Below are 115,343 nucleotides of genomic sequence, written 5' to 3'. Positions count from 1 at the left end.
TACCAGAAGTTGAGACCAGTCGTCGTGGAATAGAGCCACATTTAGTCGGTAATACAATCTCTTACGCCATTGTACGTAACGGTCGTTTACGTTGGCCAGTTAGTGAACAAATTAAAAGTTTATCAGATGAAGCGGTTTTGAGTGTTCAACGTCGCGCTAAGTATTTGCTGATTGAGCTACAAAAAGGCTGGATTATTGTTCACTTGGGAATGTCTGGTAGTGTGCGTATTCTGACCGAAGAATTGCCTGAAGAAAAACATGACCACGTGGATTTAGTCATGCGAGATGGCAAGGTATTACGCTATACGGATCCTCGCCGGTTTGGCGCTTGGCTCTGGTGTGATGATTTAGAAAACAGTTCGGTACTTGCACACTTAGGGCCTGAGCCATTATCAGACGCCTTTAACCCGCAATATCTTTATGAATTAGCGCAAAAGAAAAAAGTGGCAATTAAGCCATGGTTAATGGATAACAAAGTCGTTGTTGGTGTAGGCAATATTTATGCTAACGAAGCATTATTTGCAACAAAAATATCACCTGAAAAAATCACAAATACCTTAACGTTAGCTGAAATTACTGAACTAGTGTTGCAGATCAAAAAGGTGTTACAGCGCTCTATTGAACAAGGCGGTACGACACTGAAAGATTTTTTACAGTCGGATGGTAAACCGGGTTACTTTGCCCAAGAATTGTTTGTCTATGGAAAAAAAGGTGAACCCTGCTCAATGTGTGGTACGCCAATCGAAAGCATTAAACAGGGGCAACGTAGCACCTTCTTTTGTCCGCAATGTCAAAAATAGCGAAACCTTGCTATTTTTTATTGAGTTTCTTTAGCATTGCCTCAGCAACCACTGGGGGTAGGAAAGACGAAATATCACCATCGTGAAGTGCAACATCCTTGATTAAAGAAGAGGAAACAAAGGATAAACTCTGCGATGGTAATAAAAATACGGTTTCCAAGTCAGGAACAAAATGGCGGTTCATATTCGCTAATTGCCACTCATATTCGAAATCAGCCACAGAACGAACGCCCCGAATAAGAATATTTGCGCCATTTTTTTGCGCAAAATTAGCCATAAGCTCAGAAAACCCAACAACTTCAACATTATCAAGGTGAGAAGTTACTTCTTTAGCAAGGGCTACGCGCTCATCAAGGGAAAACATCGGGTTTTTTCGTTGGCTATTAGCAATAGCCAACAGGACATGGTCAAACATTGCTGCTGCTCGGGTAACAATATCAACATGTCCTGATGTTACTGGGTCGAACGTACCAGGGTAAATAGCCTTGTGTATCATGATGATAGTATCTCGTTGTTTGTATTATCTATTCGAAAAAATAGCATGAATAAGCGTTAACATTATCGGCTATCTAGTAGGGTTGCAACTGTAGATGAGATTTTACTGCTATTTTTAGGTGCATATTCTACACACTTTTATTTGAGCTTTATGGTAAGATAGCGCCAATTTTGGTAAGTGAATCAGATCGAATGTTATTGCTGCGTCTATATCAGGTACTTCTTTATCTTATCCAACCATTTATATGGGTTCGCCTATTGCTGCGCAGCCGTAAAGCGCCTGCCTATCGTAAACGCTGGGGTGAACGATATGGCTTTTGTGCGGGAAAAGTAAAACCTCAAGGTATTTTATTACATTCAGTTTCTGTCGGGGAAACCCTCGCAGCCGTTCCACTAGTCCGCGCACTTCGCCATCATTATCCGTCTTTGCCAATTACAGTAACCACGATGACACCAACGGGCTCAGAGCGTGTTCTTTCTGCATTTGGTGATGATGTCGACCACGTTTATTTACCTTATGACCTTCCTGGCTCTATGCACCGCTTCCTGAAACAAGTCGACCCAAAACTTGTGATCATTATGGAAACTGAGCTATGGCCAAATATGATTAACCAGTTGCATAAACGTAAAATTCCATTGGTTATTGCAAATGCAAGACTTTCTGAGCGCTCTGCTGCAGGGTATCAAAAGCTAGGCAGCTTTGTGAAACGAATGCTTCGTAATGTCACCATGGTCGCAGCACAGCATCAGGAAGATGGTGAACGTTTCGTTCAATTAGGGTTGCGGCGAATGCAATTGAGTGTCACGGGGAGCCTGAAGTTTGATATCTCTGTGACGCCTGAATTAGCTGTCAGGGCAATAACTTTACGCCGACAATGGGCGGCGCATCGCCCAGTCTGGATAGCGACCAGCACTCACGAGGGTGAAGAAGCGATTGTCTTAGAAACACATCAAAAATTATTATCTCGTTTTCCTGATTTATTGTTAATTTTAGTCCCTCGTCACCCAGAACGCTTTGCCAAAGCAGAAGAACTAACTCAAAAAGCCGGTTTAACCTTTATTCGTCGCAGTGCGAATACGATTCCTTCCGCAGAGGTTCAAGTGGTGATTGGTGATACCATGGGTGAACTGATGCTGTTATATGGAATTGCAGACATTGCTTTTGTCGGGGGAAGCTTGGTAGAAACTGGAGGGCATAACCCGCTCGAAGCGGCAGCTCATGCGCTACCTGTGTTAATGGGGCCTCACACATTTAATTTCAAAGATATTTGTGGAAAACTAACTCAAGCAGATGGCTTAATTACGGTGACAGACAGTGAATCAATGGCTCAAGCCGTGACAAGTTTACTTTCTGATGAAGATTACCGGTTATATTATGGGCGCCATGCCGCTGAGGTTCTTCATGAGAACCAAGGCGCTCTTCAACGATTATTAAAACTGTTACAACCCTATTTACCCCCGAGAGAGCAATAAAGCTAAGTAATGTCTTTTTTTGAGTATTAACTTGAACATTACAGCAATGAATTGCGAATATTTTATGGCACATCCTAGTATTGCATTTAAACTATAGTAGACTGCCTCGTTTATTATAGAGTCATTCGATTTGGTTTATTACTATTAGGGTAGTATCCAAATGGAATGTTGGAACTTTTGCTTATCTTTTTAAGACTATATGCCAGCCACTAATCAATCAATTTCAAATAAATATGTTTATTTATGGGTCATAAGCTATGCCATAGTTTGGATCTTAGCGAGTTTTTATTTCGACCCAACCGTACCTTATGACACAGTAGAAGCAGTGAACTGGGGAATGAATGGGGAGTGGGGATCACCTAAAAACCCATGGTTTGTTGGCGTCATGATGTGGCCTGCAATTTACCTTGATATCTCCTACAGCTTTTATTGGTATTTTAGCCATTTTGTCGGTATTGCATTTGGTTTACTTGGGGTGTGGAAGCTAACCTTTCGTTTGACTGGGCGTCGTGATTTCGCTTGGTTTGCAATGCTAATGTTGAATTTATCTGGTGTCATTAATTTCGATATCATTCCTTATAATGATAACTATATTTTAGTGACATTATGGCCTTGGGTTATCTATTTCTTTTTACGTGCTGTTGATGATAACCCTGCATGGTGGTTACCGTTTGCCTTATTTGCTGGTCTTGCAACTATGGGTAAATACTCAACCTTGGCGCTAGTTGGGTCTGTTTTCTTATTGACCCTATTCGTAAAACAAGCTCGTCAAAGTTATCGTCATCCTGTTTTTTACCTTGCGATTGCTTTATGGTTTGCTTTGGTATTGCCAAATTTCTTTTGGTTGATGGCAACGGACTTTTCGGCTTTTAAATGGGTAGATTCACAAATCGACCCTGGGTTTAATCTTCATACCACACAAGCCGCACTTAGCGTGTTTTATCCGTTAGTGATTGCTGCGATTATTGTTTATTGCAGTGGCGGAAAGTTAGGGTGGCCTAAAGCGTTGCCTAACCGCATGGCTAACTTTATCCTTCTTTTTCCACTGGTTGTGATATACGGCTGGTTCTCTTTCCACGATGGTGGTCGAATAACTGAATGGTTGCAGCCATTTATGGCTATTAGTGCGCCTTTATTTGTTGGCTCAATAACCGTGATGCCAAGAAAACCGTTTAAGAAGTCATTGGTTGGTTTTGCCATTTTTGGTGTTTTAGTCGTGGTTGGTTATATCACGGTTCAGGCAGCGAATATCCGTGGAGCAGGGCAAAAATTTATTGGCGTAAAAACCTTGATAGCAGATGGGGAACAACGTTGGTATCAGCGATATGGCACGCCAGTTAAATATGTTGGTGGAGAAGATAACCAATATCAATGGTTTATTATTTATGGCAAGGATAGACCGCATGTGATCCAACCCTGGTCAATGGAAAAACATATGCCGCCAAATGTGTACAATCGTGATATTACTGAAGCCGAAATTCGTCAACATGGTGCATTATTGCTGGGCAAGAAATATGATGATTGCGCCCATGAAAACTTTGCCAAGGTACGTAAGTTCTGGCCACAATTTACGATAGAAAAAGAAGATGTGATTTATCGTTCTGAACCGGATGCCGCCCCTGAAACCATGTGCTTTGGGTTTATTGCACCAGAGAAATAATTACTAGTTGAGAATAGAGCCTTTTTAAAGGCCTATTCTTACAAGTTAGACTTATTTATCGAATTAATTTTAGTGATATAGCTAAACGCATAAGACGATTGTATTTTGAACCATTATTAAATAGTTTAAATACATTCCGCCATTTCATATACCCTAAGTAATTTAATTGGAAAATATTTGGGTACTTACTTACACAGGTTAAAAATACACCTTGGTCATCATCAATAATACCTGAAGATAAAAACTTCTTTTGTGTCTCAAAGACAATTCTACAAAATTCAGGCCATTTTTCTTTACTAGCGACTAAAACACCGCCGATTATATGTGGGTCATTACTTAATATTGTTTTTAAGATTGACTGTTCATCAGTGAGGTTTGAAGTATCTTGTATAGTAAATAAGTGAATCTTATTTTCACTGAATGGGTGGTACCATTCATTAATTCCATAAATATTTTCATTATTTCGGATATAACCAAAATCAACCCAAGCAGCGAGAGCATTATCAACTAAACCTAGGTCAATGGCCTTTTTGACAAAATAAGGTTTTAGATTATTAATTAAAACATATTCAGGTGACCAATATTCAGGGAATCGTAATAATTTTGGGTCGATTAGTTGTTTAAATGTACCACTGCTTTGAATTCGTTCTATTTTTTTGATAATAAATTTGAATTTTTTATGGAGATCAATCGTAATGATATGAGTTGTTTTACCTTTTCTCATTGAAAGGATTTTTTCTTGTAAATCCGATGTTGTAAAAACAACAATCGTGTTTTCAAGCTTTGCTAATCTACTGAAATACTTATAGTAGGTATTATTTGTGCACTCTAATGAGTTAGATCGGCCATTTTTTCTATTCCAATTTCCTCTACCGATGTCAAAAAATGCCGTTATGATTGTAATTGAATTATTCATTATAATTAATGTCTGGTATTGAGTAGACGAAAAAAGATTGCCTACGTAAATGATGCGGTAAAAGACTAAAAGGCTTGAGTAGCTAAGATACCTTTCTATAGAAAATGTTTCAACTGTTCATAAGTGTAGATAGCACTTATATCCTCAATATGGTTATTCGGAGATTTAATCGTATGTTGCCCTTGCCCATATCCCCCAATCAAGCCGGGGTCGGTGGGGCCAAACAGGGTAAAATTAGGTTTATCAAGTGCCGCTGTTAAATGGCTAAGCCCAGTATCGACAGAAACCACCGCTTTAGCGTTTGCAATTTGCTGTGCAACTTCAGCTAACGTGAGTTTAGGTAAGACCTCAACAAAATCAAAGCCTTTTGCTAATCGTTCTGCACGTTGCTGCTCATGAGGTGCTCCCCAGGGCAATTTGATTTTGATACCACTTTCAGCCATCAGTCCAATAAGTTCTCGCCAATTTTCTTCAGGCCAATGTTTGTCATCACGGGTAGTTGAATGCAAAAAAATGACATAAGGGCTTTGATGCTCTTCTGCAGACTGCAAAAAGTGTCGAGCAATCGCGTAATCGCCTTGTTGTGTTGGGCAGGTGTAACCAAGACTTTTGGCAAATAACTGGCGAATACGTTCAACGGCGTGTTGTTGCTTGCTGATTGCGTAACGATGGTCATAAAAGAAGCTGGCTAATGGTTCGCGAATACTATGGCGGTCATAGCCATGTTTATCACCATGCGCTAAGCGGGTGACAAGAAAAGCGCTCTTTAATAACCCTTGTGCATCAATGACAGCATCATAATGTGTTGCTTGTAATTTCTTGCGAAATTCGGCACGTTCGGCTCTGATCGGCGCAGAAAACCAATTTTTTCGCCAGCGGCGAATGGCCACAGGGATCACCTGGTTAACGGCACTGTGCCATGTTGGAATTTGCGCGAAGCCTTCCTCAACGACCCAATCGAATTGAATACCCGATATGGCTTGCTGTGCATCGGTCAGTGCAGGTAATGAGTGTAAAACATCCCCCATTGAAGATGTCTTGACTAATAATACTCGCATCATTCAATACCTATATTTAACCGAGCTAACGCATCGATAACTAATTGAGGTTGGATATCAATCAAACTTTGGTGATAACCACTTTCACCGTCACCTTTACGCACTTTGTGATACCCCGTAATTAGGCGGATCACTTCTGCTTTATCTGATAATGGTGGGGTAAAATCAGGGCTACTTGGGCCATACAAGGCGACAAGAGGTTTACCTAGCGCTGCCGCGACATGCATCAAACCAGAGTCATTACTGACAACTGCATTACAGGCATCGATTAGATTAACGGCTTGTTCTAAAGATGTTTTACCTGAAAAATTATGGCAATGTAATTTCGCATCATCGGTCAGCTCTAGACGAATGGCTTCACCTGCCTCGTGGTCTTTTTGTGAACCAAATAGCAGTACTTGATAGCCTTTTTGGCTAATCAGTGTTTGAGCAAGAGAGGCGTAGTGATAATGGGGCCAACGTTTGGCGGGGCCGAACTCTGCGCCAGGGCAAAAACCAATAATAGGGCGAGAACCATCAACCCCAAAGGTTTGCAGGGTTTCAGTAACTTCTTGCGGCACCGTCACCAGTTTAGGCGGTAAAATGGGTGTCGGAATATCGGAAGCTGATTTAATAGTTTGCTTATCATAAGCAAGAGCAACATATCTTTGCACCATTAAAGGAAAAGCTTCTTTATTTAGTGGACGAATATCATTGAGTAGGCCATAGCGCATTTCTCCACGCCACCCTGTTCTTTTGGGGATGTTTGCAAAGAAAGGCACAAATGCAGACTTTAAGGAATTTGGTAACACAATAGCTTGATCATAGCCATTTGCCCGCAAACTCTTACCTAATCGACGACGTTCCCCAATTTCCAAAGCACCATGTCCGAGAGGCATAGGAATGGCTTCGTTAACCTCGGGCATTTTGGCGAGTAAAGGACGACACCATTGTGGTGCCATCACATCAATCTGTGCATGGGGATGCAACGCCTTGATCGTACGATAAAGGCTTTGTGACATCATCATATCCCCTACCCATGAAGGGCCGATCACCAATATTTTCATAAATAATTTTTCAGAAATAAGCGTTACGCGTCTTTATTGAGCAGGTGCATATATTCGGTGACACCTTCTGCAACCGTTTTAAATGGTGCGGTATAACCGGCGGCACGTAGCTTAGTGAGGTCAGCTTGTGTGAAGCTTTGGTAGCGACCTTTTAATTTTTCAGGGAATTCAATGTATTCGATAGCCACATTTTTATCTTTGTGGAATTCAGTGACTGCATCAGCAACAGCTTGGAAAGATTCCGCACGACCTGTTCCGCAGTTAAAAATACCTGAAACATTATTTTCCCAGAACCATAAGTTTACCGCAGCCACATCACCCACATAAATAAAGTCACGGCGGAAAGTATCGCTCCCCTCGAACAGTTTTGGACTTTGCCCTTCATTGATTTGTTTGTTTAAGTGATAAGCAACGCTTGCCATGCTGCCTTTATGGTCTTCATTTGGCCCATAGACGTTGAAATAGCGGAAACCACAGATTTGTGAGTTAGCTTCAGGCAGGATTTCACGCACATATTGGTCAAATTGGAATTTCGAATAACCATAGACATTTAATGGTTTTTCAAATTGGCGCTCTTCAATAAAATTATCGCTACGACCACCATAGGTTGCTGCGGAAGAAGCGTACAAGAATGGGATTTCGCGATCCAAACAATAGTGCAGTAACTCTTTCGAATACTGATAGTTATTGTCCATCATATACTTGCCATCCCACTCCGTGGTTGACGAGCAAGCACCTTCATGGAATACCGCATCGACATCGCCGAAATCATCACCCGCAATGATACTGCCAATAAAATCTTCTTTATCTGCATAATCCGCAATATCAAGGTCAACAAGGTTAGCGAATTTAGTCCCGTCTTTCAGATTATCAACGACTAGGATATCTGTACGGCCGATTGCATTTAGGGCTTTAATAATATTGCTGCCAATAAAACCAGCTCCGCCAGTGACTATGATCATTGGGTATACCTCAAATGGGTTAAGAAAATAGGATCGTAATTGGTGACTATAATAACATCTCTTGGCGCTGACGGTAGCATTGATAGAAGAGAATTGAGCTAACACTTAAATAAGAGTAAGGGAAATATCGTGATCTTGGCTACAAACTTAACTTATTTATGCTGTGAATATCGCTACGTGTAGAGACTATTATTAAACTCAATTAATAGTCACTTTACAGGAAGAAATCATGTCAGAAAGATTTTATCAGCAGATTCAAGAGCAATTGGTACAAATTGAAGCCGACGGGTTATTTAAAAACGAACGCATTATTACGACTTCACAAGATGCTGACATTGAAATTGCAGGTGGCCAGCGAGTTATTAATTTCTGTGCTAACAATTATCTTGGTCTTGCAAACCACCCCGAACTCATCGAGGCCGCTAAACAAGGAATGGATAGCCATGGTTTTGGGATGGCGTCTGTGCGCTTTATTTGTGGAACGCAAGACAGCCACAAAATTTTAGAGCGCAAATTGGCGGATTTTCTGGGTATGGAAGATGCGATCCTTTACTCATCCTGTTTTGATGCAAATGGTGGGCTGTTTGAAACCTTATTAGGGCCGGAAGATGCCATTATTTCAGATGCATTAAATCATGCATCAATTATTGATGGGGTTAGGTTAAGTAAGGCTAAACGCTACCGTTACAGCAATAACAATATGGTGGAATTAAAAGCACGTTTAGAGGAAGCCAAAACAGCAGGGGCTCGCCATATTTTGATTGCCACAGATGGTGTGTTCTCGATGGATGGTGTTATCGCGGATTTAAAATCCATTTGTGACCTTGCCGACGAATACCAAGCATTGGTGATGGTGGATGATTCACATGCTGTTGGTTTTGTTGGGGAAAATGGCCGTGGTAGCCATGAGTATTGCGATGTAATGGGGCGTATCGATATTATCACGGGGACATTAGGTAAAGCCCTCGGCGGTGCATCCGGTGGTTATACGGCAGCGAAAAAAGAGGTCGTTGAATGGCTGCGTCAGCGTTCTCGCCCTTATTTATTTTCGAACTCACTCGCTCCTGCAATTGTAGCCGCATCTATCAAAGTGATCGATATGATGAAAGAAGGTCATTCATTACGTGAGAAGTTATGGCGTAATGCTGTGTTATTTAGGGAAAAAATGACAGCAGCGGGTTTCACCTTGGCTGGAGCAGACCATGCCATCATCCCAGTCATGTTAGGTGAAGCTAAACTTGCCCAAATTTTTGCAGAAGAGTTACTTGATGAAGGTATTTATGTCACGGGCTTTTTCTATCCTGTTGTACCGCAAGGTCTGGCACGTATTCGCACTCAGATGTCTGCAGCGCATAGTGAGGAGGATATTTTACACGCTGTTGATGCATTCACCCGCATTGGTAGAAAACTAAAAATAATCAAATAAAAGGTCTTTTATGAAAGCACTGTCCAAACTGAAAGCTGAACCAGGTATATGGATGACGGATGTTCCGAAACCGGAACTCGGGCACAATGATGTGATGATCAAAATTCGTAAAACTGCGATTTGTGGTACGGATGTACATATCTATAACTGGGATGAATGGTCACAAAAAACTATTCCTGTTCCAATGGTTGTCGGTCATGAGTATATAGGGGAAATTGTTGCAATTGGGCAGGAAGTCAAAGGCTTTAAAATTGGTGACCGAGTGTCAGGGGAAGGGCATATTACTTGTGGCCATTGTCGAAATTGTCGCGGCGGGCGTACCCATCTTTGCCGCAATACAATTGGAGTTGGGGTTAACCGAGAAGGGTGTTTTGCTGAATATTTGGTGATCCCCGCATTTAATGCTTTTAAAATTCCCGATAACATTCCTGATGAAATAGCGGCGATTTTTGACCCATTTGGTAACGCAGTTCATACGGCACTTTCCTTTGATTTAGTGGGGGAAGATGTGCTGGTTTCCGGCGCTGGGCCTATTGGCATCATGGCAGCCGCAGTGTGCCGACATGTGGGAGCACGACATGTTGTTATCACGGATGTGAATGATTATCGACTTGAACTCGCGAAAAAAATGGGGGTTTCCCGTGCCGTGAACGTCAGTCGTGAAAATTTAAAAGACGTGATGAACGAATTGGGAATGAAAGAAGGTTTTGATGTTGCATTAGAAGTTTCTGGTGCACCAGCCGCTTTTCAGACCATGTTAGACACCATGAACCACGGTGGCAGAATCGCCCTATTAGGGATTCCTCCTGCCTCAATGGCAACGGATTGGAGCCAAGTGATCTTTAAAGGGTTATTTATTAAAGGGATCTACGGCCGAGAAATGTTCGAAACATGGTACAAAATGGCGACACTCATTCAATCTGGTTTAGATTTATCACCAATTATCACTCATCAATTCCCCATTGATGAGTTCCAAAAAGGCTTTGATATCATGCGTTCAGGCCAATCTGGTAAAGTGATTTTAAACTGGGATTAAATTTTTATCATATCCAGTCCCCTTCTTGGCTTTTGCACTAAGAAGGGGGAATACAAATGGCTTACTGCTGTTGCTTGAAAAGCGGGCGTTTTTGCGCTTTATCGCCCGAAACCAGCAGGGGTTGTAAAGCCTTATCGTTATAAATACTCTCAACAACAAACATAATAAAATCAATTCCCTGTCGCTTAGAGGTTGGTAATGTAAACTCACATATACCGAGCTCTTGCGGAATAATCACATTTTCTGGTTGGCTAACGGTCTCAGGTTGCCCGATGACAGCTTCTTCGGTTGGCGCTGTTTTTATTTCATTTTGCATTGGTTGTTCGGACTGAGGCTGTGCCTTCTTCGCTTCTTCAGATAACATTCTTAATGATGTTGGTTGTTTAGTTTTAGATTGAGGGCTCAGCAGAGTACTAACGGCAACTAATTCAACATCAGCAGGAAGTTGGGCAAGGTATTTTTGCAAGGCTCGAACGGTAGATGGGTGCGGATGGCCAATGGCAACCGCACTGCCGTGTTTACGCGCGTAAGCAACGGCTTTATTCAACTGAGTGCGGGTTTCTTCTTCCGATTGGTGGTTATCAATAAAAATATGGCGACGTAACGTGGGAACGCTGTACTCTTTGGCAGCATTACCTGCTTGAGTATTGCCAATAGTCACGCTATCGAGGAAAAACAAGTTTGACTTTGACAGGCTGTGCATCACATGGCGCATTCCTGCCAAGTTAGACGTCATCTCACTTCCCATATGGTTATTCATACCTTTTGCATAGGGAACCCGGCTTATCGCATTTTTAATAATACGGTCAATTTCCTCTGCACTCATCGATGGGGCCAATGTGTCTTTCTCTAATGGTTGCTTGCTCAATGGTTTCATTGGCATGTGAATGAGAATATCACGTCCTTGCTGATGTGCTTTTTCTGCGACTTCACGGCCATGAGGTGAGCTTGGCAAAATGGCAATAGTCACCGCTGGGGATAAGGCTAAAATTTGGTTATCTTCCTTGACGCGATATCCGAAATCGTCAATCACAATCGCTAATTTTGCAGCACTCGCCGGTAGACACATCATCAATAATGAGAAGAGAATGAGTGGCCGAAAGGGAAAGTGCTTCAACATAATGTTATCCTAATTAATTGAATTTAAAATTTATCGTCCTAACCATGGACGAGGGTTCACGGTTTTACCTTGTCTGCGAATTTCAAAATAGAGGGCAGGACGTTCTTGGCCGCCACTGCTACCCACTAAGGCGATAGGTTGGCCCGCTCTAACCTCTTGGCCAACATTCACTAAGGCACTTTGGTTATAACCATACAGGCTCATATCCCCTTTACCGTGCTCAACGACGACAACGAGCCCATAGCCTTGCAACCAGTCAGCCAGTAACACACGCCCATCAGCGATGGCTTTGACTTGCGTTCCTTCATTAGCGGCGATAACCATGCCTTTCCAACGTAGTTCGCTGGAAATGACATCACCGTAGTTATGAAGCAATGAGCCGCGAACTGGCCAAATAGCTTGCCCAGCAGGGCGCCCTAAACCGCCAGTACGGGACATCAGTGAACGTTCACTCTCTGACGGTTTATAGGTTGAGCCTTTTTGTTTGGCTTGACGCTCTTTTTCAGCGACTTGTGCGCGAATACGTGCGGCTTCTTTGGCCTCTCGCTCTGCTCTGGCCTTAGCTTCACGTTCGGCGCGAGCAATTTTGTCGCGTAATCTCGCTTCGTTTTGTTTTAGAACAGCAAGATTTTTTTGGTCTTCTTTTAATGTACTTTCAAGGGCATTTAAGGTTTTTTGCCGTGAAGCACGTGCATTATCCAACTTTCGTTTTTCTTGTTGCTGGCGAGCCAGCGTTGTTTTTTGTTCGGCTTGTTTTTTTTGTTCGAGTTGTTTTTGTTCTTGTAGCTCTTTAGTGGTTTCTTCTAATGCGGCAATGTTTTTTTCACGCGCTTGATTTAAATAGCTGTAATAGGCCAAAATACGTTCTTCTCGCTGGCCTTCTTCACCTTTGAACATGAGGGTTAACCCTTGGTGTTTACCTAACCGGAAGGCAGCGTCTAGTTGGTCAGCTAATAATTTTTCTTGTTGTTGTTTTTTGGTTTGTAGCTGCTTGATATTGCTATTTAAGGAAACAATTTCTTTATCTAATTGTTTTAGCTGATTTTGAGTTTCATGCAGGCTACGCCCTGCGGCGGAAATGCTTTGCTCTTGTTGTTTAAGTTGTTCAAGCAGTGCTGAGCGCTTGGCTTGTTGTTCTTTTACGCTTTTTTCTTTTTCAGCAATACTTTTGAGTAAATCATGTAATTGCCCTTTATTTTCAGTGATCTGGTTGGCAAACACAGTTTGTGTTGGGGCGAGCGCAAGCAACCCTAACCCAAAGAGAGCGCTAATAGCCTGACGAATAAATGAAATTTTCATTCGATGATGTGTATTGGCCATCGTGATAAATCACCTCAATTAAATGCAATAACTGATTATTTCATCTGCAAGTGATGGTTTCCAGCACTGTCTAACAAATAGTATTGAAAACATTTATAAATTCGGACTTTTGCCCTGAATCAGAACTATATTAAGTCAAATAACACAGTTTTATTATCACTGATTTATTTTGTATAGCCAGTATTCAATACTTTTTTCTTATTCACTGCCTATTTGAAGCACGATTTAGACCTGTTTCGCACGTTTATGATAAAATATTTGCGTACCGCTTCGAAACAGAAAAGCGATTTTTCACTGAACGGTGTTAATTTTGCGTGCCTTAGCGCAAAAAAAATAAGCTAGTTTGCGGGAATTGGCTGTAATTAGCTCAACACAAAGGTATACTCAGAACCCTTTGATATTCGTTTTTAACTAACGGGAGTGATTGCCCCCCATGATCCAAGAAATCATGCAATTTGTAAGCCGGAACATGTTATTGAGTCTGGTTTGGATAGCGCTATTAGTTGCTGTGGTTGTTATGACCTTTAAAGGCCTTTTCTCTAAAACGAAAGTGATTGCTCGTTCACAAGCGATTACACTGATTAATAAAGAAGAGGCGGTTGTTGTCGATTTACGTTCTCGCGATGATTTCCGTAAAGGGCACATTATTGATTCTATTAACTTAACACCGTCTGAAATTAAAGAGAATAATTTAGGTGAATTAGAAAAACACAAACAGAAACCAGTGATTATCGTTTCTGCGAGTGGTATGGAATCAGGTAAACCTGCTGAACAGCTGGCACAACACGGTTTTGAAAAAGTCTTTGTCCTGAAAGAAGGGATCTCTGGCTGGGCAGGTGAAAACCTTCCGCTAGCTCGTGGTAAGAAGTAGTTATCCAGCATGTATTTGCTCCCAAGTTATATTCGCAGTATGTGACTTGGGTAGCGCAATGCAGCGAACACCCCTGTAGCTCAAAGAATGACAGGGAAAATTCATATGGAAGTTAAAGGTACATAAACTATGTCAGAACAAAACAACTCAGAAATGGTTTTTCAAATTCAACGCATTTATGCAAAAGACGTTTCATTTGAAGCACCTAATGCACCACACATCTTTCAACACGAGTGGCAGCCAGAAATTAAATTAGATTTAGATACTTCTTCAACTCAGCTGTCTGAAGGTGTTTATGAAGTTGTTTTACGCGTCACAACGACTGCAACTTTAGGTGAAGAAACCGCTTTCCTGTGTGAAGTCCAGCAAGCGGGTGTTTTCTCTATCGAAGGTATTGAAGGTACTCAAATGGCACATTGCTTAGGTGCATATTGCCCGAACATCCTGTTCCAATATGCACGTGAAGCGATCACTAGCTTAGTGGGCCGTGGTACATTCCCACAATTGAACTTAGCGCCAGTTAACTTTGATGCACTGTTCATGAACTATTTACAGCAGCAACAAGGTGAACAAGCGCAGAACTCAGAAGCTCAACAGGACGCTTAATGAATACTGCTTCAATGACAGTGATCGGTGCCGGCTCGTACGGCACCGCTTTAGCCATTACGCTTGCACGTAATGCACATCAGGTTGTGTTATGGGGCCATGACCCAAAACACATTCATCAATTAGAACAAGATCGCAGTAATCAGGCGTTTTTGCCTGGCGTTTCTTTTCCTGATAGTTTATCTCTCGAAACGGACTTAAAACGCGCCGTTGAGGCGAGCCCCAATATCTTGATTGTGGTACCGAGCCATGTTTTTGGTGATGTACTAAAACAAATCCAGCCATACTTACGCGCAGACTCCCGTATTATTTGGGCGACTAAAGGCTTAGAAAGGGATACTGGCCGTTTGTTGCAAGAAGTGGCACGTGAGGTATTAGGTAATGAAATTCCTCTGGCTGTGTTGTCCGGTCCAACGTTTGCAAAAGAGCTCGCCGCAGGTTTACCAACAGCAATTTCTGTTGCCGCAAGCGATAGCCAATTTGGTGATGACTTACAAAAGTTATTCCATTGCGGCAAGAGCTTTCGCGTCTATAAGAACCCGGATATGGTTGGGGTGCAACTGGGCGGTGCAGTAAAAAACGTGATTGCTATTGGTGCCGGTATTTCTGATGGCATGGGCTTTGGTGCGAATGCACGTACTGCATTGATTACCCGCGGTTTAGCTGAAATGAGTCGTTTAGGTGCAGCTTTGGGAGCAGACCCTGCAACTTTTATGGGTATGGCAGGCTTAGGTGACCTTGTGTTAACGTGTACAGATAACCAATCCCGTAACCGCCGCTTTGGTATGATGCTAGGTGATGGCGTTAGCGTTGAAGATGCAGAAAAAGAGATTGGCCAAGTCGTTGAAGGCTATCGTAATACCAAGGAAGTCCGCGCACTGGCTGAGCGGGCAGGTGTTGAAATGCCAATTACTGAGCAAATTTATCAAATCCTTTACCGCCATAAAAATGTGTTAGAGGCGGCGCAAGCACTACTAGGGCGTGCGACGAAAGATGAAATTGCCGATATGCCAAAGCTGCATGATTAATAAAAATAGATAGGTGAGTGATTATGTCGCGTGAAGAACTGGATAGAATTTGGGGTTTCATTAAAGATGAAGCGAAGTCTCTTGCGGACTGCGAACCACTCCTCGCCAGCTTTTTTAACGCGACATTGTTAAAGCACGACAATTTAGGCAGTGCGCTCAGCTATATGCTAGCCAATAAACTGAGCTCGCCGATTATGCCAGCGCTTGAAGTGCGTGAAATTGTTGAGGAAGCTTATCGCAATGACGAAGGCATGATTTTCTCTGCAGCAATGGACTTAGCCGCGGTTCGCCTACGTGACCCTGCCGTTGATAAATATTCCACTCCATTATTGTATTTGAAAGGTTTCCACGCCTTGCAAGCCTATCGTATCGGTAATTGGCTGTGGAAAGAAGGCCGCCAAGCGCTGGCGGTTTACCTGCAAAATCAAATTTCCGTTTCATTTGGCGTCGACATCCACCCTGCAGCCCGTATTGGTTGTGGCATCATGCTTGACCACGCAACAGGCATCGTGATTGGGGAAACTGCAATTGTGGAAAATGATGTATCAATCCTACAATCCGTCACACTCGGTGGTACTGGGAAAACCTGTGGTGACCGCCACCCGAAAGTGAGGGAAGGGGTGATGATTGGTGCAGGGGCAAAAATACTCGGTAATATTGAAATTGGCCGCGGCGCAAAAATTGGCGCAGGTTCAGTCGTGCTTCATCCCGTTCCACCGCACACCACAGTGGCAGGGGTTCCCGCACGTATTGTCGGTAAACCAACCAGCGATAAACCGTCCTTAGAAATGGATCAAAACTTTAATGGCAGTATTTGGGGTTTTGAAGATGGGGATGGAATTTGAGTTGTGAGGGTTCTAGTTCGATCGTTTTCATTTTTGATTTCCTTCATTTGTATATAAATCGACCAAAAATTTGCCTTAACCTCAATGAAGTTATACAATGTTTATACATTGAGAAACTAATATACTCAAAAATAAGTATGGGGTAAGAGAAATGAGCGTTGCTATAAAAAAATGGGGAAATAGCCAAGGCATTGTTATCCCATCAGCTATCTTAAAACAATTAGGTATTGAGGTTGGTCAACGTCTTGATATTTCTGTTAATAACGGTAATTTGGTTCTTTCTCCCAAAAAGAAGATAAGGATGTTTTCTGAAGCTTATTTGCTTGACAATATGAATGAATATAATAGTCATTCAGATGAACTTGCTCAAATTAATGATATGGAAATTGGTGAATGAGTAAAAGTTACATACCAAGGCGAAATGATATTATTTGGTTAGATTTTGACCCAACGAAAGGAAAAGAGATAGGAAAATATCGGCCTGCACTCGTTTTATCCAGTGTGGAATATAATAAAAAATCAGGCTTGGTAATTTGTTGTCCTATTAGCACAAGCATTAGAGGGCACATAACAGAAGTAGGGATAAATAATCTTGATACTCCGTGTGTTGCTGCGGCAAACCTTATTCAAACACTACCTTGGAAAGATAGAAGTATGAAGTTTGGGGTAGTTGCTGATGAGGGGGTTCTTGATAGTGTGCTCGCAAGGTTGATCCCATTAATTGGTGGAGAGCATTTTTTTATTGATTCAAACTAAAGGAACTCAAACTGAGCTCCTTTTATAGTCTAGTCCTTTAGCAGCGCCCCTGAATACCCCAATTGCCTCCATGCTTCAAACACAACCACTGCCACAGAGTTGGATAAATTCATACTGCGGCTGTCTGCCAACATAGGAATACGAATTTTCTGCTCCATTGGCATGTTATCTAGCACATAAGGCGGTAAGCCGCGAGTTTCAGGGCCAAACATCAAATAGTCATTTTGTTGGTAGCTGACATTGCTGTGGCTTGGTTTACCTTTAGTGGTTAAAGCAAACACGCGAGCCCCACTTTCAGATTGGTTATTATCCGGGTTTAGCCCTTCACTTTTTAAAAAAGTAAAATAATCATGGTGGTGCTTGATATCGGCAAATTCGCTATAGTCCAACCCTGCACGGCGTAAGCGTTTATCATCCCATGTAAACCCAAGCGGGTGAATAAGATGCAAATCAAAGCCAGTATTGGCACAAAGACGAATGATATTGCCAGTATTTGGCGGTATTTCTGGTTCGAATAAAACAATGTGTGGCATAACGTTAAGCTGATATTTTTGATAAGAAATGATGGGAAGAGTTTACGCGCAAATGGGTTTGTTTTCATGTGGAACTTTTATTTGTACTGTAAAAATTATTTGAACCCTGAAAACAAAAAACGAGCCATAAAGGCTCGTCTCTGAAATAACTCGTTGAGGTTAGCTATTATAACCATTAGGGTTCATGGACTGCCAACGCCAGCTATCATTCACCATATCTTGAATAGAATACTGCGCCTTCCAGTTTAAATCTTTCAACGCTTTTTCTGGGCTAGACCAGCATTCCGCAATATCACCGGGGCGTCTTGCTACAATCTCATATTTAATTGGCTTGCCTGCTGCTTTTTCAAAAGCAGTAATAATTTCCAGCACACTTGTGCCAGTTCCTGTACCAAGATTGTAAACATGTAATCCTGCTTGTTGGCTAACTTTATTCAGTGCGGCAATATGGCCATCGGCCAAATCCATCACGTGAATATAATCACGAACACCAGTGCCATCCGGTGTTGGGTAATCATTACCAAATACCATGACTTGTGGGCGGCGGCCTACAGCGACTTGTGAAACAAACGGTGCCAAATTATTTGGAATACCTTGCGGGTCTTCCCCCATGGTTCCGGATGGGTGTGCGCCAACAGGGTTAAAGTAACGCAGCAATGTTAGTGACCAATCATCTTCCGCAGTATATAAATCCGAAAGGATACGCTCAACCATATACTTACTGGTTCCATATGGGTTGGTGGTCCCACCGACTTTGGAATTTTCTGTTAATGGTACTTCTTCAGGATCACCATATACGGTTGCCGATGAACTAAAAATCAGGCTTTTAACACCGGCTTTTTTCATGCTTTCCACTAATACCAGTGTGCCATTGACGTTAACATCATAGTATTCAATCGGTTTCTGTACTGACTCACCAACAGCTTTTAACCCAGCAAAGTGAATGACGGAATGAATTTGATGATTAGCAAAAATAGACTCTAAAATTTGGCCATCACGCACATCACCTTGGTAAAAAACTGGCTTAACACCTGTGATAGATTCAATACGGTAAAGCACCTCAAGGTTAGCATTATGCAAGTTATCTAAAATAACCGGCTGCATCCCTTGCTGGATCATCTGTACACAGGTATGGCTACCAATGTAGCCAAGACCACCAGTAACGAGAACGTGTTGATTATTCATCTCAATATTCCTGAGTCTTAATATTCGTAATGGTAGTTATAATCGTCAGATCTTGCATCAATACCATTCAAGATCACACCCGTAATTTCGATATCATTTTGCTTAAAGCGTTTCAGTGATAAATCGACATCTTTCACGGTATTCACCCCGTAGAAAGCAATCAGTAATGAAGTACCGACATATTTACCAATAATTGCTGAGTCAGTAATTGCTAAGATTGGTGCGGTATCGATCACCACAATATCGTATTGGTTTTTGACTTTATCCAGTAACTGCTTAAAGCGCTCACCCATTAATAACTCAGACGAGTGAGTGACATTTTTACCACGGCAAATCACATCGAGGTTTTCAATTACGTTGGCATGAATAGTGGGTGATTCTATGTTTTGCTGTGACAGATATTCAGATAAGCCCGCTTTATTGTTTAACCCAAAGGCTTTGTGCAAACGACCTTTACGTAAGTCGGTATCGATTAATAACACTTTCTTACCTGCGTTAGCCAGTACCACCGCCATATTGGAGGTAACAAAACTTTTCCCCACACCTGGCGATGCACTGGTCACCATCACCAGGTTGTTACCTTGGTTCATAACCGAGAAGTACACGCTGGTACGTAATGAACGGATAGCTTCAACGGCGGTATCTGCTGGGTTTTCTATCGCTAATGGGCTCTTATTGCCAGCCTCAATCAGTTTTTTCTCATAGGCTGAGAAAGGAATGGTGGCGTAGACGTTGACTCCCAATGCATCGATATCTTCCGTGCTCTTAATTTTATTATTAAAGAACTCGCGAGCAATGACATACGCGCAGCCGATAATAAAACCAAGGATAGTGGCAAGAGCAACAATCAGTGATTTTTTTGGTGCTACAGCATTTGGTTGTGACTCCGCGGAGTCAATAATACGCACATCGGCAGTAATACCAGAGTTCAATACGCTGAGCTCTTGTTGTTTCGCGACTAATTGAGCGTAAATCGCTTGTTCTGCTTCAACATCACGAGTTAAACGGACGATTTCTTGTTGGGTATTCGGTAATTTTTGAATATTTTTACTAATTTTTTCTTTCTCACGTAACAACTGTTGGCGTTTATCTAACAGGGACTGATAAGCGGGGTGGTTACGAGTATATAACTGTTGAATTTCCACTTCTTTGAAGGTCAACTCATTGAGTTTCTCTTCGACCTGCAAAGCAGTATCTAAAGCCGCTTTAGCTTCTAAAGAAAGGTCAATCGATTCATTCTTTTTACGAAAGGCATTGAGCTGGTTTTCGTAGTTATCTAATTTCTTTTTAATCGTAGGTAAGTAGCCATCTAAGAACACGAGTGTATTGTTGGTGACTTCTTTTTTACGCTCGGTATTTTGGTCTACATAGTTTTGGATAACACTGTTGAGAATGTTAACATTCTCAGTCTTATTCGCCCCTTTAATGGCTAAACTGATAATACCGGTACCTTTGCCCACTTCCGCGATGGTTAGGGTATTGCGTAAGTTTTCAATGGTAGAGTAACGGGCATTTTTGATTAACGAAAACTCTTCACCAGTTTCAGCTGCGAAACTGGAAATTAATAAGTTAATTTCACCTTGTTTGAGCACTTCACCGACTTTACCTTGCAAGATTTGGCCATCCACATTGAGGGAATAATTGTTATCCCCTAAATACGTCAGGGTCAATGGCTGGCCAATTAAGTTTTCAGGTAATTGAAATAGGGCAATATGGACGGGAGCCACTTCACCAAGTAACTTACTGACGAAGCCTTCAGGGGCTGCTTGAGTGTCTAAGTTCAAGTCTGCAACGGTTTTGCCCAATACCATGCGGGATTTGATAACTTCAATTTCAGAGTCGACTTGGTTATTGCTGTTACCAAATGGCATAACATCACTCATTTGGTCAAGTAATGAGACCTGACCTAATTTGTCATACTGTAAGGTCGCATTCGCTTGGTATATGGGGGTTGCTAATAAACTGTATGCAATGGCGATAGCCGCAAAAATAACAGTAAAAAACCCAATTTTAATGGTGTTGGATTTCAAAACTTTAAACAGAGCGAGCAGATCGATTTCATCTGAGGCAGGGGAGCTATTTTTTGTTGTGTTCATAATAGGTTAAATGTTAAGTCATCCAATAAATAAAATTAAATTTTGCCTTGCCAAGCAATCGCGGCTTTTTCCATCAACTGGTAAACATGTTCAAACATTTCATCGCTGCGTTTGTGCGGGTCAGGGATTTCGGTTTTATTGATCCATTGCCCAAATAACATCACCTTACCGCGAGTTTCAGGAAACTGCTGGTGGATTTTAGCAATATGATCGTTTTCCATCACTAGGATTAAGTCTGCTTTATGGCATATTTCGCTGGTTAATCGACGTGATTGATGGTTTTCAAGGGAAAGGCTATGTTGTAGTGCAATGCGGATAGCACGGTCATAAGCGGGCATGTCATTTTTGGCGATAATACCCGCCGAATGAACAGTTTTTTCGGGAAAATAGTGCTGTAATAAACGCTCCCCCGTAGGAGAGCGGCAGATATTTCCCATACAAACAACGAGAATATTATTAAGCATATCGATTACCAGTCGTGAACTCGCTTCACACCCTCAGTTAGCTGATTATAAGATGCGATAGTTGGTAACAGTTGGGTAATCAAACGGTTCCAACGCACCACAGGCGCAGCGGTAACATACACTAAGTCATAAGGTTGCAGTTTAAATTCAGTACCCATCACAAGTGAGGTGGCATCTGATAAGTCTAGCTGATAAACCGCGGCCATTTTTTTCGGTAATAGCGCTTCGAGTTCTTTGTCTTCCGCTGGCTGGTTTTTAATTGGGCGGATAACAAATACACCCGTTGCATTAGCCGTTGTTTGGTTAAGGCCGCTCGCTTTGCTTAGGGCTTCAGTAATACTCATCCCCGCGCGGTCAATAGTTAAGGTCGTTGGTTGACCGACTTCACCCATCACAAATACTTTTTGGTTATCATTACGTGGCACATATAGCACATCACCCGGTAGCATCAGGTAGTTTTGGGTTAAATCGCCGTACTGAACTAAATCTTGTAATGACACTTTGATTTCTTTGCCGTTACGGGTAAGAACGACGTTATCCCAATCGGCTTTTTCGGTTAAACCACCGGCATTATTAAAGGCTTCTAAGATAGTTAGTGGAACGTTAGTGATAGGTAGTGTACCTGGTTTGGCGACTTCGCCTGACACATACATTTTTTGTGAGCGGAAGGCAGCGATACTGACATCCACTTGTGGGGATTCAATATAGGTGGCTAAACGGTTGCTGATCAGAGTACGGATTTCAGTGACGGTTTTACCGATCACTTTGACTTTACCAATATACGGGTAGTAGATAGTCCCATCGGAATGTACCCAGTTACCGGAGTCCTGTGCACTACGGTAAGAACCCGCAGGGATAGTCAGCTCAGGGTGGTCCCAAACCGTAATGGTTAATACATCACCTGCACCCACACGGTATTCATAGTGAGTTAGTTGCTTTTCTAACTGCGCATTGGGTTTAGCAATGGTGGGGGCGGTGTACATATCATCCAATAATTTTGGTGAAATGGGGTAGATATCAACCAATTTGGTAATGTCACGGTCACCCGTATCAACCACATTTTTGCCTGAGGTTGATATATAGGCACCGGGGGCGACAGTACAGCCTGTAAGAAAAATAGTGGTAGAGATTAGCAAGATTTTTATTTGTATATTAATCACTTAAGTTTTCCTATGAGAATGTGATAACTTATGGTAATAGTCTTTTATAGATTGAATCAATCTTCTCTATACGCTTATCAATGGAGTACTGAGACATTATTTTTTCTCGTGCGTGTTTCCCTAACTCTATCCTTAATTCTTTATTGTGGATTAATTGATTGACAGCAGCATTAAGTGATGGCTTGTTATCAAGCTCAAATAGGAATCCATCATTACCTTCAGTCACTAATGCCCTATTTCCACTTATGTTTGATACGACACATGGTAATCCTGTACTTTGGGCTTCTAAAATAGCCAAAGGCATGCCTTCCCATTTAGATGGCAAAACAAATATATCAAGGGTATTTAATATTGTTTCCGTATTATTACACCAACCCATTAAGATAACTTGGTTTTCTAAATGATGGCTTTGAATTTGTTTTTTTAGTACGTTTGATAATTCGCCATCGCCGATAAAGATAAGTTTAATATGATTATTTAATTTTAATGTATCGATTAAACTATTGAACAAGAATAATGGGTTTTTTTGCTCCCAGAGCCGTCCCGTCATCCCTATTAATATATCAGTATCTCTATACTTAAATATCTGTCTAAGCAATTTCTTTTTTTCATCACATAGTGGATTAAATTTTTTTATATCAACTCCATTTGGAATTACATAAACGCTACTTTCAGGCTGTTTCAATGTATTAATAGAAATTTTTTTATCTTCTTCATGTAGGCAAATAAGAATATCCCCACATAAAGAGCCTAATCTTTCCATTAAATAATACAATAATAATTGTATTTTATTTTTTGCAGAAGGAAAGGAAAAGCCATGTACAGTATGAACAATTAAGGGGACTTTAGAAAAAAAACTCGCAAGGCGACCAATAACTCCTGTTTTTGAGGAATGAGTATGAACAATATCAAAATTTTCTTTTTTTATAATTTTGAATAAGCTATATAATGAAATAAGGTCGTGGTAAGGTGAAATTTCACGCTTTAGTGATTTTACAATAATGACTATGATGCCTAATTTTCGAGCTTCATTTGTTAATGGGCCTTCTCCGTTACAAATTAAATATTTTATATACTCATCATTAGATAGTCTTTGTAATTCATCTAATGTAACTCTTTGAGCACCGCTTAAAATAGGAAGTAACTGTATATGTGCAATTTTTTTCATTTTTTATAATAATCAAACTTTATGGTTGAATGGGCCTGTTATTCCTTTTAATCCATCAGATATAGCAAAATAAGAGTATTTTAGAGTGTTGATTTTGTTTTTGGATGTAATCAGTGATACAAAAAATCTAATAGGGTTAAAAATACACTCCCTTATTTTATATCCTATAGGGATATAAGGTAGTCGGCACATATGGAAACTGTTTCGTAGTAAGTAATACCGTCTTAAGGGAGAGTGAACGGAAATCGTTCTTCCTAATAAAGATATTCTTTTATCTCCAATTGAGTGTGACATTTGTGCCTTGTTTGATATATAACATTTAAACCCCATAGAGATGGCACGATAGGACCATTCAACATCTACATAATCAATAAAAAAATCACTTTTCATCAATCCAATAATTTCAATAGTTGAGTTTCTAATTAAACAACCGGAAGCAATAATAAAAGATGCTTCCACAGGTTGATCCATTATCTGAACACGTTGTAAAAATGGCCCTTTATAGACGGTAGCAGGATAAGGCTTATTTACTTTAGGATCGTAGAAAGAAGGACCGATAGCTGCAACATTAATGTTTTTATTTATTAGTTCTCTTTCGTCTAACAATAGATTATTAATAAATAGTTGGTCTGGTATGCTATCTTGATCAAAAAGTATGACATGACTAGAATTTAATTCATGGGACTTTTTTATGCCAATGTTTTGAGCATGGGCAATACCCATATTAGAGTCTAATGGCATTAAAAGGCAATTGGTAAAATTAGAACATATAGATGATATTTCATTTATATTATCTGAATTATTATCAACCACGAGCATATAAGAAACCTGCTTAGCAAGGCTAGTGAGTTGAGATAAAAGTAATTCTAATTCTGGATTGTAAGTAATACTAATAGATATTATATTGTTTTTCATATTTAATTTTCAATTTAAAATAATGGATTATAGAATATAAATCCGTAAATCAGGTATGTAAATAATAATAAAAAAGATAATAGTATTAAATAATCAAAAAAAGTTTTTTTTATAGGGTTTAATAAAAATAAAAATAAAGAAAATAAAGCGCTCAAGTCCCAAAACCTAATCGATATTTCAGGTGATTTTGTGAATATAATGGAGATGCATAATGGTAGTAGGGTATAAAAAAACATTATGTGCATATTGTAATTATTATTTTTAATGTTTTTTACTAAAAAAGTAAATATTATTATGTATAATAATATTTTAGGAGGGGTAAACATGTTTATTGAGTAATTATGCCAGTTATTAAAGTAACCAGTAGTAGAACCTCTCATGGACATAATAAAATCAGCAGAGTATTCAAATGTAATGAATCCAAGTATGGTCATTAGTATAAATAAGCTAAAAATTAAAGTAAATCGATTTGATTTATAAAAATAAGAAAGGATCGGTAGTACAATAAAAATAATTGAACTCAAATGAAATAAGGTTGCCGTAATTATAAGTAATATAGATGTAAATAAATTTTTTCTTATGGTGTAAGGTATTGATAATATTATAAAACATACTGCGATAGATAGTCGTTGCTGAGTTAAATCATGGAGCAGGTAAAAGCTAAAAATATATATTATAGTAAAAAATATAATTTTATTACTGGTTGTTGCTAATCCTCTTGCTATGTATAATTTTAATAAAAGTGTAATTGTTGATATAAAGAAGAAAAGAGACTGTAAACTTAACTCTAAAATGTTCTTGGAAATATGAAAAATTAATAAAAATAAAGGCTCAAAACGTGATTCCGAAATGTTATTATATTCAAAGTTGTAATCCTTAAAATCTCGTGAGTATTCTAGATTAAAAAAGGAAAAAATAATAGCTAATAATACAATCAGATAGAAAATAAATGTTTTAATTATACTTAAAGTGTTCATTTTTCATTAAATTATAATTGATTATTGATGTCTGAGGAATTTTGTCCATCAAATCCTACTCTTATTTTTCTGACAAAATATATTAAGCTAAATAACCATCTTCTAATAACCCAAACTTTATGTATAGGATAAGATAGTAGAGTATAAGTTAACTTATATTTTTTATCTGCTTTATTTAGTATTTCAGTTTTTACATGTCCACCATATAAAGTAAAGCATAGAATTTTACTATTCAGCTCACTTACATTGTTACTAGCAGTATTATATTGTCTCCAGCCCATATGCTCAACTAAGATAGTTCTGTTAGTACGGCAGGAGTATAATTCAGGACGTAAATATCTCATATGGTCAGGGTAAAATTTGGAGCTTTTCTCAATAGACCAATCCCACCTATATATGGCAGCTGTAGTGTCTACACTGGAGATATAAAGGTCATTGATCATCTTACTATTATTATATAAACCTTCTTCTTGATTAATTACATTCTTAAAAAAAACTTCATTCTCTAGCATATATTCCCATGATAAGGAAAGACCTATTTTCCCTATAGAAATATTTTCATCCATTCGATTTATTAAATAAGTAAGCCAACAAGATGATGGTGTTATACATTTAGAAAAATCTATGTCTCCATCAGTTAAAATGAAGTACTTTGTTCTGTGATTTTTTTTTATTTCTTTTAAGGTTTCATTAATTCCAATAACCCATTTGTTTTTTTTATTAGAAACTAAAGTTATTAAGTTAGGATAGTTTGATTTGATCTTATCTAATTCGTCAAGGTGGCGATAATCTGTAGAATTGTTGTCAACAATGTAAATGTGGAAGTCGATTGTAACTGTGTTAATAATAGAAGATACACATTTACTTATAAATCCACTTTCATTTCGTGTCATTATTACTATAGGAATTGATGCAGCGTTAAACTTCATAAATAAATATATCCTTGATTTAATTATTAGTAATAGCTGTAGCTATGAAATTAGCTGATTTTTCCCTCAGTTTTTCTAGTGTTTTATGTACACTTTCATAATCTATATTTAAGCTTTCATTTATATATGAATCTAAGCTTTTCTTCTGTTCATCGTAAATCAAATGTTCTAATCCTAGTGAAGATAATAAGCTATAAAGTCGGGTCATACCTCTTTGTGGATTAGGATAAACAATAAATGGTTTTTTAAATATTATTGAGAAGCATACACAGTGGAAAGAGTCTGTGACGATAATTTTTGATTTATGTATTGAGTTTAACCAATCTGCAACCTCTAGATACTCTTGATTTTTATCATAATATATGTTTTTTATTTCAGACTTTGTACTTTCAGCTATTTTATTAATTAATTTACTAAATATAGTATCTAAGTCTAGCTTATAGTAAGAAATAAACGGTGGGTATATCATATCTGATGTTGAATTATTAATAATATTTAAATATACATCTGAATTATGTAATAATGTTGGGTCTAAAACATGATTTGCTTCTATTCCAAATTGAGTTTTACAAATATTAACACCTGAGTTTTCTCGGCATGAAATATATTTAAAGTTTGATAAGTATTTTTTAATCTTATTTGTTAGTGATTGATTATAGCGCCAGGTATCAACACCGAAGCTTGCTGCATAAGCTATCTTTCTACAAGAACTATCAGCAAAATTTAAAAAATAAACATCTACGTTTGGCTTAGTCATTTCAGGGCGCCAAACCTGGTCGCTTCCTACTATAATCATTTGATATTTAAGGTTAAGTAATTTTTTTTTATGATGCAGTGGAGGACCAACTTCTAGCCATTGCTGTCTAAATCTTTCAAATACCTGAACATTACCAATTTTTTCATTAACTACGATTGGCCTCAGAATTTTTAATAATCTTAAAAATTTACCTAAAGATATTCGAGCTCTCAGTGTTATACTATCTGTAGGTATGAAATTGATATTTTCGACTTTGAAATCTGGGGCAATATTTTTTATTTTTATCTGTAGTGCATAAGCTTGTAATACTGCACCATAATTATGATTAGAATAATGAAAGTTTAAAAGTCCAATTTTTTTCATGATTTAACTCGTTTTAAAATAAAATAAAAATACTTAATATAATCTTTAATTTTTTTATTTCTTATTTTTTTGAAATAAATTTTAACATTTCTAATGTCATCATGATAATAATAAATCCCTAGCTTTTTTCTGTTATATATGTCATCAAGTAATGACTCCCAATTATTAATTGGAACATTCTTCAAGCTGTCAAGAACATCAGTAACTAGTTTTTTATGGTTATCACATCGTATAATTTCTTTATTCATTTCACTAATAGAGTGAGAATGACTATCTGGTCTATCATAATAGTAAAATAAAGGCTCATTAATATAGCCACACTTGTACTCTATAGATAAAGGTAATAAAATTTGCCAATTCTGGCCTTCTCTGGATTCATTTATATGTAAGTTTGGAATTGTATTAAGTATACAATGTCTTCTTGCCATGTAGCCAGCGCCTGTGAAATATATATTACGCACATATAGTAAATCATAAAATAATTCGGAGCTAGTTAGGTTAATATGATTACTAAATTTATCTAACTTATTATTTTCTAGGTTAGGTTTTTTCGTTATATAGCCATCACTTCTAACAAAGCCATAAGATTCATTTTTCTCTAAAAAAGATACTTTTTTCTTTATTGAATCTTGGTCTAGCCAATCATCTGCATCGACCCAACAAAAATAATCACCAGAAAATATTTTTAATCCTTGATTAATTGCCGCTGCTTGTCCTTTATTTTCTTGTGATAAAATTATTAGTTCAATTCCTTCATTATTGAAAATTTTTTGATAATCCCCTATGATATTCAAAGTATTATCTGTAGAACCATCATTAATTATAATGAATTCTATATTTTTATATGTTTGTTTTAATATTGATAAAAGTAATCTTTCGATTTGTTTTTCATTATTATATGTTGGAGTTAGAATACTGACTAGCTTTGACATTTTTTATTTATTACCTGATTTAATTTACTAACAAGTTCTTTTAGTGCTTGGCTTTTGTAGCTAAGTACTATAAATATTACTGTATATAAAATTACTATGCCAAAAATTTCTCCAAAGGTAACTAATAAATTTGTATCTAAGTTATCTGATAAAAAATAATTGTTAATTGCTATTATAAAAAATAAAGATATTATTATATAAAAAAGATTTTTGGTTGTATTTTTAATATAAGCAGTTAGTTTTTTATGGAATATATGTTTGTATACAATATATGGTTGAACCCATATAGGGACTATTAGAGTGGATATTAAGCTTGCTATTAACACTCCATTAATACCATATAGGTTTACCAACAATAAACAAGCTACTAAATTTATTAATCCCTGTATTAAAGGGGCATATTTGTCTTTGTCAAAAATCCCCCCCGCAATTTTTATGACATTTAATGGAAGTCTAATTCCAAGTAATAAATAATTTAAAGTTATTAATGCGATTGTAGAGTTTGGTAATATATAATCAACCCCAATCCATTGATAAATAATCTTATTTATATAGAAATAAAATATAATTGATGTTATGCCAAAAATATAAAAGGATATTAACTGAATTATGTAAAAGTTACTTTCACAATTATTTTTGTTTTCAATAATTAAATTCCCAAATGAAGATGTCAAGCTGTTATATATTATTGATATAAATGAAACAAGAATCCCAATAACTAATACATAGTTAGAATATATACCTAAAACACTGACGCCAATAAATGCAGAAATAACTAAATTCCCTGTGCTATTTACAAATACGTCTCCTATTTTATGGAAGAAAACTGCAATGGTTTTTTCTTTTACTAATTTTTTATCTTTAAAGGTAAGTTTTTTTTCTTCAATGCCTAATATGCTAGTATAGTTATTATCAATTATTTTATTAACGTAAATATTCTCTAAGACCTTTATTATAATTTGAAAAATTAGTATTGTGACGAAACTTTTAGTTATAAATAAAATTATAGATTTACCCACTAAATCAAGCAGCTGAAATTTTGAAATTGTTGGTATTATTTTATAGTTTTTTTGGTCTGCTATAATCAACGTTCTTTTATAGCTACAGAAATAAGTAATTACCGTATTTGAAATGAATAATATGTAAATTAATATTAAATATGATAATTCCATGTCAGTTGGTATAATTAATTTAAGGAATGGAATTACAGATAGCCCCGAAAATATAATGATTATACCAATTATTATATAAATCCTTTTTATGTAATTAATAAATGCATTTATTTTTTCTCTATTATTTTGGGATAAGGGTTTATATAATAAATATGATATGGCTTGCGAAAAACCCAGCTCTGCAAGCGAGAGAACGGTGATTATGTTAGTTAAAGCAGTATTAATTCCAAGAACTTCAATGCCAAGTGTTTGTATGAAAACCGTACGATAAACTATATTGAATATAGTTATTAGTATTATATTTACCCCTGAATATAATCCATTATTTAGTGCATTAAGTATTCTCATTTTAATTTAGAGTATAAAAATTATTTACAGGTAATCTTGGTGATTTAGCTATAATATATTCTTGGTTTGGATAACCAAATGCGATTATTAAAATAATTTTCTCAGATTGAGGTATCAAATTCAATTTGCTAAATTTCTTTTCTGTTCTATAGGAGTTGCACCAGTTCAATGGACAGCTTTTTAACCCTACTGATTCGATTGCATACATTAGATTCATAGAAAATATCCCACCGTCAGTATATGGTTGGTTTCTTTCATTAGGGCTATAGAAGGCGCTAAGTTCACTTGTAACTACCGCTATCATTGGTATATTTTTAGTGAAGCCGCTATTTCCATTTTGAAAGGATAAAATTTTATTTTTATTATCCTGTGTAAAAAAATGTACTTTCCAGTGTTGGCGGTTACATACTGAAGGTGCAGTTATTGCTAGTGACATTATTTCATTAATCACTTCAGGGGTTATTATTTTTTTTTCATCAAAATTACGGCAACTCTTTCTTGAGCGCATAGCTTTTTGTAAAGAATTATTAAGTGATATATCGGAATAACTACTTTCGTAATAACCGCTTTGATTACATTTTTTGTTATTAAAATCTTCTTCTGCAAATTTATTTCGTAAGTTAATGTAAAAATCAGGTAACGTATAATTATTTTTATAGTGAAATTCTTTATAAGCATTAAAAACACCTAATGAAATATAAAATATCTCATCCTTATCTGTTTGCTTAATGTATTCTAAGGTGTTCTTTGTTAGTCTTTCAAAAACCTCTTTTCCAAAGCCTTGACGAGGGTTCGGAAGGCTAATTGCTTTTTCTATTCTATGTTTATCTTGGAGTATCCAGCTTTGTAGTTCTTGTTTTGTTTTTGCTTTTTTTGAAGTATTGGTATAGAAATTTTTATATTTTTTTAAGTCGTAAAAATAGTTTAATTCTAATAAAACTTTTTCATGTAATTTTTTAAGAAAGTTCTTGACCATATGTATTAGTAACCTTTTAAGTTAAAATGAGTTCCATTCCTATCTTTTTCAGAAATGATAACATTCTGAACTAACCAATTAATATTTAGATTATCATCATTCCACTTGATGCACTTTTCACTGTTTGGGTTATAATAATTAGTCGTTTTATAATTAAACTCAGCAGTTTCACTCAAAACTAAAAAACCATGCGCAAAACCTTCAGGTATCCATAATTGACGTTTATTTTCGGCTGATAAATTTACTCCTACCCATTTACCAAATGTTGGTGAATTTTCCCTAATATCAACTGCAACGTCAAATACTTCACCAGCTATACAGCGAACTAACTTTCCCTGAGCATAGGGTTCTTCTTGATAATGTAAGCCTCTGAGTACACCTTTTATTGATTTTGAATGATTATCTTGTACAAAAGTCACAGGATAACCTACGGCTTCATCAAATTGTTTTTGATTAAAACTTTCAAAGAAAAAACCACGCTTATCTTCAAATACTTTCGGCTCAATAATTAATACATCAGGAATTTCAGTTGGGATAATTTTCATTTGTTTTTAACCATTTTTAGTAAGTATTGGCCATAGGAATTTTTGGATAAAGGTTTTGCCAGCTTTTTAACGCCATCAGCTGTGATAAACCCTTTTCTGTAAGCAATCTCTTCAGGGCAAGCAACTTTTAAACCCTGGCGTTCTTCTAAAGTTTGAATGAAATTACCTGCATCAATTAAACTTTGGTGTGTTCCTGTATCTAACCATGCATAACCACGACCCATCATTGCTACTGATAAATTGCCTTGTTCAAGATAAAGGCGATTAATATCGGTGATTTCTAATTCACCGCGTTCTGATGGTTGCAGGTTTTTTGCAAGCTGAATAACGGTGTTATCATAAAAATATAGGCCAGTAACCGCATAATTACTTTTAGGTTTTTTAGGTTTTTCTTCTAAAGAGATAGCGGTACCAGTTTTATCAAATTCAACAACACCATAGCGTTCAGGGTCATTCACATGGTAAGCAAAAACAGTCGCACCGGACTCTTTCTTAGTGGCTTTTTCAAGTTGATTTTGTAGGTCGTGTCCGTAGAAAATATTATCACCAAGAACGAGCGCACAATTATCATCACCAATAAACTCTTCACCAATAATAAATGCTTGTGCTAGTCCATCAGGGCTTTCTTGTACCTTATATTCTAAATTTAACCCCCACTGGCTACCATCACCTAATAATTGTTGAAACCGGGGAGTATCTAGCGGGGTACTGATAATTAGAATATCTCGTATACCGGCTAGCATCAGTGTACTTAATGGGTAATAAATCATTGGTTTATCATAAACAGGTAGTAATTGTTTACTTACTGCCATAGTTACTGGATATAAACGAGTTCCTGAACCACCTGCTAAGATAATACCTTTATATGTCTTTTCCATCTTTATATTCTACAAATTCTTATTTAATTGATAATTCTTTAATTAAGCGTTTAACACCTAATTTCCAATTTGGTAATTCAGTATTGAATGTTTTTTTAAATTTGTTGTTATTCATCTTTGAATTATATGGGCGTTTGGCCGGTAGGGGATAATCGGTTGCTGGAATAGCATTTAATTCCCTCAAAGCTAATTCTATATCATTTATTTGTGCTTCTTGTGTGACTAATTCAGTATATTGATACCAGTTGGTTGAACCAGAAGAGACTAAGTGGTACACACCGCATTTGTTTTTATCCAGTAACGTTTGGACTATAGCAATCGCCGTGCAATCAGCGATCAACTCAGCACCTGTGGGGGCGCCATATTGGTCATTGATAACTGATAATATTTCTCTCTTTTTGGCTAAATTAAGAATTGTTTTTGCAAAATTATTACCATAAGTAGAGTAAACCCAACTGGTTCTAAAGATTAGATGATTGGAACAATACTGCTGAATGTATTTTTCACCATCTAGCTTTGTTTGACCGTATATATTTAATGCTGCAGTTTCATCGCCTTCTTGCCAAAAATGTTCACCTTCTCCAGAAAAGACATAGTCAGTTGAATAATGAACTAACAGCGCATCAATTTTTTGAGCGGATTGAGCTAAAACTTTTACAGCTTCACTATTGATTAGTTGAGATAATTCGGGCTCACTTTCTGCTTTATCTACAGCGGTATAAGCCGCAGCATTGACAATAACATCCGGTTTTAACAACTCTATAGTTTTTGCTAGATCATTAAGTTTAGATAAATCACCGCAATAGTCCTTCGAGTGCCTATCTAAGGCAATTAATTCACCTAGTGGTAATAAAGCTCGTTGTAGTTCCCACCCTACTTGGCCATTCTTACCGAGAAGCAAGATTTTCATTTCTTACTATCCCCATAATGTTGTTGAACCCATGATTGATAACTACCATTTTTAATATTATCAACCCACTCACTATTCGCTAAATACCATTCCACTGTTTTACGAAGTCCAGTTTCAAATGTTTCCTCTGGCACCCAGTTCAGCTCATTTTTAATTTTTGTGGCGTCAATGGCGTAACGAAGGTCATGACCTGGTCTGTCAGTCACGTAAGTAATTAACTCTTCATAGAGATTAATACCATTCGATTTATTTGGTACCAATTCATCGAGGATGCTGCAGATTGTTTTAACCACATCAATATTGGCTTTTTCGTTATGGCCACCAATATTATAAGTTTCACCAATTTTGCCCTCGGTGACAACTTTGTATAGTGCCCTTGCATGGTCTTCTACATATAACCAGTCCCTAATTTGCTGCCCATTACCATAAACAGGTAATGGCTTACCTTCTAAAGCATTTAAAATAATAAGCGGGATCAGTTTTTCGGGATAATGATAAGGACCATAGTTGTTAGAACAGTTAGTCACAATGGTTGGTAGCCCATAAGTACGTTGCCATGCACGGACTAAATGGTCGCTGGATGCTTTAGATGCAGAATATGGGCTGCTTGGTGCATAAGAAGTGGTTTCAGTGAATAGGTCAGTTGTTGATTCAAGATCGCCGTAAACTTCATCTGTTGAAATATGGTGGAAGCGGAAGGCTGATTTTTTATCGGTAGGCAATTGATTCCAATAGTGACGAGCCGCTTCTAATAAAGTATAGGTACCGATAATATTCGTTTGAATAAATTCACTTGGGCCATCGATAGAGCGGTCAACATGGGATTCAGCTGCTAAGTGCATCACCACATCGGGTTGGTGGAGGTCAAAGAGTTGTTTAATGACTGCAGAATCACAAATATCGGCTTGAGCAAATATATAGTTGGGGCTTTCAGAAATTGATGCTAAAGATTCTAAATTTCCTGCATAAGTTAATTTATCAATATTAACAACACTGTCGTTAGTATTATTAATAATATGGCGAATAACAGCAGAACCAATAAAGCCTGCGCCACCAGTCACGAATATTTTCACTGAGAACCTTGTTATGAAATAAGTAATAAATTAAAAGTGGTCTATAGTTAACTTTTATGGTGTCAATTATTAATAACACCCATAGCTACCGCACTGGGTTGTCGGGCCCCAGAGCACCATTGAATTTGTAAATGCATACTTATCAATTGAAAACATTGCATTTTTTGCTAACTTGCTCAATTGATAAGCAAAGCTTATTGTTTTTTTACCGCCAAAGGGTATGCCTCAGCATTTATTTGGTCAAGTAAAAAGCGATTAATAATACCATTAAAGCTAGTTACTGACTATCACTGCGATAGCGTTAGAGAATAGTCCTAACACAATCACCAATAGAATAAGTTATTTTAAATTATTAGGTTATAATCCTATTCTTACGCTTTGTACGCGATTAAATATTTAAGTTAAGTTATTCCTTGTATATCATTGCTTTTAGTGTGGGTTCAATAAAAGCCAGATCCTAATATTTCTATATTTATCCGAATTCCGCGTAGGAATAGATTAATAAAATGCTTAATTGATTATATTAATTAACTTGGTTGTCATAAGGGATTATATGAATGGCATATTTTTGGCTAGAATAATAATGTTCGAGGGATAAAAAAACGGATTATGCTAAAAACATAACCCGTTTTTGATAAAATATGCTTAATATCTGCTAACTACCACTTAAACGGCACGTTTACCGTAACGGCAGCGCCTAAATCATTGCGTGTTTCGTAATCAGTTTTAGATACCCAAACTTTCGCATCAGTGCTGACGTCATTGTCAAAGTTATGCCACCAACCGAAATCAACGCCTTTGATGGTTTCTGATTTAGGGAACAACTTGTTGCCTTCAAAGTTAGATTTATTCACTTTCGCGTACATCAAGCGAGAACTGACGCGGTTGTCATCATCGAGAGTGTATTCCACTTTGGTGGTGAGCATGCGCCCGTCGCCGCCCATCGCGTGGCCTAGTGATGCACCTTGTTGGTAATAACCATTTTTGTAGATAAAGTGGCGATACATTACGCCGTCTTTGTCCCACTCAGTATGGGTGTTCGCGCCTTCAATGTACCAATTTAATGGTTGGCCCCATAGTGTGTGATAACCTTCGATACCACCCATAAAGGCGTTTTTCGATGGGAAAAGGTTGGCTTCATCTTCACCGACCATTTGGCCATATAGGCTGACAGGTAGGTCGATTAATGGGTAAAGTTTCAGTTTGAAGTCTAAACCTGCCAGTTGGTTACCCGGGTCATCGTTATAGTCGCCAGTATTATCCCTACCGCCCATAGCATTCCAGAAAGAATTCCAGTTATTAGGGCGGCCATCGCCTCCCCACATGACCACGCGAGAACCACCGAGTTCGAAGAAGTCAGTTGGGTTCATGGTCATACGTAAACCAATCAGTTTAGTGTTGGGTTGGGAAGAATATTGTTTGATTTGCCCTGCGGTGAGCTGGTATTGCCATGAACCAATCCAAGAAAGCCATGGAGTTTCAAATGGGCTTTGGTCAGCACGTTGAATTAAGAAGCCAGTAACAGGGCGAGCCGCATCGGTACGAATTAAGCTACCATCGTGGCCTGGTCCCCACCATTGTGGGATTTCACCAAAGGATACCCATTGGTTCCAAATTTTGACACCACCATATGAGCCATTGAGGTTGTAGTCAGAACCATTTTCAACGCGTAAAGCACGTTCGCCATTTGCGGTGAGGTTTAAGTCTACGTCGTCAGTGCTGTAGTTACCTGAAACGGTATAGCGAATATCACTATATTCACTCTGGGCAAAGCCCTGTGGCATAGAGTTGTGGCTAGATGCAAGGTGAGTTTCTAGTTGAACACTGTTTTTCTTACGGTCAAGGTTCTTTTTAATGCGCTGAATAATGGCTTCTTGTTCGCTATTAGTAATATTTGCATTATTTAAAGAACGTGTGATTTCTTCTTGGGATAGTGGCCAAGTTGATAAGCTAATTTGGATGACGTTACGTTCAGAAAGCCAAGCAAGGTCGCTGCGTAAGTTGTTATCGGGTAGAACTAATCCCCCCGCAACGCTTTGTGCACTTATGGCGCCGAACACAGCAAGTATGGCTAGCTTAGTGAGCTTGAATTTTTTCATTGATAAATCCATTTGAAGTTGAGTTCGCCTAATATTGAACAGGTTAATAAGGGAAAACCTGTAAATTAAATAAAGTTAAAATATGATTATTATCAGCCCACATTATAAGTATCTTAATTTGCATTGAGTTGGGCTTCTGTGCTTTCTATTAATATCAATTATCACACTTTAACTAAGTAAAACAGAATATCAGATTAATATAGTCGGTGTAGAAGTTAGTAACATATTAAGATATAAAACGATATACTTTTTGTTGGATTACCACATGGTTAATTTTAAGTATTCTTCTCTATTATTCTTTTTTTATGGGTTAAATAGTATAAAAATAGAGTTTTATATTGGTCGGGTATTTAGGAATTGTTGTTTTTAGAGGCAATATAGGACTATTCTCTATTAATAATGGTAGGTAGATGTTGATTAAAAAAATAACCCCCTTCTTTAATAAAAAGAAAGGGGTTATTGGTAATGAATAAAGCTAATTTATCGGCCGTGTTCAGGTAGCCAGATTTGTAACCTTAAACCACCTAATGGGCTGTCATCCGCTTTCACCCAACCTTTATGTTGTGTTATGGCGGTTTCAACAATTGCAAGACCTAAACCAGTACCGCCTGTTTCTCGGTCTCGAGCTTCATCAGTGCGGTAGAATGGGCGGAAAATGTGCTCGCGGTCAGCAGGGCTAACACCGGGGCCATCATCATCGACTGTGATGAGAATACCGTTGTTTTCTTCTTTGAAATCAACGGCAATGTGTGTATGCGAATAACGTAATGCGTTACGCACAATATTTTCAAATGCACTACCGACGGCAGAAGGGTTACAATATAACGGCCAAGGCCCAGGGTGAGAAGTGACTTCGAGCGTTTTGTTCATTTGCTCAGCTTCAAAGCTAGCATCATCTAGGATATCACCCCAAAGTTCATCGGCTTTGATATTTTCACGCAAAATTTCGTTTTTATGCTGGCTACGGGATAACACCAGTAAATCGTTAATCATGCTATCTAGGCGATGGGTCTCGGTTTCGATACGTTCGAGCTCTTTACTTTCCCCATGGCGACGGCGTAATAAGGCGGTTGCCAGTTGCAAACGAGTCAGTGGAGTGCGTAATTCATGAGAAATATCAGAGATTAAGCGTTGCTGCGCGCTAACCATACCATCAAGGGCACTGATCATCTGGTTAAAGCTATTTCCCGCAGACAAGAACTCTTGCGGACCGGCTTCTAGTTCTGGGTGTGGACGTAAATTTCCTTTCGCTACATCGTCCGCGGCCATTTTTAATTTACGAGCAGGGCGGGCGAGACTCCAAGATAACCATAATAATAGTGGAGCACTGATCAGCATGGTGGCAATCAGCAATAAGAAAGGCCTATCAAACAATAAATTAATAAAGTCAGATTGTGGGCTGCTTGCTGGGCGAACTAAATACAGTTGGTAGTGGTCTTCCCCATCACGAATGGAGAAAGGGCCGAGGATTTCGGCTCGTCCATATTTTTTCTTTTTCGGGTGATCCGCGTTATCGGACTGCCCAATAAAGTTACGTATTACCTGCATTTCACTTGGCATTGCACCAATCACGCGGCCTTCACTGGTGACGATAATCAACCGTTGGCCGGGAGGTGCCCATTTTTTGATGGCGTTAGAAATACGCCGCCACCAAAGTAGGTCATTCATCGGAGCTTGTGCGAGTTCGGCTTCAATATGCTGCTCAAGCATCTCCCCTTGGCGTTGTTCACTTTCCATCAGGACGGTGATTTGCCGAGAGTCGAGCTTGGGCACCATCAGCACTAGCATTAATACTAGTGCGAGGGTAAACCAGAAGATCGCAAAGATCCTTGCGGTTAAGCTGTTGATCATGTGGCAGAAACCATTAAGTATCCGCGGCCACGTAGAGTTTTAAACCACGGCTGGCCATCAGTGCGTTCTGGAAGTTTGCGGCGTAAGTTTGAAATATGCATATCAATAGCACGGTCAAACGGTGTTAAGCGCTTCCCAAGTACTTCTTGGCTAAGGTGTTCACGAGAAACCACTTGGCCTAGGTGCTGTGCGAGTAAATATAACAACGTAAATTCTGTCCCTGTTAAGTCCAAAATTTCCTCATCAAAGCTGGCTTCTTGGCGACCTGGGTTAAGTTGCAGTTTATCAACTTGTAAAACAGGGGTATTGCTATTGTCGCCTTGAGTTTGCTCGCTCCAGTTAGAACGGCGTAATAAAGCACGAATACGTGCTACCAGTTCACGGTCATTGAACGGTTTAGGTAGATAGTCGTCTGCACCGAGTTCTAGGCCCAGAACCTTATCTAACTCACTACCGCGAGCCGTTAACATGATAACGGGGGTCTGATGGATTTGGCGCAGTTCTTTTAATGTCTCAATACCATTTTTTTTCGGCATCATGACATCAAGTAGTAACAGGTCAATGGATGAGTCAATTTGCTGTAATGCCTGTTCACCATCATAGGCGATGACAACATTGAAACCTTCCATTTCCAGCAGTTCTTTTAACAGCGACGTGAGTTCACGGTCGTCATCAACTAATAGGATTTTATGCATTTTTTAAGTCCTCCAACTGCCAAAATACGATAACAATCTGTACGATTCCATGACTTTACGTTCTTTTACATGCTCTGACGCTAGTTTGCAGCCACAGGTGTATATTTGTTCACATTGAATCACGAGCACAGTTCGGAGACAAGGTGTCAAATGCTGAGAACAACACATAGCAAAGTACATAATACAGTACATAAAACCGCAATGTTAGTTTTAGCTTCTGCGTTTGTGTTCGGACCAGCGGTTGCTTTTGCAGAAGAGCCACAAAGTGCTGCAAATGAAAGTTCAACACCTTTGATGTTACAGATGCAGTCCGAGCCAACAACTAAGCCAACAGGCAATGCGGTTGTGCCCTTTCAACATCATGAGTTATTTAGCAGTGAAGAACGTGCCAGTACCTTTATGTTTAATGGTATCACGTTAAATGAAAAACAGCGTCAGCAATTACGTGATTTAATGGCAACACAGCGCCATTATCATGTTGATAACTCTGCTTTAGTTAAAGAACGTGAAGCACTGCACAAATTAATTATAGCGGATAGCTTTGATGACAAAGCGGTTCGTGAAGAACTTGAAAAACGAATGCAAAAAGAACTGGAACAACGTGTTGAAATGGCTCGAATTCATCATGAATTGTACCAGTTGTTAACGCCAGAACAGAAAACAGAGCTTGAACACATTCACCAACAAGAAATGAATCAGCATAAAATGGCAGAATTTCAAGCGATGCAGTTTCAGTAAGTTTAGTTGTTAGTACCTGTAGTAATGCAAGTTAGTTAATTTTATATCCTGAGTTCCATAGTAAGTAGTGAAGTAGCAATAAGTGAAGTTTTTCCTTGCCATAGACACCATCCCTGTCTTTTATAGCCCCTTTTAGGGGCTTTTTTTTTATAAATTATATCTTCAATTCTTTAAAAACAGTAACTTATCAATATTTAAAAGGCTATGAAAGTTCATCAAAGTTCGCCGAGGTGGACGGTAAGTGGACGGTCGCCTACGTCGATTTAATTGTTTTAGGTTGGGAAATGTGATGAGTTAGCCAAATAATTCAGAATGAGAACCACAGCGAACTAATATGATTTCATTGGTTTGGTAGTTTATATCCCAAATTAATAAAAAATCGGGTTGTATGTGATATTCATAGCAAGGTCTCCAGTTTCCTTTTAAGGGATGAGGCAAATATTCTGCTGGAACAGAGCCAGTAATGCATAGGTGGTTATCGATTAGCTCTTTTAATAGCTGAGTATTTCTTTTTTTGTCAGATAACGACTTTTTTAAGTCTTTTTTGAATTGGGATTTAACGCGAATTTTCAGCATCGGACTTGCTCACTTGGCTAAATAAATCTTCAGCAGAGTCAAATGTTTCGTCTGTAGTTGGTGCATTAATAGCTTCTAATGTAATTGAGTTTGGTGTTTTTAACTCAATAGGAAAAGCTTGTCGCAATGATATTTGCTTGACGAAAATACGAATAGCATCAGACATGCTAATCCCTAATTCAGATAACACTGCTTCAGCATTTTCCCTGACTTTAGGCTCAATTCTGGCTCTGACAATATCTGTTTTATGTTGAGTACTGGCCATTACCGTTATCCTCTTCTTATGGTGAATGTTTGAATTGTGGCACGCATGGGCTACAATTTGAAATTGATTTTTAAAAAGGCGTTTTTTTGTTGAAAGTCTGCTATTTTCATTTCTCATTCTCACTATAAAAATAATGTATCCACCAAAGTAGGGTTCACCTTATGACTCAGATATTAACGACGCAAGATTATCGCAATATGCCTTGGAAAAATGGCCAGGGGTCGACACTTGAATTGGCGCGCAGCCATGGTGAAGGTTTAGATGATTTTGATTGGCGAGTGTCAATAGCAGATGTTAAAACGGCGGGCTCGTTTTCCTTTTTCCAAAATCGGCAACGTATTATTGGTGTATTGGAAGGAGAAGGACTTATTTTGCATGTAGATAAGAAACCGGCGGTGACCTTACAGCAAAAAGAATTTTTTGCTTTTAATGGGGAAAGCGAGGTTTATGCGGAACTCGTTCAAGGTGCAATTCGTGATTTTAATGTCATCTATAACCCTGAAAAATATCAGGCTCGTTTACAATGGGTGAATACTGCGTTCATTAATTCTTGGGTGAGTGGGGCTAGTGAGATCTTAATTTTTAATATTACACCTCGTTTGAGTATGAAAATTAATTCAGATTCCTTTTATTTAAAGCCATTTGACACTCTATTAATTAAAGAAAATCGAGAAGCTCTGCAATTTATTGTTGAAAAGAATACAGAAAATGATTTTTGTGTTATTGAGTTATTTATTAAGTAGTTAGAGTGATTTTTTGGCCATTGCCCTAATGGCCATTTGCATGCAATCTGTATGTGTACCTATTATTGGAATAATATTCTGTCTATTTTGCAATTTTAATAAAAACGTTATCAAATTCATATATTGGATAATTATGGCTTTATTCCTATTGTTATTTTTCGCAGAATTTATAGTCTTTAGCGTCATTAAAAAATAATACCTATATATACTAAAGGAAAAATGTTCTATGAAGATGAAAGCGCTTGTGGCAGTTGCTGTTTCTGCTGTCATTTTAACGGGTTGTAAAAATTTAGACCAAGGGATGTTGACTAACTCAGGCATGCAATTATTCCAAGCTGCGACACTGACTGACTCTGATGTTAAACAATTAAGTGACCAATCTTGTAAAGAAATGGATGCGCAAAACAAAATTGCTCCAGCGTCTAGCAAGTATGCGAAACGCTTAGACAAAATTGCAAAAGCACTGGGTAACGAAGTTGATGGTACTCCAGTAAACTATAAAGTTTATCTGACTAGCGATGTCAACGCATGGGCAATGGCAAATGGTTGTGTGCGTGTATATAGCGGCCTGATGGATGTGATGAACGATAACGAAGTTGAAGGCGTTCTGGGTCATGAAATGGGCCACGTTGCATTAGGTCATACACGTAAAGCAATGCAAGTTGCTTATGCGGCAGTTGCTGCGCGTACTGCCGCAGCATCAGCGGGTGGCGTTGTAGAACAACTGAGTGCATCACAAGTTGCAGCTCTGGGTGAAAAACTGATTAACTCACAGTTTTCTCAACACCAAGAAAGCGAAGCAGATAACTTCTCTTATGACTTACTAAAAAAACGTGGTGTTAAAACTGACGGTTTAGTCACTGGTTTTGAAAAATTAGCGAAAATGGGTAGCGGCGAGACAAGCATGTTTGACTCTCACCCACCATCAAGCGAACGTGCACAAAACATCCGTGACCGTATTGCCGCTGACAAAAAATAATATTTAATTATTGACGTTAGTTGAGTGTTATTTTGGTGTAGTAATATGATGATATATTGCTACACCAATCACGTATTTCCTGCTATTTATCTCAATATTACTTTTCTTATATTGCAAATCAGAACTTATCCCGTTGTGCTACTGTAACCGACTCTCTATCTTGTTAATTAAACGATATTCAGGTCTTTTCGTAATTTTGCAAATTTTCGTTTGATAAAACGTTAGCAAGGAAAAAAGATGGAAAAAGTGCAGAGAATTTCTCTTTTAGCTAAGGGAATGGGCATGCTGTTATCGGGAACCTGCCGTTTATTAACGGGTGTTCGCACTCGTTGGGTAGGGTGCCAACCTTCAATGACTACACGTATTTATTATGCCAATCATTCAAGCCATCTTGATGGTTTGGTTATTTGGTCTGGGTTACCACCGTTAATGCGTCATTTTGTTCACCCGGTTGCCGCTAAAGATTATTGGGTCAAAACACCGTTTCGACGTTATTTAGTTAATAAGGTTTTTCGGGCGGTATTGGTCGATAGAAAAGGTGATAAGCCAGCTCAAAATAATACATTAGCTCCTTTAGAGTCAGTATTAGAGTCAGTATTAGAGGCAAAGCATTCATTAATATTTTTTCCTGAAGGCACGCGTGGTGATGGGGAAACTTTAAGCCAATTTAAAAGTGGGCTTTACCATCTCGCGAAAAAATACCCTGATGTTGAAGTTGTTCCCGTTTATTTGGAAAATTTAAATCGTGTGTTACCGAAGGGGTCAAAGCTTGTTGTGCCGGTGATTTGTTCAGCTATCGTTGGTAAGCCTCTGGAGCCTCTTATGGAAAATGAAAATAAAATCGCCTTTTTGCAGCGAGCAAAAGTAGCGCTTGAGGAGCTAATGCCATGAATATTGGGGACAGGGAATTAGTATTATTGTTGTCAGGTGTTTTTGGGATACTGGTATTTGCTAGTGTTATTGGTGGTATTCTTGCATACCGTTATTCAGGTGAAAAAAGCAACCCAACAATTGATAATTTGAATGCACGTATTCGCGCATGGTGGGTCATGTGTATTATTTGTGTACTGGCTGTTGTGCTTGGCAATATAGGTGTGGTGATCTTATTTGCGCTGATATCGTTCTTTGCACTCAGAGAGTTTATTACCTTAACGCCAACACGGCGCAGTGACCATGAAGCATTATTTTGGTGCTTTTTTGTTTTTATTCCATTGCAATATGTCTTGGTTGGTATTGAATGGTATGGGTTATTTTCAATTTTTGTACCTGTTTTTGTCTTCCTTTTCTTGCCAACTCGCATTGCTTTAGCGGGAGATACCTTTCATTTTCTTGAGCGAACAGCAAAAATTCAGTGGGGAATGTTGGTGGCGGTTTTCTGTTTGAGCCATGTACCCGCGTTGTTGATGCTGAATATTCAAGGTTATGAAGGCGAAAACGTAAAATTATTACTTTTCTTGATTATTGTGACGCAAATTTCAGACGTGTTGCAGTATGTTTTTGGTAAGTTAATGGGTAAACGGCCTATTGTGCCTAAGTTGAGCCCAAACAAGACCATTGAAGGCTTTATTGGCGGCGTATTATCTTCAGTGCTTATTGGTATTTGCCTTTACTGGGTAACTCCATTTAGCTGGTGGGTTGCGGGACTGATGTCATTAGCGATTACCATTATGGGGTTTGTGGGAGGGTTATGTATGTCAGCCATTAAGCGTGATAGTGGTATTAAAGATTTTGGGGCGATTATTGAAGGACATGGGGGCATGCTGGATCGCATTGACTCATTGTGTTTTGCTGCGCCTATTTTTTTCCATTTAACGCGTTATTACTATACATAGGCCAATTTTATTTTCGTTTTTGTTCGTTAATTAAAAGAGCACCAAATGGTGCTTTTCTTTTGTTTTATAGGTACAGCATCGAAGGAATTTAAGTGTTATCATCAATACTTAATTTTTATTTCAAACTAAGATTCAACTAGGGTAATTCGCTTTAGTTGGTACTCTAGGGCTTTTTTTGCATTGAAAGATTTACCTATTGGGGTGATCGGCTAGAATTATGTAAACTGGATCACAATAAAACATAAAAGCTTGATGGAAAGCAGATGCATAATTCACTCTTTGCCGTATTATGCTGCTAGGTGAATCAATTCAGCACTAGTAAGCCAGCGTAATTAGCGTTAAAAAGATTAGCAGCGTAACGGTTTTATCGATTTGCAATTTTATGTTCATTAATCAGAGGTCATCATGGTCAAGCAGATTAAAAGAATTGGGGTTTTAACGAGTGGTGGTGACGCGCCAGGCATGAATGCAGCGATCCGCGGTGTGGTTCGCGCGGCATTAGGTGAAGGTTTAGAAGTCATGGGTATTTTTGACGGGTACCTTGGCCTATATGAAAACCGCATGAAGCAATTAGACCGGTATAGCGTGTCAGATATGATTAACCGTGGTGGTACCTTCTTAGGCTCAGCTCGTTTTCCACAATTCCGTGATGAAAAAGTGCGTGCTGTCGCATTCGATAATCTGAAGAAAAATCATATTGACGCATTAGTTGTTATTGGTGGTGACGGTTCTTATTTGGGGGCTAAAGCACTGACGGAAGCTGGTTTCCCATGTATTGGATTACCGGGAACGATTGATAATGACGTTGCTGGCACAGACTATACCATCGGTTATTTCACTGCACTTGAAACGGTTGTTGAGGCTATTGACCGCCTTCGCGATACCTCGACGTCCCATAAACGTATTTCTATTGTTGAAGTGATGGGACGTTATTGTGGTGATTTAACGCTATCTGCTGCGATTGCTGGGGGCTGTGAGTTCTTAGTGTTACCTGAGCAGGAAATGGCTTTTGACCGTGAAGAACTGTTATCTGAAATCAAACGTGGTATTGAAAAAGGTAAACGCCATGCGATTGTCGCTATTACCGAACACGTTTGTGATGTGGGTGAATTAGCGAAATATATTGAGCAGGAAACACACCACGAAACCCGTGCAACGGTTCTAGGCCATATCCAACGTGGTGGTTCTCCGGTTGCTTATGACCGTATTTTAGCATCACGCATGGGGGCTTATTCTATTCAACTTCTGTTGGAAGGCTACGGCGGGCGCTGTGTTGGTATTCAAAATGAAAAATTAGTCCATCATGACATTATTGATGCGGTTATGAATATGAAGCGCGTCTTTAAGAAGGATTGGTTTGATACGGCGAAGAAGCTGTACTAATCCCTCTATAATTGCAAATCTCTCCTGCATAGTGATTTCCCGCTATGCAGGTTTGATCCTGTATTCCAGATAATACTCTGTTCATATATTCCTCATTCTTATAAGTTTTTCTTTTTAATTATTTCCCGTAATTGATGCTATCTGTCAGCCTCTCCTTATCGCAAATTTAATGAGGGAAGGCAAATGATACGTTCATGGCAGGTAAAAAAATCACAATTCACGACAGCATTGCTATTGCTGTTAGCGACAGGGACATGGGCGAAAAACATTCAATTGTTGAATGTGTCTTATGATCCGACTCGTGAGTTTTATCAGCAATATAATCAGGAATTTAGTGATTATTGGCAAAAGAAAACGGGGGATACCGTCACTGTTCGCCAGTCTCATGGTGGCTCAGGTAAGCAAGCTATATCAGTGGTGAATGGGTTAGAAGCCGATGTTGTGACGTTAGCTTTAGCCTATGATGTTGATGCTATTGCACAAAGTGGTCGTATAGATAAAAACTGGATAGAAAAACTTCCCGATAACTCAGCTCCTTATACATCGACTATCGTCTTTCTAGTTCGTAAAGATAACCCGAAAAACATCAAAGATTGGGATGATTTAGTCCGCAAAGATGTCTCTGTGGTGACTCCCAACCCGAAAACCTCTGGTGGAGCTCGTTGGAATTATCTAGCAGCATGGGGATATGCATTAGATAAAAACCAGCAAGACTCTGAAAAAGCGAAGCAGTTTGTTAAACAGCTGTATCAAAATGTGGAAGTCCTCGATTCAGGGGCTCGTGGTGCAACCAATAGCTTTGTTGAACGTGGTATTGGCGATGTATTAATTGCTTGGGAAAATGAAGCGTTATTAGCCATCAATGAGTTAGGGGAAAGCGGGCAGTTTGAAATTGTGACACCAAGTATTTCGATTCTCGCTGAGCCAACCGTCGCTGTTGTCGATAAAACCGTCGATAAACGTGACCGCAGGGCGGTTGCAGAAGCTTATCTAGAGCACCTCTATTCTGCGCAAGGGCAGGAAATTGCAGCTAAAAACTACTATCGCCCACGAAATAGCGAAGTGGCCAAAAAATATCAACAACAGTTTCCTGAACTAAAACTGCTGACGGTTGATGACAGCTTTGGCGGCTGGCAAGCCGCGCAAGCAACCCATTTTGCGAATGGAGGGGTGTTCGACGAAATCATTCAACGCTAATACTCGTCATATTTCAATTTGTAGGGGTGTTGACTGCACGCACTCGCCCTAGTCACATACTGGTGTATGCTCTAGGGTCTCGTTTGTTTGCCGCCTAAATACTCGTCATATTTCAATTTGTAGGGGTGTTGGCTGCACGCACTCGCCCTAGTCACATACTGGTGTATGCTCCTAGGGCCTCGTTTGTTTGCCGCCTACCTACAATTTGAACTATTTAGAGTATTATCTTAGGTGTAATAAATATTTTGAGTAATGATAGTTAAGGGCGGGGATAATAAAAACAGGATTAAAATGGGGTATTATTCCTAGCCTGTGAGGGGCAGACTAGGAATGAGGTTAATTTATTGCCACTGGTATTTGACACCTAACTGGCCAAGATAAAATGTTTGACGGTTATTGCCACCAGAGGTGATACCTGCATTTTTTGGGTTTTCCCAAGTACTAGGTTCAACCGCGAAGCCGCCCCATAGCGTTAGTTTTGGTGTTAAGTTATAAAAAACCTGTGTCCCGACACGGTAGCCGTCTTTAACTTTCTGAGTTGTACGTTTGTTGCTATCGTAGTTATGTTCATTTAAATAATAGCGAAAATAAGGCATTACGCTCCAATCCTGGTTTAACGTGATAGGAAAATAACCGCGAATTTGGTTTTGTTCCCATGTCTTATTAAAGTCTTTATCCCATGTCCAATCGGTGTATAGATAGACTTTGGCGGTTGCGGAATCATTGACCTTATAAACAAGCCCGTGCTCGGATTCCCACTCATAACTGTTGGGGGCGTGGAAATTGTCGTAGTGATAAACTGCATCCCAAAAGTTAAACGCCCACTTATCATTGAAATTGTATGTCCCGCTAGGCATTAACCAAAACATCGTATTCGATGGGCGCGCTTGTGTACCTGGTGCGGAGTCATTGGATTCTTTGCGGTAGGTGACATTTAAATTGAACTGGCCAATCTCGCTGGCATACATTTTCCGAGTAGCACCAATTTGTGTACGATTACGAATAAAAGAGTCTTTGGATGTTGAAAAATTATGGTTGTAGCTTCTTAATGATTCCTTATGTTCCAGAAAAAAGCTCCATTTTGATTCAGGATTCACTAAAAATAGCTGCCCAACCATCGTGGTTTTGTCGTAGACCTTACGACCGCTGGTATTATGATGCCCTTCAAATTTTTCGAGTTCCATATAGACGTTGGAAGAAACGCGCCAGTAATCATTATTGACTTGATCGGCTGCAAAAACGGATGTTGCCAATCCTGTGAGCGTAACAAAAAGTAAACCATTCAGTGAAGTTTTCATTTTAACCCTTTAATTTTTATGTGTATTTTATTATTTATACCTTTGTTCAAGGCGTTAGTATCTGGCCTTTATACCGTGGAGGTATAAAGGCGGAATCAGTGGTAATAATTAATAGGCTGTGTAATTAATTGATTGTTGAATAGGTTTCGCCATGACCATAAGGGAACAGGACTTTGTTACCTTGTGGGTTTTTGATATTAACGGGTAGCACCCCTTGAGGTGGGTTTAGCGGCTGGCCATGAGTGTTGGCAAATAATGTCCGTAACCCGCTACGAATATTGGTTTCTAACGAATTGCGGTTATTATTGGTGATATCAAATCCAGTGATACCATAGATGGCAATATTTGCGCTTACATTGTTTAGGTATGCAATGTCATAGGGGTTACGTGAAGAGATAACAACAATCGGGGTTTTAAGCTGGTTTGCAGCATCAATGATACGCTGAGCATTCGTTGGCGTATCCTTTAAATTATAGGTCGTCAGTAATACCAAATCTTGGTTTTGCACCAGTTTTTTTGCTTCATCTTGAGTTAGTGTGTTTTCATTTAATTTAACGACACTTTCGCCCGTAATAATCGCAACTCCCGTTTCTTGTGCGATATCATTTAACTGTTTTTGAATTAAAGAATTACGTGGCTTTTCATCAGAAATAGTGAAAATTCGATTGAGTGGTTTTAATTGATAAGGCAGTACATTCTCATTCTTAATTAATGTGATAGCCTGCTCAGAAACCATATTTTCAATATCTTTATGACCTTTTGATGCGACGACTTGTTCCGCTTTCACTAAGTCTACAGGTTGTGCCGTAATTTCTTGCTGAAGCTTTTTCAGCACCACACGTTTTGCGGATTCATCAATACGTTTCTTCAGTTCTGGATTTTTTTCTGCTTGTGTTTCTAAATAGCGGTACATGTTATCTAAACGAGAAACCGCTTGGGAGTCCCACATTTTGATTGGCATAAGAATAATATCTGAGCCAGCAAGTAACGAGGTTTCTACCGCCCAATTAATATCGAAATTGTCTGCAATAGCCCCCATATCCATGGCATCTGTCACTATCAAGCCGTCATAGTTGAGCTCATCACGTAAAATATCATGCAAAATAGGTTTGGAAAGCGTCGCTGGGGTGCCAACTTGTTTACCTGCAAGTGTAGTGATTTTATGGTCATCCAGTGCTGGTACAATAATATGTGCGGTCATGACGGCATCAGCACCATGAGATAACGCGTATTTGAATGGGACGAGTTCAGTATCTCGCCATGTTTTTGCGTCAGAATTAACAACGGGTAAATCAACATGAGAGTCAGCAGAAACATTTCCGTGACCGGGGAAATGCTTAAGTGACGTCAATAAATTATATTTATGAATACCTTGAATATAGCTGGTGGCCAGAGTTCCAACTAAATTTTTATCATCTGAGTATGAACGTACCCCTATCACTGGGTTATTTTGATTGTTATTAACATCAACAACTGGGCCAAAATTGATATTAAAACCAAGACTGGATAGCTCATATCCGTGGATCATCCCTGTTAGCTCTGCAAGGGCTGGGTTACGTGTTGCGCCTAGTGCCATATTACCAGGCATTTCGGTACCTACGCGTAAGCGGGTGACATAGCCCCCTTCTTGGTCGGTGCCAATAAATAATGGAAGGTTACTGCGGGAAGATTGAAGTTTATTAATTAACTCCACAGTTTGTGGTGTATCAATCAGATTTTCTCTAAATAGGATCACTGAACCGAGATGGTACTGATTGATAACCTTAGAAACTTCATCATTCATAACGAGAAAAGGGGCGGGTTCTCCATGGCTGTCTTTATTCCAATATCTGAAATCTAACATGAAGAGCTGACCAATTTTCTCAGCCTCGGACATATTATCCACTATTTCTTGAGCAGACTTTTGTTTGTCTTGCCATAATTCATTCAATTGGGCTTGTGTTATTGGGTTAGCCATTGAAAATGCACTGAAAATACAAGCACTAAGTAAAGTGAATTTCTTCATTTTTATTTTCTCTAGGTTATTTTTCGAAAAATAATAAGTGGCTGAATATATTTATGATGTGAGAGTGCTCACAGTTGGTAGTATTCTCTCTTTTAGAGTAAGAGGAATAGAGTGCAAATAAATGTTGAGATGGTTTTTATTTATCTAATTGATATTAAATAGTAAATTTTTGAGAATAATTGATTCTAATCTAGAATAATTTCAGTTTGATATTATTTTGTTATGTGACGTAAGTATAAATTATAATTAAATGATATTTAAATCGACAGTGGAGCGTAAAAAGTTAATGTTTTCACTAATTATTTACTTTTCGAAATATTTTATTCTTATATTTAAATGATTTTGTAATTTAAAATATATAAGCCATATGATATTTCATATGGCTTGTTTTTTTATGAGAAATAAGTTGATGGCAAATTAAAGGTTACCATTGGTATTTTACGCCAATTTTACCGAGGTATAGCGTTTGTTTATTATCATACCCTGACGTGATCCCATTCTTTTTTGGTGATCTCCATGTTGAAGGCTCGTAGGCGAGTTCACTCCATAAAGTCAGGGATGGTGTAGCTTTGTATTCCACGCGGGAGCCAATGCGGAAGCCATTTTTAATTTCCTGTGTTAAATAATTATTTTTGTCATAGGTATTTTCTTGTAAGAAATAACGTACATATGGTGTAATTTTCCAGTTAGGCTTAATGGTAATGGGTAAGTAAGCGCGAACTTGTGATTGTAAAAAGCGGGTACTGAAATTTTTATCCCATTGGTTATCAATATAAACAGTGAGTTTTGCTTTTAGTGCATCTGAGTATTTATAGGTCACGCCATATTCGGTTTCTGCTTCATGGCTACTGTCATTGAAATAATTACTGTAATAAAAATAAGAAAGCCAAAAATTAAAAGACCAATCATCGTTGAAGCGGTACTCACCGGCTGGGGTTAAGCCATATAAGCGATTCGATGAGCGCGCTTTGGCGTTGGGTTCGACATCGTTTGACTCTTTTCTGTAACGAAAACCAAGTTCTAAGTCTGATTTTGGAGTGTTGAGAATTTTTTTGATAGCATCAATTTGTGTACGGTTTCGAATGTAAGAATCCCGTGAAGTTGTGAAATTACGGCCATGATTCCTTAAGGATTCACGATGATCTAGGGTGAAGCGCCAGTCAGATTTAGGGTTGTATAACTTTAATTGCCCAACTGTGCTGATTTTATCGTAGACTTTATTTTTAAATGAATCACGTTGACCTTGGTATTCTTCTATTTCCAAATAGATATTGGTATTAACTCGCCAAGAGTCATTATTTAATTCAGAGAAACAAATTGTAGGGAATATAATTATGATGCTATAGATTAAACTAACTATATATTTCATATTTATCCTTCAGGGTAAAAGTTATTAATGTTAATTATCTAGTTGAGCGATTAGCGAGATAAATGTGTATTAACTTTTATAGGTTGTCTACCGTTATTATTTAATAAATGATGGATAGTATATATAAAGCAAAGTGCTAATAATCTATATCCTACTGTTATTATGGTTGTTTTTATTTATTTGGGAATAAACTTATATTTTTATTAATACTTTTCTTTGAGATTTTTAATCATTTGTTTGTTAATTGATTTTAAATTTAATTAATTGCTTATTGTTTTATTAAAAATTAAATTATAATTATTTATATGGTCTGGAATCATGGGAGGATAAAATTTTAGACATTGACTATTATTACTAATAGAGGCATTAATTAAAAAAAATAAAACAAAAAACCGCCAATATTTGGCGGTTAATCTCAAGGTATTAAAATAACCTTACTTGTTTTTTTTCGCTTCAGCGGCTGCTTTAACAATAACAGCAAAAGCGTCAGCTTTCAGAGAAGCCCCACCCACTAAGGCACCATCGATATCTGGTTGGGTGAATAGCTCAGCCGCGTTGCTAGCATTAACAGAACCGCCGTACTGGATGATAACTTGTTCGGCAATAGCAGCGTCTTTCTTCGCAATATGAGTACGAATAAATTTATGGATTGCTTGTGCTTGCGCTGGTGTTGCAGACTTACCAGTACCGATTGCCCAGATTGGCTCATAGGCGATAACGGCACCTTGGAAAGCTTCTGCACCTAAAGAATTCAATACGGCATCAATTTGACGAGCGCATACTTCTTCGGTTTTGCCTGCTTCGTTTTCAGCTTCAGTTTCACCAATACACAGTACTGGGATCAGGCCTTGCTCTTTTAATACAGCAAATTTCTTAGCGACAAATTCATCACTTTCGTTGTGATAAGTACGACGCTCTGAATGGCCGATAATGATGTATTTGGCGCCAACATCTTTTAACATTTCAGCAGAGGTTTCACCTGTAAATGCACCTGATAGGTTAACGTCAACGTTTTGTGCACCTAACGCAATACGGCTACCTGCTAACGCGTGTTTAGCTTGAGTTAAGTAAATTGCAGGTGGTGCAATAGCTACATCACAGCCATCAACGCTGCTTAGTTCATTACGCAAGCCAGCGACGAGGTCATTGACCATCTGTGTGCTGCCGTTCAGTTTCCAGTTACCCATTACCAATGGATGTCGCATGTTATTTCCTCCAACCAGAGAGTTTTAATGATTAATCAATAAGTTATTCATCACACGCTTATGTTACACGCGCAACGTGACAATGTTGTCGCCATTCACCTTCCGCATTATAAGAACAATAGATAATAATAGCTTTGCTTTTCATCATGCTTGTTCTTAGAGCGTGATCACAGTCAGTTTAGGGTGTTTGTTGTTCTAGCTTAATCGGTTCAACAGCAAAAGTAAGCACATTATTGTCACTTTTTACTAAAATATATCTTAAAGCCCCTAATCGCGCTTCTTCAGCGTGAGTCGCATTATTATTGGCAATAAATTTATTTAAAGCTTCTGTAAGTGCAGGGGCGTTGTCCAATGAAACTTCCGGGGCAAATATATGGATCATTGCAATAGTATAGTTTTCCATTAACTGCCGATTTTTTTGGGTTTCTTGTGGGTCATCTGATGGCAGTAATGTAATTTGTAAACTTTTAATTTTTTCACTACCGCGCTCTAACACTGCTGAGGAGTATATCTGTTGGTTAATACGAGACGCTGCGCGAATATAGGGCGCGGAGATATCTTGGCTAGCAATAACTTTATATTCATGGAGATATAAATCTTTATTAGCCTGATTGAATTGATTGCGTAATTTTGGAATGGTGAGTTCAAAAGAAGGGGCATCTGGGGCTAAGTAGGCGACTTTGAAATCGGTATCAGGCAAAGTGGGTACTTTTTGAGCGATAGCCAGTTGTGGCGCACTAAGTACAAAAATGGTTATGATGGCGTATACAGAACGAAATAAAATTTGGGTCATTTTTGAACCACTCATTTTTAGTTTTCCACATTGTATCAGGATAATAGGTAATGACATTACAACAATGGGCTTTTTCCTTCAAAGGCCGTATCGGTCGCCGGCCATTTTGGGTAGGTATTGCGGTCATTTTTATTTTAATGACGGCAGTTGCCCTGTTACAAAATGTACTGCTATTCTCTGAAACGCTTGCTATATCGTTATTTATTTTACTACTTTACCCTTTGGCCGCTATCTTTGTGAAGCGTTTACATGATCGTGGTAAATCGGGAGGGTGGTTTGCGCTAATTTTATTGGCATTTGCTCTCTTTTCAATCGATGTCAGTCAATTTGAACCTGTGTGGCAATGGGGTATAGGGCGTTTCTTACCCTTATTTATTACGATGATTATGGTGATAGATTGCGGCGCTTTTCTGGGAATGGAGGGTGTTAACCGCTATGGTGAAGAAACAGAAACGGTAGATTATCTATAGCGTCGATACCATATGCGCGAATACCACATAGAGTGAATACTACCCTGAAAATGCTTCAGGGTAGTGCATTGCATTACCAATATTGCTCACTAGATATATGGCCGGGTTTACGGCGCAAATGTTTAACCATTTGATGACTATTTTTTAATGTATCGCGAGTGTCCCTCACCATTTCGGGGTTTCCGCATAACATAACATGGCAGGTCTCAGTTGAAAGCGTTAGGCCAACCGCATCTTCGAGAGTGTGGCTTTCAATTAACGCAGGAACACGGCCATGTAGTGAATTTGCACAATGTTCACGGCTGACAACGGTAACTATTTTCAATTTCCCTTGGTATTGTTGTTCTAATGTTTTCATTAAGGGTAAATAGCTTAAATCTTTCTCATAACGGACAGCGTGGAGTAAAACGATTTTCTCGAAGCGCTCCAGATCTTTACCTTCCTGTAGGATAGACAAAAAAGGCCCAATAGCAGTCCCTGTTGAAAGCATCCACAGGTTTTTACATGGTGGGATTTCATCTAAAACAAAGAACCCCGTCGCTTCATCCGTAATTTGTAACGTATCATTAGGTTTTAGTTTAGCGAGTTTTGGGCTAAGTTTGCCCCCTGGTACAATGACAAAATAGAATTCGAGCCGGTCATCGCTTGGCGCATTCACATAAGAGTAAGCTCGTTGAACACGTTCTCCCTCGATTTCTAGTCCAAGTTTTGCGTATTGCCCTGCTGTAAAGGGTTTAATCGGGGCCTTGATAACAAGGCTGAATAATGAGTCGGTCCAAAATTTGGCTTCAGTCACTGTTCCTGTTACCCAATTAGCCATACATTCCACCTCTTTATAATTCAAATATCCACCGGCTAAAAATGACAAATATATAATTCGAATAACTCAAAGCACGGTTCACTAGGATTTAATACTAAAACAGTTCACTATTTATGCTTATCGATAACGTGTTCCAGTGATTTATTCTTGAAATGAGTGTTTTTTGAATTTTAATGTACAGTTATGTTGACAATACTGGCGAATATTACTGCCATTAATGAAAAACATAAAATGTCGCACTACTACGAAAAGATGACGGCTTTTGTTATCTTAGTCACACTCAAGCGAAACGCACTATTTGCCATTTATTTTAAATGACACAAAAGCTTATTTAAAATGACATCAAAGCGTGGAGCGGTATTTTATATTGATAATTAAGCACCTAAATAATTTTGCGTTATTACATTGAGATAATGCAGCGTTATTTTGTGTCTGAAAATAGGGTGTATTTGAATTATTGGATGTATCTGAGAGAAAAATGAGAAAGCTGGAACACTTTAATTTGCTATTAATGCTAATTGCATTGGCAGCGGTCGGTCAAATGACACAAACTATTTATGTTCCTGTCATTGCTGAAATTGCCACTTATTTTAATGAGCCTTCAGGTGCTGTTCAACAAGTAATGGCGGCTTATTTATTTTCTTATGGTTTTTCACAGTTAGTTTATGGGCCGTTATCTGACCGAATTGGTCGCAGACCTGTTATTTTAACGGGTTTAACGATTTTCTTATTTTCAACGATTGTGGCGATTTTTGCGCCAACATTAAATATACTCACTATAGCGAGTGGGTTGCAGGGCCTCGGAACGGGTGTTGCTGGTGTGATGGCAAGAACCATGCCTCGTGATCTGTATAAAGGCACAGCGTTACGTTATGCAAATAGTTTATTAAATATGGGTATATTAGTGAGCCCATTATTAGCCCCAATGTTCGGTGGAATATTGGCGCATTTCTGGGGGTGGCATGCTTGTTATATTTTCCTGTTTATCCTAGGTGCTTCTGTATTATTAAGCATGTATCGTTGGTTACCCGAAACGCGTCCTGTTTCACCTGAAAAACATAAAATGATTGCGTCATATCGGGAATTATTATCAAGCGGTTCATTTCTATCTTATTTATCCATGTTAGTCGGCGCGTTAGCTGGGATAGCCGTATTTGAAGCCAGTAGTGGTGTATTAATGGGCGGTGTTTTAGGGCTCAATAGTATTACTGTGAGTATTTTATTTATATTGCCTATTCCTGCTGCTTTCTTTGGTGCTTGGTATGCGGGGCGAGAAGGAAAAACCTTTTATAATTTGATGTGGCACTCCGTTCTTATTTGTCTATTGGCAGGCTTTATGATGTGGATTCCAGGTTGGTTTGGGATTATGAATACCTGGACACTGTTAGTACCTGCAGCGGTATTTTTCTTTGGTGCGGGGATGTTATTTCCCTTAGCAACGACAGGTGCGATGGAGCCCTTCCCTTATTTGGCCGGTGCGGCGGGTGCACTCGTGGGTGGCTTGCAAAATATAGGTTCAGGTGTTGCCACTTGGGTTTCGGCATTATTACCGCAGAATGGGCAGTTTAGCCTTGGGTTACTGATGTTTTTAATGTCAACGCTCATATTATTGTGTTGGTTACCTTTAGCAAAACGCATGAATCATTCAGAGCGTATGGTTTAATTGTGAGAAGGTCAGGCTGTAAAACACAGTCTGACCATTAGATTACGCACTTAGCAGTATAGCAGCATAGCAGCTTGCTTGTGTTGTGGAATTGACATTGTCGGTGAATAAAAGGAACTAGGTTCTTCTTCTGGTATTGATGATATTAGTTCTGGCAAAACACTTCCTGAATTAAATACTACTGGTCGGTTGTAATCTAGAAACTCAATATTTTCTGCTAATTGTCCGGTTGGGTTTTGATTATTTTGTTGAAGCCAAATCAACTTCGGTGCAACATGGTCTTGCAAGTGCTGGTCAATATGAATGAGTATTCCATCCAGTTTTAACCCAGGAGTGCTGTCTATCGTTCCTTTTATGGTTAATTGATTTTGTTGTACTGAAAAATACCAGCTCTCTACAGGTACTTTTTCTTGGATTTGTTTTTGCTCATTACTTGTCACCAGTGTCACCCAAAAAGAGTGTTGGCCATTAGATAAGTTTAAATCACTAATATCAATCTGCTGCTCAATATTTATATCTGCGATTAATGGTGTTTCTATCATTTGGTGGTGGATCGTATTTTCCAATAAATAGCCAGTTTTGTAGGTATTAAGGTGATTAAGAGCAATAAAGTTCATTGATGTATCAACTTGCCTGTCTTGCCCAAAGGGATCTGATAATGAAAAGTATTGTTGGTGTAGGCGACCATTTTCTACCCATTTGGCGCAGAGTGCGCTTTTTGATGTAATTTTGTCGATATTAATTTTACCTGTAGAGAAATCAACGACACCTTCCTCTGTTGCAGCCCAGAAGATAGGGGCACCTTGCCAATAATTATCGAGAAGTAGATGGGGTGGTAATGTGTATCCATCCCTTTTTGCTAATAGGCGATTAGCTAAAGAATTCGGGTTGCTATAGCGGGAAGTGAGCTGTCCAAGCTCTTTTTTGCGGTTCAATTCATGTATGGTGAATTGTACCAATTCGCCTTTATCTGCAATATTAAAACTCGTTTCGTGTGGAATTTGTAAGACTTCGGTTAATAAACCATTTGGCGTGGAATAAGTTACTGTTAAAGCATAATTATGATAAATGTAAAATTGGCGGCCAGTCCCGGTTTTTAGATTGTGGTAATTCGCAGGTAAGCTCCCCACCGTACGGTCAACGGTGATCGTACTATAAGGGTGAAGGGTATTATCCGCCATTTTAGCCGACTGGAGTTGTATCCAATAAATTGGTACATCGCGTTGATGAGGAAATTGCTCAATTTGTATCCGGTTATAATATTTTGAGTAATTCTGTTGAGTTAGTATGACCCATTGTTTTCTGATTTGATCCCAGCGCTGATAAAAACCATCCCCAGCAAATCCTCCATCTTCAATATCCAGCCCTTTCGTTTTATTACTTTGCCAGCGTACTCTTTTAGTTAAAAATTGGTGAATTTTTTGGTTGTAGGCATCTGCGTGCGGTAAAAACGCATCATAGGCATCACTGCTAAAAGGAACAAAATAAGAGAGCATCGTTGGGATAGCTTGTTTTCGAAAAGTATGGGGAGAGTGATAAGTAACGTAATATTGTCTAGATTGGTTATAAGCTGGTTTTTTACCGTGGTCATAGGGGTGGTAAGGGTATGCTGGCTGATTATTATGATCTTGCGAATTGGTATGCGGCAAGCCAAGGCCATGACCAAAAGCCTCATGGAACATCACGTTAGGTTCATGAACCCCACCTCCATGATTGCGGGACGCTTGCCCTAATAGCAAGTTATTGAAGCTTGAGGAAAAAATTTCAATCGCAGTATATTGATAGTCAGAATTAGCATTGTTAGCAATTTTATATTGTTGGCTATTATTGTAAGCCCAATGAACTTGTGCGTTAGTGTGATTGCCAATTTCTTTAGGGTTATCATAATGAGGATGAATAAACGGAATGGCGTTATTATTGGTGCCAGTCATATATGGCGTTAAGCTAGGGTGACTTACTGTGGCAGGAGAGCTATACAGTGTGAACTGCCCGATCGGTAAGATTGTTGCAGCTTCTTTTCCCCAACTTAGTGGTGATGATGAATAAACACCATGCCCTTGTTGGTATAAACTGTGGCTATCAACATGAACAATTAAGTGGTTATCAAGGGTGACATTGGGTGAAAATACACCATACTGGTTAGTTTCCTCTGTGATAATAGGTTTGCCATTAACAGTGATAATGATGTTGATATCCGGTTGTATCCACTCACCTTTTAGCGGGGCCGTAAAGCGTTGTTGATGCCAATCTTGTGCGGAGACATTGGGCTTGCGGGGAAGTGCTGTCAATATTTTGGGTAAATGGTCTGGCCCTGTAAGTCTTATTCGGCCTAATATTTTTCTTTCTTTATTACTGATAATCGCCTCAATATCGGGGGATTTCGCTGCGCTTATACTTGTTATTTCTAAATTCAATAATGCCCAGCGATTAGCCGTTAAGCTTATATGCTTATCTGTCATATTCTGCAGGTGAGTTTGCGCTAGTTGAATATTATGGATTTGCATATCGCTTGGTGTGGGGTGATAACGCCGTTGAGGTTCATGATAAACTGGGTTTTGAACGGAAAATATACGTTTCCCTGGAATACGATGTTGTGGTGCATTTTCGGTCTGTAGCTGAATTGAAATAGGCTGAGATTCCTGCCCATTAGGCAGTATGGCGATAAAATCAAACTGATCTGACTGGGTTTTAAATTTTGCGTTATTGGCAATATATTGCCACTCATTGGTAATATTATTTAACGTTAATCGACCAAATTTGGGCTGCTCAAGGATTTTGTAACCCTTAATATGAGGGATATTGGGTAGTTTTCCTGTTATAGCGCCTACGACCAGCTGATTTGGCAGCTCATCCGGGTTTTCTGTTACTAAAATAGGTAGGATTTGAGGAATCTGCTTTTGCTCATTATATCGGGAGGTTACTTGTTTTGTTTGTTTCAATTGAAATTGGCGAAAAATGATATTCTCCCCAACAAGTTTTAAGGTATTCTTTTCATAGCTGATTTTAACCGCAGGAAGCTGGTGTTCTACCATCATTCTATTAACATCGGTTTCGATTGAATGGGCAATCTTTTGCCAAGATGATGTTTCTGTAATTGGGATGTCATGTGAGGATAATATATTGTTATTATTGGTGTTTTTTATGGATGCTGAAAAATATTGACTGTTTTTTCGTAATTCATCTGTTAGCTTCAATGAGCTTATTGTGTGGGGTGGTAGGGTAATAATTTGTTGGAAGTTGTGATTTTCTAAGGTATTGCTGGCTAGCTCAATGTGCTCTACTGGGCGAAGTTCATTAATTAATTGTTGAGTAGAAGCTGATATTTTTTTTTGTTTATCTTTTACTATCAATAAACTACCTCCAGTGAGCTCCAACCAATGGCGAATGAGTTCGATTTGTTTATCATTGGCACTTTCGGGCAAGACTACGATACTATAATGGCGATGCCATTCCCCACTTGGCAGCAATAAATCAGCGAGCTGGGCCTGTGCTCTAACTTCTCCGTCGATCCATTCATGGGGTGAATTAAAGCTTTCTACAAATATGCCTTGCTTGGAATGGAACTTGAAACCAGAAAATTGAGATTCTGGTAACGTGCTAGCAATGTAGCTTTTTTTAGTTTCTCCTATAATTCGTGGCTTATTTATAAGCCAGCTAAATAGCTCATGAGCAGCTTTGCCCTCTTTTGAAAACGTAGGGTCAAGGCTTAAGTTTTTTAATAATGGTGAGTTATTATCAATAACTACGACCCTACCTTTATTTGCGTATAAGCCAATTTTTAATGGTTGTTGTTTAATATTGCTATCATATTGGTTTTTAATGGATGAAATGGGTTTATTTTGTTCTTCGTATCGGTTTTCCATAACCGTATCCTTTATTTATTTCTTAAAATATCAATAGGTAATTTTCCTCTTACTAGATAACTTTAAATAAATATTTATTGTTCTTCTAATTTATTATTAATCTGATTATTGATTTTATATTTATTAGTTAATTAGTTTTATGAAAAAGAAAGGCAGCACTTCAGTGCTGCCTTTGAGCGATTTGTTTTGAATTAAAAATTAACCGCGATCTTCCCATTCTTGAGCACGGGCAACCGCTTTTTTCCACCCTTCGTATTTGAAATTACGTTCTGTTGTTTCAATACCCGGTTTGAATACGCGCTCAATGGTGGCTTTACTTTGTAACTCATCAAGGTTACTCCAAAAACCAACCGCTAAACCAGCAAGGTAGGCTGCACCCAGTGCGGTGCTTTCTCGCACTTCAGGGCGCTCGACAGGGGTACCTAAAATATCTGATTGGAATTGCATTAAGAAATTATTAGCGACAGCGCCCCCATCAACGCGCAGTGCTTTTAAGCGTTCACCAGAGTCTGCTTGCATGGCATCAAGTACATCACGGGTTTGATAAGCGATAGATTCTAATGTTGCGCGGATGATATGGTTGCGGTTTGCACCACGGGTTAAGCCAAAGATTGCTCCGCGTGCATACGGGTCCCAATATGGAGCACCTAAACCTGTAAAGGCAGGAACAACATACACGCCATTACTGTCTTTTACTTTAGTGGCGAAATATTCAGAGTCCGTCGCTTCATCGATAAGTTTCAATTCATCACGTAGCCACTGAATAGACGCACCGCCGACGAATACTGCACCTTCAAGGGCATAATTGACTTCGCCTTTTGGGCCGCATGCGATGGTCGTCAGTAGGCCGTGATTTGAGCGTACAGCGGTTTCGCCGGTGTTCAGCAGTAGGAAACAGCCAGTGCCATAGGTATTTTTTGCCATCCCTGATTTAACACACAGTTGACCATAAAGTGCGGCTTGTTGGTCTCCTGCCATCCCTGAAATTGGAATACGTGTTCCGCCTTTCCCCCCAATGTTGGTTTGCCCGTAGACTTCGGAAGAAGGGCGTACCTCAGGGAGCATCGCTCGTGGAATATTCAGTGCTTTGAGGATTTTATCATCCCATTCAAGGTTGCGGATATTGAACAACATGGTTCGGGAAGCATTGGTGTAGTCGGTGACATGAACACGCCCTTGTGTCATTTTCCAAACGAGCCAAGTATCGACAGTCCCAAATAGTAATTCTCCTTTCTCGGCACGTTCACGTGCACCTTCAACATGATCTAAAATCCATTTTACTTTGGTACCGGAGAAATAGGGGTCAACAACCAGGCCGGTATTTTGGCGAATGTATTCCTCTAGATCACGGTCATTTTGTTTTAAATGCGTACAAAAATCAGCAGTGCGGCGACATTGCCACACAATCGCATTATAAACGGGCTTACCAGTGGCTTTTTCCCATACGATGGTAGTTTCACGTTGGTTAGTGATCCCAATCCCAGCGACTTCATCGGTACGAATATCTGCTTTAGCGAGAACTTCCACAAGTGTTGAGCTTTGTGATGCCCATATTTCCATTGGGTCGTGTTCTACCCAGCCTGGTTTAGGATAAATTTGGGTGAATTCACGTTGTGAAATACTGACAATATTTGCATCATGGTCGAGTACAACAGCACGTGAGCTGGTTGTGCCTTGGTCGAGTGCAACAATATACTTTTTCGCAATAGTGGTTTCAGTTGTCATAATTTAAGCCTGTTCCGAGGATTTGGTGTTTTTAACGGATAATTTTTCTGTTTTGGTCTCTTCTTCACATACCATGCAAGGTAAGTGGCGACCAATTAGTTTGCGATAGGCGAATGCGCCTAGCAGACCACCAACAATAGGTGCTGTCAATGGGACGAGAAAATAGGGAATATCGCGGCCACCGGTGAGAGCGATATCACCCCAACCAGCGAGATAAGCGACAACCTTTGGACCGAAGTCACGAGCTGGGTTGAGTGCAAATCCTGTGAGTGCGCCAAATGACCCGCCGATGACGGCAATCAAAATACCAATTAATAATGGAGCAAGTGGGCCACGAGGGACACCATTGCCATCATCGGTTAGGGCGAGTATTAAGCAAACAAGAATGGCAGCAATAATGACCTCAATAAAGAATGCATGAGGAACACTAATTTGTGGTGCAGGGTAGGTTGAGAAAACACCAGCAGTGAATAAGCTTTCTTGTGAGCCTCTAATGATATGGTGGACTTGGTCGTAATCGAAAAATACAGGGGAATACATTGAGTAAACTAAGGCGGCAGCAAAGAAGCCTCCTAGCATCTGTGCGATGATATAAGGGACGACTTTGCGTTTATCAAAACACGCAAATAGCCATAATGCGAGAGTAACGGCTGGGTTTAAGTGAGCACCGGAAGTACCTGCTGTTAGGTAAACGGCTAAAGCAACGCCGAAGCCCCAGATAATACTAATTTCCCATAAACCTAGTTGTGCGCCAGCTATTCTAACGGCAGCAACACAGCCTAGACCAAAAAATACCAGTAGCGCAGTCCCTAAAAACTCTGAGATGCACTGACCTGTGAGTGATGTAGTCGTCATTTGGCTCATATGTTTCTATCCTACGAAAATGAAAAATATTGTAATGTTTTTTTAAGTTAAGATTTTCTAATCGAAAATCATTAACTGTGAATTTATCGTTAAAGAACATAAACGAGAAATATCGAAATTGAAAAATGTGTGTTGCATCACTAAAGCGAAACAAAACAATCAAAAATAGTGATGAATTCGACCTTTGTAATGTGATCTGACCAGTGTTTTTTTATGAAGGTTATTACGATTCAGAAGGAAGGAACTGGACACAGAGGATCATGCTACTTACAATCGTGTAAAAGCTGATAAGGGAGACCAGAATTATGTCATTTGAAGTATTTGAAAAACTAGAATCCAAAGTCCAACAAGCGATTGATACAATCACACTGTTACAAATGGAAATCGATGAATTAAAAGATAAAAATGGTGCACTAAGCCAAGAGTTGGAAACAGCAAAGTCAGGTACGGATTCACTGGTGCGTGAAAATGAACAATTAAAACAAGAGCAGCAAGCTTGGCAAGAGCGTTTACGGACTCTGCTAGGTAAGATGGAAGAAGTGTAATTTCTCGTCATACTTCGCGTTGTAGGGGTGTTGGCTTCGTCTCTTCGCCCTAGTCACATACTTATGTATGCTCCTAGGGTCTTATCGACTTTGCCGCCTACCTACAACACGAATTATTTAGAGAAATGTTTGTTATATCTCACATTGTAGGGCGCTGGCTTCGTCTCTTCGCCCGAGTCACATACTTGTGTATGCTCCTAGGGTCTTTATCGACTTTGCCGCCTACCTACAACACGAATTATTTAGAGAAATCTTCATCACACCCCATGTTCTAGAGTATAAAAATAAGGGCTGCAATAATTTGCAGCCCTTATTTATAGAATTTTTAACGGATTACGCGTCGATATTGTCATCTTCGATAAAATCGTCGTTCTCAGACGGGATTAATGGCTCTTCAGAAAGAATAATGCCAGTATTATCGGCATAAAGGTAATCACCTGAGAAGAAAGTGACGCCGCCGAAATTAACGCGGATATCACTTTCACCGATGCCTTCATCTGGGCAACCTGCAGGCATCGCCGCAATAGCTTGAATACCGAGGTCAAGCTCCATTAGTGCATCCACCTGACGGACGGCACCATAAACCACAATGCCTTCCCAGTGGTTATCAACGGCGAGTCTTGCAATTTCAGCATCAATGAGTGCCTTACGGACAGAGCCGCCACCGTCAACCAGTAGAATGCGCCCAGTGCCGTCTTCTTCCAGCAAATCATACAGTAGGCCATTATCTTCAAAGCACTTAACTGTAATGATTTGACCGCCAAATGAAGTACGTCCACCAAAGTTGGAGAAAAGGGGTTCTACCACATTAACGCTTTCTTGGTAAATATCGCAGAGTTCGGAAGTATCATATTTCATAGGAGTTAGGTCTTTTTTGCTGCAAGAGGTAGCCAGTATATCCCTTTTCAACAGTACTTGGCAAAGTTAGCCGCCTAAAAATAGGCGGAAAAAGTCAAAAAAACGACAAATAGTGACTGTTATTTGCTCATTACAACGCCAATGGAGAATAAAACGTTGGTCACGAGTGCAGCTTTCACCATATTTTCGAGTAAAGGACGCATGCCTTCTGGGGTAGGGTCACTCAGAACGCGGCGTAAATGGTTCATTAGCATCGGTACGGCTAATAAAAATAACCAACCACTCCACCCGTGCAAGTAAATTAGGTTAAAAAATGCCAAACATAAAATTGCCGCAACAATAATAATGGTGTGATAAATTCGAGCTCCTTGGGGACCTAAACGTACCGCTAAGGTGTTTTTACCTGCTTTAATATCATTTTCGATATCACGCATATTATTGATATTCAGTACTGCGACAGAGAGCAACCCACAGGCAGTTGCGGGCAGGACAGTGATGATATTAAAACTATTAGCTTGTAAATAATAAGTCCCAATAACACTTAGCCAGCCAAAGAAAATTAAGACAGAAATATCCCCTAACCCTAGGTACCCATAGGGTTTTTTGCCAACGGTATAGGTAATTGCAGCAACGATAGCAATAAGGCCTAATGCGACGAAACCAATGGCATCCTCTGGCTTTTCACATGCGACAATAATTAATAGTAAGCCAGAAAGGCAGGCCGCTGTAATATTTAGCTTGAGCGCCTTTTTCATGTCCGCTTGCGTGATAACACCTTTTTGCATACCACGTAATGGACCAATACGTTCTGCTGTATCAGAGCCTTTGACTGCGTCACCATAGTCATTCGCAAGGTTAGATAAAATCTGTAATAAACCCGCCGTGATGAGTGCTAATAAAGCGACGGGCCATTTAAAATTATTAGTTAAATAAGCGAGTGCAGAGCCTGTCACAATCGCAATCACCCCTAAAGGTAGGGTTTTAGGGCGGAGACTTTCAATCCAAGCTTGTTTACGACTTATTGTTGTGGATGTCGACTGCATGCAGTTACCTATAATTCAAACTCTTTAGAGATGTGTTCTTAATAATTTAATAGCCCATCATATAGAGAGATACCTGAGTATTTTCAATGTAATGGGCAGAATATTTAATAGAAAAAAGTGCAGCGATAAAAGCTGCACTTTAGTCGATGTATATTAAGGATACATGAAAACCAGATAATTAATAAGATTATAAAATAAATCTACTCAGGTCTTCATCCGCCACCAGCTCATCTAAGTGCTGTCTGACATAGTCTGCATCGATTTGGATAGTTTGCCCGTTACGGTCACTGGCATCGAAAGAAATATCTTCCATTAAACGCTCAAGCACGGTGTGCAAGCGACGAGCACCAATGTTTTCGGTTGACTCATTGACTTGCCATGCGGACTCCGCAATTTTACGAATACCGTCAGTCGTGAATTCAATATTCACGCCTTCTGTTGCCATCAGCGCTTTATACTGTTCAGTTAATGAGGCATTTGGTTCCGTCAAAATACGCACAAAATCTTCAGTTGTCAGCGCTTGTAATTCAACACGAATTGGCAAGCGACCTTGGAGTTCAGGGATCAAGTCTGATGGGCTCGAAACTTGGAACGCACCTGAAGCGATAAACAGAATGTGGTCAGTTTTGACCATGCCGTGCTTAGTCGAAATGGTGCAGCCTTCGATTAATGGCAGTAAATCGCGTTGAACCCCTTCTCGAGAGACATCTGGCCCCGAGCTTTGGCCACCACGTTTACAAATTTTGTCGAACTCATCGATGAAGACAATACCATTTTGTTCAACTGCTTCAATCGCTTGTTCTTTTAGCTCTTCAGGGTTGACTAATTTAGCCGCTTCTTCTTCAACTAGCAGTTTGAATGCCTCTTTGATTTTCATCTTACGTGGCTTCTGCTTTTGGCCTGCTAAGTTTTGGAACATGGATTGTAACTGGTTCGTCATCTCTTCCATGCCAGGAGGCGCCATAATTTCAACACCCATAGGGGATGCAGCGACTTCAATTTCAATTTCTTTATCGTCTAATTGGCCTTCACGTAATTTTTTACGGAATGCTTGGCGAGCAGGGGAATGCTCATCCGTTGGTTCAGACTGCCCCCAGTTATTTTTTGCTGGTGGAATAAGAACGTCCAAAATACGCTCTTCAGCCATTTCTTCGGCACGATAGCGATTCTTTTCAATAGACTGTAAACGCACCATTTTAACGGCGGAGTCAGTTAAATCGCGAATAATCGAGTCAACTTCTTTACCGACATAGCCGACTTCAGTAAATTTAGTCGCTTCGACTTTAATAAATGGCGCATTGGCTAATTTCGCAAGGCGGCGAGCAATTTCAGTTTTACCCACCCCTGTTGGCCCAATCATCAAAATATTTTTTGGGGTGACTTCGTGACGTAACACTTCATTTAACTGCATACGGCGCCAGCGGTTACGCAGAGCAATCGCAACAGAACGTTTGGCTTTATTCTGGCCAATAATATGATTGTCGAGTTCGCTGACAATTTCGCGTGGAGTCATTTCGGACATACTAGCAATCCTTATGATTTTGAAGAAATTTCTTCAAAGTTGACATTATGGTTGGTGTAAATACAGATATCACCTGCAATAGCGAGTGCTTTTTCAGCGATCTCTTTGGCGCTTAAGTCTGTATTTTCTAACAAAGCACGTGCGGCTGATTGCGCATATGGGCCACCGGAGCCAATAGCAATTAAGTCATTTTCCGGTTGAACCACATCACCATTACCCGTAATGATCAGTGAAGTGTGTTCATCGGCGACAGCTAACAAGGCTTCTAACTTGCGAAGCATGCGGTCAGTGCGCCAATCTTTAGCAAGTTCAACGGCTGCTTTCGTTAAATGGCCTTGATGAAGTTCGAGTTTGCGCTCAAACAGTTCAAATAATGTGAATGCGTCTGCGGTGCCACCGGCAAATCCGGCAATGACTTTGTCGTTGTATAAACGGCGAACTTTGCGGACATTGCCTTTCATGACGGTATTACCCATCGTCGCCTGTCCATCACCACCAATTACGACCTGGCCATTACGGCGAACACTTACGATTGTTGTCATGAGTTAGCCCCTGGTTTATTACAAAAAAATGCGGTTGTATGTGATTTTCAAAAGAATAAATTCAAGTGATAGTTGTCTAATTAACTATCACTTGAACTAGGTTGAAGCCACAAAGTACCGCTCATGAGTACATTAAAACAGTACATGGGGGGGAAGGAGGAATTTTTCAACCCCCAGAAGCACGAAGAATACAACCGGAAACACCTGCACTTGCTGCTCGGTCACGCATTTTTTCGGCAGTTGACTTGGAATAAGGCCCTAAAACGATACGGTGCCAACCTCCACCTGCGCTTACACGGCTTTCAATACCTGAGAATGCCAAAGTAGCTTGCACAGACTCGGCTTGTTCTGCTGTACGGAATGAACCACATTGAACAACCATATTTTGCAAGCTGTTTGTCGGTTTAGTGCTTGGTGCCGTTTGTGGCTGAGCTGCGGGCGCGGTTGGTTGAGCCTCAAGTTTTGGAGGGATATTGACCGCTGGTTTACGTTGTACTGGCTCGACAGGTTGAGTTGGCTCATTGATGAGCACTTGGGAGCGCGGTACTGGTTTACCGTTTGCAGGGATTTCTTGCAAGTTAGTGACAGGCTGGCGTCTGTCAGAATCAATTTGTTCTAATAGCTGGCGCTGTTCAGGTGTTAAATCTGATGGGCGCACAATATTATTGCCAGTACTCGGTTGTTGAATATTTGGCATATCCACACCACGGCGTTCGAGCTCTTTAATATAGCGCCAACGTTCTTCAGGCTTTGGTGGAAGCGTACTTCCCGGTGTTGTTGGTGTGACAACTTGGGGGGGCGGTGTGTCCTTTTTATTTTGAGTGATATAAAACAGGCCGCCAACAAATAGCACGACAATTGCCACAGCAACAACCAATGTTGTCATTGGTAGTCCTTGTGCTTTCTTTGATTTACCTTTGCTTTTTTTACGGGCGGATGAGCGCCCCCGAGCTACATAATCTTTTTGTGCCACGCTATTAATTCACTAGTTATCAATTGTTCGTCATCATTTGGCTTAACATGTTACTTAACCCGAGCAACTTTGACTAGCTTTTAGGCGCTTTTGTGCTCTCTCTGATGATTAAATCAGAATCTAGGAGACGTGAACCCGGGTTTACATTGTGTCCATGGATTTGCTCAAGCAGTAATTGCATCGCATGATGACCAATTTCAGCACGAGGTTGATTAATAGTTGTTAGGGCTGGCAAGGTGTATTTTGATTGCTCTAAGTTATCGAAACCAACAAAAGAAAGGTCATCAGGGAGCTTCAAGCCCATTTTTTTCGCTTGCCACATCGCACCAATCGCCATGATATCACTGTGACAAAAGATAGCAGTAGGTGGTTCGGGAAGTGACATTAATGTTTTCACGGCTTCAGCGCCACCTTCATGGGTAAAATCGCCACGAATAATATAATTTTCACGCAATTTTTCGCCTGTGCGCAACATGGCTTTTTTATAACCTTCTAAACGGTATTGACTTAAAGGCATATGATCAGGGCCTGCAATACAAGCAATCAGTTTATGGCCTTGTTTTTGCAGGTAATGTGTCGCATTAAATGCAGCCGTGAGGTTATCGATATGCACAGTAGGCAGTTTTAGCTCAGGCGCAAATTCATTTGCCATCACTATCGGAGGAAGGTTTTTCTGCTCTTCCGTTGAGATATCGAACGGAATATTGGAACCCAGTAAAACCATACCATCAATTTGTTTAGTAATAATGAGATTAATAAAAGCATTTTCTTGTTTTTCTTGGTGTTTACAGTCTCCAATCAAAACAAAATAGCCTTCTTGAGCAGCGATTTCTTCAATCCCGCAGACGACATCACTAAAGAACGGATCGCGGATATTGGGAACAAGCACAAGAATGGTTTTTGATTCATTGCGCTTATAGCTTCTAGCAAGGTTATGAGGATAATAACCAACATCCATCACCGCTTGTTCGACTTTTTGGCGTGTTTGCAAAGAAACTTTTTCCGGGTTCATGAGTGTTCTTGACACCGTCGCTGTCGAAACGCCCGCGGCACTAGCAACATCTTTCATCGTTGCCGTGTTATTGTGTTTTTTACTTTCCACAACGCCTTCCTTAGATTGATTTAATCGTTTGCTTTTTTTGAATGGCGCAAGTACGTCATTATTAGTAGCTATTCTAATTGGTTTCTCAATAATATCTGTTACCTAGTTTGCATAAAAAGTGTGACTTGCGTCATTTTTTAGAGCTGCTTCGCAAATTTTGAAAATAATTCTAAGGGTAAAAAGATAAATGAAACTCAATGTGTGTAAAAAGCGCTCAATTTAGTTGTTTAGCATTATAGGGTAAATAATTCAAAGTTATCAATATGCTGCAAAGACAATATTGGTTATAGCCTATAAAGTTAAATGGCTAGATAAAATGAATCCTTTAACATTGTTCATGGGTTAACAATCAGTTGGGTCCACATCAATATTCCATTTTACTTTGCGACTTTCTGGGTGTTGAAGAATTTCTGGTAACAGTTTCGCCATAAACTGTTGTAAATAAAGTCGCGAAGGGTGTTGCAATAGCAATTGCCAGCGGAATCGGCCGCCACGTTTAGCTTGAATCGACGGCGAGGGGCCTAAAATCCACATTTTTGCATCACTTTGTGGGTGTTGAGTTATATATTGCCGCACATTTTGCAGAAATTGACGCGAATCTTGGTTATTGTGATCTTCTGAGCGGATCAATATATGGTTGGTGTAAGGCGGTAGCATGGCGATTCGGCGCTCTTCCATCGCTTCTTGGGTAAATGTGTTGTAACCCTCTTCAAGCAGTGTGAGCAACAGTGGGTGTTCGGGATGGTGGGTCTGTAAGAACACTTCACCTTGTTTACCGGCTCGCCCTGCTCGGCCAGAAACTTGTACGTATAATTGAGCAAACCGTTCGGCTGCACGAAAATCACTCGAGAACAAAGCTCCGTCAACATCTAATAAGGCGACTAAGGTGACATCAGGGAAATGGTGGCCCTTGGCTAACATCTGTGTGCCAATAAGAATTCGAGCTCCTCCTTCATGTACTTGATTTAAATGTTGTTCCAGTTCGCCTTTACGGCTCGTGGTATCACGGTCAATACGCGTAACGGGAGTGTCAGGGAACAGTTCACAAATACCTTCCTCAAGTTGCTCAGTTCCCATTCCAACAGGCACTAAATGCGTTGAACCACATTGTGGGCATTGATGAGGAACTGGGCGCTGGCTGTCACAATGGTGGCAGCGTAATTGATGGAAATTTTGATGCAAGGTGTAATAGTGGTCACAGCGCTGGCACTCAGCAATCCATCCGCATTCATGGCAAATTAATGCTGGGGAATAACCACGGCGATTTAAAAATAAAATCACCTGATTATTTTGTGCAAGGTGTTCTTTAATATGTTGAATTAATAAGTGAGAAAGGCCAAATTTTAGTGGCTGGCCTTTTAAGTCAATAAGATGTTGAGCCGCAGGGCGTGCATTACCGGCACGAATAGTGAGATTTAATTGCCGATATTTATGTTGCTGTACATTTAGTAAGGTTTCTAACGATGGCGTCGCAGTGCCCATCACAATAGGAATATTGTTCTTTTTAGCGCGAAAAACGGCTAAATCACGTGCATGATAACGCCAACCATCCTGTTGTTTGTATGAGCTGTCATGCTCTTCATCAATAATAATAATGCCAAGGTGGGCGAAAGGCGTGAACAGTGCCGAACGTGTACCAATAATAATGGCATTTTGACCTTGCTTGGTGCGTAGCCAAACTGCTAAACGTTCGCTATCGTTCAGCCCTGAGTGTAAAACATCAACAGGCTCATTGAAGCGCTCACGAAAGCGGCTGATAGTTTGTGGGGTCAAGCCAATTTCAGGCACCAAAACTAAAGCTTGTTTACCTTGAGCAAGAACATTTTCCAATACGCTCAGATACACTTCTGTTTTACCGGACCCCGTTATCCCTGCGAGCAGCCATGGCGAAAATTGGTTATCTTCAGCGCGTATAGCACCGACAGCGGTGGCTTGCTCACTATTAAGCCGCAACCGTTCACCGCAAACTGTAAAGTTTGGTTGCCATTTTTCGCTCGTCGGTTGAACGGGATGTAACTCAATATAAGCTTTCTTTTTCAGTGCTTGTAGAGCACTTTCACTGATTTCAAGCTCATTCACTTGATGGCGATAAACGGGTCTACGACGTAAAAGTGCGAGGGCCTGCTGTTGTTTTGGGGAGCGTTTGAGCTCATTAAGGTCAACGGCTAAGCCTTCATCTGTCACTTGCCATTGCCAAATAGGGGTAAATTCTGCAGGTTTACCTTGGCGCAATAGAGTGGGTAATGCGTGGAATAGTACTTCGCCAATTGGGTAGTGATAGTATTGGGAAGACCACAATAATAGTTGCCAAATATCATCTGGGAAGAGCGTTTGATGGTCGAGAACCAGTTCGATAGCTTTTAATTTATCTTCAGCAAACTCGCTTTTATCGCTGTGTTTTACCACAATACCTAAGGCTTGACGCTTGCCAAACGGTACCATAACACGGCTGCCAATCACTGGCAGTGGCATGTTATCAGGAAGGCGATAATCAAATGTGCGGTTTAATGGGACAGGTAAAGCCACCTGAACGACGATCATATCTGGGTTTCCGTCTATTTTTTATGCGATAATGCGAGCGATTGTTGACTAGAGTACCACAAAATTTACTCAGTTTTCATTGCGTGATAAACAGAATTTCTGTATGATCCGCCGCCTTTGGTATTTATTTTTACCAATATATTAAATTCAATCAACACGACGTGTGGTGTCCGGCGTTAGGGCTGGAATGGCGACACGGCCTTAATAGAGGTTCTCCCATGAAAAAAGGTATTCACCCTAAATACGAAGAAGTTACTGCAACTTGTTCTTGCGGTAATGTAATGAAAATTAATTCAACTGCTGGTCACTCGCTGAACCTGGACGTTTGTGGTAACTGCCACCCGTTCTATACTGGTAAACAGCGTGATGTTGCGACTGGTGGTCGTGTTGATCGCTTCAACCAACGTTTCAGCATCCCAGGTTCTAAAAAATAATCGAACTTGTGAAATGCGAAAAAAAGGGAAACTGAGTTTCCCTTTTTTAATGCCCAAAATAAGCGTTTTTATGTCTAAATGAAGAAATTAGAAGTGATAAACGACACCGAGCATGATGTCATTACTGCGTACTTTGACTTTAGACTTGAGCGTATCGCCATTATAGTTATAGCTATCTTGAATAAAATATAAGGAAAGGCACTACGTCGCAAGGTTTGCGACGTAGTTAAAACTTTGAGGCACGTAATGGCGACTAATTAGGATTAATATTCCCACGTTTCAGGGTCGATACCTAATTCGCGCATGATTTCTTTTGCGGCTTCAGGGATCTCGTCATTACGTTCTTTACGCAAGTCTTCATCATTTGGCAGTGGTTGGCCTGTGAATGCATGCAAAAATGCTTCACACAGTAATTCACTGTTAGTGGCATGACGTAAGTTGTTGATCTGACGGCGAGTACGCTCATCAGTTAAAATTTTTAGTACCTTCAAAGGAATAGATACTGTAATTTTCTTTACTTGCTCACTCTTTTTGCCATGTTCAGCATACGGACTGACATACTCACCATTCCATTCAGCCATGGGTTACCTTGGATATTTTCAGTAATAATTAAAAATAATATACATATTCTTTTTAATAGGAACTTATTCTAAGCTCTAAATCGAGAATATCTGCATATATGTTCGATGAGGATTCACTTATTTTAATAAAAAATAATGTTTAAAATTAACAAGTTAAATCCACTTATGCGATTGACTATCAATTTACACATAATTATTAAGGCTGATTATTCCATTACTTGATATAAACGTAAAGAGGTTTAGACGTCTAGATATGTTGACGTCTAAACATCCGATGGGTATGATTTGGCCTATCACTGTTCAGGAGAAGCGTTTATGACTTACAAGCCGTCAACCATCGCAATTCATAATGGATTAAATGATGACCAACAATTTGGTTGTGTTGTGCCTCCCATTTATTTGTCTAGCACCTATAACTTCACTGATTTTAATGAGCCTCGCGCACATGACTACTCACGCCGTGGAAATCCAGGTCGCGATATTGTGCAAAAAACATTGGCACAGCTTGAGGGGGGGAGCGGCGCAGTAATGACCAACAGTGGGATGTCAGCGCTTCATTTACTCTGTACTGTTTTTTTACAGCCCGGTGATCTATTAGTTGCACCTCATGATTGTTATGGTGGAAGTTATCGGTTATTTAATAGCCAAAGTCAGCGTGGGGCTTACCAAGTGCAATTTGTCGATCAAAGTGATGAATCTGCATTACGAGCTGCGCTCGCTAAAAAACCTAAATTAGTCTTAATTGAAACACCCAGTAACCCATTATTAAGAATTTTTGATATACAGCATATTGCGCAATTAGCGCATGATGTTGGCGCGTTAGTGGTTGTCGACAATACATTTTTAAGCCCTATCCTCCAGCAACCACTGTCATTAGGGGCTGACTTTGTTGTGCATTCATGTACAAAATACCTTAATGGTCATTCAGATATTGTGGCTGGTGTAGTGATTGCCAAAGAGGAAAAATGGGCAATAGAATTAGCGTGGTGGGCGAATAATATTGGTGTCACTGGGGGCGCTTTTGATAGCTACTTATTATTAAGAGGCATCCGAACTCTATCCCCTCGTGTGTTACAGCAACAGCAAAACGCACAAGAGATCGTAAAATATCTTAAATCGCAGCCTTTAGTGAAAAAATTGTATTATCCTGCATTGGAAGATCATCCTGGGCACGAAATAGCGCTGAAACAACAAAAAGGTTTTGGCGCCATGTTGAGTTTTGAATTTGCAGGTGATGAGTCACAACTTCGCCATTTTCTTCGCTCACTTAGCCTGTTTACATTGGCGGAGTCATTGGGTGGGGTGGAAACATTGATTTCCCATACTGCGACAATGACGCATGCAGGTATGTCAGCAGAAGCTCGTGCGCAAGCGGGGATTACAGATAGCTTGCTAAGAATTTCAGTGGGGATTGAAGATCCTCAGGATTTAATCACAGACTTAGATCACGCATTTCAGGTTGCGGGACAACGTTAGCGGAGTTTTTGATGAGTGTACTAACAGCGGTTGAGGTGGCTCCTTGTCACCGTCAGTTACATAAGTTTGGGGGCAGTAGTTTAGCCGATGCGAAGTGCTATCAACGCGTTGCAGCAATTATGGCGAACTATAGTCAACCTGGTGATTTAATGGTGGTTTCTGCCGCGGGTAGTACAACTAATCAGTTGATCAATTGGTTAAAATTAAGCCAAAGTGATCGTATTTCGGCTCATCAAGCTCAACAGTCGTTACGCCGCTATCAACTTGATTTAATTGAATCTCTTTTACCGGAACAAAAAGCCGTAGAATTAAGCCAATTATTTATTCACGATTTAGAGCGTTTAAGTGCGTTGTTGGATAAACCGACTAATGATGCGACTTATGCAGAAGTGGTAGGGCACGGTGAAATTTGGTCTGCGCGCCTTATGGCTGAGGTGCTTGCACAGGCCGGCATGGCGAGTGCTTGGTTAGATGCGCGTTTATTTTTACGCGCTGAGCGTGCGGCACAACCGCAGGTCGATGAAACACAATCGCGTTATTTATTGCAACAACAGTTAACTCAGTTACCGAACCGACGTATTGTCGTGACAGGTTTTATTTCGCGTAATCAGCAAGGTGAGACGGTACTGCTTGGGCGTAATGGGAGTGACTATTCCGCAACACAAGTCGGTGCACTGGCAGATGTGGGAAAAGTAACGATTTGGAGTGATGTCGCTGGAGTATATAGCGCTGACCCTCGTAAAGTGAAAGATGCCTGTTTATTACCCTTATTGCGCCTAGATGAAGCCAGTGAATTGGCGCGCTTAGCGGCTCCTGTTTTACATACACGCACTTTACAACCCGTTTCCGTGAGCAATATTGATTTGCAATTAAGGTGTAGCTATCAACCGGAGCAGGGCTCAACAAAAATTGAACGGGTACTTGCGTCAGGAGCAGGGGCAAAAATCGTGACTAGCCATGATGATGTGTGCTTAATTGAATTGCGCATCGCTGCTGGCCGTGATTTTAAACAAATCTGCAAAGATGTGGATTTATTACTTAAGCGTGCTCAATTGCGTCCTTTGGCGCGTGGTATTCATCATGACCGCTCTTTGCTGCAATTATGTTATACCTCTGAAATTGTCGAAAGTGCCTTAAATACCCTTGAAGAAGCCGGGTTGCCGGGGTCATTATCATTACGTGAAGGTTTTTCTTTGGTTGCGCTAGTCGGTGCAGGTGTGTGTAAAAAGCCATTACATAGCCACCGTTTTTATGAGGAATTAAAAGGGCAGCCTGTTGAATTTATTTGGCATTCAGAGGATGCCATCAGCTTAGTCGCTGTTTTGCGTTCTAACCAAACAGAGCACTTAATTCAAGGGATGCACCAGAGCTTATTCCGTGCAGAAAAACGCATTGGTTTAGTGTTATTTGGTAAAGGGAATATTGGTGCGCGTTGGTTAGAACTTTTTGCTGCGGAGCAATACAAGATTTCGGCACGTAGCGACTTTGATTTTGTCTTAGCAGGTGTAGTAGACAGCCGCCGTAGTTTGCTGAATTACCAAGGGATTGACCCCAGCCGTGCGCTGGCTTTCTTTGATGACGAAGCTGTAGAGCATGAGGACGATAGCCTATTTTTATGGATGCGTTCCCATCCTTATGATGATTTAGTGGTATTAGATGTCACCGCAAGTGAGACACTGGCAGATAACTATGTGGATTTTGCGAGTTATGGTTTTCATGTGATCAGTGCAAATAAAATTGCAGGAGCGGCGCAAACGGCACAATATCGTCAAATACGCGATGCGTTTTCGAAAACAGGTCGTCACTGGCTATACAACGCAACAGTAGGTGCAGGGTTACCGATTAACTATACGGTACGGGACTTAAAAGAAAGTGGTGATTCGATCCTGGCTATCAGTGGTATTTTTTCCGGAACGCTATCATGGCTATTTTTACAGTTTGACGGTTCTATCCCATTTAGCGAGCTAGTAGAGCAAGCTTGGCAGCAAGGGTTAACTGAACCAGATCCACGCATTGATTTATCAGGGCAAGATGTCATGCGAAAATTAATTATTTTAGCCCGTGAAGCAGGTTATGACATCGAACCCGATGATGTGAGAGTGGAATCTTTAGTACCGAAACAGGCTCAGACGGGTTCACTCGATGAGTTCTTTGAAAATAGCGCCATTATTAATGAGCAGATGCAGCAACGTTTAGAAGCGGCGCAAGAACTAGGGTTAGTGCTACGCTATGTGGCACGGTTTGATGCAGTAAAAGGCAAAGCGAAAGTCGGTGTGGAAGCCGTGAAACCGGAACATCCGCTGGCCTCATTATTACCGGGTGACAATGTGTTTGCTATCGAGAGCCGTTGGTATCGAGACAACCCATTGGTGATCCGTGGGCCAGGAGCCGGGCGCGATGTGACCGCTGGCGCTATTCAGTCGGATCTCAACCGGCTCTCTCAACTTTTATAATCATTTTTCAGGTGTATTGGTGTTCTTGGTGGTATTGAGGGCACCGATGCATTATGAATATTTTTAATTTACCCCTTCATTTTCTGTTTTTTATTCTGATGATTTAATTCTTAAACATTATTCATGTCTTAAAAGTGCTGAATCGACGATATATTGCGCTGAAACAATACTTAAATAAGAAAAATTAATAAAAATAAGGCTGTAATTAAATTTCAGAAAAATCCCCCAAAGTCATTTTTTTCTGATATGAATATACACTGAAGGGTAAATTTAGCGGCCTGCATCACAAAACGACAACTCTAACGCAGCCGACTGAAATTTTGTTACAGGAAACTGGGTGCAGTCTGTTAACCGTGAACCGTGCGGGAATGCATTCTGCCAGAAGCACAAGGTCAGGAGTCTCATGAATCAGCAATATTCCGCAATGCGCAGTAATGTCAGTATGCTGGGTAAGCTACTCGGCGATACCATCAAGGAAGCCTTAGGTGAGGACATACTCGACAAAGTTGAGTCCATTCGTAAGCTTTCCAAATCTTCCCGTGCAGGTAATGAAGTTCAGCGCCAAAAACTGCTGATGACATTACAAAATCTTTCTAATGATGAATTGCTACCCGTTGCAAGGGCATTTAACCAATTCTTAAACCTGACAAATGTTGCTGAGCAATATCACAGCATTTCGCCTCACGGTGAAGCGGCAAGTAATCCAGTGGCATTGAAAAATCTGTTTAGCCGATTAAAAGGCAAAAACTTCACGGATGGCGATATTCAAAAAGCGGTTGAACAGCTTTCAATTGAGCTAGTTTTAACGGCTCACCCAACGGAAATTGCCCGCCGTACGTTGATCCATAAACTGGTTGAGGTAAACAACTGCTTATCACAACTCGACCATGATGATATTGCAGATTATGAACGTAATAATATCATGCGCCGCTTACGCCAATTAGTGGCGCAATCATGGCATACCGATGAAATTCGTAAAATTCGCCCAACGCCCATTGATGAAGCGAAATGGGGATTTGCCGTTGTTGAAAATTCATTGTGGGAAGGGGTGCCCGCTTTCTTACGTGAATTTAATGAACAGTTGGAAGATTCAATCGGCGCGGTATTACCCGTTGAAGCGAATCCAATCCGCTTTACCTCATGGATGGGAGGCGACCGTGATGGCAACCCGAACGTGACTGCGGATGTGACTCGTCAGGTGCTATTACTGAGCCGCTGGAAAGCGGCGGACTTATTCCTCAAAGATATTCAAGTGTTGGTTTCAGAGCTTTCAATGACAGAAGCAACCCCAGAGCTGCGTGCGCTAGCAGGGGGAGATGACGTTGATGAGCCTTATCGCCAAATTGCGAAAAATTTACGTAGTCAATTATTCTCGACATTAGAGTATTTAGAGCGTCGTGTTAAAGGCGAGCAAGTTTTACCACCAGCAGACTTATTGGTAGACAACGCCCAGTTATGGGACCCGCTATATGCATGTTATCAATCATTAATTGCCTGCAATATGAAAATCATTGCGAATGGTCAGTTGTTGGATACTCTGCGCCGTATTCGTAGCTTTGGTTTGCAACTGGTACGTATTGATGTCCGCCAAGAAAGCACTCGTCACACCGAAGCCATTGCAGAGCTAACTCAGTATTTAGGGTTGGGTGATTACTCACAGTGGTCAGAAGAGGAAAAACAACAATTCTTGCTGGCAGAGCTACAATCGTTACGCCCATTGATCCCTCAAGACTGGCAACCGAGCGCAGAAACACAGGAAGTATTTGAAACTTGCCGTGTGATTGCGAAAGCCAAAAATGATTCTATCGCAGCTTATGTTATTTCAATGGCGAAAGTTCCGTCAGACGTGTTGGCGGTAAAATTGTTGCTGAAAGAGAATGGAGCATCAGTCCGTTTGCCAGTAGCGCCACTATTTGAAACACTGGAAGATTTAAACAACGCTGAAAGCGTGATGACCAAGCTTTTAAGCATTGAGTGGTATCGCGACCTTATTGATGACCGCCAAATGGTGATGATTGGTTACTCCGATTCGGCTAAAGATGCAGGGGTAATGGCGGCGTCATGGGCGCAATATCGTGCACAAGATGCACTCATTAAGCTGTGTGAGAAAGAAGGTGTCACACTGACATTATTCCATGGGCGTGGCGGTACAATTGGCCGCGGCGGTGCACCTGCACATTCAGCATTACTTTCTCAACCACCAGGTAGTTTAAAAGGTGGGCTGCGGGTAACAGAACAAGGCGAAATGATCCGTTTTAAATTCGGCTTGCCACAAGTCACGATTAGCAGCCTTGCCTTATACGCGAGTGCAATATTAGAAGCGAATCTTTTACCACCACCAGAGCCAAAAGATGAGTGGAAGTCCGTGATGGATTCACTATCTGATGTGTCTTGCGCGATGTACCGTGATTATGTGCGTGAACAACCGGATTTTGTCCCTTATTTCCGCGCTGCGACGCCTGAACTAGAGTTAGGTAAATTACCGCTTGGGTCACGTCCTGCAAAACGTAGACCAACGGGTGGCGTGGAAACTTTGCGTGCTATTCCATGGATCTTTGCATGGACGCAGAACCGTTTAATGCTTCCCGCATGGCTAGGCGCTGGTGCAGCACTGAAACATGTCATTGAGAAAGAAGGCAAACAAGCTGTTCTTGATGAAATGTGGCAGCAGTGGCCATTCTTTAATACACGTATTGCGATGTTAGAAATGGTTTATGCAAAAGCAGACTTATGGCTGGCAGAATATTATGACCACCGCTTAGTGGAAGAGCGCTTATGGCCATTAGGGCAAAAACTACGTGACCAGTTGTCTGAGGATATTAAAAGCGTATTGGCGGTTTCGAAAGACGAAGCGCTAATGGCGGATTTACCTTGGATAGCAGAATCTATCGCGTTACGTAATGTCTATACCGACCCATTAAACGTCTTACAAGCAGAGCTTTTACATCGTTCTCGCCAACAAGAGCACCCAGACCCACGTGTCGAGCAAGCCTTGATGGTAACGATTGCAGGGGTTGCTGCAGGTATGCGTAATACGGGTTAGTTTGTTGATTTTTAAAATACTTGAATAATATGAGGGCTACCAAATGGTAGCCCTCATTATTTTTACAGGGTATTACGAATTGGATGAGCCATCATCTGGTTTATCATGATGAATCAAGTGATATGTAGAGCGAGCTCGAGGGTGAATAAAGAAATGGTTAGCTGGCGCATTGTGCGTTTTGATATGCACCATCGCGACATTCGTTTTTTTACCTTGTTTGTTATGGAAAGCATAAATCACAAAGGGAAGTAAGAAAATAATCACAAAGCTAACCGTAAGTAATGTCACATAGGTATTATCACTCGCCCCCTCAGGTAAAGAGCTCGGTGGGAAGAATGAAACAATAAAGGCTAAGATAGAAATAATGAAGCCAACTAATGCGACGAGAACTTTAACGCCTTTTCCTCCGGGAATATTAAATGCACGTTTTTTCTCTGGTTGCTTGCACACTAAATGCATGTAACCGAGAAATAGCATGAAATAGCTACATAAATAGATAACTACGGTTAAGGCGAGCGCAATAAGGAATGACATATTGCCACCGCCCCCAGTATTGGTGAGGACAATAATTGCCACTGTTGTGATCAGTAATTGGGAAATCACCAGTGTTACCGGCACGCCATTTTTATTCACCTTGGCAAAGCTTTGCGGCAGAATGCCTTTCTGTGCCGCGACATACATACCGCGGGATGGCCCCACAATCCAAGAAGCAATCTCAGCCAGCACACCAAGTAATAATAATGCAGCAATAATTCTTACGGCCCATTCAAGGGAGGAATTAAAGTGTGTGACAAGCACATTGAATGTCTGTACTACACCAGCAGATAAATTAATTTCACTGTTTGGGATCACGGCTGCCACCGATAACCCACCAATTGAGCTTAAACAAATTGCCGCTATCATCAGTAAAAACATCGCTGCGGGGTAATCTCGGCCGGGGTTTTTCATCTCATTGACGTGGGTTGCGGATGCTTCAACACCCATATAACTCAAAATAAAGGCAACAAATACCACTAGTGTGCCAATTTTGGTGAAATCAGGAATAAAAGTTTCAGTACTAATTTCAATAGCTAATGGTGAGCCGCTAACTAAATAGCTGATCGCTAAAAAGACTAAAATTAGAGCTGGGAGCAAAATACCTGCGAAGAAACCGATTTTTGCAATGGTTGCCGTGTATTTGGTTCCACCAAATTGAGTGAAAGCCAATACCCAGAGAATAACAAGCGCCCCTATTGTTTTAGTGATAGGGTCTGTATTAAGTTCTGGCCAATTTAAAATATAAGACAGTGCCCCTAAGACGAAATACAGCATAGGAATAAAGCCAATTGCTATTTGTAAATAACCAAATGAAATGGCGGCAAATCCCCAGCGTTCGCCTAATGTGTTAGAAACCCATGCAAATACACCACCTTCCTCCCAACCTTCTACGGTTGCCATTTCTGCGGCACACAAGGCGACAGGAATAAACCACAATAATCCTCCCAATAGCAGGAAAAATACGAGGCTAAAGCCAGATGTCGCAAATGTTGGATATTCATAAACAGCCATCACCATCGATGCGGTAATGGCAAAAAAGCCGAGTAATGTGAGCTGTTTTGCGGCTGGAGCTGTCGTTGTTGCCATACGAGTTCTCCTCAAATCGATAAACAATCAGCCTTTGCTGGGCGGATCTCAGTAGGAGCCAAAGAACCTAAAGCTCTTTGGCTCGTTAACAACACAATCATGAATAAAAGAATTAACTATGATTAAAGCCGCCGCCTTCTTCTTCCGTTAGCGGTTGATTGACGGGGTGCTTATCGAAATATTCTAAAGTACGTTTGAAGTCATCAATCAGTAATGCCGCTAAATCTAAACTAACACCATGACGTACTAGAATACGTTGAATAACAAGGTCTTCACGGTTTGCTGGCATGGAATAGGCGGGAACTTGCCAGCCGCGACTACGCAGTTTGTCTGCGATGTCATAGAGGGAATATTTGCTGGTGGTTGTGCCTTCTTTTAGTTTCCAGGCTAATGCCGGGATACCCGTTTGGCTATCACCATCAAAAATCATTTCAAATGGCCCTAATTTTTCAATTTCACGGCTGAGATATTGTGCGGTTGCGTAGCAAGCGTTGTGGATTTTTGCATAGCCTTCGCGACCTAGTCTCAAGAAATTATAATATTGAGCAATGATTTGGCCACCAGGACGAGAGAAATTGAGTGCGAATGTTGGCATGTTGCCACCTAAATAATTCACATTAAAAATCAATTCTTCTGGGAGATCTTTGGCTTCACGCCAAATTACCCAGCCAGCGCCTAATGGGGCTAAACCAAATTTATGGCCGGATGCATTAATGGATTTTACGCGTGGTAAGCGGAAATCCCATTCTAAGTCTGGCGCACAGAATGGGGCTAAGAACCCGCCACTCGCACCATCCACATGGATAGGGATATCCAATCCAGTCTCTTTTTGCAGTTTATCGAGCGCATCATGTACGGCTTTGACGGGCTCATATTGGCAGGTAAATGTCACCCCAAGCGTTGGGACCACACCAATGGTATTTTCATCGACGCGTTTGAGCACCTCTTCCGGTGTCATGATAAGGCGGTCGCCTTCAAGTGGAATCTCTCTGAGTTCAACATCGAAATAACGGGCAAATTTGTGCCAACAGATTTGAACTGGGCCACAAATTAAGTTGGGTTTATCAGTCGGTTTCCCTTTAGCGGCTTGTTTTTTGCGCCATTGCCATTTTAACGCGAGCCCACCAAGCATTGCAGCTTCTGAGGACCCGATGGTTGAACAACCAAGGGTATTTTCTGCATCTGGTGAATTCCATAAATCTGCTAACATATGTACACAGCGGTTTTCAATTTCAGCCGTTTGTGGATATTCATCTTTGTCTATCATGTTTTTGTCGATAGACAAATCCATCAAATCACGAATTTCATCATCTACCCATGTCTGGCAGAATGTCGCTAAGTTTTGGCGTGAATTCCCATCTAACATTAATTCATCGCGTACTGCACTAAATACATTACGTGGTGCTTGTTCTTTCAATGGAAATTTGGTTTTTGGTAATGATTTGGATAATTCTAATGATGCGTAGACATCATCCATTCCATTGTGTTTTGAATTTAATGCATTATTACTCATTTCTTAATTCCTCAATAACCATGTGGTAATTAAATAGTATTAATTTTGAGCTCAATATTAAATATACGCTGACTTTTGAAAAATTCAAAAGCGTTCAAATAAAAAAGATAATTTAATGAAAAATGTCATAATTAGAAAGTAATAGTGGAGTGAATGATGGTTTGCGATTGTTTTTTTGATAGATAATTTTATCAAAGGGTGATTTGTGTTTATAAGATGATACTAAAAACTGCATAATTTAACTGAATTATTACATTTTTATGGTTTTTATTTCTATGAATTTAGCTTTTTAGCTATTTTTATTTGATTTTGCATGGGGCGATAATTGTAGGAGAAATACATGATTATTTGTGGGGATTTAATATTTCAGTAATGTTAAATTCTGTGGTTGATATTTAAGCTATAATTTTCATTATATTAAAAATTAATTTATACCATTAACCGTTAAATATATTTATTGCGGTAAGATAAACTTGAATATAGAAGATAATAACACTGGTTTTATTATGGATATGTGGGTCGGAAAACTAATCAGTTTCGATATCACGTCAATGTATTTTTGTAAAAAACAGAAGTTCTTTTGTAAACAATAAATATAAATAGCCAGTTCCGGATAATTGATGATCTTTATTTTTAAGCTAACTAAAGTAGTGCTAGCTAACCAATAGCATATCACGAGCGACAAATCACATATGCTTTCTGAGCGGCTTGTAGGCACAATGAACGAAACAGATTCATGTATTGGATTTATTTCAATATAGATAGGAACCGCCATATACGGAGCCGTACATACATTGGTGTGAAAGGATGGCGGAGTGATCCCGCCTTCTGCTCGATTAGTGACTTGCTTTCTACTGATCCCATCTTTTCCATTCTTTTTTTGGCGTGATGAACTCACGAATTTTACCATTGGCTTTTAAGCTAGCAATTTTCTTATTAGTTGCCTCTTCTTGAGCTAATTGTTCTGGAGTCGGTGGAATATACTGGGTTGCATTTAAATAGAAAGCCCTAGTGCCGCCATTAAGTTTGTAACCACTGATTTTAGAAACCATAGTATCTTTGGTTCCATGTTGTTCTGCATACTTGATTAAGCCATCAGCAACTCCCTCTTTCCATGGTTGCATTTCGTAGTAAGGCACGGCGTTTTTTAAGGATAAATACTCACTAAGTGACTGATCACCGCTCATCATGCCGGAATCAGCCAAGCACATGAAATCCTCAAAAATATTTTTGGGGAGGGATTCAGTTACAACAATATTAATTTGTCGGTTTCCAGTACCTTTAAGCTCAAAAAGTTTTTCTAATTTCCCTTGTTCTGTATCTGCAAGATATAATTGTGCTTTTGAAAATAACATTGGCGAACCAAATTTCCCTGCTTCTTTTTTTGTCAGTATTTCTTGTATGGCTGAGGAAACAGTTTCTTTACCGTCAAAGTAGTGTTTTGTATGCCTAACAAATTCTTCTATATTGAAATTATCACGATAGCAATTGGCTAGCTGGCGTATCACAATAATAAAATTTGTATCTTTATTATCATGCTGTGTCTCTATAAGTTTATTAGTTATGAACAATTGTGCACTGTGCATGGGGAGCTTGGCTTGCCGGTACACAGGTTCAGCACTGAGATAGGCTAAATAGTGGTGGGTATCTTTTGCTAACGATAAATTATAACTATCCATTAAGTTGGATAACTCATATCTGAAACGGTGTTTAATATTATCTATCTGTTTCTGTTCTGTTGCTAAATAACCTATCCCATTATTTAACCCTAAGTTATAAGCGTGGATATTTTTAAACCCATTATGATATAGGTGCTTTATACATTCTCGTAGTTTACTGTCTTGAGGAAGGACATCCATTTCATCAAGGATCATTACTTTTTGTTTGTTAAAATCAAGATATTGACATAGCCGCGTGATGCAAAACTCAATTTGTTGAGATTCCAGTGTGCTAATTGGAGTAATAATAAGTAATGGATTTCTCAATTGGTCAATTGAATTAAAAGTGGGGTCATTTAACGACAAATTACGATAGTCCATTTTTGCAATATCGTCAGCATTCATTGAAATTATGGATACTCTGCAGCCATCATTTAATGCAATGTTTGCGACTTTATTACCCAGTGCTTTATCGCCACCTCCATTCATATAGGGATTAATAATCACGACATCCCGTTGTTCAAATGATCCAGTAGGGAATGCGGCTGTTTTAATCGAGGTGGATGGTGAAGTATTCACCGAAGAGATATTGGACTCAACTTTCATATTTAATACTCATTGTTGGAATTTTTCGGTTTCAATGAGTTTAACTAAGTGGAATTAGGAAACTTTCATAAAGCAATGTCGTGATGTACTTTTAAAAATATATCACGACATTGAGGGGCTAAGGCCTAACGCCTAAAGTATGGCAGATAGCATAGGTGAGCTCAGAACGGTTCAATGTGTAAAAGTGGAAATCTTTTACGCCTTCACGGCTAAGAATTTTAACCATGTCCATGGCAATGGATGCACCGACAAGATTACGGCTTTCTGGGTCATCGTCTAATCCTTCATACATTTTGCTCATCCACGCAGGAATGCGTACGTTAGTCAGTTTAGCAAAGCGCTCAAGTTGGCGAAAGTTAGAGACCGGTAAGATCCCCGGTACAATTTCCACATCAATGCCAGTTGCGACACAGCGGTCACGAAAACGTAAATAGCTTTCAACATCAAAGAAAAATTGAGTAATTGCACGGTTAGCACCCGCATCAATTTTCTTTTTTAAACTAATTAAATCGGCTTGAGCACTTTTGGCTTCTGGGTGGACTTCAGGGTAGGCAGCGACAGAAATATCAAAATCCGCCTCACCTTTTAGCAACTCAACCAAATCAACGGCATACATATCTGGTTTACGGCTGTTGTCAGGTAAATCACCACGCAGAGCAACAATATGACGAATACCATTATTCCAATAGTCACGAGCAATGGCTTTCAGTTCATCAGGGCTTGCATCAATACAAGTTAGGTGAGGGGCGGCAATTAAACCGGTTTTATCTTTAATATCTTTGATGATGCTGTGCGTTCTATCACGTTCACCGGAATTCGCACCATAAGTCACGGAGACAAATTTAGGTTTCAGGTTTTTGAGCCGATCGATGGATTTCCATAGTGTCTGCTCCATCTCTTCACTGCGAGGTGGGAAAAATTCAAATGAAACATTAATTTGGCCATCTAACTCAGCTAAATTTTGATTTAGCGCTTCGCGCTGATTTGCGTGAAAAAAGCTCATACCCTGTAACCTCGCAATTTGCAGACTAACTATTTTTTGTACGTTATTATATCCATTTGTGCGTCTATACGTTTAGACGTCTAAAAGAAATTACCAGATCGGTATCAATAGTCAATACTTAAATTAAATTATGACGCTGAGGTTTTTTCAAAGGCAACAGGAAAATAATTCATGATAAAAAACGCGACTCTTTTCAGTGTCGCGCTTGAATCTATGGCTAGTCAGATTTACTCAGTGAAACAGAAGTGCTCAATCATTTGGCTAATTAATTGGCGAGTAGGCTCAATAAAGCGCATATCAATAAACTCATCAGGTTGATGTGCTTGCTCAATAGAACCAGGGCCAAGAACCAACGTTGGGCAGAGCTCTTGGATAAACGGTGCTTCAGTACAGTAATTCACGGTATCTGCTTTTTGCCCTAACAATTGCTCAATCACTGCGACCATTTTGTGGTCCGTTGGGCATTCATAGCCAGGGATCGGCGGATGCATGGATTCAACCGTCAAGCGACCTGGCCAACGGGCACTAACCGGCTCAAGAGCTTCATTAAGTAGTTCATCTAAATCTTGCAAAGTTAACCCAGGTAGCGGACGAATATCCATATGTAATTCACAACAACCACAAATTCGGTTGGCTGCGTCACCACCATGAATATGACCAAAGTTCATCGTCGGGTAGGGAATGACAAATGCAGGGTTGTTAAATCGTTCTTTTAACGTATTTCGTAAGTCCATTAGGTGGGAAATAGACTCATGCATCAATTCAATTGCATTGACGCCACGTTCTGGGTCACTAGAGTGCCCCGATTGCCCAGTAATGCGGATAGCATTTGATAAATGCCCTTTGTGCGCGCGAATCGGTTGTAACGATGTTGGCTCGCCAATAATTGCAAAATCTGGTCTTAATGTTGTACTGGCTGCAAAATAACGCGCACCAGCCATCGATGTTTCTTCATCTGCTGTGGCTAATATATGCAGTGGGCGTTTGAGTTGTTTTAAATCCATATCGCGTAACGCATCAATAATAAAAGCAAAAAAGCCTTTCATATCTGCGGTTCCGAGCCCATATAACTTGCCGTCATGCTCTGTCAGCTCAAACGGGTTTTTGCTCCAACGCCCATCATCAAAGGGCACGGTATCGGTATGACCGCATAGCATCAACCCACCATTTCCTTCGCCAATGGATGCAAGCAAATTATATTTATCACGCGTTTCCGGTACAGGTTGAATGTTGACCGAAAAACCTAACGTCTCCAGCCATCCACCGAGAAGTTCCACCAGAGCTTTATTGCTCTGATCCAAATGAGAATCAGTCGCACTAATCGACGGAATGGCAATTAATTGACGATAAATCTCAATAAATGCAGGTAATTTAATATTCACTGTTGACAGCCTTTATCCATAATAGTATCAATATTCATGCACTTTATTTGAATAAAAATACACATTAAACTGTTTGGGTCACGAGTACAAGGTAGAAAGCATATGTTGAACACACTCATTATCGGGGCCAGTGGCTATACTGGAGCAGAATTAGCCGCTTATTTGCAACGCCATCCGGAAGTTAATCTTCAAGGATTGATGGTATCGAAGCAAAGTGCGGATGCAAATAAACGTTTTTCTGATTTACACCCTCAGTATAAAGGCATCATCGACCTTCCCGTTCTGCCATTAACCGATGTCGCGGAAGCAGCGAAAGGTATTGATGTTGTTTTCCTTGCCACGGCACATGAAGTGAGCCATGACATTGCACCTCAGTTTCTTGAAGCGGGCTGCGTAGTGTTCGACTTATCCGGTGCTTATCGTGTTCAAGATCCTGCGTTTTATACGCAATACTATGGCTTTGAACATACAAATACTGAATGGCTAATGCAAGCAGTTTACGGTTTAGCAGAATGGCAGGCTGATAAAATTCATCAAGCACAATTGATTGCAGTACCAGGGTGTTACCCAACGGTTTCCCAATTAGCACTTAAGCCATTGATTGAAGCAGATTTACTGGATGAAGCTATGTGGCCAGTCATTAATGCCGCTAGCGGTGTTTCCGGTGCAGGCCGTAAAGCCTCAATGACCAACAGCTTTTGTGAGGTGAGTTTGCAACCTTATGGCCTCTTTACGCATCGTCACCAGCCAGAAATCGCGACTCATTTAGGGAGAGAGGTTATTTTTACACCGCATTTGGGTAATTTCTCTCGAGGCATTCTGGCAACGATTACTTGCAAAGTAAAAACGGGTGTGACGGCAGAAAAAATCACACAAACGTTTAAAGATGCCTATCAAAATAAACCATTAGTGCGGTTATATGAAAAAGGTGTTCCTGCATTGAAATCGGTAGTCGGTACGCCGTTTTGTGATATTGGCTATGTATTGAAAGGTGAACACCTGATTTTAGTGGGTACAGAAGATAACCTACTTAAAGGTGCAGCAGCACAAGCCGTTCAGTGCATGAATATTCGTTTTGGTTTTGCTGAAACTCAGTCTTTACTTTAAGAAGGATTAACCCCATGCAACCCTTAGTGATTAAATTGGGCGGAGTGTTACTTGATAGCATCGAAGCGCTTGAAAAATTATTTACAGCTATCCAAACCTATCGGCAAGCTCATCAACGCGAATTGGTGATTGTGCATGGTGGTGGTTGTTTAGTTGATGAATTGATGCAAAAACTGCAATTACCCGTGGTTAAAAAGCAAGGGTTGCGAGTCACGCCAGCAGACCAAATCGATATTATTACGGGGGCATTAGCAGGCACTGCGAATAAAACATTATTGGCATGGGCAACGAAGTATCAACTTTCGGCAGTAGGTCTTTCTCTCGGTGATGGCCAAAGTGCCACGGTGACGCAACTAAACGAAGAATTAGGCCATGTCGGTAATGCTAAACCTGGTGATGCAAAATTATTGAAATTATTGTTGGGGGCGGGTTATTTACCCATTATCAGCTCTATTGGTATCACACCAAAAGGTGAGTTGATGAACGTGAATGCGGACCAAGCCGCAACCGCTATCGCCCAAGCATTAAACGCAGATCTGGTCTTATTGTCCGATGTGAGCGGTATTTTGGATGGTAAAGGCCAAAAAATTGATGAAATGACGACGCAAAAAGCGCAAAAGTTAATTGAACAGGGAATTATTACTGACGGAATGATTGTGAAGGTCAATGCAGCATTAGACGCTGCGGCAGCCTTGCAACGTTCTGTGGATATCGCAAGCTGGCGTCATGCAGAACAACTTCCCGAACTGTTTAATGGAACAGCAATCGGAACACGGATCTTGGCATCATAAATGAGCCATGGAATAACAATATTAATTGAGCGGATAGGTATGTTATGAAAAAGGGCATTAAAAAGATTGTATTAGCATATTCAGGTGGTCTGGATACATCAGCAATTATTCCATGGCTAAAAGAAAACTATGATGATTGCGAAGTCGTGGCCTTCGTTGCGGATGTGGGGCAAGACCGTGAAGATTTAGTGGGCGTTGAGAAAAAAGCCCTGCAATCAGGTGCATCTGAATGCTACGTAGTGGATTTACGCGAAGAGTTCATCAAAGAGTATATTTACCCTGTATTAAAAACAGGTGCATTATATGAAGGTAGCTATTTATTAGGTACGTCAATGGCTCGCCCAATTATAGCTAAAGCGCAAGTCGAAATTGCCTTAAAAGTAGGGGCAGATGCTGTTGCCCATGGCGCAACAGGTAAAGGTAATGACCAAGTGCGTTTCGAAAGCACCTATACGGCATTAGCACCACAGTTACAAGTCGTTGCACCATGGCGTGAGTGGGACTTACGTTCCCGTGAAGCACTGCTCGATTACCTGAAAGAACGTAATATTCCAACAACAGCCAGCTTAGAAAAAATCTATAGTCGTGATGAAAACGCATGGCACATTTCTACTGAAGGTGGCGTATTAGAAAGCACATGGAATGCGGCAAACCAAGATTGTTGGGTATGGACTGTCGACCCGCAAGATGCACCGGATGAAGCTGAACTGGTTACCGTTGGTGTTAAACATGGCGAAGTCGTTTCGGTGAATGGGCAAGCATTGTCCCCACTTGGTTGTTTAGAAACATTAAATACTTTAGGTGCAAAACACGGAGTGGGTCGTATCGACATCGTTGAAAACCGTTTAGTCGGTATGAAATCTCGTGGTTGTTATGAAACCCCGGGAGGCACCATTATGATGGCTGCTCTACGTGGTATTGAACAACTGGTTCTTGACCGTGACAGCTACAAATGGCGTGAGCAACTCGGTTTAGAAATGTCATATGTGGTTTATGACGGGCGCTGGTTTGCACCATTACGTCATTCATTACAAGCTGCTGCGGAGTCATTAGCACAAGATGTGACAGGTGAAGTTGTTCTGAAATTATATAAAGGGCAAGTGACTGCGATTCAGAAAAAAGCAGATAAGAGCTTGTATTCAGAAGAGTTTGCCACATTCGGTGAAGATGAAGTTTATGACCACAGTCATGCAGGTGGGTTTATTCGTCTTTACTCGCTATCTTCACGTATCCGTGCGCTGAAAGAACAAAACAAAGCGAAATAAATCAAATAGTAGTCCCCCGGCAGCCAAGACCGCTGTCGGGGTTAAAAACTTATTTTATCAATCAGGTAGGGATTAGTTATGGCACTTTGGGGTGGACGTTTTAGTCAGCAAGCAGATCAACGGTTTAAACAGTTTAATGATTCACTGCGTTTCGATTATCGCTTGGCGCAACAAGATATTATCGGCTCAGTCGCATGGTCAAAATCACTGGTAACAGTTGGTGTATTGTCTGATAGCGAACAACAAACTTTAGAACAAGCACTAAATGCCTTACTTAAAGAAGTACAAGATAACCCTGAAATTATCCTGCAAAGTGACGCAGAAGATATTCATAGCTGGGTTGAGGGTCAACTGATTGATAAAGTCGGTGATTTAGGTAAAAAATTGCATACAGGCCGTAGCCGTAACGACCAAGTCGCAACAGATTTAAAACTGTGGTGTAAAGACCAAGTTGCATTGCTACTTGAAGCGGTAACAGAGCTACAAAAAGCGCTAGTGCTGACTGCGGAAAATAATCAAGATGCCGTGATGCCAGGTTATACGCATTTACAACGTGCCCAGCCTGTCACTTTTGCACATTGGTGCTTAGCTTACAGTGAAATGTTAGCGCGTGATGAAAGCCGTTTAAAAGATACACTAAAACGCTTAGATGTCAGCCCATTAGGATGCGGGGCATTAGCAGGCACGGCTTATGATATCGACCGTGAGCAGCTGGCATCATGGTTAGGTTTTGCTTCGGCAACGCGTAATAGCTTAGATACCGTTTCAGATAGAGACCACGTGCTTGAACTATTATCCAACGCAAGTATTGGTATGGTTCATTTATCCCGCTTTGCTGAAGATTTAATTTTCTTTAATAGTGGTGAAGCTGGTTTTGTCGAGTTATCAGACAAAGTGACATCAGGTTCATCATTAATGCCACAAAAGAAAAACCCAGATGCATTGGAATTAATCCGCGGAAAATGTGGGCGTGTCCAAGGGGCGCTAACAGGTATGATGATGACCCTTAAAGGATTGCCTCTTGCGTATAACAAAGATATGCAAGAAGACAAAGAAGGGTTATTCGACGCATTAGATACTTGGTTAGATTGCATGCATATGGCTGCGTTGGTGCTTGATGGTATTCAAATTCGCCGTAGTCGTTGTGAAGATGCGGCGAAGCAAGGTTATGCCAATGCAACTGAGCTTGCTGATTACCTCGTTGCTAAAGGTGTTCCATTCCGCGAAGCGCATCATATCGTGGGTGAAGCAGTTGTTGCAGCAATTGGGCAAGGTAAAGCTTTAGAAGAAATGGCTCTCAGTGATTTGCAAAAATTCAGTGACACTATTCAGTTGGATGTCTATGAAATTTTATCGCTACAATCTTGTTTAGATAAGCGGTTAGCAAAAGGTGGGGTATCTCAGAAGCAAGTGGCAAATGCTATTGTGGAAGCAAAAAAACGATTAGAACTGTGATTAGTTGTAGAAGAAAAAATGGGGGGTAGTATGACTACCCCGATTCCCATAACGCGTTTGTTTTTAAATATATTTAATGGTTAGCATTCCGAGTTGTTTTTCTTCATTCACCCAGTTATATGAATACTCTCCTCTACCTTCATTGATTACCTTCCAACCTTGAGTATTTGCAACATCATTCAAGTTTATTTTGCTGGCAACCATATCAGATTGGTTATTTAAGCAATTCAGTGTGACATGATTGTCGGTCACTTCATTAAAGCAAGACGGAAATACGACTGCCCCAGAGAAATGAATAACCCCATTTTGTTGGTCATTACTTGCATAAGCATGAATAGATGCGGTTGTAGCGAGTAACAATACACAGAGTGAACGAAGGCCAAATTTTTGAGTTTTTGTTAATAAATTTTTCATAATAGTATCCCGTCATTGATTTTTGATTAATCAACTTGCTGTATGTTTAAATTAGATTTGTGTGCGATTAAATAAGAATAATAATAATGAACTGATATTCCTTGGTGTTTTTGATGTGGGAATTATAAATTTAAAAACACTATTTAGGTGTAAAATTAAAAAAGGAAATGTTTAAAAATATAAAGAAAACAAAATTACTCTCATTGTAATTTAAAGTTATCCATTTGTATTTTTATGGTTAATAAGGCTGTATATTAAGAAGTTTGCAGTGTTTTGTTTTATTATTTGTGTTTTCTGTTAGTTTTTATAGTTGGATTCTCTAGTGATTTTCTGTTGTTATCAATCTGTAATAGTGATTAAAATAAAATTTAACAAAATTAAGCTGCAATTTACATTTACTTTTATATAAAAACTTACAAACTTTAATAGAGAGTGAAAGGAAAGATAACAAAATGTTTCTTTTGTTTGAGATGAATATAATAAATATTTGTATGTTTTAATTAATTCAAAACTGATGAAGTGTGACTAAATACATATTAAATTCTAATAATTTGGTTATTTTAGTGATATTCACTAAATGTTAAAATAAAGTTGATTTTATCTATTATGTGAATTAATGACACAAATAGTCTATATTTTTTGAGGAGAATGTTGGGATTTTACTTGGCAACGTTAGGATGTAATTTATTGAAATTTTATTCTAAAAAAACACGGTTAATGCTTTTATTAGGAATGTTATATTGAAATGCTAATGGTAAATGAATTTAATCATTAATTAACTATTCTCTCTGTTGAAGAGTCAGGAATGAGATACATTTTATTTCTAAATATTACACTTTGTTTCATTATATTGCGTGTATCCTTCAAAAAATGAGGTTTTCCCCCTATTTTTCAATTTATCAATAGATAAAACAAAACAATATCGATATAGTGATTGGTATTATCTATCTTTGGTTTGACAGAGAATTCACGAAAGGAAAAGAAATATGAATATTCGAGATTTAGAGTACCTCGTCGCACTCGCCGAACATAAACACTTTAGACGTGCCGCGGATTCTTGTCATGTTAGCCAACCTACTCTTAGTGGCCAAATTCGTAAATTAGAAGAAGAACTTGGCGTGATGTTGCTAGAAAGAACTAGCCGTAAAGTTCTTTTTACTCAACAAGGTTTGTTATTGGTTGAGCAAGCCCGTACTATTTTGCGTGAAATTAAAGTATTACAAGAAATGGCAGCCCTCCAAGGGGAAAGCATGTCAGGGCCATTACATATTGGTTTAATTCCAACGGTTGCGCCGTATCTATTACCTCATATTATTCCGCAATTGCACCAAGCTCACCCTAAATTAGAAATCTATTTGCATGAAGCGCAAACTCAGCAATTATTAGCTCAGTTAGACAGTGGTAAATTAGATTGTGCCATTCTTGCGGAAGTAAAAGAAACAGACCCTTTCATTGTTGTACCGTTATTTGAAGAACCCATGAAATTGGCTATCTATGAGAGTCACCCATGGCATGATCGTGATACGATTGAAATGAGTGAATTGTCAGGTGAAAAACTATTAATGTTAGAAGATGGCCACTGTTTACGTGACCAAGCAATGGGCTTTTGCTTCCAAGCGGGTGCTAAAGAAGATACACACTTCAGGGCAACGAGCTTAGAAACGTTAAGAAATATGGTGGCAGCAGGGAGTGGAATTACACTTTTACCTGATTTATCGGTGCCAAATGAAGTTTGTCGTGATGGGGTATGTTATTTAAATTGCATTGAACCTGAACCGAAACGAACTATCGTATTAGTTTATCGCCCGGGTTCACCGTTACGTGGGCGCTATGAACAATTAGCAGAGACCATCTATAACTCAATGGATAACTATTATAAAAATAGAGTTTAGGGTTAAGCTACCAATATTATTTTTTTAGTTGATGATGGTTGCCAGATTATTGGCAACCATTAATCACTCAATAATTAAAAGAGTCGATTTAAACCATTTAAAGCTGCAACACGGAAAGCTTCCGCCATCGTCGGGTAATTGAACGTCGTATTGACGAAATATTCGATAGTATTACCTTCACCTTTTTGTTCCATGATAGCTTGGCCGATATGGATAATTTCAGCCGCTCTCTCACCGAAACAGTGAATGCCTAATATCTGTAATGTTTCTCTATGGAATAATATTTTCAAACTGCCGACATTCATACCTGCGATTTGTGCACGTGCTAAATGTTTAAACTGTGCCCGGCCAACTTCATAAGGCACTTTCATTGCGGTCAGTTCTTGTTCTGTTTTACCAACTGAACTAATTTCAGGAATGGTATAAATCCCTGTTGGAATATCTTCCACTAAATGCGCATTACCTAAACTACCCCCAATGGCTCGGGCTGCAATTCGGCCTTGGTCATAAGCTGCAGAGGCCAAACTTGGGTAGCCAATGACATCACCAACAGCATAAATATGTTCATTAGTGGTGCGATACGCTTTATTGACTTTAACTAAACCGCGGCCATCTGCTTCGATCCCGACATTAGCCAGGCCTAAGCTATCAGTGTTACCGGTTCTTCCGTTCGCATACAGTAAACAGTCTGCCTTGACTTTTTTACCTGACTTCAGGTGAACAATAACGCCGTCTTCAACCCCTTCGATTTTTTCATATTCTTCATTATGGCGAATAACAACACCACTATTCCAAAAATGATACGACAAGGCATCTGACATTTCTTGGTCAAGAAAGGCCAAGAGATGATCACGGGTGTTGATTAAGTCAACTTTAACCCCTAACCCACGAAAAATAGATGCATATTCACAGCCGATAACACCTGCACCATAAATAATCACATGGCGAGGTTCATGGGTTAGGTTGAGAATAGTATCACTGTTGTAGATTCGAGAATGGTTGAAATCAACGTCAGAAGGGCAGTATGGACGAGAGCCAGTGGCAATGACGATTTTATCTGCACTTAAAACATCACAACTTCCATCCGCGTAGCGGACACTGATATGTTGTTCATCGATAAAGGTGGCTTCACCCGAAAACATTTGGCAACCATTACGTTCGTAAAATCCTTGGCGCATGCGTGTTTGTTGGCTAATTACCGTTTCAGCATGTCGTAGAATTTCGGAGAAAGAGGAGCTTAAGCTACGGGAGTTATCACTATAAAGCGGGTTTTGGTTGAATTCGATAATACGACTAACAGCATGACGGAGGGCTTTTGAGGGAATGGTTCCCCAGTGGGTACAGCCTCCGCCGACATTATTATAACGTTCTATAACAGCAACGTTTTTTCCTTGTTTCACTAGCCCCATGGCGGCGCCTTCACCACCAGGACCGGAACCAATGACTATTGCATCAAAATGGGTAAGTTGCATGAGGTAAGACCTGCTCTAAAACAAAATGACAACAAGATGTTATCATTAGTTGGTTATTTCACCTAATTTCCTCGCTGTCTTTCAAATCGATACAACGTTGGCGACATTCGCTTACTCTAATCACATACTTATATATACTTTCAGGAGTTCGCTTGTTTTGTCGCCTTATCTCAATTTGAAATTCTTAGGAGAAAATATTTTAGTTCAAGAGCCTCAGAAAAATACCTAAATATAATTCATGGGTTCATAAAGTAGGGGTTTGCTGAAGTATTGTTTAGTGAAAGGTTGGTAGTATATCAGCGTTAAAAAACTAATTGAAAAAAGGCTAAGTTAAATTCTGAAAATGAGTAAATTGCAGCGATAGTCGCTTTTTCTCCAAAACAGTTTAATTATTTTCAGGTATGCTAGGCGAAGAGTAATACTTATTACATTGACCTTCCATGATAAGAAATTAGGATCACCGTGAGCAACACAATTGGCATTAGAGCAAAACAAAAAGAAAAAACTCGGCGTTCACTCGTCGAAGCCGCATTTAGCCAATTAAGCGCTGAACGGAGCTTTACTAGCCTCAGTTTACGGGAAGTTGCACGTGAAGCTGGGATTGCACCGACTTCATTTTACCGTCATTTCAAGGACGTTGATGAACTTGGGCTGACGATGGTTGACGAAAGTGGCTTGATGTTACGCCAGCTAATGCGCCAAGCAAGACAGCGTATTGCAAAAGGCGGGAGTGTGATCCGTACATCAGTCTCAACTTTTATGGAGTTTATTGGTAATAACCCTAATGCCTTTAGGTTATTATTGCGGGAGCGTTCGGGAACATCTGCGGAGTTTCGTGCAGCGGTCGCTCGGGAAATTCAACATTTTATTGCGGAATTGGCCGATTACCTTGAACTTGAAAGCCGTATGCCTCGCCATTTTACTGAAATGCAAGCCGAGGCCATGGTAACGATTGTCTTTAGCGCAGGAGCGGAAGCGCTAGACATTGATGAAGAAAAACGCAGGAATCTCGAAGAACGGCTGGTATTACAGTTAAGAATGATCGCGAAAGGCGCCTATTACTGGTACCGCCGGGAACAGGAAAAACAAAATCAAACTGACCCAGACCTTACTAAATAATAAGGAGAATCAATGACGGATCAAAAAAGTTATGAAAGAAGCACATTATTGCTAGCCTTTGTGATTGGCCTTGCAACCCATGGGACGTTTTCAACGCTGTTTAACTCGTTGGTCGACTTTTCATTTTTTCCAATTTTAACCCTAATATTGGCTGCGTATTGTTTACACCAGCGCTATTTACATCAAGCCATGCCGATGGGGTTGCCAAAATTTGTTGCTGGTAGTTTTTTTATTGGCCTATTTGGTTATGCCGCGATTTTACGCGTTCAAAACCCTGAAATAGGCTCTAACTTTATCCCAGCAACCTTTATTGTCATTATCGCATTGTGGATGTACTCAAGCTGGAAAGCACGTAAGAAAGAAAAAGCGGAGCTGGCACTTGAGCAAGAAGTCGAAAACTAAGTTTAGACGACTTTTCTATTAATAAGGCGCCGCAGTAAAATGCGGCGTTTTTGCTTTTAATAACCGAGTTTTCAGCCAACTAATAGCGGCTCAGTAATACCCCACTTTCCATATGATGGGTATACGGAAATTGGTCGAATAAGGCTAATTTCTCTATTTTATGCGTTTTAGTCAGCTCAACTAAGTTATCGCATAGCGTTTCTGGGTTACACGAAATATATAGGATATGGTCATAACCCTGAACTAGCTTCACGGTTTCTGCATCTAAACCACTGCGAGGCGGGTCAACGAAAATAGTATTGCACTGGTAGTCTGCTAAAGAAATACCCTCTAGGCGCCTAAATTCACGAGCACCTTGCATGGCTTGGGTAAAATCCTCTGCAGACATACGAATAATTTGTACATTTTCAATATTATTGGCTTCGATATTATATTGAGCCGCAGCCACAGAAGGTTTTGCAATTTCAGTGGCTAATACGCGTTCGAAGTTTTGCGCTAATGCCAATGAAAAGTTTCCATTTCCGCAGTAAAGTTCTAATAAATCCCCCGTCGAATTCTGTGTTGCCCCAATTGCCCATTCCAACATTTTGATATTGACCTGTGCATTTGGCTGCGTAAAGCTATTTTCGACTTGGCGATACACCATATTTTTACCCATTACCGGTAATACTTCATCAACATAATCATTGTCTAACATGATTTTTGTTTTTGACGCTCGGCCGATTAATTGCACATCAAAGCCTTGTTCAACTAAAACGGCTTTTAAGGCTTTTGCCTCAGCAACCCACTCTTCACTGAGTTTTTTATGGTAAAGCAGCGAAACAATCAGCTTATTACTTAGCGTTGATAAATAATCAATTTGAAATAATTTATGACGAAGTAATTCATTTTGCTTAATTAACGGCAATAACGCTGCCATCATGTCATTAATTAACTGACTTGCGACAGGAAACTGGTCAACACGGATCCTTTCTTTAGTTTCCTTATCAAACATAATATGAAATAAATCGTCATTATCGTGCCAGACGCGAAATTCAGCGCGCATCCGGTAATGCGACTTTGGTGATGAAAAAATTTCAGGTTCAGGTGCGTTAAAAGGAGCCATCATCGCCTTTAAGCGATCCGTTTTTTCTACGAGCTGTTGTTCGTAGTCGTCAGTGTGCAAGGTGTTTGGCATGTTTGGCTCCATAAAACAGTAATAAATTCGTATCAGGAGCGAAATTGTAGGGAATGCGGCGAAGATGTCCAGTTTTCATTATCCATCCGTAGACACTCATAACTATTCAACTTACGATAATGGCTGTGGTTTAGGGAACTTGGTGTAAGTCCAAGACTGACGCGCAACGGTAATTAAGGTATCCCCGTCATTCTTCAAGCTACATGGGTGTTGGCATCGCTCAGCTACCCTAGTCACATACTTCAGTATGCTCCTAGGGATATCGTCGCTTGCCGCCTACATGTCACTTGAATTATTTAGGGGATATAACAGGTCGAATTTTCATTTTATATATCGTTTTTATTTCATATATAGAAATCCAACTTGTTACTTTATAAGTCCGATACCTGCCACGCTTCCAATCGCTTCGTTGAATATCTGCGCGAATCTATATTCAACCTCGCGGAACGTTAATTGAATTGATTTTCCGAGTGTAATCATAATGAATAATAAAAAGTCGCTGCCGTTATCGGCCGCTGCGCTGGCTGTATTGTGCGCTACTTCTTCTTTGGCAAGTGCAAATAATAAAACTGATCAAGTGGTTGTGTCCGCGAACCGCTTTGAACAACCTATCTCTTCTATATTAGCGCCAGTGACAGTGGTCACTCGTGAAGATATCGATCATTGGCAATCCAACACTGTGATAGATGTATTAAGGCGCCTGCCGGGAGTGGATATCGCACAAAATGGCGGTATGGGTCAACAAAGCTCCTTATTTATACGTGGTACAGAGTCACGCCATGTTTTAGTGCTGATTGATGGTGTTCGTTTGAATCAAGCGGGTATTTCTGGCTCTTCTGATATGAGCCAAATTCCTATCTCACTGGTACAACGCATTGAATATATTCGCGGCGCCCGCTCTGCGGTTTATGGTTCAGATGCGGTAGGTGGTGTGGTGAATATTATCACTCGCCGTGATAACGATGGCACAACATTGAATGCGGGTATTGGTTCGCATAGTTATCAAAACTATAACGGTTCGACTCAGCAAAAGATTGGTGAAAATACAACGGTAACTGCCGCTGCGGCTTATACGCATACCAAAGGTTTTGATTTAGCACCAAAAGAAGTTAGCCCAAGACAATATGATAAAGATGGCTTTTTGAGCAAGTCATTGTGGTTAGGTGTTGAACATCAATTTTCTTCAGAAATCTTAGCGTATGCAAGGGCGTACGGTTATGACAATCGAACGAGTTATGACGTATCAGAATATGCGGGAGTTAGTGTTGATACGCGTAAGCTTTATAGCCGTACTTATGAAACAGGTTTGAAATATCATCAAGGAAAATATTCATCATCATTGATGGGAAGCTATGGTTATTCAAAAGATTACAATTTTGATCCTAGAAAAGGGCAATATAGTGAATCTGCAAATCTTGATGAGTCTAAGCAGTACAATATTCAATGGGGTAATAGTTACCTATTAGATAAAGGTAATATTAGTGCGGGGATTGATTATCAACGCCAAAGTATTGAGCCTAGCAGCTACGCGATGATCAATGAAAAACAAACGTTAAATAACACTGGGATATACCTCACAGGGCAATATGCAATTATTGATTCAGTAACTGCAGAGGCCGCTATACGTTCTGACCATCACTCTGAATTTAATTGGCATACAACATGGCAATCAGGCCTTAGTTGGGAGTTTCATGAAGGTTACAAACTTGTTGGTTCATATGCAACTGCTTATAAAGCACCTAATCTAACTCAATTATATGCGTATTCTTCATCGGCATATGGAACAACGCTAGGTAATCCGAACTTGAAACCCGAGGAAAGTAAGCAGTGGGAGATTGGTGTTGAAGGAACAACGGGACCACTTTTTTGGCAGGTCAATGCATACCATAATGATATTGATAACCTGATTGCATATAAATCAGGTTATCCGACTAGCACTTATGAGAACATTGGCGAAGCTGAAATTAAAGGTGTTGAATGGGTTGGTGAGTTCGAAACAGGTATCCTTCATCACCAAGTTACCTATCAATATGTTGACCCTCGTAACAAAAAGACGGATAAGGTTCTTGAGCGACGGGCTAAGCAGCAAGTTAAATACCAGCTAGATTGGGCTATTGATAAAGTAGATATTGGGCTAACCTACCAATATATAGGCTCTCGCTATGATAATGACTATAGCCAATTTCCTTCTAGACGTGTAAAACAAGGCGGTGTTAGCCTCTGGGATCTCACAGCTGCATATCCAATCACTTCACATCTCACAATTCGTGGTAAAATAGCTAATATGTTCGATAAAGACTATGAGACCGCGTATGGTTATCGCACCGCTGGAAGAGAATATTTCCTCACTGGAAGCTACAACTTCTGATAACACCCTATCTGTTCGCCCGACCATTCTAGTGTTTGACTCTGGAGTGGGCGGGTTATCTGTCTATCGTGAAGTCAAAAAAATGATCCCGAATGCCCACTATATCTATGCATTCGACAATGAAGCCTTCCCTTATGGTGAAAAAAGTGAAGAGTTTATTATTGATAGGGTCTATCAAATCGTAAATGTAATTGCTGCAAAGCATCCTTTAACTATTGTGATTATTGCGTGTAATACCGCAAGTACGGTCAGCCTCCCTAATTTGAGAGCACATTTTACGTTCCCAGTTGTTGGGGTTGTTCCAGCCATTAAACCCGCAACTAAGTTAACGCGTAATGGCGTGGTGGGTTTATTGGCGACGAAAGGCACTGTAAACCGTGAATACACCAAAGAGCTGATCGAACGGTTTGCTACAGACTGTAAAGTGATTTCCCTCGGTTCTGCGGAATTAGTTCAACTCGCAGAAAGAAAGTTACATGGGGAAACCTTACCACTCGATGAAGTCGCTCAAACTGTTAGGCCATGGATTCGAATGCCAGAGCCGCCTGATACCGTTATTTTGGGTTGCACGCATTTTCCTTTATTAATAGAAGAACTCGAAAAAGTGCTACCAGATGGAACTCGATTCATTGATTCAGGTTCTGCAATCGCCAGAAGAACTATTTGGCTCATTAATAATCAAGCTGAAATCATCAATTCAGATGAGGAAAACTTCGCATATTGCTTATTAATGGATGACAACGTAAAAGGGTTACAACCAGTTCTCGAAGCCGAAGGGTTCAAAACGCTGCAAAAACTAGCTATTTAAGTTAAATTTGATGGAAAGCTGAGCGAACGAAAAAAAATATGAAAAAAAGGGTTGCCAGATTTTTCTGACTCCCTATAATGCGCCACCACTGACCGGGAACAAGACAACGCAAAGCGCGGTGAACACTGAAACGGCAGCGAGAGATTCTGAAAAGAAAAAGCAAAAAATTGCTTGACTCTCACAGAGGAAAACGTATTATACGCCTCCTCGCGACAACGACCTCGAAGTCGAAAATCAAAAGATTTAGTCGCAACGCTCTTTAACAATTTATCAGACAATCTGTGTGGGCACTCACAGGACACTATCAAAAAAATATTTGATTTTAAGTCTTGAAGAGTGACTAACACGTTAATTCATATATATGAACTAATAGGTAATTTGATTTCTTCGGAAATCAAACGACAGTAAACATTCTTTGAGCATCAAGCTTTTTAATTGAAGAGTTTGATCATGGCTCAGATTGAACGCTGGCGGCAGGCCTAACACATGCAAGTCGAGCGGTAACAGGGGAAGCTTGCTTCTCGCTGACGAGCGGCGGACGGGTGAGTAATGTATGGGGATCTGCCCGATAGAGGGGGATAACTACTGGAAACGGTAGCTAATACCGCATAATCTCTTAGGAGCAAAGCAGGGGAACTTCGGTCCTTGCGCTATCGGATGAACCCATATGGGATTAGCTAGTAGGTGGGGTAATGGCTCACCTAGGCGACGATCCCTAGCTGGTCTGAGAGGATGATCAGCCACACTGGGACTGAGACACGGCCCAGACTCCTACGGGAGGCAGCAGTGGGGAATATTGCACAATGGGCGCAAGCCTGATGCAGCCATGCCGCGTGTATGAAGAAGGCCCTAGGGTTGTAAAGTACTTTCAGTCGGGAGGAAGGCGTTGATGCTAATATCATCAACGATTGACGTTACCGACAGAAGAAGCACCGGCTAACTCCGTGCCAGCAGCCGCGGTAATACGGAGGGTGCAAGCGTTAATCGGAATTACTGGGCGTAAAGCGCACGCAGGCGGTTGATTAAGTTAGATGTGAAATCCCCGGGCTTAACCTGGGAATGGCATCTAAGACTGGTCAGCTAGAGTCTTGTAGAGGGGGGTAGAATTCCATGTGTAGCGGTGAAATGCGTAGAGATGTGGAGGAATACCGGTGGCGAAGGCGGCCCCCTGGACAAAGACTGACGCTCAGGTGCGAAAGCGTGGGGAGCAAACAGGATTAGATACCCTGGTAGTCCACGCTGTAAACGATGTCGATTTGAAGGTTGTTCCCTAGAGGAGTGGCTTTCGGAGCTAACGCGTTAAATCGACCGCCTGGGGAGTACGGCCGCAAGGTTAAAACTCAAATGAATTGACGGGGGCCCGCACAAGCGGTGGAGCATGTGGTTTAATTCGATGCAACGCGAAGAACCTTACCTACTCTTGACATCCAGAGAACTTAGCAGAGATGCTTTGGTGCCTTCGGGAACTCTGAGACAGGTGCTGCATGGCTGTCGTCAGCTCGTGTTGTGAAATGTTGGGTTAAGTCCCGCAACGAGCGCAACCCTTATCCTTTGTTGCCAGCGATTCGGTCGGGAACTCAAAGGAGACTGCCGGTGATAAACCGGAGGAAGGTGGGGATGACGTCAAGTCATCATGGCCCTTACGAGTAGGGCTACACACGTGCTACAATGGCGTATACAAAGAGAAGCGACCTCGCGAGAGCAAGCGGAACTCATAAAGTACGTCGTAGTCCGGATTGGAGTCTGCAACTCGACTCCATGAAGTCGGAATCGCTAGTAATCGTAGATCAGAATGCTACGGTGAATACGTTCCCGGGCCTTGTACACACCGCCCGTCACACCATGGGAGTGGGTTGCAAAAGAAGTAGGTAGCTTAACCTTCGGGAGGGCGCTTACCACTTTGTGATTCATGACTGGGGTGAAGTCGTAACAAGGTAACCGTAGGGGAACCTGCGGTTGGATCACCTCCTTACCATTGAAGTGTTTTTGTGAAGTGCTCACACAGATTGTCTGATAGAAAGTAGAGCAATGGCTTTACGTGGGAGACTTATTCGAGAGGATAAGACTTACATGAAAATAGCAAAACGGTGTTTTGCAATTGAATTTTCGTGTCCCCTTCGTCTAGAGGCCTAGGACACCGCCCTTTCACGGCGGTAACAGGGGTTCGAATCCCCTAGGGGACGCCAATTGCGCCGATATCGAGTGAAAGACGATGTCCCCAATAATGATTAAGCCAATTATGTAAATAGTTGGTTTAACAATTATGCTCTTTAACAATCTGGAACAAGCTGAAAATTGAAAACAACGCACATTGTTTATCGCTTAAACAATGTGAGAGTCTCTCAAAAATCTCAACTTGAATAGTGTACTTTGAACTATCGAGTCGACGAGCGACATGAGTTCAAGGCAGCCCGCGCACAGCAAGCGCAGCGTACTTAACGTACGTGAGCATTGCGCGCACGGACTAACGCCGAAATCATGAAGCACAGTCACTCGTTGTAAGAAGACACCTTCGGGTTGTGAGGTTAAGCGACTAAGCGTACACGGTGGATGCCTAGGCAATCAGAGGCGATGAAGGACGTGCTAATCTGCGATAAGCGTCGGTAAGGTGATATGAACCGTGATAACCGACGATTTCCGAATGGGGAAACCCAGTGCAATTCGTTGCACTATCGTTTGATGAATACATAGTCAAACGAAGCGAACCGGGGGAACTGAAACATCTCAGTACCCCGAGGAAAAGAAATCAACCGAGATTCCCCTAGTAGCGGCGAGCGAACGGGGAGCAGCCCAGAGTCTTAATCAGCATTAGCATCAGGAGAACGGTCTGGAAAGGCCGGCAGTAAAGGGTGATAGCCCCGTATCCGAAGGTGTTAGTGTTGTGAACTCGACGAGTAGGGCGGGACACGTGTTATCCTGTCTGAATATGGGGGGACCATCCTCCAAGGCTAAATACTCCTGATTGACCGATAGTGAACCAGTACCGTGAGGGAAAGGCGAAAAGAACCCCGGCGAGGGGAGTGAAATAGAACCTGAAACCGTGTACGTACAAGCAGTGGGAGCCCCACCACCAAAGCATTTTCTGGTGTTGAGGACAACTTTGAAGTGACATTCAACACGCGTTGGCGGAGCGTTTTTTGCGACGCCCAACACACAAAACAAGCAGTGAATGTGCTTTGGGGTGGGGTGACTGCGTACCTTTTGTATAATGGGTCAGCGACTTATATTCTGTAGCAAGGTTAACCGTATAGGGGAGCCGTAGGGAAACCGAGTCTTAACTGGGCGAATGAGTTGCAGGGTATAGACCCGAAACCCGGTGATCTAGCCATGGGCAGGTTGAAGGTTGGGTAACACTAACTGGAGGACCGAACCGACTAATGTTGAAAAATTAGCGGATGACTTGTGGCTGGGGGTGAAAGGCCAATCAAACCGGGAGATAGCTGGTTCTCCCCGAAAGCTATTTAGGTAGCGCCTCGTGAACTCATCTTCGGGGGTAGAGCACTGTTTCGACTAGGGGGTCATCCCGACTTACCAACTCGATGCAAACTACGAATACCGAAGAATGTTATCACGGGAGACACACGGCGGGTGCTAACGTTCGTCGTGAAGAGGGAAACAACCCAGACCGCCAGCTAAGGTCCCAAAGTCATAGTTAAGTGGGAAACGAAGTGGGAAGGCTCAGACAGCCAGGATGTTGGCTTAGAAGCAGCCATCATTTAAAGAAAGCGTAATAGCTCACTGGTCGAGTCGGCCTGCGCGGAAGATGTAACGGGGCTAAACTATGCACCGAAGCTGCGGCAGCGATATGTAAATATTGTTGGGTAGGGGAGCGTTCTGTAAGCCTGTGAAGGTGTGCTGTGAGGCATGCTGGAGGTATCAGAAGTGCGAATGCTGACATAAGTAACGATAATGCGGGTGAAAAACCCGCACGCCGGAAGACCAAGGGTTCCTGTCCAACGTTAATCGGGGCAGGGTGAGTCGACCCCTAAGGCGAGGCAGAAATGCGTAGTCGATGGGAAACGGGTTAATATTCCCGTACTGGTGATAATTGCGATGGGGGGACGGAGAAGGCTAGGCTATCCGGGCGACGGTTGTCCCGGTTTAAGGATGTAGGCAGGTGAATTAGGCAAATCCGGTTCATTATATGCTGAGGTCCGATGACGAGTCACTACGGTGATGAAGTAGCTCATGCCCCGCTTCCAGGAAAAGCCTCTAAGCTCTAGATTATCATTAATCGTACCCCAAACCGACACAGGTGGTCAGGTAGAGAATACTCAGGCGCTTGAGAGAACTCGGGTGAAGGAACTAGGCAAAATGGTGCCGTAACTTCGGGAGAAGGCACGCTGGCGCTAGGTGAAGTCCCTCGCGGATGGAGCTGAAGCCAGTCGCAGATACCAGCTGGCTGCAACTGTTTATTAAAAACACAGCACTGTGCAAACACGAAAGTGGACGTATACGGTGTGACGCCTGCCCGGTGCTGGAAGGTTAATTGATGGGGTTATCCGTAAGGAGAAGCTCTTGATCGAAGCCCCAGTAAACGGCGGCCGTAACTATAACGGTCCTAAGGTAGCGAAATTCCTTGTCGGGTAAGTTCCGACCTGCACGAATGGCGTAATGATGGCCAGGCTGTCTCCACCCGAGACTCAGTGAAATTGAACTCGCTGTGAAGATGCAGTGTACCCGCGGCAAGACGGAAAGACCCCGTGAACCTTTACTATAGCTTGACACTGAACATTGAGCCTTGATGTGTAGGATAGGTGGGAGGCTTTGAAGTGTGGACGCCAGTCTGCATGGAGCCAACCTTGAAATACCACCCTTTAATGTTTGATGTTCTAACGTAGCCCCGTTATCCGGGGTGCGGACAGTGTCTGGTGGGTAGTTTGACTGGGGCGGTCTCCTCCCAAAGAGTAACGGAGGAGCACGAAGGTTGGCTAAGCATGGTCGGACATCATGCGGTTAGTGCAAAGGCATAAGCCAGCTTGACTGCGAGAGTGACGGCTCGAGCAGGTACGAAAGTAGGTCTTAGTGATCCGGTGGTTCTGAATGGAAGGGCCATCGCTCAACGGATAAAAGGTACTCCGGGGATAACAGGCTGATACCGCCCAAGAGTTCATATCGACGGCGGTGTTTGGCACCTCGATGTCGGCTCATCACATCCTGGGGCTGAAGTAGGTCCCAAGGGTACGGCTGTTCGCCGTTTAAAGTGGTACGCGAGCTGGGTTTAGAACGTCGTGAGACAGTTCGGTCCCTATCTGCCGTGGGCGTTGGAAGATTGAAAGGGGCTGCTCCTAGTACGAGAGGACCGGAGTGGACGCACCACTGGTGTTCGGGTTGTCATGCCAATGGCATTGCCCGGTAGCTAAGTGCGGAAGAGATAACCGCTGAAAGCATCTAAGCGGGAAACTTGCCTTGAGATGAGTCTTCCCTGACTCTTTAAGGGTCCTAAAGGAACGTTTAAGACTAAGACGTTGATAGGTTGGGTGTGTAAGCGTAGCGATACGTTGAGCTAACCAATACTAATGAACCGTGAGGCTTAACCTGACAACACCGAAGGTGTTTTAGAGAGATTATGTTGATTCAATAAGCGTGAGAAGCCGAAAGGTGAAGGACACAGCAGCTTGTTCGAGATTGATGTTCTGGTTTAGTGCGCGAAAGTGAGACTAAACGGGAACACACAGAATTTGTCTGGCGGCAATAGCGCGGTGGTCCCACCTGACCCCATGCCGAACTCAGCAGTGAAACGCCGTAGCGCCGATGGTAGTGTGGGGTCTCCCCATGTGAGAGTAGGGAACTGCCAGACATTCAATTTTAAGGTTGTGTCAGTACTGACTGACCGCACCATATTGCTGATATGGCTCAGTTGGTAGAGCACACCCTTGGTAAGGGTGAGGTCCCCAGTTCGAATCTGGGTATCAGCACCATATAATCGGCATTTAAAAAGAATTTACCTAGCGGCAATAGCGCGGTGGTCCCACCTGACCCCATGCCGAACTCAGTAGTGAAACGCCGTAGCGCCGATGGTAGTGTGGGGTCTCCCCATGTGAGAGTAGGGAACTGCTAGGTTTTAAATATAAAGAAGCCACCCATTGGGTGGCTTTTTGCATTCTATTAATAGCGCAATTCTCACTAATTATCTTATTTTCCTAATCTTGCTATTCACTCTTAATCCAGCCTGATAGACTTATCCTATCCTAGTTTTATTTGTACTGAAGGCTGTAATGAACCTAACGTCTGAACTTAAATCATTTAATAGCTTTGGCATTCAAGCAAAAGCATTATCAATTGTTTTTGTGGATAACCAAGAATCTTTACTCCAACAATGGGTCGAGGCTAAAAATCAGCAACTCCCAGTATTATTATTAGGGGGGGGAAGTAATGTTCTATTTGTTGCAGACTTTGAAGGTGTTGTAATTATTAATCAGCTTAAGGGAATAGAAATAACAGAAGATAACAGTTATTGGTATGTTCATACTCAAGCAGGTGAAAATTGGCATCAATTACTTGAAACATTATTGAGTAAAGGTATTTGTGGTGCAGAAAATTTAGCATTAATCCCGGGTTGTGTGGGTTCTGCACCCATTCAAAATATAGGTGCTTATGGTATAGAGCTGAAAGATATATGTGAGTATGTTGATGTGCTTTCCCTTGAAACAGGCAGAGTAATACGACTAACAGCTTCAGAGTGCCAATTTGGCTATCGTGATAGTATTTTTAAGCATGAGTATCAATATGGCTATGTCATCATCAGTGTTGGGTTAAAATTAGCTAAAGAATGGGTTCCTAAGCTTATGTATGGAGATCTTGCTCAACTTGATCCCAATACAGTAACACCAGAGCAAGTATTTAATTCGGTATGCCAAACACGTAGAAGCAAATTACCTGACCCAACAGTAACGGGCAATGCGGGTAGTTTCTTTAAAAATCCTGTTATTTCAGCAGAAAAGGCACAGGCCATAAAAATAGCTTATCCTAATTGCCCTCAATATGAACAAGCAGATGGTAGTGTTAAATTAGCCGCAGGTTGGTTAATTGACCAGTGCGGTTTAAAAGGTCATCAAATAGGTGGCGCAGCTGTTCACACCCAACAGGCGTTGGTATTAATTAATAAACAGCACGCAACAGGGCAAGATATTGCTAACTTGGCGAAATATGTGAGCCAAACGGTAGCAAAGCGCTTTGATATTATTTTAGAGCCAGAAGTAAGGTTTATCGGTCGAGTGGGAGAAGTTAATGCAATGGATTATATTCGATGAAAGAAACTAATATTCCTTTACAGCTAATTGATATCTTAGCTGATGCTCAGGTCCATTCGGGGGAGCAACTCGGTGAACAATTAGGAATGACAAGATCTGCAATTAATAAACATATCAAAACATTGCGCTCTTGGGGATTAAATATAGAAACAATAGCTGGCAAAGGCTATAAGCTTCCATATCAAATCAATTTATTAAGTGAAGAAGCCATTAAAAAGCAAATTGATGATGTGAATATTATTGTTGAGCCAGTGATCGATTCAACAAACCAATATATGTTAGAGCGTATTGCTGAGCTTAAATCAGGAGATACTTGCTTAGCCGAATATCAAAGTGCTGGACGTGGTAGAAGAGGGCGTCAGTGGATATCTCCATTTGGTTGTAATCTATATCTTTCAATGTATTGGAGATTAGAACAAGGCCCAGCAGCAGCAGTGGGACTAAGTCTGGTTGTGGGCATCGTAATTGCTGAAGTTTTAAATAGAATTAGTCAAGAAAAAGTGAAAGTAAAGTGGCCTAATGACCTGTATATGAATGATAAAAAACTTGCAGGAATTCTTGTTGAATTAACTGGTAAAACAGGAGATGCAGCTCATATTATTATTGGTGTTGGTATTAACATTGGAATGAATAATAACAATATTGAAAGTTCAAAATCAATAACACAAGAATGGTCATCACTAAGAGATGAGGTTGAAAATATAGAGCGTAATGAATTATCTGCTAATATTATTAAGTCATTAAGAGAATCTTTAGTTATATTTGAATACGAAGGACTAAAACCATTTTTAGAGCGATGGTTTAAACTAGATAATTTTCTGAACAGGCATGTTAAGTTATTGATAGGTAATGATATAATATCAGGTATTGAGCGTGGCGTTAATGATCAAGGTGCATTATTACTACAAAAGGATAATGGAGAAATAATTCCCTATATTGGAGGGGAAATATCCTTAAGGCTAAATGAGTGATATATTATTGGCCGGAGATAAGCCGGCCAATATAAATAATTATTTTCTTAATCTAACACTCTGAATAGTATGGTTCTCACCTTTAGTCATAATTAAACTGGCTCTTTCCTTCGTTGGTAATATATTTTCTTCAAGATTTAATCCATTAATTTCATCCCAAATAGACCCTGCAATATTAATAGCTTCATCTTCACTTAATTTAGAGTAGCTATGGAAATAAGAATCAGGATCTGAGAATGCACCTTGCCTAAATTTAAGAAACCGACCGATATACCATTGTTTTAATAATTCAGGTGCAGCATCGACATAAATGGAAAAATCAACAAAATCAGATACAAAGACATGATGAGGATCTTGCGGGTAATCCATATCACTTTGTAAGACATTCAGCCCTTCAAGTATTAAAATATCAGGTTGATCAATGATTTGTTCTTGGTCAGGAACGATATCATACGTTAAATGTGAATAAACAGGAGCCTTAACGTTACGTGCACCTGACTTTATTTGCGACACGAAGTTAACGAGTTTTCGCATATCATAAGATTGCGGAAACCCTTTTTTCTTCATGATATTCCTATCTTTTAATACTTGATTAGGATGTAAGAAACCATCAGTTGTAATCAAGTCAACTTTACGGTGTTCTGGCCAACGAGTGAGTAGTGCTTGTAGTAAACGTGCAGTTGTACTCTTACCAACAGCTACACTACCTGCTATACCAATAATATAAGGCACTTTTGCGCCATTAGTTCCAAGGAATTGCTCTAGGACAGCCTGACGACGCAAGTTTGAGCTGATATAAAAATTCAATAAACGCGATAAAGGTAGATAAATCTCTATAACATCTTCCATAGAGAGTTCTTCGTTAATCCCTTTTAACTCTAGAAGTTCACTCGATGTTAATGTAAGTGGAACTGAATCACGTAACGTTGCCCAGTGTTCTCTATCAAACTCTAAGTATGGCGTAGTAATAAAATTTTCTTTCTTTTTCATAAACCAACATCTGCCTATTTTATGCAGGTTGGACAGGTTGCCTAAACACCCGTATCCATAAAATTTGCTAGCATCATAGCGAGTGAAAGTGGGGAGGCGTAGGTTTTTTTCTATTTTTTATGAGTTTTTTTTGATGTAGGCAGAAAAAATGATACTGAGTGATGAAAAAAACACCTAAAAATGAGAGGCTAAAATTGTGATATCGAATAAAAAATAATAATTTTAAAAATTTTAAGCCTCTTTCTCCCTTTACTGACCAAATGATAATGGACTATAGTTAACAGCTGCTGTTGATGTTTTAAGCTTAAAATAGTTAAAAAATCAACAAAAAGCCCAAAAGCGAACAAAATGTGAGCGAACAAACAAAAAAATTAATTTTTTTGTTGCAACCTGCGCCGACTCTACCTAGAATGCGCAGCACTTGATGCCGGCATAGCTCAGTTGGTAGAGCAACTGACTTGTAATCAGTAGGTCCCGAGTTCGACTCTTGGTGCCGGCACCATTAACAATTTGGATAGGTGGGATACCCAAGCGGCCAAAGGGAGCAGACTGTAAATCTGCCGTCACAGACTTCGAAGGTTCGAATCCTTCTCCCACCACCATTTCCAAGAAATTTTCTTAAGAGAAAATTTTGAGGAACAGTTTAACAGCTGATAACTCAGGTAGCCGAGTTCATTGCGGGCATCGTATAATGGCTATTACCTCAGCCTTCCAAGCTGATGATGCGGGTTCGATTCCCGCTGCCCGCTCCAAGATGTGCTGATATGGCTCAGTTGGTAGAGCACACCCTTGGTAAGGGTGAGGTCGGCAGTTCGAATCTGCCTATCAGCACCACTTCCCTTATGTTCTCACTAATCTCCCTGATTTGTCTCCTGAAAAAAACAAGCGAAATAAATTCTTGCTTGGTTGATGTGGTTTAACCACCGATTCCGTGTCTTAGAGGGACAATCTAATGTCTAAAGAAAAATTTGAACGTTCAAAACCGCACGTTAACGTTGGTACTATCGGCCACGTTGACCACGGTAAAACTACTCTGACAGCAGCTATCACTACTGTTCTGGCTAAAACTTACGGCGGTTCTGCTCGTGCATTCGACCAAATCGATAACGCACCAGAAGAAAAAGCGCGTGGTATCACTATCTCTACTTCACACGTAGAATACGATACTCCAACTCGCCACTACGCACACGTAGACTGCCCAGGACACGCCGACTATGTTAAAAACATGATCACTGGTGCTGCACAGATGGACGGTGCAATCCTGGTTGTTGCTGCGACTGATGGCCCAATGCCACAAACTCGTGAGCACATCCTGTTAGGTCGCCAGGTTGGTGTTCCTTACATCATCGTGTTCCTGAACAAATGTGACATGGTAGACGACGAAGAGCTGTTAGAATTAGTTGAAATGGAAGTTCGTGAACTTCTGTCTCAATACGATTTCCCAGGCGACGACACTCCAGTTGTTCGTGGTTCAGCTCTGAAAGCGCTGGAAGGCAACCCAGAGTGGGAAGCGAAAATTGTTGAATTAGCAGGCCACCTGGATACTTACATTCCAGAGCCAGAGCGTGCAATTGACAAGCCATTCCTGCTGCCAATCGAAGACGTATTCTCAATCTCAGGTCGTGGTACAGTAGTAACAGGCCGTGTTGAGCGTGGTATCATCAAAGTTGGTGAAGAAGTTGAAATCGTTGGTATTCAAGACACGGTTAAAACAACTTGTACTGGCGTTGAAATGTTCCGTAAACTGCTGGACGAAGGTCGTGCGGGTGAGAACGTAGGTGTTCTGCTGCGTGGTACTAAACGTGAAGAAATTCAACGTGGTCAAGTACTGGCAAAACCAGGTTCAATCAAGCCGCACACTAAATTCGAATCAGAAGTTTATATTCTGAGCAAAGATGAAGGTGGTCGTCACACTCCATTCTTCAAAGGTTACCGTCCACAGTTCTACTTCCGTACAACTGACGTAACCGGTACTATCGAACTGCCAGAAGGCGTAGAGATGGTAATGCCAGGTGATAACATCAACATGATCGTTACCCTGATCCACCCAATCGCGATGGACGACGGTTTACGTTTCGCAATCCGTGAAGGTGGCCGTACTGTAGGTGCGGGTGTTGTTGCAAAAATTATTGCATAATACATAGCTTCATTTAGTTTTAAAGAGGGGCACCTTATTAGGTGCCCTTTTTTGTTGTCATAAACAAAATTACTTATCTTGTCCGTAATCTATTCTTTTGATTTAAATTGTTCATGTAACAAACTTATTTGTAATAAATGATCTTTGTAAATCATTTTGAATGATAATTGAAATGCAAATCATTTTTATTTAAACTATCTGTATGTGATTTATACAGGTAAGCACCATGTACATTTGTCTTTGTGAAGCGATTACTGATAAACAAATCAGAAATGCTGCAAGAAAGTATCAAGTAACCTCACTGAAAGGGCTACGACAAATTTTGCCTGTAGGCTTAGAATGCGGGAAATGCATTAGGCAGACAAAGGCGATTTTATATGAAGAGCAAATGATTTTTGAGGATGCGTGTGCCCCTGAGGTTGCATAGTATCTTATACCATTCAAATTATTCCCACCAAATTTATCACTTTTGGTTTAAATACATTGCGTAAAAATTACACTAACATCAATTTCAGTACTACACTTAAAAGACTGGAAGCGATGGAGGGTAGCAATGAAAGGTGATAAAAAAATGATAGCCCACCTAAATAAACTACTGGGCAATGAGTTAGTTGCAATCAACCAATATTTTTTGCATGCTCGTATGTTTAAAAATTGGGGACTTACACGCCTCAATGAGATGGAATATCACGAATCAATTGATGAAATGAAGCACGCGGACAAATATATAGAGCGAATTCTTTTTCTCGAAGGTATTCCTAACCTACAAGATCTTGGTAAGTTAAATATTGGCGAAGATGTTGAAGAAATGCTGAAGTCAGATTTGCAGCTTGAAATCGATGGGGCGAAAAACCTAAAAGAAGCTATTAAATACGCAGATTCGGTTCATGACTACGTTAGTCGAGACCTGATGATTGAAATCTTAGCAGATGAAGAAAACCATATTGATTGGATAGAAACGCAATTAGAACTAATTACTCGCTTAGGAATTCAAAACTATCTTCAAGCGCAAGTTAGAGAAGAGTAATTTAGTATTTACATAGCTATTTGCTAAGTAAACTTGTATTAAAAGCCTCTCAGTCACTTCACTTCCTAAGTCTGAGAGGCTTTTTGATGAGTCTCTTCAAAAAAAATGCACATATTTTCCTCGATTACTTGTGTTTCCCTATAATTTACGTATAATGCGCGGGCTTACTGATGAGTAAGCCCTATATTTTAGGACTGAAATCTCAGTATTGAGTCAACGATTTGTTGCTCATTTAGACAATACTTCCGATTTGGAAGTTACATCAAGAACGATTACACTCTCCCATCAATCGAAATGGGTACGAGGAGTAATCATTTACGTTTATAAAATAGTTGGAGCTCTGGTCTCATGCAGAACCAAAGAATCCGTATCCGCCTGAAAGCTTTTGATCATCGTTTAATCGATCAATCAACTGCGGAAATCGTAGAGACTGCTAAGCGCACTGGTGCGCAAGTTCGTGGTCCTATCCCGCTGCCGACACGTAAAGAGCGTTTTACCGTTCTGATTTCTCCGCACGTTAACAAAGATGCGCGTGATCAGTACGAAATTCGCACTCACAAGCGTC

95 protein-coding genes, 6 tRNA genes, 4 rRNA genes and 1 riboswitch (2 of these 106 running past the window's edge) are annotated in these 115,343 nt (G+C 40.3%); of the genes, 50 read left to right on the top strand and 55 right to left on the bottom strand.

The features are described 5' to 3' along the window. Positions 1 to 800: the 3' portion of a bifunctional DNA-formamidopyrimidine glycosylase/DNA-(apurinic or apyrimidinic site) lyase gene (gene mutM, locus P3L37_RS20715; protein WP_004906918.1), read on the top strand. 10 nt of this gene lie to the left of the window's left edge; only the last 800 of its 810 coding nucleotides appear in the window; the start codon falls outside the window, past its left edge; its stop codon occupies positions 798 to 800. Positions 801 to 810: 10 nt separating this feature from the next. Here mutM and coaD read toward each other — a convergent pair whose 3' ends face one another. Next, positions 811 to 1,296, bottom strand: coding sequence for a pantetheine-phosphate adenylyltransferase (gene coaD / locus P3L37_RS20710; protein WP_004906920.1), 486 nt, complete (start codon positions 1,294 to 1,296; stop codon positions 811 to 813). A gap of 191 nt (positions 1,297 to 1,487) precedes the next feature. Between coaD and waaA the strand changes: the two genes are divergently transcribed. Then, entirely contained in the window at positions 1,488 to 2,768 is a 1,281-nt protein-coding gene (gene waaA / locus P3L37_RS20705; protein ID WP_004906923.1) for a lipid IV(A) 3-deoxy-D-manno-octulosonic acid transferase, read from the top strand. Positions 2,769 to 2,967: 199 nt separating this feature from the next. Continuing rightward, positions 2,968 to 4,428 (top strand): glycosyltransferase family 39 protein, encoded by a 1,461-nt coding sequence (locus P3L37_RS20700; RefSeq protein WP_117162982.1) that lies wholly within the window; start codon positions 2,968 to 2,970, stop codon positions 4,426 to 4,428. Positions 4,429 to 4,483: 55 nt separating this feature from the next. Here P3L37_RS20700 and P3L37_RS20695 read toward each other — a convergent pair whose 3' ends face one another. The 4 genes from P3L37_RS20695 to rfaD form a co-directional block, all read right to left on the bottom strand. Then, on the bottom strand, positions 4,484 to 5,344 hold the full coding sequence (locus tag P3L37_RS20695; protein ID WP_115168204.1) for a WlaTC/HtrL family glycosyltransferase: 861 nt from the start codon (positions 5,342 to 5,344) through the stop codon (positions 4,484 to 4,486). Positions 5,345 to 5,439: 95 nt separating this feature from the next. Further along, on the bottom strand, positions 5,440 to 6,402 hold the full coding sequence (gene rfaC / locus P3L37_RS20690; RefSeq protein WP_109912523.1) for a lipopolysaccharide heptosyltransferase RfaC: 963 nt from the start codon (positions 6,400 to 6,402) through the stop codon (positions 5,440 to 5,442). Continuing rightward, positions 6,402 to 7,448, bottom strand: coding sequence for an ADP-heptose--LPS heptosyltransferase RfaF (gene rfaF, locus P3L37_RS20685; protein ID WP_110731535.1), 1,047 nt, complete (start codon positions 7,446 to 7,448; stop codon positions 6,402 to 6,404). The genes rfaC and rfaF overlap by 1 nt, the downstream gene beginning before the upstream one ends. A gap of 23 nt (positions 7,449 to 7,471) precedes the next feature. Further along, on the bottom strand, positions 7,472 to 8,410 hold the full coding sequence (gene rfaD / locus P3L37_RS20680; protein ID WP_004906933.1) for an ADP-glyceromanno-heptose 6-epimerase: 939 nt from the start codon (positions 8,408 to 8,410) through the stop codon (positions 7,472 to 7,474). 229 nt (positions 8,411 to 8,639) lie between these two features. Between rfaD and P3L37_RS20675 the strand changes: the two genes are divergently transcribed. Both P3L37_RS20675 and tdh read left to right on the top strand, forming a co-directional pair. Next, complete coding sequence (locus tag P3L37_RS20675) at positions 8,640 to 9,836, top strand: glycine C-acetyltransferase (protein WP_109912521.1); 1,197 nt, start codon at positions 8,640 to 8,642, stop codon at positions 9,834 to 9,836. A gap of 10 nt (positions 9,837 to 9,846) precedes the next feature. After that, positions 9,847 to 10,872, top strand: a complete 1,026-nt coding sequence (gene tdh / locus P3L37_RS20670) for an L-threonine 3-dehydrogenase (protein ID WP_004906937.1) — start codon at positions 9,847 to 9,849, stop codon at positions 10,870 to 10,872. 61 nt (positions 10,873 to 10,933) lie between these two features. On the opposite strand, the gene P3L37_RS20665 is transcribed toward tdh, so the two are convergent. Both P3L37_RS20665 and envC read right to left on the bottom strand, forming a co-directional pair. After that, positions 10,934 to 11,992 carry a divergent polysaccharide deacetylase family protein gene (locus P3L37_RS20665; protein ID WP_272667511.1) on the bottom strand — a complete coding sequence of 353 codons (1,059 nt, stop codon included), beginning with the start codon at positions 11,990 to 11,992 and terminating at the stop codon, positions 10,934 to 10,936. Positions 11,993 to 12,022: 30 nt separating this feature from the next. Continuing rightward, complete coding sequence (gene envC / locus P3L37_RS20660; RefSeq protein ID WP_115168198.1) at positions 12,023 to 13,312, bottom strand: murein hydrolase activator EnvC; 1,290 nt, start codon at positions 13,310 to 13,312, stop codon at positions 12,023 to 12,025. A 433-nt stretch (positions 13,313 to 13,745) separates the two neighbouring features. Here envC and P3L37_RS20655 point away from each other — a divergent pair, with 433 nt between their 5' ends. The 6 genes from P3L37_RS20655 (at position 13,746) to P3L37_RS20630 (ending at position 17,418) form a co-directional block, all read left to right on the top strand. Further along, positions 13,746 to 14,183, top strand: coding sequence for a rhodanese-like domain-containing protein (locus P3L37_RS20655; RefSeq protein ID WP_004265159.1), 438 nt, complete (start codon positions 13,746 to 13,748; stop codon positions 14,181 to 14,183). A gap of 129 nt (positions 14,184 to 14,312) precedes the next feature. Further along, complete coding sequence (secB, locus tag P3L37_RS20650) at positions 14,313 to 14,789, top strand: protein-export chaperone SecB (RefSeq protein ID WP_272667512.1); 477 nt, start codon at positions 14,313 to 14,315, stop codon at positions 14,787 to 14,789. Continuing rightward, on the top strand, positions 14,789 to 15,817 hold the full coding sequence (gene gpsA, locus P3L37_RS20645; protein ID WP_004265161.1) for an NAD(P)H-dependent glycerol-3-phosphate dehydrogenase: 1,029 nt from the start codon (positions 14,789 to 14,791) through the stop codon (positions 15,815 to 15,817). The genes secB and gpsA overlap by 1 nt, the downstream gene beginning before the upstream one ends. 23 nt (positions 15,818 to 15,840) lie before the next feature. After that, on the top strand, positions 15,841 to 16,662 hold the full coding sequence (gene cysE, locus P3L37_RS20640; protein ID WP_004906950.1) for a serine O-acetyltransferase: 822 nt from the start codon (positions 15,841 to 15,843) through the stop codon (positions 16,660 to 16,662). A gap of 151 nt (positions 16,663 to 16,813) precedes the next feature. Further along, on the top strand, positions 16,814 to 17,059 hold the full coding sequence (locus P3L37_RS20635; protein WP_004906951.1) for an AbrB/MazE/SpoVT family DNA-binding domain-containing protein: 246 nt from the start codon (positions 16,814 to 16,816) through the stop codon (positions 17,057 to 17,059). Then, positions 17,056 to 17,418 (top strand): type II toxin-antitoxin system PemK/MazF family toxin, encoded by a 363-nt coding sequence (locus P3L37_RS20630; protein WP_109912519.1) that lies wholly within the window; start codon positions 17,056 to 17,058, stop codon positions 17,416 to 17,418. The genes P3L37_RS20635 and P3L37_RS20630 overlap by 4 nt, the downstream gene beginning before the upstream one ends. A gap of 29 nt (positions 17,419 to 17,447) precedes the next feature. On the opposite strand, the gene trmL is transcribed toward P3L37_RS20630, so the two are convergent. The 20 genes from trmL to cpxR form a co-directional block, all read right to left on the bottom strand. Beyond that, positions 17,448 to 17,951, bottom strand: coding sequence for a tRNA (uridine(34)/cytosine(34)/5-carboxymethylaminomethyluridine(34)-2'-O)-methyltransferase TrmL (gene trmL, locus P3L37_RS20625; protein WP_109912518.1), 504 nt, complete (start codon positions 17,949 to 17,951; stop codon positions 17,448 to 17,450). A gap of 159 nt (positions 17,952 to 18,110) precedes the next feature. Continuing rightward, on the bottom strand, positions 18,111 to 19,136 hold the full coding sequence (galE, locus tag P3L37_RS20620) for a UDP-glucose 4-epimerase GalE (protein WP_272667513.1): 1,026 nt from the start codon (positions 19,134 to 19,136) through the stop codon (positions 18,111 to 18,113). A 17-nt stretch (positions 19,137 to 19,153) separates the two neighbouring features. Further along, complete coding sequence (locus tag P3L37_RS20615) at positions 19,154 to 21,232, bottom strand: polysaccharide biosynthesis tyrosine autokinase (RefSeq protein ID WP_272667515.1); 2,079 nt, start codon at positions 21,230 to 21,232, stop codon at positions 19,154 to 19,156. A 35-nt stretch (positions 21,233 to 21,267) separates the two neighbouring features. Beyond that, a complete protein-coding gene (locus P3L37_RS20610) occupies positions 21,268 to 21,696 on the bottom strand; it encodes a protein tyrosine phosphatase (protein ID WP_272667516.1) in 429 nt (142 codons plus the stop codon). A gap of 5 nt (positions 21,697 to 21,701) precedes the next feature. Next, on the bottom strand, positions 21,702 to 22,856 hold the full coding sequence (locus tag P3L37_RS20605; protein WP_272667517.1) for a polysaccharide export protein: 1,155 nt from the start codon (positions 22,854 to 22,856) through the stop codon (positions 21,702 to 21,704). 28 nt (positions 22,857 to 22,884) lie between these two features. Beyond that, entirely contained in the window at positions 22,885 to 24,024 is a 1,140-nt protein-coding gene (locus P3L37_RS20600; protein WP_272667518.1) for a glycosyltransferase family 4 protein, read from the bottom strand. 12 nt (positions 24,025 to 24,036) lie between these two features. Continuing rightward, positions 24,037 to 24,939 (bottom strand): rhamnosyltransferase, encoded by a 903-nt coding sequence (locus P3L37_RS20595; protein ID WP_272667519.1) that lies wholly within the window; start codon positions 24,937 to 24,939, stop codon positions 24,037 to 24,039. Between the two features lie 14 nt (positions 24,940 to 24,953). After that, entirely contained in the window at positions 24,954 to 25,916 is a 963-nt protein-coding gene (locus P3L37_RS21445; protein WP_410479535.1) for an EpsG family protein, read from the bottom strand. Between the two features lie 11 nt (positions 25,917 to 25,927). Continuing rightward, a complete protein-coding gene (locus P3L37_RS20590; protein WP_272667520.1) occupies positions 25,928 to 26,845 on the bottom strand; it encodes a glycosyltransferase family A protein in 918 nt (305 codons plus the stop codon). A 19-nt stretch (positions 26,846 to 26,864) separates the two neighbouring features. Then, positions 26,865 to 27,965 (bottom strand): polysaccharide pyruvyl transferase family protein, encoded by a 1,101-nt coding sequence (locus P3L37_RS20585; RefSeq protein ID WP_272667521.1) that lies wholly within the window; start codon positions 27,963 to 27,965, stop codon positions 26,865 to 26,867. Next, positions 27,962 to 28,897: a glycosyltransferase family A protein gene (locus P3L37_RS20580; RefSeq protein WP_272667522.1), complete on the bottom strand. Its 936-nt coding sequence runs from the start codon at positions 28,895 to 28,897 to the stop codon at positions 27,962 to 27,964. Before P3L37_RS20580 ends, P3L37_RS20585 begins: the two co-directional genes overlap by 4 nt. Beyond that, positions 28,885 to 30,417, bottom strand: a complete 1,533-nt coding sequence (locus P3L37_RS20575; protein ID WP_272667523.1) for a lipopolysaccharide biosynthesis protein — start codon at positions 30,415 to 30,417, stop codon at positions 28,885 to 28,887. Before P3L37_RS20575 ends, P3L37_RS20580 begins: the two co-directional genes overlap by 13 nt. A 1-nt stretch (position 30,418) precedes the next feature. Beyond that, entirely contained in the window at positions 30,419 to 31,393 is a 975-nt protein-coding gene (locus P3L37_RS20570) for a nitroreductase family protein (protein ID WP_272667524.1), read from the bottom strand. A 5-nt stretch (positions 31,394 to 31,398) separates the two neighbouring features. After that, positions 31,399 to 31,938 carry a dTDP-4-dehydrorhamnose 3,5-epimerase gene (gene rfbC, locus P3L37_RS20565; protein WP_272667526.1) on the bottom strand — a complete coding sequence of 180 codons (540 nt, stop codon included), beginning with the start codon at positions 31,936 to 31,938 and terminating at the stop codon, positions 31,399 to 31,401. Next, positions 31,935 to 32,816, bottom strand: coding sequence for a glucose-1-phosphate thymidylyltransferase RfbA (rfbA, locus tag P3L37_RS20560; protein WP_272667527.1), 882 nt, complete (start codon positions 32,814 to 32,816; stop codon positions 31,935 to 31,937). Before rfbA ends, rfbC begins: the two co-directional genes overlap by 4 nt. Before the next feature lie 19 nt (positions 32,817 to 32,835). Next, entirely contained in the window at positions 32,836 to 33,726 is an 891-nt protein-coding gene (rfbD, locus tag P3L37_RS20555; protein WP_272667528.1) for a dTDP-4-dehydrorhamnose reductase, read from the bottom strand. After that, positions 33,723 to 34,799, bottom strand: coding sequence for a dTDP-glucose 4,6-dehydratase (gene rfbB, locus P3L37_RS20550; protein WP_272667529.1), 1,077 nt, complete (start codon positions 34,797 to 34,799; stop codon positions 33,723 to 33,725). Before rfbB ends, rfbD begins: the two co-directional genes overlap by 4 nt. A 659-nt stretch (positions 34,800 to 35,458) precedes the next feature. Then, positions 35,459 to 36,898 (bottom strand): capsule assembly Wzi family protein, encoded by a 1,440-nt coding sequence (locus P3L37_RS20545; RefSeq protein ID WP_117162996.1) that lies wholly within the window; start codon positions 36,896 to 36,898, stop codon positions 35,459 to 35,461. Between the two features lie 480 nt (positions 36,899 to 37,378). Continuing rightward, a complete protein-coding gene (cpxA, locus tag P3L37_RS20540; protein ID WP_004906999.1) occupies positions 37,379 to 38,749 on the bottom strand; it encodes an envelope stress sensor histidine kinase CpxA in 1,371 nt (456 codons plus the stop codon). Then, complete coding sequence (gene cpxR / locus P3L37_RS20535) at positions 38,746 to 39,444, bottom strand: envelope stress response regulator transcription factor CpxR (protein ID WP_004907000.1); 699 nt, start codon at positions 39,442 to 39,444, stop codon at positions 38,746 to 38,748. The genes cpxA and cpxR overlap by 4 nt, the downstream gene beginning before the upstream one ends. A 150-nt stretch (positions 39,445 to 39,594) precedes the next feature. Between cpxR and P3L37_RS20530 the strand changes: the two genes are divergently transcribed. Then, positions 39,595 to 40,182, top strand: a complete 588-nt coding sequence (locus P3L37_RS20530; RefSeq protein ID WP_004907001.1) for a Spy/CpxP family protein refolding chaperone — start codon at positions 39,595 to 39,597, stop codon at positions 40,180 to 40,182. A 294-nt stretch (positions 40,183 to 40,476) separates the two neighbouring features. Here the strand turns inward: P3L37_RS20530 and P3L37_RS20525 are convergent, their stop codons facing one another. Then, positions 40,477 to 40,758 carry a type II toxin-antitoxin system YafQ family toxin gene (locus P3L37_RS20525; RefSeq protein ID WP_109912959.1) on the bottom strand — a complete coding sequence of 94 codons (282 nt, stop codon included), beginning with the start codon at positions 40,756 to 40,758 and terminating at the stop codon, positions 40,477 to 40,479. Beyond that, complete coding sequence (locus P3L37_RS20520; RefSeq protein ID WP_102140619.1) at positions 40,739 to 41,023, bottom strand: type II toxin-antitoxin system RelB/DinJ family antitoxin; 285 nt, start codon at positions 41,021 to 41,023, stop codon at positions 40,739 to 40,741. The genes P3L37_RS20525 and P3L37_RS20520 overlap by 20 nt, the downstream gene beginning before the upstream one ends. Before the next feature lie 161 nt (positions 41,024 to 41,184). Here P3L37_RS20520 and P3L37_RS20515 point away from each other — a divergent pair, with 161 nt between their 5' ends. The 6 genes from P3L37_RS20515 to P3L37_RS20490 all read left to right on the top strand — a co-directional run bounded on the left by P3L37_RS20515 (position 41,185) and on the right by P3L37_RS20490 (position 47,157). Further along, positions 41,185 to 41,766, top strand: a complete 582-nt coding sequence (locus tag P3L37_RS20515; protein WP_004907006.1) for a HutD family protein — start codon at positions 41,185 to 41,187, stop codon at positions 41,764 to 41,766. Positions 41,767 to 41,992: 226 nt separating this feature from the next. Then, positions 41,993 to 42,745, top strand: coding sequence for a M48 family metallopeptidase (locus tag P3L37_RS20510; RefSeq protein WP_004907010.1), 753 nt, complete (start codon positions 41,993 to 41,995; stop codon positions 42,743 to 42,745). Positions 42,746 to 42,982: 237 nt separating this feature from the next. After that, entirely contained in the window at positions 42,983 to 43,636 is a 654-nt protein-coding gene (locus P3L37_RS20505; RefSeq protein WP_272667530.1) for a lysophospholipid acyltransferase family protein, read from the top strand. Further along, positions 43,633 to 44,577 carry a phosphatidate cytidylyltransferase gene (locus P3L37_RS20500; RefSeq protein ID WP_109912960.1) on the top strand — a complete coding sequence of 315 codons (945 nt, stop codon included), beginning with the start codon at positions 43,633 to 43,635 and terminating at the stop codon, positions 44,575 to 44,577. The genes P3L37_RS20505 and P3L37_RS20500 overlap by 4 nt, the downstream gene beginning before the upstream one ends. A gap of 405 nt (positions 44,578 to 44,982) precedes the next feature. Next, positions 44,983 to 45,960, top strand: coding sequence for a 6-phosphofructokinase (gene pfkA / locus P3L37_RS20495; protein WP_004265237.1), 978 nt, complete (start codon positions 44,983 to 44,985; stop codon positions 45,958 to 45,960). Positions 45,961 to 46,146: 186 nt separating this feature from the next. Continuing rightward, positions 46,147 to 47,157, top strand: a complete 1,011-nt coding sequence (locus P3L37_RS20490; protein WP_375372761.1) for a sulfate ABC transporter substrate-binding protein — start codon at positions 46,147 to 46,149, stop codon at positions 47,155 to 47,157. Between the two features lie 341 nt (positions 47,158 to 47,498). On the opposite strand, the gene P3L37_RS20485 is transcribed toward P3L37_RS20490, so the two are convergent. The 5 genes from P3L37_RS20485 to P3L37_RS20465 form a co-directional block, all read right to left on the bottom strand. After that, entirely contained in the window at positions 47,499 to 48,455 is a 957-nt protein-coding gene (locus tag P3L37_RS20485) for an OmpG family monomeric porin (protein WP_004907017.1), read from the bottom strand. Between the two features lie 124 nt (positions 48,456 to 48,579). After that, positions 48,580 to 50,460 (bottom strand): glycoside hydrolase family 3 protein, encoded by a 1,881-nt coding sequence (locus P3L37_RS20480; RefSeq protein ID WP_117163000.1) that lies wholly within the window; start codon positions 50,458 to 50,460, stop codon positions 48,580 to 48,582. A 424-nt stretch (positions 50,461 to 50,884) separates the two neighbouring features. Further along, complete coding sequence (locus tag P3L37_RS20475; protein ID WP_004907022.1) at positions 50,885 to 51,829, bottom strand: OmpG family monomeric porin; 945 nt, start codon at positions 51,827 to 51,829, stop codon at positions 50,885 to 50,887. Positions 51,830 to 52,263: 434 nt separating this feature from the next. Next, positions 52,264 to 53,034: a triose-phosphate isomerase gene (tpiA, locus tag P3L37_RS20470; RefSeq protein WP_004907024.1), complete on the bottom strand. Its 771-nt coding sequence runs from the start codon at positions 53,032 to 53,034 to the stop codon at positions 52,264 to 52,266. Between the two features lie 178 nt (positions 53,035 to 53,212). Then, on the bottom strand, positions 53,213 to 53,842 hold the full coding sequence (locus P3L37_RS20465) for a DUF1454 family protein (RefSeq protein ID WP_181937089.1): 630 nt from the start codon (positions 53,840 to 53,842) through the stop codon (positions 53,213 to 53,215). A 35-nt stretch (positions 53,843 to 53,877) separates the two neighbouring features. Here P3L37_RS20465 and P3L37_RS20460 point away from each other — a divergent pair, with 35 nt between their 5' ends. Next, complete coding sequence (locus P3L37_RS20460) at positions 53,878 to 54,297, top strand: DUF805 domain-containing protein (RefSeq protein ID WP_004907027.1); 420 nt, start codon at positions 53,878 to 53,880, stop codon at positions 54,295 to 54,297. 73 nt (positions 54,298 to 54,370) lie between these two features. Here the strand turns inward: P3L37_RS20460 and fpr are convergent, their stop codons facing one another. Continuing rightward, the gene (gene fpr / locus P3L37_RS20455) at positions 54,371 to 55,117 is read right to left on the bottom strand and encodes a ferredoxin--NADP(+) reductase (RefSeq protein ID WP_272667531.1); all 747 of its coding nucleotides are present in this window, start codon (positions 55,115 to 55,117) and stop codon (positions 54,371 to 54,373) included. A 478-nt stretch (positions 55,118 to 55,595) separates the two neighbouring features. On the opposite strand from fpr, the gene emrD reads away from it, so the two are divergent. After that, positions 55,596 to 56,780 (top strand): multidrug efflux MFS transporter EmrD, encoded by a 1,185-nt coding sequence (gene emrD / locus P3L37_RS20450; protein WP_004907030.1) that lies wholly within the window; start codon positions 55,596 to 55,598, stop codon positions 56,778 to 56,780. 50 nt (positions 56,781 to 56,830) lie between these two features. On the opposite strand, the gene P3L37_RS20445 is transcribed toward emrD, so the two are convergent. The 3 genes from P3L37_RS20445 to P3L37_RS20435 form a co-directional block, all read right to left on the bottom strand. Continuing rightward, a complete protein-coding gene (locus tag P3L37_RS20445) occupies positions 56,831 to 60,643 on the bottom strand; it encodes a hypothetical protein (RefSeq protein ID WP_272667532.1) in 3,813 nt (1,270 codons plus the stop codon). Positions 60,644 to 60,841: 198 nt separating this feature from the next. Next, entirely contained in the window at positions 60,842 to 62,368 is a 1,527-nt protein-coding gene (glpK, locus tag P3L37_RS20440; RefSeq protein ID WP_115168153.1) for a glycerol kinase GlpK, read from the bottom strand. A 3-nt stretch (positions 62,369 to 62,371) separates the two neighbouring features. Then, positions 62,372 to 63,232, bottom strand: a complete 861-nt coding sequence (locus P3L37_RS20435; RefSeq protein WP_004265297.1) for an MIP/aquaporin family protein — start codon at positions 63,230 to 63,232, stop codon at positions 62,372 to 62,374. A 305-nt stretch (positions 63,233 to 63,537) separates the two neighbouring features. On the opposite strand from P3L37_RS20435, the gene zapB reads away from it, so the two are divergent. Next, the gene (zapB, locus tag P3L37_RS20430) at positions 63,538 to 63,777 is read left to right on the top strand and encodes a cell division protein ZapB (RefSeq protein WP_004265299.1); all 240 of its coding nucleotides are present in this window, start codon (positions 63,538 to 63,540) and stop codon (positions 63,775 to 63,777) included. A gap of 333 nt (positions 63,778 to 64,110) precedes the next feature. Here zapB and rraA read toward each other — a convergent pair whose 3' ends face one another. The 7 genes from rraA to priA all read right to left on the bottom strand — a co-directional run bounded on the left by rraA (position 64,111) and on the right by priA (position 72,358). Next, on the bottom strand, positions 64,111 to 64,635 hold the full coding sequence (rraA, locus tag P3L37_RS20425; protein ID WP_004907040.1) for a ribonuclease E activity regulator RraA: 525 nt from the start codon (positions 64,633 to 64,635) through the stop codon (positions 64,111 to 64,113). Positions 64,636 to 64,754: 119 nt separating this feature from the next. Further along, entirely contained in the window at positions 64,755 to 65,678 is a 924-nt protein-coding gene (locus P3L37_RS20420; protein ID WP_004907041.1) for a 1,4-dihydroxy-2-naphthoate polyprenyltransferase, read from the bottom strand. 187 nt (positions 65,679 to 65,865) lie between these two features. Then, positions 65,866 to 67,200, bottom strand: a complete 1,335-nt coding sequence (gene hslU / locus P3L37_RS20415) for an HslU--HslV peptidase ATPase subunit (protein ID WP_004265302.1) — start codon at positions 67,198 to 67,200, stop codon at positions 65,866 to 65,868. Between the two features lie 11 nt (positions 67,201 to 67,211). Next, entirely contained in the window at positions 67,212 to 67,742 is a 531-nt protein-coding gene (gene hslV, locus P3L37_RS20410; RefSeq protein WP_004265304.1) for an ATP-dependent protease subunit HslV, read from the bottom strand. A gap of 166 nt (positions 67,743 to 67,908) precedes the next feature. Beyond that, positions 67,909 to 68,715: a cell division protein FtsN gene (gene ftsN, locus P3L37_RS20405; protein WP_109912967.1), complete on the bottom strand. Its 807-nt coding sequence runs from the start codon at positions 68,713 to 68,715 to the stop codon at positions 67,909 to 67,911. Positions 68,716 to 68,788: 73 nt separating this feature from the next. Continuing rightward, complete coding sequence (gene cytR, locus P3L37_RS20400; protein WP_004907050.1) at positions 68,789 to 69,817, bottom strand: DNA-binding transcriptional regulator CytR; 1,029 nt, start codon at positions 69,815 to 69,817, stop codon at positions 68,789 to 68,791. 342 nt (positions 69,818 to 70,159) lie between these two features. Further along, positions 70,160 to 72,358 (bottom strand): primosomal protein N', encoded by a 2,199-nt coding sequence (gene priA / locus P3L37_RS20395; protein ID WP_272667533.1) that lies wholly within the window; start codon positions 72,356 to 72,358, stop codon positions 70,160 to 70,162. A 218-nt stretch (positions 72,359 to 72,576) separates the two neighbouring features. Here priA and rpmE point away from each other — a divergent pair, with 218 nt between their 5' ends. Beyond that, positions 72,577 to 72,792: a 50S ribosomal protein L31 gene (gene rpmE / locus P3L37_RS20390; protein WP_004265313.1), complete on the top strand. Its 216-nt coding sequence runs from the start codon at positions 72,577 to 72,579 to the stop codon at positions 72,790 to 72,792. Between the two features lie 263 nt (positions 72,793 to 73,055). Here rpmE and metJ read toward each other — a convergent pair whose 3' ends face one another. Then, positions 73,056 to 73,373: a met regulon transcriptional regulator MetJ gene (metJ, locus tag P3L37_RS20385; RefSeq protein ID WP_004265315.1), complete on the bottom strand. Its 318-nt coding sequence runs from the start codon at positions 73,371 to 73,373 to the stop codon at positions 73,056 to 73,058. A gap of 315 nt (positions 73,374 to 73,688) precedes the next feature. Between metJ and metB the strand changes: the two genes are divergently transcribed. From metB to ppc, 3 genes are all read left to right on the top strand, one after another. After that, complete coding sequence (gene metB, locus P3L37_RS20380; protein ID WP_109912969.1) at positions 73,689 to 74,849, top strand: cystathionine gamma-synthase; 1,161 nt, start codon at positions 73,689 to 73,691, stop codon at positions 74,847 to 74,849. Between the two features lie 11 nt (positions 74,850 to 74,860). Beyond that, on the top strand, positions 74,861 to 77,302 hold the full coding sequence (locus tag P3L37_RS20375; RefSeq protein WP_109912970.1) for a bifunctional aspartate kinase/homoserine dehydrogenase II: 2,442 nt from the start codon (positions 74,861 to 74,863) through the stop codon (positions 77,300 to 77,302). A 403-nt stretch (positions 77,303 to 77,705) separates the two neighbouring features. After that, positions 77,706 to 80,345: a phosphoenolpyruvate carboxylase gene (gene ppc / locus P3L37_RS20370; RefSeq protein WP_109912971.1), complete on the top strand. Its 2,640-nt coding sequence runs from the start codon at positions 77,706 to 77,708 to the stop codon at positions 80,343 to 80,345. 72 nt (positions 80,346 to 80,417) lie between these two features. Here the strand turns inward: ppc and gadC are convergent, their stop codons facing one another. From gadC to argE, 5 genes are all read right to left on the bottom strand, one after another. Further along, positions 80,418 to 81,968 (bottom strand): glutamate:gamma-aminobutyrate antiporter, encoded by a 1,551-nt coding sequence (gadC, locus tag P3L37_RS20365; protein ID WP_004907073.1) that lies wholly within the window; start codon positions 81,966 to 81,968, stop codon positions 80,418 to 80,420. 112 nt (positions 81,969 to 82,080) lie between these two features. Then, positions 82,081 to 83,481, bottom strand: coding sequence for a glutamate decarboxylase (locus P3L37_RS20360; RefSeq protein WP_004907076.1), 1,401 nt, complete (start codon positions 83,479 to 83,481; stop codon positions 82,081 to 82,083). An 851-nt stretch (positions 83,482 to 84,332) separates the two neighbouring features. Continuing rightward, positions 84,333 to 85,745 (bottom strand): hypothetical protein, encoded by a 1,413-nt coding sequence (locus P3L37_RS20355; RefSeq protein WP_109912972.1) that lies wholly within the window; start codon positions 85,743 to 85,745, stop codon positions 84,333 to 84,335. Positions 85,746 to 85,863: 118 nt separating this feature from the next. Then, positions 85,864 to 86,748: a methylenetetrahydrofolate reductase gene (gene metF, locus P3L37_RS20350; protein ID WP_004907080.1), complete on the bottom strand. Its 885-nt coding sequence runs from the start codon at positions 86,746 to 86,748 to the stop codon at positions 85,864 to 85,866. 227 nt (positions 86,749 to 86,975) lie between these two features. Next, positions 86,976 to 88,130, bottom strand: coding sequence for an acetylornithine deacetylase (gene argE / locus P3L37_RS20345; RefSeq protein ID WP_004907083.1), 1,155 nt, complete (start codon positions 88,128 to 88,130; stop codon positions 86,976 to 86,978). 102 nt (positions 88,131 to 88,232) lie between these two features. Between argE and argC the strand changes: the two genes are divergently transcribed. From argC to argH, 4 genes are all read left to right on the top strand, one after another. Continuing rightward, positions 88,233 to 89,237, top strand: a complete 1,005-nt coding sequence (gene argC / locus P3L37_RS20340; RefSeq protein WP_110731563.1) for an N-acetyl-gamma-glutamyl-phosphate reductase — start codon at positions 88,233 to 88,235, stop codon at positions 89,235 to 89,237. Positions 89,238 to 89,251: 14 nt separating this feature from the next. After that, positions 89,252 to 90,028 (top strand): acetylglutamate kinase, encoded by a 777-nt coding sequence (gene argB / locus P3L37_RS20335; RefSeq protein WP_004907091.1) that lies wholly within the window; start codon positions 89,252 to 89,254, stop codon positions 90,026 to 90,028. A gap of 44 nt (positions 90,029 to 90,072) precedes the next feature. Further along, positions 90,073 to 91,293, top strand: a complete 1,221-nt coding sequence (locus tag P3L37_RS20330; protein ID WP_004907093.1) for an argininosuccinate synthase — start codon at positions 90,073 to 90,075, stop codon at positions 91,291 to 91,293. 78 nt (positions 91,294 to 91,371) lie between these two features. Next, complete coding sequence (argH, locus tag P3L37_RS20325; protein WP_109912973.1) at positions 91,372 to 92,748, top strand: argininosuccinate lyase; 1,377 nt, start codon at positions 91,372 to 91,374, stop codon at positions 92,746 to 92,748. Between the two features lie 63 nt (positions 92,749 to 92,811). Here argH and P3L37_RS20320 read toward each other — a convergent pair whose 3' ends face one another. Beyond that, entirely contained in the window at positions 92,812 to 93,162 is a 351-nt protein-coding gene (locus tag P3L37_RS20320) for a hypothetical protein (RefSeq protein ID WP_004907098.1), read from the bottom strand. A 986-nt stretch (positions 93,163 to 94,148) separates the two neighbouring features. On the opposite strand from P3L37_RS20320, the gene oxyR reads away from it, so the two are divergent. Then, the gene (gene oxyR, locus P3L37_RS20315; RefSeq protein WP_004907100.1) at positions 94,149 to 95,054 is read left to right on the top strand and encodes a DNA-binding transcriptional regulator OxyR; all 906 of its coding nucleotides are present in this window, start codon (positions 94,149 to 94,151) and stop codon (positions 95,052 to 95,054) included. 74 nt (positions 95,055 to 95,128) lie between these two features. Here oxyR and sthA read toward each other — a convergent pair whose 3' ends face one another. Continuing rightward, positions 95,129 to 96,526, bottom strand: a complete 1,398-nt coding sequence (gene sthA, locus P3L37_RS20310) for a Si-specific NAD(P)(+) transhydrogenase (protein WP_004907101.1) — start codon at positions 96,524 to 96,526, stop codon at positions 95,129 to 95,131. Positions 96,527 to 96,988: 462 nt separating this feature from the next. Here sthA and fabR point away from each other — a divergent pair, with 462 nt between their 5' ends. Both fabR and P3L37_RS20300 read left to right on the top strand, forming a co-directional pair. Then, positions 96,989 to 97,645 carry an HTH-type transcriptional repressor FabR gene (fabR, locus tag P3L37_RS20305; RefSeq protein WP_109912974.1) on the top strand — a complete coding sequence of 219 codons (657 nt, stop codon included), beginning with the start codon at positions 96,989 to 96,991 and terminating at the stop codon, positions 97,643 to 97,645. Positions 97,646 to 97,657: 12 nt separating this feature from the next. Beyond that, complete coding sequence (locus P3L37_RS20300; RefSeq protein ID WP_004907104.1) at positions 97,658 to 98,047, top strand: YijD family membrane protein; 390 nt, start codon at positions 97,658 to 97,660, stop codon at positions 98,045 to 98,047. Positions 98,048 to 98,126: 79 nt separating this feature from the next. Here the strand turns inward: P3L37_RS20300 and trmA are convergent, their stop codons facing one another. Continuing rightward, positions 98,127 to 99,224: a tRNA (uridine(54)-C5)-methyltransferase TrmA gene (gene trmA, locus P3L37_RS20295; protein WP_109912975.1), complete on the bottom strand. Its 1,098-nt coding sequence runs from the start codon at positions 99,222 to 99,224 to the stop codon at positions 98,127 to 98,129. Positions 99,225 to 99,333: 109 nt separating this feature from the next. Continuing rightward, a riboswitch (cobalamin riboswitch) is annotated at positions 99,334 to 99,633 on the top strand. A 72-nt stretch (positions 99,634 to 99,705) separates the two neighbouring features. Between trmA and btuB the strand changes: the two genes are divergently transcribed. From btuB to birA, 10 genes are all read left to right on the top strand, one after another. Continuing rightward, complete coding sequence (gene btuB / locus P3L37_RS20290) at positions 99,706 to 101,592, top strand: TonB-dependent vitamin B12 receptor BtuB (protein WP_109912976.1); 1,887 nt, start codon at positions 99,706 to 99,708, stop codon at positions 101,590 to 101,592. Then, positions 101,537 to 102,400: a glutamate racemase gene (gene murI, locus P3L37_RS20285; RefSeq protein ID WP_004907112.1), complete on the top strand. Its 864-nt coding sequence runs from the start codon at positions 101,537 to 101,539 to the stop codon at positions 102,398 to 102,400. Before btuB ends, murI begins: the two co-directional genes overlap by 56 nt. 432 nt (positions 102,401 to 102,832) lie before the next feature. Beyond that, positions 102,833 to 104,372 (top strand): 16S ribosomal RNA (locus P3L37_RS20280). A gap of 138 nt (positions 104,373 to 104,510) precedes the next feature. Then, positions 104,511 to 104,586 (top strand) — tRNA-Glu (locus P3L37_RS20275). Positions 104,587 to 104,923: 337 nt separating this feature from the next. Continuing rightward, a 23S ribosomal RNA gene (locus tag P3L37_RS20270) occupies positions 104,924 to 107,941 on the top strand. Between the two features lie 143 nt (positions 107,942 to 108,084). Continuing rightward, positions 108,085 to 108,200 (top strand): 5S ribosomal RNA (gene rrf, locus P3L37_RS20265). 45 nt (positions 108,201 to 108,245) lie between these two features. Next, positions 108,246 to 108,321 (top strand) — tRNA-Thr (locus P3L37_RS20260). 26 nt (positions 108,322 to 108,347) lie between these two features. Then, positions 108,348 to 108,463, top strand: a 5S ribosomal RNA gene (gene rrf / locus P3L37_RS20255). Together the 16S, 23S and 5S rRNA genes with 2 tRNA genes alongside form the textbook arrangement of a ribosomal RNA operon. 155 nt (positions 108,464 to 108,618) lie before the next feature. Next, complete coding sequence (gene murB, locus P3L37_RS20250; protein ID WP_109913346.1) at positions 108,619 to 109,653, top strand: UDP-N-acetylmuramate dehydrogenase; 1,035 nt, start codon at positions 108,619 to 108,621, stop codon at positions 109,651 to 109,653. Continuing rightward, positions 109,650 to 110,624: a bifunctional biotin--[acetyl-CoA-carboxylase] ligase/biotin operon repressor BirA gene (gene birA, locus P3L37_RS20245; RefSeq protein ID WP_109913347.1), complete on the top strand. Its 975-nt coding sequence runs from the start codon at positions 109,650 to 109,652 to the stop codon at positions 110,622 to 110,624. Before murB ends, birA begins: the two co-directional genes overlap by 4 nt. Positions 110,625 to 110,663: 39 nt before the next feature. Here birA and coaA read toward each other — a convergent pair whose 3' ends face one another. Continuing rightward, on the bottom strand, positions 110,664 to 111,614 hold the full coding sequence (coaA, locus tag P3L37_RS20240) for a type I pantothenate kinase (protein ID WP_109913348.1): 951 nt from the start codon (positions 111,612 to 111,614) through the stop codon (positions 110,664 to 110,666). 426 nt (positions 111,615 to 112,040) lie between these two features. On the opposite strand from coaA, the gene P3L37_RS20235 reads away from it, so the two are divergent. The 8 genes from P3L37_RS20235 to rpsJ all read left to right on the top strand — a co-directional run. Further along, positions 112,041 to 112,116, top strand: a tRNA-Thr gene (locus tag P3L37_RS20235). A gap of 15 nt (positions 112,117 to 112,131) precedes the next feature. Next, positions 112,132 to 112,216 (top strand) — tRNA-Tyr (locus P3L37_RS20230). Between the two features lie 75 nt (positions 112,217 to 112,291). After that, positions 112,292 to 112,366, top strand: a tRNA-Gly gene (locus P3L37_RS20225). A 6-nt stretch (positions 112,367 to 112,372) separates the two neighbouring features. Next, positions 112,373 to 112,448, top strand: a tRNA-Thr gene (locus P3L37_RS20220). Positions 112,449 to 112,566: 118 nt separating this feature from the next. Then, entirely contained in the window at positions 112,567 to 113,751 is a 1,185-nt protein-coding gene (tuf, locus tag P3L37_RS20215) for an elongation factor Tu (protein ID WP_004264373.1), read from the top strand. A 226-nt stretch (positions 113,752 to 113,977) separates the two neighbouring features. After that, positions 113,978 to 114,178 carry a bacterioferritin-associated ferredoxin gene (gene bfd / locus P3L37_RS20210; protein ID WP_109913262.1) on the top strand — a complete coding sequence of 67 codons (201 nt, stop codon included), beginning with the start codon at positions 113,978 to 113,980 and terminating at the stop codon, positions 114,176 to 114,178. Positions 114,179 to 114,304: 126 nt separating this feature from the next. Continuing rightward, a complete protein-coding gene (gene bfr / locus P3L37_RS20205; protein ID WP_004907125.1) occupies positions 114,305 to 114,778 on the top strand; it encodes a bacterioferritin in 474 nt (157 codons plus the stop codon). 348 nt (positions 114,779 to 115,126) lie between these two features. Beyond that, positions 115,127 to 115,343, top strand: partial view of a 30S ribosomal protein S10 gene (gene rpsJ / locus P3L37_RS20200; RefSeq protein WP_001181005.1) — the 5' portion only. 95 nt of this gene lie beyond the right edge of the window; 217 of the gene's 312 nt are visible here — the first part of the coding sequence; the start codon lies at positions 115,127 to 115,129; the stop codon falls past the right edge of the window.

Origin of the sequence: Providencia sp. PROV114, assembly GCF_032704305.1 — a bacterium.
Classification (GTDB): domain Bacteria; phylum Pseudomonadota; class Gammaproteobacteria; order Enterobacterales; family Enterobacteriaceae; genus Providencia; species Providencia rettgeri.
The sequence above is the reverse complement of the archived record's forward strand: the minus strand, read 5'-3'. Positions and strand labels throughout refer to the sequence as shown.

What these genes read in the sequence shown, in the direction of transcription:
- argB (WP_004907091.1), top strand. Translation starts at nt 89,252, where the DNA reads ATGCAACCCTTAGTGATTAAATTGGGCGGAGTGTTACTTGATAGCATC.
- P3L37_RS20675 (WP_109912521.1), top strand. Translation starts at nt 8,640, where the DNA reads ATGTCAGAAAGATTTTATCAGCAGATTCAAGAGCAATTGGTACAAATT.
- rpmE (WP_004265313.1), top strand. Translation starts at nt 72,577, where the DNA reads ATGAAAAAAGGTATTCACCCTAAATACGAAGAAGTTACTGCAACTTGT.
- P3L37_RS20595 (WP_272667519.1), bottom strand. Translation starts at nt 24,939, where the DNA reads ATGAAAAACAATATAATATCTATTAGTATTACTTACAATCCAGAATTA.
- P3L37_RS20695 (WP_115168204.1), bottom strand. Translation starts at nt 5,344, where the DNA reads ATGAATAATTCAATTACAATCATAACGGCATTTTTTGACATCGGTAGA.
- P3L37_RS20525 (WP_109912959.1), bottom strand. Translation starts at nt 40,758, where the DNA reads ATGCTGAAAATTCGCGTTAAATCCCAATTCAAAAAAGACTTAAAAAAG.
- P3L37_RS20610 (WP_272667516.1), bottom strand. Translation starts at nt 21,696, where the DNA reads ATGCTTAATAATATTCTCGTTGTTTGTATGGGAAATATCTGCCGCTCT.
- P3L37_RS20355 (WP_109912972.1), bottom strand. Translation starts at nt 85,745, where the DNA reads ATGAAAGTTGAGTCCAATATCTCTTCGGTGAATACTTCACCATCCACC.
- P3L37_RS20300 (WP_004907104.1), top strand. Translation starts at nt 97,658, where the DNA reads ATGACGGATCAAAAAAGTTATGAAAGAAGCACATTATTGCTAGCCTTT.
- galE (WP_272667513.1), bottom strand. Translation starts at nt 19,136, where the DNA reads ATGAATAATCAACACGTTCTCGTTACTGGTGGTCTTGGCTACATTGGT.
- P3L37_RS20570 (WP_272667524.1), bottom strand. Translation starts at nt 31,393, where the DNA reads ATGGTCAAGAACTTTCTTAAAAAATTACATGAAAAAGTTTTATTAGAA.
- rfaF (WP_110731535.1), bottom strand. Translation starts at nt 7,448, where the DNA reads ATGAAAATATTGGTGATCGGCCCTTCATGGGTAGGGGATATGATGATG.
- murB (WP_109913346.1), top strand. Translation starts at nt 108,619, where the DNA reads ATGAACCTAACGTCTGAACTTAAATCATTTAATAGCTTTGGCATTCAA.
- envC (WP_115168198.1), bottom strand. Translation starts at nt 13,312, where the DNA reads ATGGCCAATACACATCATCGAATGAAAATTTCATTTATTCGTCAGGCT.
- P3L37_RS20360 (WP_004907076.1), bottom strand. Translation starts at nt 83,481, where the DNA reads ATGAGTAATAATGCATTAAATTCAAAACACAATGGAATGGATGATGTC.
- P3L37_RS20435 (WP_004265297.1), bottom strand. Translation starts at nt 63,232, where the DNA reads ATGAGCCAAATGACGACTACATCACTCACAGGTCAGTGCATCTCAGAG.
- oxyR (WP_004907100.1), top strand. Translation starts at nt 94,149, where the DNA reads ATGAATATTCGAGATTTAGAGTACCTCGTCGCACTCGCCGAACATAAA.
- cpxA (WP_004906999.1), bottom strand. Translation starts at nt 38,749, where the DNA reads ATGATCAACAGCTTAACCGCAAGGATCTTTGCGATCTTCTGGTTTACC.
- P3L37_RS20445 (WP_272667532.1), bottom strand. Translation starts at nt 60,643, where the DNA reads ATGGAAAACCGATACGAAGAACAAAATAAACCCATTTCATCCATTAAA.
- zapB (WP_004265299.1), top strand. Translation starts at nt 63,538, where the DNA reads ATGTCATTTGAAGTATTTGAAAAACTAGAATCCAAAGTCCAACAAGCG.
- metF (WP_004907080.1), bottom strand. Translation starts at nt 86,748, where the DNA reads ATGAGCTTTTTTCACGCAAATCAGCGCGAAGCGCTAAATCAAAATTTA.
- priA (WP_272667533.1), bottom strand. Translation starts at nt 72,358, where the DNA reads ATGATCGTCGTTCAGGTGGCTTTACCTGTCCCATTAAACCGCACATTT.
- trmL (WP_109912518.1), bottom strand. Translation starts at nt 17,951, where the DNA reads ATGCCACACATTGTTTTATTCGAACCAGAAATACCGCCAAATACTGGC.
- bfr (WP_004907125.1), top strand. Translation starts at nt 114,305, where the DNA reads ATGAAAGGTGATAAAAAAATGATAGCCCACCTAAATAAACTACTGGGC.
- fpr (WP_272667531.1), bottom strand. Translation starts at nt 55,117, where the DNA reads ATGGCTAATTGGGTAACAGGAACAGTGACTGAAGCCAAATTTTGGACC.
- btuB (WP_109912976.1), top strand. Translation starts at nt 99,706, where the DNA reads ATGAATAATAAAAAGTCGCTGCCGTTATCGGCCGCTGCGCTGGCTGTA.
- rfbC (WP_272667526.1), bottom strand. Translation starts at nt 31,938, where the DNA reads ATGAAAATTATCCCAACTGAAATTCCTGATGTATTAATTATTGAGCCG.
- P3L37_RS20700 (WP_117162982.1), top strand. Translation starts at nt 2,968, where the DNA reads ATGCCAGCCACTAATCAATCAATTTCAAATAAATATGTTTATTTATGG.
- gadC (WP_004907073.1), bottom strand. Translation starts at nt 81,968, where the DNA reads ATGGCAACAACGACAGCTCCAGCCGCAAAACAGCTCACATTACTCGGC.
- hslU (WP_004265302.1), bottom strand. Translation starts at nt 67,200, where the DNA reads ATGTCCGAAATGACTCCACGCGAAATTGTCAGCGAACTCGACAATCAT.
- metJ (WP_004265315.1), bottom strand. Translation starts at nt 73,373, where the DNA reads ATGGCTGAATGGAATGGTGAGTATGTCAGTCCGTATGCTGAACATGGC.
- P3L37_RS21445 (WP_410479535.1), bottom strand. Translation starts at nt 25,916, where the DNA reads ATGAACACTTTAAGTATAATTAAAACATTTATTTTCTATCTGATTGTA.
- P3L37_RS20665 (WP_272667511.1), bottom strand. Translation starts at nt 11,992, where the DNA reads ATGTTGAAGCACTTTCCCTTTCGGCCACTCATTCTCTTCTCATTATTG.
- tpiA (WP_004907024.1), bottom strand. Translation starts at nt 53,034, where the DNA reads ATGCGACATCCATTGGTAATGGGTAACTGGAAACTGAACGGCAGCACA.
- glpK (WP_115168153.1), bottom strand. Translation starts at nt 62,368, where the DNA reads ATGACAACTGAAACCACTATTGCGAAAAAGTATATTGTTGCACTCGAC.
- ppc (WP_109912971.1), top strand. Translation starts at nt 77,706, where the DNA reads ATGAATCAGCAATATTCCGCAATGCGCAGTAATGTCAGTATGCTGGGT.
- bfd (WP_109913262.1), top strand. Translation starts at nt 113,978, where the DNA reads ATGTACATTTGTCTTTGTGAAGCGATTACTGATAAACAAATCAGAAAT.
- P3L37_RS20585 (WP_272667521.1), bottom strand. Translation starts at nt 27,965, where the DNA reads ATGAAAAAAATTGGACTTTTAAACTTTCATTATTCTAATCATAATTAT.
- waaA (WP_004906923.1), top strand. Translation starts at nt 1,488, where the DNA reads ATGTTATTGCTGCGTCTATATCAGGTACTTCTTTATCTTATCCAACCA.
- P3L37_RS20480 (WP_117163000.1), bottom strand. Translation starts at nt 50,460, where the DNA reads ATGAAGAAATTCACTTTACTTAGTGCTTGTATTTTCAGTGCATTTTCA.
- tdh (WP_004906937.1), top strand. Translation starts at nt 9,847, where the DNA reads ATGAAAGCACTGTCCAAACTGAAAGCTGAACCAGGTATATGGATGACG.
- P3L37_RS20520 (WP_102140619.1), bottom strand. Translation starts at nt 41,023, where the DNA reads ATGGCCAGTACTCAACATAAAACAGATATTGTCAGAGCCAGAATTGAG.
- P3L37_RS20545 (WP_117162996.1), bottom strand. Translation starts at nt 36,898, where the DNA reads ATGAAAAAATTCAAGCTCACTAAGCTAGCCATACTTGCTGTGTTCGGC.
- P3L37_RS20485 (WP_004907017.1), bottom strand. Translation starts at nt 48,455, where the DNA reads ATGAAAACTTCACTGAATGGTTTACTTTTTGTTACGCTCACAGGATTG.
- emrD (WP_004907030.1), top strand. Translation starts at nt 55,596, where the DNA reads ATGAGAAAGCTGGAACACTTTAATTTGCTATTAATGCTAATTGCATTG.
- gpsA (WP_004265161.1), top strand. Translation starts at nt 14,789, where the DNA reads ATGAATACTGCTTCAATGACAGTGATCGGTGCCGGCTCGTACGGCACC.
- tuf (WP_004264373.1), top strand. Translation starts at nt 112,567, where the DNA reads ATGTCTAAAGAAAAATTTGAACGTTCAAAACCGCACGTTAACGTTGGT.
- cysE (WP_004906950.1), top strand. Translation starts at nt 15,841, where the DNA reads ATGTCGCGTGAAGAACTGGATAGAATTTGGGGTTTCATTAAAGATGAA.
- P3L37_RS20465 (WP_181937089.1), bottom strand. Translation starts at nt 53,842, where the DNA reads ATGAGTGGTTCAAAAATGACCCAAATTTTATTTCGTTCTGTATACGCC.
- P3L37_RS20630 (WP_109912519.1), top strand. Translation starts at nt 17,056, where the DNA reads ATGAGTAAAAGTTACATACCAAGGCGAAATGATATTATTTGGTTAGAT.
- argH (WP_109912973.1), top strand. Translation starts at nt 91,372, where the DNA reads ATGGCACTTTGGGGTGGACGTTTTAGTCAGCAAGCAGATCAACGGTTT.
- P3L37_RS20530 (WP_004907001.1), top strand. Translation starts at nt 39,595, where the DNA reads ATGCTGAGAACAACACATAGCAAAGTACATAATACAGTACATAAAACC.
- P3L37_RS20655 (WP_004265159.1), top strand. Translation starts at nt 13,746, where the DNA reads ATGATCCAAGAAATCATGCAATTTGTAAGCCGGAACATGTTATTGAGT.
- P3L37_RS20635 (WP_004906951.1), top strand. Translation starts at nt 16,814, where the DNA reads ATGAGCGTTGCTATAAAAAAATGGGGAAATAGCCAAGGCATTGTTATC.
- metB (WP_109912969.1), top strand. Translation starts at nt 73,689, where the DNA reads ATGACTTACAAGCCGTCAACCATCGCAATTCATAATGGATTAAATGAT.
- P3L37_RS20460 (WP_004907027.1), top strand. Translation starts at nt 53,878, where the DNA reads ATGACATTACAACAATGGGCTTTTTCCTTCAAAGGCCGTATCGGTCGC.
- P3L37_RS20420 (WP_004907041.1), bottom strand. Translation starts at nt 65,678, where the DNA reads ATGCAGTCGACATCCACAACAATAAGTCGTAAACAAGCTTGGATTGAA.
- P3L37_RS20580 (WP_272667522.1), bottom strand. Translation starts at nt 28,897, where the DNA reads ATGTCAAAGCTAGTCAGTATTCTAACTCCAACATATAATAATGAAAAA.
- P3L37_RS20375 (WP_109912970.1), top strand. Translation starts at nt 74,861, where the DNA reads ATGAGTGTACTAACAGCGGTTGAGGTGGCTCCTTGTCACCGTCAGTTA.
- P3L37_RS20615 (WP_272667515.1), bottom strand. Translation starts at nt 21,232, where the DNA reads ATGAACACAACAAAAAATAGCTCCCCTGCCTCAGATGAAATCGATCTG.
- murI (WP_004907112.1), top strand. Translation starts at nt 101,537, where the DNA reads ATGGTTATCGCACCGCTGGAAGAGAATATTTCCTCACTGGAAGCTACA.
- P3L37_RS20330 (WP_004907093.1), top strand. Translation starts at nt 90,073, where the DNA reads ATGAAAAAGGGCATTAAAAAGATTGTATTAGCATATTCAGGTGGTCTG.
- P3L37_RS20475 (WP_004907022.1), bottom strand. Translation starts at nt 51,829, where the DNA reads ATGAAATATATAGTTAGTTTAATCTATAGCATCATAATTATATTCCCT.
- P3L37_RS20505 (WP_272667530.1), top strand. Translation starts at nt 42,983, where the DNA reads ATGGAAAAAGTGCAGAGAATTTCTCTTTTAGCTAAGGGAATGGGCATG.
- rfbA (WP_272667527.1), bottom strand. Translation starts at nt 32,816, where the DNA reads ATGGAAAAGACATATAAAGGTATTATCTTAGCAGGTGGTTCAGGAACT.
- sthA (WP_004907101.1), bottom strand. Translation starts at nt 96,526, where the DNA reads ATGCAACTTACCCATTTTGATGCAATAGTCATTGGTTCCGGTCCTGGT.
- P3L37_RS20575 (WP_272667523.1), bottom strand. Translation starts at nt 30,417, where the DNA reads ATGAGAATACTTAATGCACTAAATAATGGATTATATTCAGGGGTAAAT.
- P3L37_RS20600 (WP_272667518.1), bottom strand. Translation starts at nt 24,024, where the DNA reads ATGAAAAAAATTGCACATATACAGTTACTTCCTATTTTAAGCGGTGCT.
- P3L37_RS20590 (WP_272667520.1), bottom strand. Translation starts at nt 26,845, where the DNA reads ATGAAGTTTAACGCTGCATCAATTCCTATAGTAATAATGACACGAAAT.
- P3L37_RS20500 (WP_109912960.1), top strand. Translation starts at nt 43,633, where the DNA reads ATGAATATTGGGGACAGGGAATTAGTATTATTGTTGTCAGGTGTTTTT.
- secB (WP_272667512.1), top strand. Translation starts at nt 14,313, where the DNA reads ATGTCAGAACAAAACAACTCAGAAATGGTTTTTCAAATTCAACGCATT.
- argC (WP_110731563.1), top strand. Translation starts at nt 88,233, where the DNA reads ATGTTGAACACACTCATTATCGGGGCCAGTGGCTATACTGGAGCAGAA.
- coaA (WP_109913348.1), bottom strand. Translation starts at nt 111,614, where the DNA reads ATGAAAAAGAAAGAAAATTTTATTACTACGCCATACTTAGAGTTTGAT.
- rraA (WP_004907040.1), bottom strand. Translation starts at nt 64,635, where the DNA reads ATGAAATATGATACTTCCGAACTCTGCGATATTTACCAAGAAAGCGTT.
- hslV (WP_004265304.1), bottom strand. Translation starts at nt 67,742, where the DNA reads ATGACAACAATCGTAAGTGTTCGCCGTAATGGCCAGGTCGTAATTGGT.
- P3L37_RS20510 (WP_004907010.1), top strand. Translation starts at nt 41,993, where the DNA reads ATGAAGATGAAAGCGCTTGTGGCAGTTGCTGTTTCTGCTGTCATTTTA.
- rfbD (WP_272667528.1), bottom strand. Translation starts at nt 33,726, where the DNA reads ATGAAAATCTTGCTTCTCGGTAAGAATGGCCAAGTAGGGTGGGAACTA.
- rfaD (WP_004906933.1), bottom strand. Translation starts at nt 8,410, where the DNA reads ATGATCATAGTCACTGGCGGAGCTGGTTTTATTGGCAGCAATATTATT.
- P3L37_RS20320 (WP_004907098.1), bottom strand. Translation starts at nt 93,162, where the DNA reads ATGAAAAATTTATTAACAAAAACTCAAAAATTTGGCCTTCGTTCACTC.
- cpxR (WP_004907000.1), bottom strand. Translation starts at nt 39,444, where the DNA reads ATGCATAAAATCCTATTAGTTGATGACGACCGTGAACTCACGTCGCTG.
- birA (WP_109913347.1), top strand. Translation starts at nt 109,650, where the DNA reads ATGAAAGAAACTAATATTCCTTTACAGCTAATTGATATCTTAGCTGAT.
- trmA (WP_109912975.1), bottom strand. Translation starts at nt 99,224, where the DNA reads ATGCCAAACACCTTGCACACTGACGACTACGAACAACAGCTCGTAGAA.
- pfkA (WP_004265237.1), top strand. Translation starts at nt 44,983, where the DNA reads ATGGTCAAGCAGATTAAAAGAATTGGGGTTTTAACGAGTGGTGGTGAC.
- P3L37_RS20515 (WP_004907006.1), top strand. Translation starts at nt 41,185, where the DNA reads ATGACTCAGATATTAACGACGCAAGATTATCGCAATATGCCTTGGAAA.
- coaD (WP_004906920.1), bottom strand. Translation starts at nt 1,296, where the DNA reads ATGATACACAAGGCTATTTACCCTGGTACGTTCGACCCAGTAACATCA.
- rfaC (WP_109912523.1), bottom strand. Translation starts at nt 6,402, where the DNA reads ATGCGAGTATTATTAGTCAAGACATCTTCAATGGGGGATGTTTTACAC.